Consider the following 110897-nt stretch of genomic DNA (forward strand, 5'->3'; position numbering starts at 1 on the left):
CACAGCTGGAGAGTCGAGGACGAGTTGAGGGCGTAGGCGGTGCCGGTGATGCCGTCGCGTGTGGCGATGTACTGCTTGCCCTGCCACAGCGGCAGCACCGGAACGTCGTCGGCGACGATGTCCTGGATCTCCGTGAGGCTGTCGGAGGCGGACAGACGGTCGGCCTGGCGGCGCGACTGCGGGATCAGATCCTTGCGGATCTTGTTGTTGGCGTAGGGCGAGTTGAGGAAGTTGTCCTCGTCGAGGAAGGGCGAGATGAAGGCGTCGGCGTCCGGGTAGTCCGGGAACCAGCCCATGCCGTAGACGTCGTACTTGCCCTTGCGGCCACCGGGGCTGAACTCGTTCCAGGGCACGCCCTTGATGTCGGTCTCGAACAGGCCGCTGTCGTTGAGCTGCTTGCTCAGCTGCTCGAACTCGGCCTTGGTCGCGGGACCGTAGTGGTCGGTCGTGTAGTGCAGCGTCAGCTTCACCGGCGTGCTCACGCCGGCCTCCTCGAGCCGCTGGCGTGCCTTGGCCACGTTCGGGTCGCCGTACGTGTTGAAGAACGCGTTGTTGTGGCCGGTGACGCCGGCGGGGACCAGCGAGAACAGGGGCTCGGCCTGGGTGCCGTAGACGTTGCCGACCAGCTTGCCGCGGTCGATGATCTGCGCCATCGCCTGGCGGACGGCCTTGTCCTCGACGGTCTCGGCCTCGGTGTTGAAGGCCAGGTAGCGGATCTCCAGACCCGGCGACTCGACCAGTTCGATCTCGCTGTCGGAGGCGTTGGCGAGCTTCTGGATCTGCTCGGGCGACATGGAGCGGGTCATGACCTGGATGTCGCCCTTCTCCAGCGCCTCCCCCATCGCCTCGGAGGTCTCGAAGGTCCGCATCTCGACCTTGTCGTTGTTCACCTCCAACGCGCCCTTGTAGGACGTGTTCTTGCTGAAGGTGGCCTTGACGATCTCATTGTCCTCGACCTCGGCGTCGAGGGTGTACGGCCCGGAGCCGCTGACTTCGAAGCCTTCGCGCAGCTTGTTCTTCTCGTAGTCGTCCGGGTTGACGATGCCCGCGACCGGGGTGGACAGCTTGTACGGGAAGGTGGCGTCGGCGGCCTTGAGGTGGAAGATCACCTCGTTGTCGCCCTGCGTCTCCACGGTGTCGATGGTGGAGAGCAGCGCGAAGACGCCGCTGTCGTGCTTGATGGCGAGGGCCCGCTCGATGGAGTACTTCACGTCGGCCGCGGTGATCGCGTCGCCGTTGGAGAACTTCAGGCCGTCACGGAGCTTGCAGCTGTACCGCTGGTTGCCGGCGTCGGTGAATCCGCACGACTCGGCGGCATCCGGCACGGGCTCGCCGTCGCCACGGGGCTGGACCATCAGGGTCTGCACGGTCTGCCGCAGGACGTTCCAGGTACCGACGTCGTAGGCCATGGCCGGGTCGAGGGGCGCGTTGCCGTCCTCCTCCGATGCGGTGAACCGGTCCGTGGTGCCCACGACGATCGCATCGCCGTCGCCGCTCCCGCCCTCGGTGTCGCCGCAGGCGGCGAGCACCGGCGCGAGGAGGCCCATCGCGGCCGCCAGCACCAAAGTCTTGCGGTTCATGCTCGAGTTTCTCCAGGACTGTCGACTCCGTGTATCCGGCATGCAGGGGTTGTTGCAGCGGATCACATGGATGGGGGCGAGGTTCTCGCGACGACATTAGTCCGCGCCCGCAGGAGGGTTCGCAGCCGCCGGAGTTGACCGCTCATCACGCAGTGAAACCGGGTGTGAACGGATCGGCGAAGGTGACCGGGGAAGGATTAGTGCAGGTTCCCACCAATCAGGACACAAGGGCGCACCGGCCACGTCCGAAATCGGGCGGACGGCACACCCGGACATCGTTGTCGACCCCCTCGCGTGTGGCGAACCTCACATGTGAAAACGGGCTCCGAAGCGCCGGAATTCGGCCACCGGCAACCGGAACGAATTCTTTCGGGCAACTGCCCGTCACCGGCAACCGAGTGGCGGAAATTCCGGTTTCCCGTGCCGTGGCACGCTGGGTGAACGCCTAGCGCATTTCCGTCATCAGCCCGCGCAGGAATGTCAGGTCCACGACTTCCAGCGAGGGGACGACCGTCCGCCGGGCGGCCGACGTGATCGGGCCCACCGAAGGCACCGCCACGACCTGACAGCCCGCCGCCTCCGCGGCGGTGACACCGGTCACGGTGTCCTCGACCACGGCGCACCGCGCGGGGTCCGCACCGAGTCCCGCGGCGGCCGCGAGATACGGGTCGGGGTGCGGCTTGGTGCGCGGCACCTCGTCACCCGCGACCGACAGCCTGAAGTGCTGCGGCCCCAGCGTGGTCAGCACCCGGTCGATGATGCGCCGGTGGGAGGCGGAGACGAGCGCCGTGGGGATCTCGTGCTCGGCGAGTTCGGCGAGCAGCCGCGCGGCGCCCGGCATCAGCGGCAGGGCGCGGTCGATGCGGTCCTCGAAGCCGTCGTTGAGGAGCACCGTCAGTTCGGCGAGACCGATGTCGGCACCGGTCGCCTCGATGAGAAACCCCGCGCTGCGGGTCATCGGGCCGCCGACCACGACATGGCGCCAGGCGTCGTCGAGGGTGTGGCCGAGGGAGGCGAACACCTCGACCTCGACGTCCCACCAGAAGCCCTCGGTGTCCACCAGGGTGCCGTCCATGTCGAGGAGCACGGCCTGGAGGGCCGAGCCTTCGGCCGTAAGAGTTCCGAGCGCGGGGACCGTACTGGTCATCCACGTACCTCCTTGAGGGAAGACCAGGCCGGTTCCCACGGGGGGAACCGGCCTGCAGTGGACCGACCAGTGTACGTCGTGCGGTCCTGGAATGCCTGATGTGACCCGTGCGACGGTACGCCGACGCCTCAGCGGGCGTTGAAGTACTTGGCCTCCGGGTGGTGGATCACGATGGCGTCCGTGGACTGCTCGGGGTGCAGCTGGAACTCCTCGGACAGGTGGACGCCGATGCGCTCCGGCCGGAGCAGGTCGGCGATCTTGGCACGGTCCTCCAGGTCCGGGCAGGCGCCGTAGCCGAGGGAGAAGCGGGCACCCCGGTACTTCAGGGCGAACATGTCCTCCATCTCGGCCGGGTCCTCCGCGGAGAAGCCGAGCTCGGAACGCACGCGCGCGTGCCAGTACTCGGCGAGCGCCTCGGCCAGCTGCACGGACAGTCCGTGGAGCTCGAGGTAGTCGCGGTAGGCGTTGGCCTCGAACATCCGCGCGGTCTCCTCACCGATGCGGGAGCCGACGGTGACGACCTGCAGACCCACGACGTCGGTCTCCCCGGACTCCTCCGGCCGGAAGAAGTCCGCCAGGCACAGATGGCGGCCGCGGCGCTGGCGCGGGAAGGTGAAGCGGGTGCGCTCGTTGCCCTGCTCGTCCAGGATGATCAGGTCGTCGTCCTTGGAGACGCACGGGAAGTAGCCGTAGACCACGGCCGCCTCCAGCAGGTTCTCCGTCTGCAGCCGGTCCAGCAGCCCGCGCAGCCTCGGCCGGCCCTCGGTCTCGACGAGCTCCTCGTACGTCGGTCCCGCCCCGGTGCGGGCCTGCTTCAGGCCCCACTGGCCCTTGAAGAGGGCGCCCTCGTCGAGCCAGGTCGCGTACTCCTTGAGCTGGATGCCCTTGATCACGCGGGTGCCCCAGAAGGGCGGCTCGGGGACCGGGTTGTCGGTGGCGACGTCGGAGCGGACGTGTCCCGCCTCGGGCCGCTCCTCGACCTCCACCGCCGCGGCCCGCACCCGGCGCTGCCTCAGCTCGGGGAGCTGGGCTCCGGGGACGCCGCGCTTGATGCCGATGAGGGCGTCCATCAGGCGCAGGCCTTCGAAGGCGTCGCGGGCGTAGCGGACCTCTCCCTGGTAGATCTCGTGGAGGTCCTGCTCGACGTAGGCGCGGGTGAGGGCGGCGCCGCCGAGGATGACGGGATAGTCGGCGGCCAGCCCGCGCTGGTTGAGCTCCTCGAGGTTCTCCTTCATGATCACGGTGGACTTGACCAGCAGGCCGGACATGCCGATGACATCGGCCTTGTGCTGGTCGGCGGCGTCCAGGATCGCGGAGACGGGCTGCTTGATGCCCAGGTTGACCACGTTGTAGCCGTTGTTCGACAGGATGATGTCGACGAGGTTCTTGCCGATGTCGTGCACGTCGCCGCGCACCGTGGCCAGCACGATCGTGCCCTTGCCCGCCTCGTCGGTCTTCTCCATGTGCGGCTCGAGGTGCGCGACGGCGTTCTTCATCACCTCGGCGGACTGGAGCACGAACGGCAGCTGCATCTGCCCGGAGCCGAACAGCTCACCGACCACCTTCATGCCGTCCAGCAGCGTGTCGTTGACGATGTCCAGCGCCTTGCGGGACTCAAGGGCCTCGTCCAGATCGGCCTCGAGACCGTTGCGCTCGCCGTCGATGATCCGCCGCTTCAGCCGCTCCTCCAGCGGCAGCGCGGCCAGCTCCTCCGCCTTGCCCGCCTTCAAGGACTTGGCCGTCGCCCCTTCGAACAGGGCCATCAGCTTCTGCAGCGGGTCGTAGCCCTCACGCCGCCGGTCGTGGATCAGGTCGAGGGCGGTGGTGACCTCCTCCTCGCTGAACCGGGCGATGGGCAGGATCTTCGACGCGTGGACGATCGCCGAGTCCAGGCCCGCCTTGACGCACTCGTCCAGGAAGACGGAGTTCAGCAGGATCCGGGCGGCCGGGTTCAGGCCGAAGGAGATGTTCGACAGCCCCAGGGTGGTCTGCACGTTCGGATGGCGGCGCTTCAGCTCGCGGATGCCCTCGATGGTGGCCAGACCGTCGCCCCGGGACTCCTCCTGGCCGGTGCAGATGGTGAAGGTCAGGCAGTCGATGAGGATGTCCTCCTCACGAATGCCCCAGTTGCCGGTCAGGTCGGCGATCAGCCGCTCGGCGATCTCCACCTTCTTCTCGGCGGTGCGGGCCTGGCCCTCCTCGTCGATGGTCAGCGCGATCAGCGCCGCACCGTGCTCCTTGGCCAGCTGGGTGACGCGCGCGAAGCGGGACTCCGGGCCGGCGCCGTCCTCGTAGTTCACCGAGTTGATCACCGCACGACCGCCGAGCTTCTCCAGCCCCGCCCGGATGACGTCGACCTCGGTGGAGTCCAGCACGATCGGCAGCGTGGAGGCGGTCGCGAACCGCCCGGCCAGCTCCTCCATGTCGGCCACACCGTCCCGGCCGACATAGTCCACGCACAGATCCAGCATGTGCGCGCCCTCACGGATCTGCTCCCGCGCCAGCTCCACACAGTGGTCCCAGCGGCCCTCGAGCATCGCCTCACGGAACTTCTTCGACCCGTTGGCGTTCGTCCGCTCACCGATCGCCAGGTACGAGGTGTCCTGCCGGAACGGAACCGTCTGGTACAGCGACGCGGCACCCGGCTCGGGGCGAGGGTCGCGCTCGGAAGGCGTCACGTCCCGCACCCGCTCCACCAGCTGCCGCAGATGCTCGGGCGTGGTGCCACAGCAGCCGCCCACCAGCGACAGCCCGTAGTCCCGCACGAACGTCTCCTGCGCGTCCGCCAGCTCCCCGGCGGACAGCGGGTACCGCGCACCGTCCTTGGTCAGCTCCGGCAGGCCGGCGTTCGGCATGCACGACAGCCGCACCCGCGCATGCCGGGCCAGATAGCGCAGGTGCTCGCTCATCTCCGCCGGCCCCGTCGCACAGTTCAACCCGATCATGTCGACACCCAGCGGCTCCAGCGCCGTCAGCGCCGCGCCGATCTCCGAGCCCAGCAGCATCGTGCCGGTGGTCTCCACCGTCACCGACACGATCAGCGGGACCTCGAACCCGGCGGTCTCCATCGCGCGGCGGGCGGCGATCACGGACGCCTTGGTCTGCAACAGGTCCTGCGTCGTCTCCACCAGCAGCGCATCCGCACCGCCGGCGAGCAGGCCCTCCGCGTTCTGCTGGTAGGCGTCGCGGATGGCGGTGAAGGTGGTGTGGCCGAGGGTGGGCAGCTTGGTGCCGGGGCCCATCGAGCCGAGGACCCAGCGCGGCCGGCCGTCCCGCGCCGCGAACTCGTCCGCGGTCTCGCGGGCGATGCGCGCACCCGCCTCGGACAGCTCGGTGACGCGCTCGGGGATGTCGTACTCGCCCAGAGCGGTCAGGTTGGCGCCGAAGGTGTTGGTCTCGACGCAGTCGACTCCGGCGTCGAAGTACTCCGAATGGACCGAACGGACGATGTCCGGGCGGGTCAGGTTCAGGATCTCGTTGCAGCCCTCGAGGTTCTGGAAGTCCTCGAGAGTGGGGTCCTGGGCCTGGAGCATGGTGCCCATCGCTCCGTCGGCGACCACCACGCGGGTGGCGAGCGCCTCTCGGAGAGCGGACACACGGGTCCGGCTGTCGGCGGAAGGGGTCAGCGGCAACGAGGCCATGAAAGGGGCTCCCTCAGGTGCGACGGCTGTCGGCTTTGCGGCTGTCCGGAAAGCTTCTGATCGCTTCCCGGAAGGGCGCACGCCGTCAGGGTATCCGGGAGCGCGCCCTGATGTTCAGGGCGTCCACGGGGCGGACGATGATGGCCGATACACGGTGTGCGGAGGAGGAGTTGCCGAACCGATCCCGGCCGACCATTAGCGAGAGGTCGGCATCGACCGGTAGTGTTCGGCATTGCCGAACAGCGGCAGCGGCGCGTCGCGGGTCGACGGTCGAAGGGGACGGAGGCAGGACGGCGATGGCACGGAACATCCAGTCGCTCGAACGGGCGGCAGCGATGCTGCGGCTGCTCGCGGGTGGCGAGCGGCGGCTCGGCCTGTCGGACATCGCCTCCTCGCTGGGCCTCGCCAAAGGCACCGCCCACGGCATCCTGCGCACCCTCCAGCAGGAGGGGTTCGTCGAGCAGGACGACGCCTCCGGGCGCTACCAGCTGGGCGCCGAGCTGCTGCGCCTGGGCACCACCTATCTCGATGTGCACGAGCTGCGGGCGCGCGCCCTGGTGTGGACGGACGACCTGGCCCGTTCCAGCGGCGAGAGCGTCTATCTCGGCGTGCTGCACCAGCAGGGCGTGCTGATCGTGCACCACGTCTTCCGGCCCGACGACAGCCGGCAGGTCCTGGAGATCGGGGCCATGCAGCCGCTGCACTCCACGGCCCTGGGCAAAGTGCTGTCGGCCTACGACCCGGTCGCCCACAGCGAGGCGCTGGAGGCCGACCGCAAGGCCTTCACCGACCGCACCGTGTGCGACCTCGACGCCTTCGAGCACATCCTCGACCTCACCCGCGCGCGGGGGTACGCGGCGGACGTGGAGGAGACCTGGGAAGGTGTCGCCTCCCTCGCCGCCCCCATCCACGACCGGCGGCGCATGCCGGTGGGCGCGGTCGGCATCGCCGGGGCGGTGGAGCGCCTGCGCCGGGACGGCGAGCTGCGGCCCGAGCTGATCGCTGCAGTCCGGGACTGCGCCCGCGCGGTGTCGCGGGACCTGGGCGCCGGGCGGTTCTGAGCCCACGACGGACGACGACCGGTGTGCCGTACGGCGCTCCGGTCGTCTTCGCGTGCGGGCGTGCACAGCTTTCCGGGAGACGCCGGAACCGCCCGTGAGGACCGGCGGCCCGGGGCGATCAGTAACGATCGCGTTATCGCCAACCAGACTCTTGACGCATCCGTGGCGCCGGGAAAGACTCCCGTCCATCGGTCGGCATTGTCGAACACCTACCGGCAATACGCGCTAGAGTGTGACAACGCCAAGGGCCGGCATCGCTCTCACCCCTGAGGGCGCCAATCCCCGGTGGGACCCGGGGGTCGGCTCCCTGGACGAAGGACAAAGGAGTCGCGGGTGTCCAGCTCCGACATCTTCATCGGCGAGACCATCGGTACCGCCATACTCATCCTGCTCGGCGGCGGCGTGTGTGCCGCCGTGACGCTCAAGGCCTCCAAGGCCCGTAACGCCGGCTGGCTCGCCATCGCCTTCGGGTGGGGCTTCGCCGTCATGACGGCGGTGTACATCGCGGGGCCGCTCTCCGGGGCCCACCTCAATCCGGCCGTGACCGTGGCACTCGCCATCAAGGACGGCGACTGGAGCAACGTTCCGACCTACTTCGCCGGAGAGTTCCTCGGCGCGATGATCGGTGCGACTCTGGTCTGGGCGGCCTACTACGGCCAGTTCCACGCGCACCTCACCGACAAGGAGATCGTCGGCGGTCCGGGGGCGCAGGCCACCGCCGCCAAGTCCGTCGAGGCGCAGGAGAAGGGCGCGGGCCCCGTGCTCGGCGTCTTCTCCACCGGTCCGGAGATCCGGCACACGGTGCAGAACCTCACCACGGAGATCATCGGCACCGTCGTGCTGCTGCTGGCCGTGCTCACCCAGGGCCTGAACGACGCGGGCAACGGCCTCGGCGTGCTGGGCGGTCTGATCACGGCGCTCGTGGTCGTCTCGATCGGTCTGTCCCTCGGCGGCCCGACCGGTTACGCGATCAACCCGGCCCGTGACCTCGGACCGCGCATCGTGCACGCCCTGCTGCCGCTGCCGAACAAGGGCGGCTCCGACTGGTCGTACGCCTGGGTCCCGGTGGTGGGGCCGCTGATCGGCGGCGCCCTCGCGGCCGGAATCTACAACGTCGCCTTCGCATAGGTGACCAGGTCGCCGAAAACAGCGAATGTTGTAGAAGCGCCGCACATACAGCCCCGTAACCAAGGAACAGCCAGGAGCACACAGTGACCGACGCCCACACCGCCGGCCCCTTCATCGCCGCCATCGACCAGGGGACCACCTCGTCCCGCTGCATCGTCTTCGACCGCGACGGACGCATCGTCTCCGTCGACCAGAAGGAGCACGAGCAGATCTTCCCCAAGCCGGGCTGGGTCGAGCACGACGCCACCGAGATCTGGACCAACGTCCAGGAGGTCGTCGCGGGAGCCATCGAGAAGGCCGGCATCACCCGCGACGACATCAAGGCCATCGGCATCACCAACCAGCGCGAGACCACCGTGCTGTGGGACAAGAACACCGGTGAGCCCGTCCACAACGCCATCGTCTGGCAGGACACCCGCACCGACGCCCTGTGCCGCGAGCTCGGCCGCAACGTCGGGCAGGACCGTTTCCGCCGCGAGACCGGCCTCCCCCTCGCCTCCTACTTCGCCGGCCCCAAGGCCCGCTGGCTGCTCGACAACGTCGACGGGCTCAAGGAGCGCGCCGAGGCGGGCGACATCCTTTTCGGCACCATGGACACCTGGGTCATCTGGAACCTGACCGGCGGTCCCGACGGCGGCCACCACGTCACCGACGTCACCAACGCGTCCCGCACGATGCTGATGAACCTGCACACCATGCAGTGGGACGAGAAGATCGCCGAGTCGATCGGCGTCCCGCTGGCGATGCTGCCCGAGATCCGTTCCTCCGCCGAGGTCTACGGCGAGATCAAGGGCGGCAAGCTGGGTGACCTGCTCGGCGGCATCCCGGTCGCCTCCGCACTGGGCGACCAGCAGGCGGCCCTGTTCGGCCAGACCTGCTTCTCCGAGGGCGAGACCAAGTCGACCTACGGCACCGGCACCTTCATGGTGATGAACACCGGTGACAAGATCATCAACTCCTACAGCGGGCTGCTGACCACCGTCGGTTACAAGATCGGCGACCAGGACACGGTCTACGCCCTGGAGGGCTCGATCGCCGTCACCGGCTCGCTGGTGCAGTGGATGCGCGACCAGATGGGCCTGATCTCCACCGCCGCCGAGATCGAGACCCTCGCGCTCTCCGTCGAGGACAACGGCGGAGCCTACTTCGTGCCGGCCTTCTCCGGTCTGTTCGCCCCGTACTGGCGCTCCGACGCCCGCGGTGTGATCGCCGGCCTGACCCGGTACGTCACCAAGGCGCACCTCGCGCGCGCCGTGCTGGAGGCCACCGCCTGGCAGACGCGGGAGATCGCGGACGCCATGACGAAGGACTCCGGTGTGGAGCTCACCGCCCTCAAGGTCGACGGCGGCATGACCTCCAACAACCTGCTGATGCAGACGCTCTCGGACTTCCTGGACGCCCCCGTGGTGCGCCCGATGGTCGCCGAGACCACCTGCCTCGGCGCCGCCTACGCCGCCGGCCTCGCCGTCGGCTTCTGGAACAGCACCGACGACCTGCGCGCCAACTGGCGGCGGGCCGCCGAGTGGACCCCCCGCATGGACGCGGAAACCCGCGACCGTGAGTACAAGAGCTGGCTCAAGGCCGTCGAGCGGACCATGGGCTGGCTCGAGGACGAGGAGTAAGAACCGCCATGACCACCCAGTCCACCCTGCAGTCCGTACCTGCCCTGGGGACGCGCCCGGCGTCCGGCTCGAACCCGAGCCGCGCCGAGACCCGGGAGCAGCTCTCCAAGGCGTCGTACGACCTTCTCGTGATCGGCGGCGGCATCCTGGGCATTTCCACCGCCTGGCACGCCGCGCAGTCCGGCCTCAGGGTGGCTCTGGTGGACGCCGGTGACTTCGCCGGCGCCACCTCCTCCGCCTCCTCCAAGCTGCTCCACGGCGGCCTGCGGTACCTGCAGACCGGCGCGGTGAGGCTGGTGGCGGAGAACCACTTCGAGCGCCGTGCGGTCTCCCGGCAGGTGGCCCCCCACCTGGCGAACCCGCTCACGTTCTACCTCCCCGTGTACAAGGGCGGGCCGCACGGCGCGGCGAAGCTCGGGGCCGGCGTCTTCGCGTACTCGGCGCTGTCCGCGTTCGGTGACGGCGTCGGCCACCTGCTCTCCCCGGCGAAGGCCGCGCAGGACGTGCCGGAGCTGCGCACCGAGAACCTCAAGGCCGTCGCCGTGTACGGCGACGACCAGATGAACGACGCGCGCATGGCCCTGATGACGGTCCGCGCGGCGGCCGAATCGGGCGCGGTGGTCCTCAACCACGCCGAGGTGACGGGCCTGCGCTTCACCAAGGGCCGGGTGACCGGCGCCGAGCTGCGCGACCGCCTCTCCGGCGACGAGTTCGGCGTCAACGCCCGCCTCGTCCTGAACGCCACCGGCCCCTGGGTCGACCACCTGCGCCGTATGGAGGACCCCGATGCCGCGCCGTCCATCCGTCTGTCGAAGGGCGCGCATCTGGTCCTGAAGCGGACCTCCCCGTGGAAGGCGGCGCTCGCCACGCCGATCGACAAGTACCGCATCACCTTCGCCCTCCCCTGGGAGGACATGCTGCTGCTCGGCACCACGGACGAGGAGTTCGAGGGCGACCCGGCGGACGTCGCGGTCACCGAGAAGGACACCGCGCAGATACTCGACGAGGCCGCGTTCTCCATCCGCGACCAGCAGCTCGACCGTGACCTGATCACGTACGCCTTCGCCGGACTGCGGGTGCTGCCGGGCGGCCCCGGGGACACCGCCAAGGCCAAGCGGGAGACGGTCGTCACCGAGGGCCGGGGCGGGATGCTGTCCGTCGCGGGCGGCAAGTGGACCACGTTCCGCCACATCGGCCGCACCGTGATGCAGAAGCTCCAGTCGCTGCCCGGTCACCCGCTGGGCGAGGACTTCGAGCCGGTCTCCTCGCTGCCGAAGAAGCTGCCGCTGCCCGGTGTGGCCAACCCCCGCGCGGTGGCCCACCGGCTGCTGGTGGACGGCCCGGCGCCCGGCCCGCGGATGGCGGCGGACACCGCCAAGCACCTGGCCACCCACTACGGCTCGCTGGCCTTCGACATCGCCCGGCTGGCCAACGAGGACCCGGCACTGGGCCGGCGCGTCCACCCGGACGCCCCGGAGATCTGGGCGCAGGTCGTCTGGGCCCGGGACCACGAGTGGGCTCAGACCGCGGACGACGTGCTGCGTCGCCGCACCACGCTGACCATCCGGGGCCTGGCCACGGACGAGGTCCGCGCGAACGTACAGGACCTGCTCGACAAGAAGTGACCGCCGGTCCCCCGGCTCCCCCGCACGGGAGCCGGTAGCGGGAAGGGGGCGGCTCCGCGCCGACGGAGCCGCCCCCCTTCGCGTGCGGGTCCGCAACTCCAGCCGGCGGCGCCGGGCTTCGTCGTCGGGTGGCGGCGTGCCGCTCCGGCCGTGAACCGTGTCTTCCGCCTCCGGGTCCCCCGCACCGACGAGGAGTGTTTCCCGGTGCCGCACGGGGCAGTGATGGGGGCACCTCCCCTTGTCGGGGGGCTGCGGGCGCCCCGTGGGCACGCCGTAAGGTTGGGGCCGTACGCGAGGGCACGTCGGAAGGAGGCGCTGGGTGATCGAGCTCGAGGGGGTTCCCGAGCTGATCGACCCGGTCATGGTGGCCGCGTTCGAGGGCTGGAACGATGCCGGTGACGCGGCCTCCACCGCGGTCGCGCACCTGGACAGGGAGTGGAAGGGCGAGGTGTTCGCGGCACTGGACGCCGAGGACTACTACGACTTCCAGGTGAACCGCCCCACGGTGTTCATGGACGGCGGCGTCCGCAAGATCACCTGGCCGACGACGCGGCTGTCGGTGGTCCGGGTCGGCGGTGACACACCACGCGACCTGGTACTGGTCCGCGGCATCGAACCGTCCATGCGGTGGCGCTCGTTCTGCAACGAGATCCTCGGTTTCGCACATGAACTCGGCGTGGAGCTGGTGGTCGTGCTGGGCGCGCTGCTCGGCGACACCCCGCACACCCGTCCGGTCCCGATCAGCGGGACCACGTCCGATCCCGAGCTGGCCCGCCGCATGGACCTGGAGGAGACCAAGTACGAGGGCCCCACGGGCATCGTCGGCATCCTCCAGGAGGCGTGCACCCACGCGGGCGTGCCCGCGGTGTCGCTGTGGGCGGCGGTCCCGCACTACGTCTCGCAGCCGCCCAACCCGAAGGCCACGCTGGCCCTCCTCAACCGCCTGGAGGACCTGATCGACGTGCGCATCCCGCTGGGCGAGCTGCCCGAGGACGCGCGTGCCTGGCAGGTGGGTGTGGACCAACTGGCCGCGGAGGACAGCGAGGTGGCCGAGTACGTCCAGACGCTGGAGGAGGCGCGGGACACCGCCGAACTGCCGGAGGCGTCGGGCGAGGCGATCGCCCGCGAGTTCGAGCGCTATCTGCGGCGCCGTGACGGGGCGTCGGGGCCGCCGGGCGGGCATGCCACGGCGGACGGCTCGGACGGTCCGTCATACCGGCGGGAGGGGCCGGGCGGCCGGGCCCGGCCGCCGAAGCCGCCCAAGCCGGAGACGGACGCGGACGGCGAGGAGCCGTCGGACGACTGACCGGATCGCGAACGAGAACGAGGGCGCCCCTTCCTCGCGGGAAGGGGCGCCCTCGTTCGTGTGTACGGTCGCCGGTCGCTTACAGGGCCACGCCGAGCAGCGCGTCCACCGCGCGGGAGACGATGCCGGGTGCGCCGGTGTCGCTGCCTCCGGTCTCCTCCTGGAGGACGGTCCAGCGGTCGACGGCCGCCAGTGCGGCCGGGGCGTCCAGATCGTTGGCGAGGGCCTCGCGGATCTCCTCCACCAGGGCCTCGGCGGGCGGGCCGTCGGGGCGGGAGACGGCGGCCCGCCAGTGTTCCAGGCGGGTCACGGCGTCCTGGAGGACCTGGTCGGTCCACTCCCAGTCCGCGCGGTAGTGGTGGGCGAGCAGCGCCAGCCGGATGGCGGCAGGGTCCACGCCGTCGCGCCGCAGTTGCGACACGAACACCAGGTTGCCCTTGGACTTGGACATCTTCTCGCCGTGCAGTGCCACCATGCCGGCGTGGACGTACGCCTTGGCCATGGGGAATGCGCCGGTGAGCACCTGGGCGTGCGAGGCGCCCATCTCGTGGTGCGGGAAGACGAGGTCGGAGCCGCCGCCCTGGACGTCGAAACCCATGCCGAGGTGGTCGAGGGCGATGGCCACGCACTCGATGTGCCAGCCGGGGCGGCCCCGGCCGAGGGAGCCGCCGTCCCAGCTCGGCTCTCCCTCGCGGGCGGCCATCCAGAGCATCGGGTCGACGGGGTTCTTCTTGCCCGGCCGGTCCGGGTCGCCGCCGCGCTCGGCGGACAGCAGGCGCATCGCGGCCGCGTCGAGGTGGGAGATCTGGCCGAAGTGCCGGTCCGACTCGACGGAGAAGTAGATGTCGCCCTCGATCTCGTAGGTCGCGCCGAGATCGCGCAGCCGTTCGACGACCGGGACGATGCCGGGTATCGCCTCCACGGCGCCTATGTAGTGCCGCGGGGGCAGCATCCGCAGAGCCGTCATGTCCTCACGGAACAGCGCGGTCTCGCGTTCGGCGAGCGCGGTCCAGTCGAGGCCGTCGCGGTCGGCCCGCTCCAGCAGCGGGTCGTCGACGTCGGTGACGTTCTGGACGTAGTGAACCTGCCGCTTGTTGTCGAGCCACACGCGCTGCACCAGGTCGAACGCGTTGTAGGTCGCCGCGTGTCCGATGTGGGTGGCGTCGTAGGGGGTGATGCCGCAGACGTAGATACGGGCGACAGGGCCGGGGTCGAGGGCGATCGGACCCCCGGTCGCGGTGTCGTGGATCCTCAGGTCGCGGCCCTGACCGGACAGGGCGGGGACCTCGGAAGCGGGCCAGGCATGCATGTCATGAGCCTAACCGGACCGGAGTTCCGGATACGAACCGGAGCGGGCCGGATGACCAGGAAGGCCCTCTTGCACGCGCCCCGCGCGGTGTGCTTTCCCCGTGGGCCGCCCGGTCGTGCGCGGTGACCTCCGGGGTGGTCAGACCGGGGGCCAGGGAATGGCCGGCCAGTCGGTGCCCGGATGCGGGTGCACTCCGGTGCTGAGCAGGGAGTCGACACGGGCGCGCGTGGCGTCGATCTCCGCGGGGGTGATCAGGGGGGTGAGGATCGCGGTGAGCGGGCCCGCGGCGGTGAGGGTGTCCCTGAGGCGCTCCAGGACCTCCAGGGCCTCCTGCGGCAGGGGCTCCCCCGCCCAGCCCCACAGCAGCGTGCGCAGCTTGTCCTCGGCGTTGAAGGTGACCCCGTGGTCGATGCCGTAGAGCCGTCCTTCCGCGGTGGGCAGGAGGTGGCCGCCCTTGCGGTCGGCGTTGTTGATCACCGCGTCGAACACGGCCAGCCGGCGCAGCCGCTCGTCGTCGGCGTGCACGAGCAGGGCGGTGCGGCCCTCACCGACCTCCGCGAAACCGATCGCCTTCCAGCCCGGCTCGGGCTCCTCACCGTCCACCAGGGCGAGGAACTCCGTGCCGGGCGCCGTGTCCACCCACAGCTGGCACATGCCCTCGCCGTAGGGGCCCTCCCGCAGCACGGTGGGCGGTACGAGCCCCCACCCGGTCGCCTCCGACACCTCGTACGCGGCGACCTCGCGCGCGGCGAGCGTGCCGTCGGGGAAGTCCCACAGGGGCCGCTCCCCCGCGACCGGCTTGTAGATGCAGGCGGCCTCTCGTCCCTCGTGGGTGACGGTGCAGTACAGCGCCGCGTTCGACGCCTCACGGATGCGTCCGCGCACGGTCAGCTCGCCCTGGGCGAGCAGTTCCGCGGCGGCCGGGTCGACGGTCGTCACGCTCCGCGGCGGTATCCGTTCTGGCGCGGACATACGTGTCCCTCCGGGTCGAGCGGGAGGCTGCACAGCGGACACGGCGGCCGCCCCGCGTTGACGACGTCCAGGGCGCGCTTGGCGAAGGCCCGGGCCTGCGAGCCGGTCAGCCGGACGCGGAGCATCGGAGGCCCGTTCTCCTCGTCCTGGAGCAGCCGCTCCTCGGCCTCGGCCAGGTCCTCCTCGGAGTCGGCGTCCAGTTCGACGAGCGCCTGCGCCTCGACGATCATGCGCTGGTCCTCGCCGTCCCAGGCGAGCGCCATGGTGCCGACGCGGAACTCCTCCTCGACGGGGGTGTCCAGCGGGGCGGTGTCGGCCACCTCGGTCGGCGCCATGGCGGGCACCGCGGCGCTGCCGCCGCTGCGGCGTACGACCTCGTCCAGGAGCTCGTCCATGCGCTCGGCGAGCGCGGCGACCTGGGTCTTCTCCAGGGCCACGCTGGTCACCCGGGAGCCGGCGGAGGCCTGGAGGAAGAACGTACGGCGCCCTGGCAGTCCGACCGTACCGGCCACGAAACGTTCCGGCTGGTCGTAGAGGAACACCTGACGGGACACGTCCTGTCTCCATTGAGAGTCGTGGGAACGGGTGAGAGTCGTGGGAACGGGTGAAAGTCGTGGGAACGGGGCGGGCTGTTCACGGGCGGTACGAACGCAAAGCGCACTGCTGCGATCGCTTCACCCTACTGCGGCCGACGATCACGGTGCGCCCGCGTCGCCCCCGACCGTGGCGTCGTCGGCGGGCGGCTCCTCGCGCGGCGCCAGGGACGCGAAGTCACCGGTGTCCCCGAGCCGTACGAGAAACGGGCGCAGCCGTGTGTAACGGATCGCGGTGATGGAACACGGTTCAACGGAAATCCGCTGGAAGAGGTCCAGATGAAGTCCCAGTGCGTCCGCGACGAGAGACTTGATGATGTCGCCGTGCGAGCACATGAGATACACGGCGTCGGCACCGTGCTCGCGCTCCACGCGCGCGTTCCACTCGCGCACGGCCTCGGCGGCGCGCGTCTGCATCGCGCGCATGGACTCCCCGCCGGGGAAGGCCGCCGACGACGGGTGTGCCTGCACGATCTCCATGAGTGGCTCGTCGTTGAGCTCGGCGAGTTTGCGGCCCGTCCAGTCGCCGTAGTCGCACTCGGTGATGCGCTCGTCGGTGTGCGCGGTCACGCCGGGGCGGGCGTCCAGCAGCGGCCGGATCGTCTCCCGGCAGCGCTGGAGCGGGCTGGTGACGATCTCGGCAAGCGGCAGCTCGGCGAGCCGCCCGGGCAGTGCGGCGGCCTGCGCGGCCCCGCGATCGTCGAGGGAGACGCCGGGCGTCCGGCCGGCGAGCAGTCCCTCGGTGTTGGCGGTGGAACGTCCGTGCCGGACCAGGAGCAATGTGGGCATGCGGCCCAGGGTAGGCGTACGCGCGTGTCGGGTGTCCGCGACGAGGAAGGAGAAGACGTTTCGTGATCGTCGACTGTGCCATCTACCGGGAGGGGCATCGCTCGGAGGGGCCCCGTGACTTCTCCGACGCGCTGGACGAGGCGCGGTCGGCGGGGGGCTTCGTCTGGATCGGGCTGCACGAGCCGTCGGCGGACGAGTTCGAACTGGTCTCGCAGGAGTTCGCGTTGCATCCGCTCGCGGTGGAGGACGCTCTCAAGGCGCATCAGCGGCCCAAGCTCGAGGTGTACGACGACTCGCTGTTCGTGGTGCTGAAACCGGTGGTGTACGAGCCGCAGAGCGACACCGTCTCCTCCGGCGAGATCATGATCTTCCTCGGTGACTCGTTCGCGGTGACCGTGCGGCACGGGGAGGGTGCTCCGCTGGCAGCGGTGCGCAACCGCCTGGAGCGGGAGCCCGAGCTGCTGGGAGAAGGGCCCACGTCGGTGCTGTACGCGGTGTCCGACGCCGTCGTCGACCATTATCTGGAGGTGGCGACCGAGCTGCAGGCCGATCTGGAGGGGCTGGAGGCCGAGGTCTTCACACCGGAGGGGGGCGGGTCGCGGAACACCGCCTCCCGGATCTACGACTTCAAGCGGCAGATCCTCGAGTTCCGGCGGGCGACGGGGCCGTTGGCGCTGCCGATGACGCGGCTGGCCGGGGTGGGGACGTTCGGGGCGGGCGTGCCGTTCGTGGAGGACCGGGCGCGTCCGTTCTTCCGTGACGTGCACGATCACCTCACCCGGGTGAACGAGTCCGTGGAAGGGCTGGACCGGCTGGTCTCGGACATTCTGTCGGCGCATCTGGCGCAGATGAGCGTGCGGCAGAACGACGACATGCGGAAGATCTCCGCGTGGGCGGCGATGGCCGCGATCCCCACGATGATCGCGGGGATCTACGGGATGAACTTCGAGCACATGCCGGAGTTGCGGTGGGAGTGGTCGTATCCGGTGGTGATCGTGGTGATGGGTGGGCTGGAGGTGCTGTTGTACCGGCTGTTCAAGCGGCGGGGGTGGATGTAGGGGGCTGGTGGGGTGGTTTGGCCGGTGGGTGGTTTGGCCGGTGGGGTGGTTCGCTGTCAGGCCACTTCCGGTTCCGGGGTCGCGGGGCCGCCCAGTGCGTTGCGGCGGTCGGGCATTCTGAGGGAGACCATGCGGCGCCAGCCCGCCACGCGTTCGTACGCGTACACGGCGTGGATGCCCGCCGCCAGGATCGCCGCCTTGGGCTTGGGCCAGCCCAGGATGCGGCCCATGTGGGCCATCACCGCGAGGCTCACGTCCCGGTAGACGCGGATCTCCGCGAGCGCGCACTCGCGCAGGGTGCGCTGGATGGTCCTGCCGTGTCCGGCGTACGCGAAGCGCAGCAGCTCCTCGTGGCAGTAGGCCAGGTGGTTGTCCTCGTCGGCCGAGATCATCTTGACCGCGCGGCCCAGGTCCGGGTGGTCGGCGAAGTGCTTGCGGAGCAGTTCCATCTGCTCCGAGGCCCGCTGTTCGGTGACCCTGCTGTGCGCCAGGTAGGTGACGATGTCCTGGACGGTGAGCGGCTCGTCGCGTTTGAGCTGGTCGTGGGCCAGGCCGATGCCGTGTTTTTCCAGGAGCATCGTGTAGTCGGTGTCCGGGGGCACCGGGACGGGCTGCAGGCCGCGCTTCTTCATCAACGCGTTGAAGATGCGGCCGTGTTTGTCCTCGTCGGCGCCGTGCCTGGTGATCTTTGGGGCGAGTTCGCGCTGGGTTTCGGGGACCAGCGCGGCGATGCGGGCGTTCTCCCAGCCCCCTTGGGACTCGCCGCTCGCCGCGATGGAGCAGAACAGGGCGAACGACTCGTCGTTGTCGAGAATCTCCTGGAACAGGCTCTTCGCCGAAAGCATGATGGGCCACCTCTCCGCGGGCTTCGCGGTGCTGAACTGCTGCGGTTCCGCAAAGAACGAGTCAAATGCGAGAGGCCGGGTGCGGCAACATGCGCGTCGGACAACTCCGCCAAAAGGAGTACGTGCGCGGGTGCATCAGGGCGTGACCGTGGGGGCGGTGGGGCGTTGATGTGGGTGACGGCCGTGGCGGGGTGGACCCCCGAGCCCCCACCACGGCCGCGGTGACGTTTGCGCGGTCAGGCGAGGCCGGCCCGCTCCAGGGCCTCGGTGCCGGCGCGGAGCGACGCGAGACGCTCGTCGAGCGTGAAGCCGGCCGGAGCGAGGGTGAGGGTGGTGACTCCGGCGGCGGCGTAGGCCTTCATGCGGTCGGCGATGCGGTCGACGGAGCCGAGGAGAGTCGTCTTGTCGATCAGGTCGTGGGGGACGGCCGCCGCCGCGGCCTGCTTGTCGCCGGACAGGTACTTGTCCTGGATGTCGGCGGCCTCCTGCTCGTAGCCCATGCGCTGGGCGAGCTGGTTGTAGAAGTTCTGCTTGCGGCTGCCCATGCCGCCGACGTACAGCGCCGTGTAGGGGCGGAAGGTGTCGGCGAGGGTGGTGACGTCCTTGTCGTCGCCGACCGCCAGGGGGAGCGTGGGGCAGATGTCGAAGCCGTCGAGGGTCTTGCCGGCTTTCTCGCGGCCGGCGCGGATGTGCCGGACGGCGGTTTCCTCGAGGTGGTCGGCGGAGGGGAAGATCAGCAGGGCGCCGTCGGCGATCTCGCCGGTCTGTTCGAGGTTCTTCGGGCCGATCGCGGCGATGTAGAGGGGGATGTGCTCGCGCTGCGGGTGCACGGTGAGCTTGATGGGCTTGCCGGGGCCGCCGGGGAGGGGGAGGGTCCAGTGTTCGCCGTCGTGGGTGAGGCGTTCGCGGGTCATGGCCTTGCGGATGATCTCGACGTACTCGCGGGTACGGGCGAGGGGCTTGTCGAACTTGACGCCGTACCAGCCCTCGGAGACCTGGGGGCCGGAGACGCCGAGGCCGAGGCGGAAGCGGCCGCCGGAGAGGGAGTCGAGGGTGGCCGCGGTCATCGCGGTCATCGCGGGCTGGCGGGCGGGGATCTGGAAGATGGCGGAGCCGACGTCGATGCGCCGGGTCTGGGCGGCGACCCAGGTGAGCACCGTGGCGGCGTCGGAACCGTAGGCCTCTGCGGCCCAGCAGACCGCGTATCCGAGGCGGTCGGCTTCCTGGGCCACGGCGAGATTGTCCGCGTCCATTCCGGCGCCCCAGTAGCCGAGGTTGATCCCTAGCTGCATGGCCGTCTCCCCTTACCGATGAGTAACGTCGCTTGTGCGGAGACCTTATACCTCCGGTGGGTGGGGGGGATGCCTGCGGCGCAGGTGCGGGTGGGGTGGGGGCTTGGGTAGCGCCCACGGTGGGTGGGTGGGTGGTGCGGGGCCGGGGCGGGGGTGTCCGTCCTCGGACTGGCGCGATGGGGCTTGTTGGTGGGGGCGCGGGGTGCGGACGCGCCAGCCACTGCGGGCGGACACCCCCGCCCCGTCCCCTCCCCGCCGTCGGCGACATTCCCGCGCCCACGCGATCCGCGCTGCGCGTCGTACGCGGCTGCTGCCCGCCGCTTCCTCGCCGTCGCTTCCGCGGCCCGCTGCCGCGATCCGCGGGCATTCGTGCCGCAGGGCGGCACGGGTGGGCGCGACGGCACCTCGCGGGCGCCGGGCTGCGCAACCCACCCCCGGCCCACATCCACGCCGGGCACTTGGAAATCGGTTGTCCACAGGCCCTCACACCCGCGCCTCCGGCCAGTAATCTCGGCGTTCATGGAGCAGAGGCATCTCGGCCGTACCGGCCTGCGTGTGTCCCGGATCGGGCTCGGGACCCTGACCTGGGGTCGGGACACCGACGAGCACGACGCGGCGGACCTCCTGAAGACCTTCTGGGAGGCCGGCGGCACCCTCGTCGACACGGCCGACGTGTACGGCGACGGAGAGGCCGAGTATCTGCTCGGAAGGCTGATGGACGGGCTCGTTCCGCGCCGGGACCTCGTGATCTCGACCAAGGCCGGCAGCGTCCCCGACCCCGATCGCCGGTTCGACGGCTCGCGGGGGCATCTGCTCGCGGCACTGGACGCCTCGCTCTCCCGCCTCGGCACCGACTACGTCGACGTGTGGCACATCCACGCCTACGATCCCGCCACCCCGCTGGACGAGACGCTGCAGGCCCTCGACATCGCCGTCGGCAGCGGGCGCGTGCGCTATGCCGGTGTCTCCAACTTCTGCGGCTGGCAGCTGGCCAAGGCGGCGACCTGGCAGCTGGCCGTGCCGGGGACGCGGACCCGGCTGGCGAGTACGCAGATGGAGTACTCGCTGCTGCAGCGCGGTGTGGAGCGTGAAGTGCTGCCCGCCGCCCTCGATCTGGGGATAGGACTCCTGCCGACCTCACCGCTCGGACGGGGCGTGCTCAGCGGCAAGTACCGGGGCGACGCCGCCCCGCCCGACTCCCGCGGCGCCTCGGAGCACCTCGCGCCCTTCGTCGCGCCGTACCTCGACGACACGGCGAGCCGGATCGTGGACGCCGTGACGACGGCGGCGGACGGGCTCGCCGTGACCGCGCTGCAGGTGGCGCTCGCCTGGGTCCGGGACCGGCCCGGTGTGGCCGCTCCCATCGTCGGCGCGCGCAACGCCCAGCAGCTCACGGCGGCATTGTCAGTGGAGGCCCTTAGTCTTCCTGACGAGATCTGCCGGGCGCTGGACGATGTGTCGGCGCCCGTGCACCGCTATCCCGATCACGACTGGAGCACGCTGTGAGCACCGAGGACGCCGAGCCCGAGAGCCCCGACGCCGAGGGTGCGCACGTGTCCGAGGCCGAGGCCGAACTGGCCGCCCAGCGCCTCGAGCGGGAGCGGATCGAGCGGCGGAAGGCCGAGCGGCAGGGACCGGTCGAGGCCGGCGCCAAGCTGAGCGGCACGGCCGCCGATCTGCTGGCCGCCGTGCGCGCCGTGGAGAGCGGGGAGAAGCCGGCCGCCACCGTGTTCGACGAGGCCCGGCCCGCGCCGCGCCGGCCCGCTCCCGAGCCCGTGCGGCGGGCGCCGGCCGAGGCTCCGGGCGGTGTGCCCGCCGCCGGTGCCGTCGAGGCCGTACGGGCGGTGCTGGTCCAGGGGGGTGCTCCGGAGGGGCTCGCCCCGCAGGCCGCCGGCACGCTGGGCGAGGGGGCCGCCGAGGTGCTGCGTGCCGATCCCTGGCAGTTGCTGCGGGTCATCGGGGTGCGGCCCGAGCAGGCCGACGGGTTCGCCCGGGCGCTTCTCGGTGCCGAGGCCGGACCGGACGACGAGCGGCGGGGGCGCGCGGTCGCCGTGTGGCTGCTGGAGCAGGCGGCGTTGGCGGGGCACACCGTTCTCGAGATGGCCGCGCTGGCCGACGCGCTGGGCCGACAGGGGGTGCCGGAGCCCGAGGAGGCCGTCCAGAACGCCATTGCGGAGGGCGACGTTCTCGTCTTCCAGGACGGCCTCGGGGAGGACGAGGAACAGCCGGCTCGGATCCTGGTGGGGCTGGAGCGCTTCGCCATGGCGGAGGAGAGCCTCGCCGACGGTCTGGCCCGGCTGGTCAACTCCGTGCCCAAGCAGGAGGGCGAGGAGTGGGAGCATGCGGCGGCCGCCGCGGAGGGCTCCGCCGCCGAGCTGATCCGCGCGGCCGCGGGGCACGGGCTGGTGCTGCACACCGGCGGGGAGGCCTCGCTGGCCGAGCCCGCCGCCCTGCTCGACGCGGCGCACGGTCTGGGGCTGCGGGTCTGGGCCGCGGCCCACGGCCCGATGGGACGTGCGCGGTTCGCTGAGCTGGTCGAGGGTCCCGGTGTCGCCACGGTCGCCGGGCTGCTGTCCGGTGCCGAGGGCCCGGGGAGGGACGCCGACGGCGCGCTGGACGTCGATCTGCTGGTGGTGCTCGATGCCCCCCAGCTGGATGTCGAGGCCGCGGCGCTGGTGACGGAGTCGCTGCCGGACGGGGCGCGGCTGGTGCTGTCCGGTGATCCCGGGGTGCTGTGGTCGGTGGGGCCCGGGCGGGTGTTCGCGGACCTGCTGGCGGCGCGGATCTGTCCGCAGATCGCCTCGCGGCGGCCGGACCCCGGGCCGCTGGGCGAACTGGTCTCCGGGATCGGCGTCGGCGAGCTGAACCAGGTGGCGGCGCCCGGCAAGGAGGTCGTGATCGTGCCGGTGCGGGACGCGGGCGAGGCCGTGCACCGGACCGTGCAGCTGGTGGCGGACTCCGTGCCCCGCGCCATCGGGGTGCCGGCGGAGGAGACCCAGGTGATCACCCCCGGCCACGGGGGTGCGGTGGGTACGCGTGCGCTGAACGCGGCGCTGAAGGAGCAGCTCAATCCGGGGCCGGGGCGCTTCGGCGGATTCGATCCGGGTGACCGGGTCGCCTACTCCCCCGCCCCGGGGCACACGGTGCCGGGGAGCGTGGTGCGGGCCGACGGCGAGGGGCTGCACCTGGTGTGCGGGGGCGAGGAGGTCGTCGTACCGCGCGACCGGGTGGAGCAGACCGTACGGCACGGCTGGGCGCTGACCGCGCACCAGGCGGTGGGCTGTCGGTGGCCCGCGGTGGTCGTGGTGCTGCCCGGTGATGCCGCCCAGGCACTGAGCCGGCCCTGGGTGTACACGGCCTTCAGCCGGGCCGGCCGGCATCTGTCCGTGGTGCACGGGGTGGAGCAGGCGCTGCCGCGCGCCGTGGCGGAGGTGCCCGCCAAGCCGCGGACGACCCGGTTGCCGGTGCTGCTGGCGCCCCAGGTTCCGGCGGGCGCCGAAAGCTGAGGCGCGGCGGCACCCGCAGTGCCGCCGCGTGTCGTGCGGAGGGTCAGCGGTCCGCGTCGAGCGGTTCCAGGTCCTCGTCCTCGTCCAGCGTCGGAACGGTGTCGTCCTCCAGGTCGTCTTCGGTGTCGTCGTCGATGTCGTCGTCGAAGACCGCGCTGACGTCGAAGCGGCAGACCACGTGCTGCGGGTCCACCTCGTCGAACGGTGCCTCGAGCCACTCGCCGGGGTCCGGGGCTTCGTCCGTCGCCGTCACCCAGAGCGTGGAGTCGCCTTCCTCGAGGCCGAACTCCTTGTGCCGGGACGCGATCTCGTCCGGCTCGAACTCGCCGAACAGCAGCCCGAGCGCGCCGTGGACGGTCCCCGAAGCCTCCGAGCCCTCGTCGTCCGCCGCCTCGATCCGCTGGGCGTGCGCCAGCAGCCGCTGCGGTTCCGCGACGGCGTAGTCACGGCGGATCAGCACGCTGACCGTGTTCGGCTCCTCGGGGCCGGTGTACGGCAGCGTGTCCTCGGCACCGGGGATCTCGAAGGGGGTGACCTCGTCGTAGCGGTCGTAGAGCAGTTCGTCGTACGTCTCCGCGGCCGCGGCCAGCTGGTTGAACGCCTCGTAGACGGCCGGGTCGTCCTCCCCCGACCGGCGTTCGACCGCGGCCAGGTGGCGGTCGAGCGCGGTCTTGACCGCCTCGGCGGCGGCGCGTACCTCGGCAGCGGTGGGCTGCGCAGCATCAGACATAGTGCAGACGCTATCCGTACCGGGGCCGCGCCCGCACAATAGATGCGATGCCGGAATACGAATTTGTCGACGTGTACGTGCCGCGCGGGGTCTCCCGCAAGGAGACGGCACGCCTGCTGACGGACCATGCCGAGTACGGTCACTGGGAGCTGTACCGCCTGACGCTGATGCGTGACGGCAGCCGCAGGGTGCGGTTGCGGCGGCGGATCATCCGCCAGGTGCGCGCCACCTGGTGAGGTGCGGACACCCGACCGGAATCAGACACGGAGCGGGCCCCGCGGTCGCGGGGCCCGCTCCGTGTGCCCGGTGTCAGGCGGCGCTGCGGGCCTTGCGGTAGAGGACCGCTCCTGCGAGCAGCGCGCCCGCGCCGGCCGGCAGGGCGAGGCCCATGGGCAGCTCGCTGCCGGTCCGGGCCAGCTCCGCGTCGGCCTGGGGCTGGGTGGCGGTGTGGGTGTCCGGCTGGTTGCCGCGCGGGGTGTCGTCGCCCGGGGTGGCCGGGGTGCTCGGCTCGTCGCCGGGGTTGTCCGGCTGCTCGGGGCTGCCCGGGTCGCCGGGCTGTTCCGGCGTCTCCTGGCCGGGGTTGCCGTTCGCGCAGTCGTTGCCCTCGGTGGCGTTCCCGGCCGCGAGGACGTTCACGCTGTTGCCGCAGACGTTCACCGGGACGTGGACCGGGGCCTGGACCTGGTTGCCGGAGCCCACGCCGGGCGAGTCGCCGGTGTTGCCGTCGGCCTGTGCGCCGCCGGTTCCGTCGTGTCCGTCGGACGGGGCACCGCCCTCGTCGGCGCAGGAGTTACCCACGGACGGGTTGAGGAGACCGGCGACGTTGACCGTGTTGCCGCAGACGTTGACCGGCGCGTGCACCGGCGCCTGCACCGTGTTCCCGGAGAGCACGCCGGGCGAGCCGGCCGCGGCGCCCGCCGCTCCGGAGTCGGCGTGGGCGGCCCCGCCCGCGGCGGCGAGCACACCCGTGGCGGCCGCCATGGTCATCAGGCCCTTGCGGGTGACCTGTCGCATTGCTGAATTCCCTGCCTTCACCTGGTGCCGGGAATCGGCGTTCCACTTGAATTCCCGGTGTTCCGACGTATTCAGATACCGGTCGGCCCCGGAGCGCATGGCGCGCGCTCCGGGGCCGAGCGGCTCGAGCCCTCAGCGGGCGTGCCCTAGAGGGCGAGGCACAACGTCACGCGTTGACGCAGGTGTTGCCGAAGGCCGGGTTCAGCAGCCCGATCACGGAGACCGTGTTGCCGCAGACGTTCACGGGAACGTGAATCGGCGCCTGGATGACGTTGCCGGAAAGGACACCCGGGGAGTGCACGGCGGCACCCTGGGCGCCCGAGTCGGCGGCGGCCATGCCCGCGCCCGCGAGAACCAGACCACCAGTGGCGGCCGCGACAGCGACGACCTTCTTGAGCATTATTCCTCCTTGTTGGCAAAGCGATCCAAAGTCGCGGATCACATCACGGGTAACGAGGAGGAAGTAATGAGGCTACGAGCTTATGGTCGCATTCACCCTTCCCAGTCAACCCCGTACGCCTGCACGAATACCGGGTTCATCGGGTCGCCGTCTCAGGAGGCGTCCAGGAAACGGTCGAGCACCCGCACGCCGAACTTCAGACCGTCCACCGGGACCCGCTCGTCGACCCCGTGGAACATGCCCGCGAAGTCCAGCTCCGGGGGCAGCCGCAGCGGCGCGAAGCCGAAGCAGCGGATGCCGAGGTCGTCGAAGGACTTGGCGTCGGTGCCGCCGGAGAGCATGTACGGCACGGCCCGGGCGATCGGGTCCTCGGCGCGCAGGGCGGTCTGCATGGCGTCGACGAGCCTGCCGTCGAAGTCGGTCTCCAGGGCCTTGTCGGAGTGCACGTCCTCGCGCCGCACGCGCGGACCGAGGATGCGGTCGAGGTCGGCGAGGAACTCCTCCTCGTAGCCGGGCAGGAACCGGCCGTCGACGTGCGCGGTGGCCTGGCCCGGGATGACGTTGACCTTGTAGCCGGCGCCGAGCTGGGTGGGCGCGGCGGAGTTGCGCAGGGTGGTGCCGATCATGCGGGCGATGCCGCCGAGCTTGGCGAGCGTCTCGTCCATGTTCTCCGGATCGAGCTCGGTGCCGAGCGCGTCGGAGAGTTCGTCCAGGAAGGCGCGCACGGTCTTGGTGACCCTGACCGGCCACTTGTGCCGGCCGAGGCGGGCGACGGCCTCGCACAGCTCGGTGATGGCGTTGTCGTCGTTGGTCATCGAACCGTGGCCGGCGGTGCCGTCGACGGTGAGCCGCATCCAGTGCATGCCCTTCTCGGCGGTCTCGACGAGGTAGAGGCGCAGCTTCTCGTTGACGGTGAAGGAGAAGCCGCCGACCTCGCCGATCGCCTCGGTGACGCCCTCGAACAGCTCGGGGTGCCGGCGCACCAGATGCTTGGCGCCGTACGTGCCGCCTGCCTCCTCGTCCGCGAGGAAGGCGAGGACGATGTCGCGCGGGGGCTTGCGTCCGCTGCGCAGGCGGTCGCGGACGACCGCGAGGGTCATCGCGTCCATGTCCTTCATGTCGACCGCCCCGCGGCCCCACACGCATCCGTCGGCGATCTCACCGGAGAACGGGTGGTGGGTCCAGTCGTCCGCGTTGGCCGGTACGACGTCGGTGTGCCCGTGGATGAGCAGGGCGGGCCGGGACGGGTCCTCGCCCTCGATCCGGGCCACCGTGGAGGCGCGTCCCGGATGGGACTCGAAGATCTGCGGTTCGAGACCCACCTCGGCGAGCTTCTCGGCGACGTACTCGGCCGCCTTGCGCTCGCCGGGGCCCGAGTGGTCGCCGTAGTTGCTGGTGTCGATCCGGATCAGCTCGCGGCAGAGGTCCACGACCTCGTCCTCACCGGTGACGCCCCTGGCCGTGTCCGTCTGGCTCACGTGCTTCCTCCCGCTGCTGGTGTTCCCGCTGGTGGCTCGCCCTCATCCTCCCTCCCCCGCGGACGGGCCCCAAGACCCGGTCCGGCCGGTCCTGCACCGTTCGGCCGACGGCGCCGCCGGGCGGGGTTGATCGGCCACCCCTGAACACCTGGTAATGTTTACGTCGTCGCCGCGGGGGGAAACCCGCGCGACAGACACCTTGTCCGGGTGGCGGAATGGCAGACGCGCTAGCTTGAGGTGCTAGTGCCCTTTATCGGGCGTGGGGGTTCAAGTCCCCCCTCGGACACATGGAGCGTGAGGGCCGTGACCGCGAGGTCGCGGCCCTCACGGCGTTGTCGCGGAGGTGACCATGACCGCTCGTTCCTGCCCTTGCGGGCTGCCCGAGGCGTACGAGGCCTGCTGCGGGCGTTTCCACGCGGGTGCCGCCGCCGCTCCCACCGCCGAGCGGCTGATGCGGTCGCGGTACTGCGCGTTCGTGCGGCGGGACGGAGCGTATCTGCTGCGGACCTGGCATCCGGGGACGCGGCCGGAGCGCATCGACTTCGATCCCGGCATGCGGTGGACCGGGCTGGAGATCCTGGACAGCGAGGGCGGGTCCGCCTTCCACTCCACCGGGACGGTGACCTTCCGCGCCTCCTACCGGGGCGGTTCGCTGCACGAGCGCAGCCGCTTCGAACGGGTCGACGGGGCGTGGGTGTACGTCGACGGTGAGTTTCTGAACTAGGGCGCCAGGATGTCCAGTTCCTGGAGGGCGCCCTCGGTGATCTCGCGGGTGAGGTGTTCCGCGCGGGCGGCGTCGCGTTCGCGGACCGCCTCGGCGAGCTGGACGTGCAGGGTGACGGCGGCCGGGTCGGGGTCCTCGAACATCACGTCGTGGTGGGTGCGGCCGGCCAGGACCTCGGCGACGACGTCGCCGAGGCGGGCGAACATCTCGTTGCCGGAGGCGTTCAGGATGACCCGGTGGAAGGCCACGTCGTGGAAGAGGTAGCCCTCCAGCTTGTGGCCGCGTGAGTGGGCGACCATGCCGAGGGCGCACTCGGTGAGCTCGGCGCACTGCTCGGCCGTGGCGTTGCGGGCGGCCAGGCCCGCCGCGACCGGTTCGATCGCCGAGCGCAGCACGGTGAGCGAGCGCAGTTGCCGCGGACGGTCCGCGCCGGCCAGGCGCCAGCGGATGACCTGGGGGTCGTAGACGTTCCACTCGCTGGTCGGCCGGACCGTCACGCCGACGCGGCGCCGGGACTCGACCAGGTGCATGGACTCCAGGACGCGGACCACTTCGCGCATCACGGAACGCGACACGTCGAAACGCTGTGCGAGTTCGTCGGTGCGCAGGACGCTGCCGGGCGGGTAGTCGCCGGCGGTGATCTCGGGGCCGAGGGTGTCCAGAACGCGGCCGTGCAGCCCCCGGCCCGTGGTGCTCATGCACTCAGAGTACGGGGCGGATCACCCACATAAAAAGTCAGACTTATACGTCACAGACTCTTGAAGTTGTCCTATGAATAAGCTTCAGTTGCCGTCGACATCACGCGTCGACGAAGACAGCAGACAGTGAGGCAGCGATGAACACCACCGAAGTCGTCGTGATCATGGGCGTCGCGGGCACCGGCAAGACCACCGTCGGTCCCCTGCTCGCGGCCCGGTTCGACGTTCCGTACGCCGAGGGCGACGACTTCCACCCGCAGGCCAACATCGACAAGATGACGGCCGGGACCCCGCTCACCGACGACGACCGCAGGCCCTGGCTGGACGCCATCGGCGCGTGGGCGCAGAAGCGGGCGGGGCAGGGCGGGGTGGTCAGCTGCTCGGCGCTGAAGCGGTCGTACCGCGACCGGCTGCGGGCCGCCGCGCCCGGCGTGGTCTTCGTACACCTCACGGGTGACCGCGCGCTCATCGAGGACCGGATGTCGCACCGGCAGGGGCACTTCATGCCCACGGCACTGCTCGACTCCCAGTTCGCCACGCTCCAGCCGCTGGAGCCGGACGAGGCCGGGGTCGCCGTGGACGTGACGGGCAGTCCCGAGGAGATCGCCGAACGGGCGGCCGCCGCCCTGGACGCCCTCCCCGAGCCCACCCCGTAGGTCCCGGCCGGACCCTCCCCGACCCTCGCACACACTAGGGAACCACCGTGACCAGACTCAGCGTCGAGATGCTGGCAGCGGACGCACCCGAGCCGATCACCTCGGCCGGCCACGCTCAGCTGGGCATCGCCGTCCTGGCGGGCATCGCCGTCATCGTCCTGCTCATCACCAAGTTCAAGCTGCATGCCTTCCTGTCGCTGACCATCGGGTCGCTGGCGCTCGGCGCGTTCGCCGGGGCGCCGCTGGACAAGGTGATCGCCAGCTTCAGTGCCGGACTCGGCTCCACCGTCGCCGGAGTGGGCGTCCTGATCGCCCTCGGCGCGATCCTCGGCAAGATGCTCGCCGACTCCGGCGGCGCCGATCAGATCGTCGACACCATCCTCGAGAGGGCGAACGGCCGCACCATGCCGTGGGCGATGGTGCTGATCGCCTCGGTGATCGGCCTGCCGCTGTTCTTCGAGGTCGGCGTGGTGCTGCTGATCCCCGTGGTGCTGATGGTCGCCAAGCGCGGCAACTACTCCCTGATGCGCATAGGAATCCCGGCGCTCGCCGGTCTGTCCGTGATGCACGGACTGGTGCCGCCGCACCCCGGTCCGCTGGTCGCGATCGACGCCGTCGGCGCCAACCTCGGTGTGACGCTGGCCCTGGGCGTGCTCGTCGCCATACCGACGGTGGTCATCGCGGGTCCGCTGTTCTCCAAGTACGCCGCCCGCTGGGTGGACGTCCCGGCCCCGGAGCGGATGATCCCGCAGCGGCCCTCCGAGGACCTGGAGAAGCGCCCCGGCTTCGGCCCGACGCTGGCCACGATCCTGCTGCCGGTCGTGCTGATGCTGGCCAAGGCGCTGGTCGACATCGTCATCGACGACCCCGAGAACTCCGTGCAGCGTGTCTTCGACGTGATCGGTTCCCCGCTGATCGCGCTGCTCGCGGCCGTGCTGGTCGGCATCTTCACCCTGGGTGTGCCCGCCGGGTTCAGCCGGGAGCGCATCTCGTCCCTGGTCGAGAAGGGGCTCGCGCCCATCGCGGGCATCCTGCTGATCGTCGGCGCGGGCGGCGGTTTCAAGCAGACGCTCATCGACACCGGCGTGGGCCGGATGATCCTGGACATCTCCGAGGACTGGTCGATCCCGGCGCTGCTGCTGGCCTGGCTGATCGCGGTGGCGATCCGGCTGGCGACCGGGTCGGCGACCGTGGCGACCGTCTCCGCGGCCGGTCTGGTGGCGCCGCTCGCCGCCGACATGTCGACCACCCACGCCGCCCTGCTGGTGCTCGCGATCGGTGCCGGTTCGCTGTTCTTCAGCCATGTCAACGACGCCGGCTTCTGGCTGGTGAAGGAGTACTTCGGGCTGAACGTCGGTCAGACGATCAAGACGTGGTCGATCATGGAGACCATCATCTCGGTGGTGGCCGGCGGTTTCGTGCTGCTGCTGTCACTGATCATCTAGCCGGTCGTCCGGACCGGCGCACGGCACCCGGGCCCGCCCGCTCCCCGTCGGGGGGCGGGCGGGCGCGATGTGTTCAGGGCCGCCACAGCGGGTGCTCGCGCTCGGCCCATTCCCGGCCGACCGAGCCCGTGCGCAGGCCGCGGCGGGCCTCGGGGTCCGCGAGAGCCATGCCGACGTGGCCGGCGAGGACGATGCCGATGGTCAGGGCCAGCCAGTCGTGGACGAAGGTCGCGCTGGTGCGCCAGACCAGCGGGGTGAGGTGGGTGAACCACATCAGCAGGCCGGTGCCCAGCATCACCAGGGTGGCGCCCGCGATCCAGGCCGCGTAGAGCTTCTGGCCGGCGTTGAACTTCCCGGCCGGCCGGGACGCGGGACGCCTGTCGCGGCGCAGGGCGGCCCGCAGCCAGGTGCGGTCGTGCGGCCCGAAGCGGTTCAGCCGGCCGAGGTCGGCGCGCAGGGCCCGGGACAGGAGACCGACGAGGACCGGGAGCGGCAGGGCGAGTCCGGACCACTCGTGGAGGGTGACCACGAGGGCGCGGCGGCCCACGAGCTGGGCGAGCTGGGGGACGTAGAGGCAGGCGGCCGTGGCGACGCAGACGCCCATCAGCGCGGCCGTGGTGCGGTGCACCCACCGCTGGGCGGGGCCGAAGCGCCGTACGGCCGTGGTGGCGGGCGGGGCGTCAACTCGTGGGGTCATCGTCGCGTCCGTTCGACCGGCCGACCCAGGCGTCGACGTCGTAACCGCGCTCCTCCCAGTAGCCGGGTTCCACGTCGTCGGTGACGGTGATGCCGGAGAGCCACTTGGCGGACTTGTAGAAGTACATCGGGGCCACGTAGAGGCGGGCCGGGCCGCCGTGGGCGTGGCCGAGGTCCTCGTCCTGCATGCGCAGGGCGACGAGGACGTCCGCGCGGCGGGCCTGGTCGAGGGTGAGGCTCTCGGAGTACGCGCCGTCGAAGCAGGTGAAGCGCACGGCCCCGGCCGCCGGGCGCACTCCCGCGGCGTCCAGGAGCCGGGACAGGCGCACCCCCTCGAAGGGCGTGCGCGGCACCCGCCAGCCGGTGACGCACTGGACGTCCCGGACCATACGGGTCTGCGGCAGGGACTTCAGCTCGGCCAGGGTGTAGGTGGCGGGGCGGTCGACGAGGCCGTCGACGGTGAGGCGGTAGGTGTCGGCGTTCTTCCGCGGGACGGACGAGGTGACCGAGTAGTAGCGGAAGCCGCCGCCGTTGGGGAGCAGTCCGGTCAGGCCGGTGGGGTCCTTGCCGGAGGCTCCGGCGAGGAAGGACTCCAGGCCGCGCTGGAGGGTGGGCGCGGTGACCACGCCGAGGGCGCCCAGGCCGAGGGTGCCGAGGAGGACCCGGCGGCCGACGGGCTTGCCCCGCGCGTCCGTTCCGTCCGGCGCTTCGGCTTCTTCCGGCGGCTGTTCGGAGTTCACCTCTCCATTCGAGCACCCGCGCCCCGGTCGGGCCAGGGGCCGCGGGTGCCCGTCAGACTTCCGTAAGCACCACGTCCTACGCGTTGCGCTCGGCCTCCTGGTCGAGCTGGAACGCCTCGTTGCCGAGCCCGATGCGGGCGTGGGTCTCCGGGGCACGGGAGCGCAGGACGGCGCCCTGGACCAGGCCGACGACGAGGGCCAGGCCGATGACGCCGGGCAGGATCCAGCTCAGGGCGGAGTCGGGACCGGCGCCGACCAGCACGTCGAAGTCCTTGACCGTGTAGCCGGCGATCACCACCAGGGCTGTTCCGGCGAGTGCCGAGGTGCCCAGCCGCCAGGCCTGAGCTCCGGCGGCGCCGCGCCGGACGAAGAAGACCACGACGGACAGGGAGGCGATGGCCATCAGGACGATCACGCCGAGCGCGCCGATGTTGCCGCCCCAGGTGAACAGGCGCAGCACCGGCGCGGTCGGGTCGCCGGTGGGCTTGTCGTCGGTGAGGGCGAAGGCGAGGACCAGCACGGCGGCGATGGCGGTCTGGAGCAGGGAGCCGGTGCCGGGGGCGCCGCTGCTGCCGGTGGTGCGGCCGAAGGCGGCGGGCAGCAGGCCTTCGCGGCCCATGGCGAAGGCGTACCGGGCGACGACGTTGTGGAAGCTGAGCATGGCCGCGAACATGCCGGTGACGAAGAGGACGTGCAGGACGTCGGTGAAGGTGGAGCCGAGCCGGTCCTCGGTGAGGAAGAACAGCAGGCCCGCGCTCTGCTCCTGGGAGGTGCCGACGATCCCGGAGGGGCCGGTGGCGACGGTGAGCGCCCAGCTGCTGACGGCGAAGAAGACGGCGACTCCGGCGACGGCGAGGAACATCACGCGCGGCACGACCTCGTGCGGCTTGCTGGTCTCCTCGGCGTAGACGGGGGCCTGTTCGAAGCCGAGGAAGGCCGCGATGCAGAAGCACAGGGCGGTGCCGACGCCGGCGCCGGTGAGCGTGTCGGGGTTGAAGGCGTGCAGCGAGAGGCCCTCCGTGCCGGGGTCGGCGATGGCGGCGACGTCGAAGACGACAACCAGGAGCACCTCGATGACGAGCAGGACCCCGAGGACGCGCGCGTTGACGTCGATCTTCAGCCAGCCCAGCACGCCGACGGCCAGCACGGCCACGAGCGAGGGGATCCACCAGGCGACCTCGACGTCGGCGTAGGTGGCGAAGAGGCCGGAGACCTCGAACCCGAAGATGCCGTAGATGCCGACCTGGAGGGAGTTGTAGGCGACGAGGGCGACCAGGGCGGCGCCCGCGCCGGCGGTGCCGCCGAGTCCGCGGGAGATGTACGCGTAGAAGGCGCCGGCGTTGTGGACGTGCCGGCTCATCTCGGCGTAGCCGAGGCTGAAGAGGATCAGCACGACGCCGAGGACCACGAAGAGCAGCGGCTGGCCGACGATGCCCATCACCGCGAATGTGGTGGGCATGACACCAGCGACCACCATGAGGGGGGCGGTCGCGGCGAGGACGGAGAGCAGCAGGCCCCCCGTGCCGAGGCGGTCGGCGCGCAGGGCGCGCTCCTGCCCCTTGAACGTACTGATGCCGTCGGCTGTTGCTCTGCTCCTGCTCGAACTGTCCGTCGTCATCTCGAGACCGTCCTTGGGTCGGGGGTGGTTGCGGCGGGTGCGGGGGGTGGGGGCTGGGGTCAGGCCGTGCCCAGGGCGGCGGCGCGGGCGGTGCGGAAGGCGGTCAGGGCGTCGCGTTCGGGGTAGGACCAGGGTTCCGGTGTGGCGTGGTCGCCGATGCGGTGGAAGAGGGCGGCGGCCTCGGCACCCCGGCCCTCACAGACCTTGGCGTGGGCGAGGAAGTTGAGGTCGACGAGGCGGCGCGGATGGTCTTCGCGCTCCCACTCCAGCCACCAGTCGAAGGCGGCCTTCATCACCTGCCGGGCGCGGCGGCCGACCCAGTGGCCGGAGGCGACCGGGTCGGCGGGCTCGTGGCCCGCGGCGGCCAGGGTGCGGTAGCGCTCGGCGTGCGCGATGACCGGCAGGATCGCCAGGGGTGAGTCGGCGGGGGCCTGTTCGGCGGCCCAGTTGGCGAAGTCGTACACCTCGTGCAGCGGGTCGGGGCCGGCCTCCACGCGCCGCTCCGCCAGCCAGCCGACCACCAGGTGGTGGGCGTGGTGGTGCTCCGCGTACCGGGTGCGGATCTGCTCGAAGACGCGGACCACGTCCCCCTCCGCGCCCAGGGAGCACTCGAGGAGAAGCAGACCGAGCCAGGGGGTGGGGTCGGCGGGCAGCAGCTCCGCGGCCTGATGACAGCTCTCGCGGACGCGGGCCGGCTTCTCCTTGCCGCGCAGCGCGCGGCGCACCTGGGCGAGGGCGAGCAGCACGGACGCGTCACCGGAGTCGGGCTCGGCGAGCAGCCATTCGCGCGCCCAGGCGGCGGTGTGCGACTCCCGCGCGAGCACCGTGACCCGGTGGCCCCGGCGGTCCCAGTCGTCCCCCGTCCGGACGAGCAGCGAGCGGGTGTTCTGCCATCGGCCCTGCGCCAACGCGGCCCGCGCTGCGACCAGTTCGGCGTCGTCGAGAGCGTCGTCGAAGGCCTGTGTCCCGCGTTTGCGGGCACGGCCGAGGGGAGGCGGGGGTGGGGACACCGCGGAACTTCCTCACGCGCTCTTCTTGTGGTTCGGCTCACGGCGGGCGGTCGGTACGGCAGTGGTCGGCTGCCGATTGCCATGAGCTGATCACAGACAGCAAACCGCCAGCCAACGGATCACGTCAAGGGCGCACGGGCCGTTACACGCGTCAACTGCGGTCACGAAGAGGCAACTTGTGGTGCCCGAGCGGCCGGGGTCGTCCGAGGCGTGCGAGGGGGCGCGACGGCGGGCGGTGCGTGGTGTGCGGCCTGGCGGTGCCCGGCCTGGTGCGCTGCTTGGATGGCCGTATGAGTGCTGACGAGATCATCGACATCGTCGACGAGAACGACCGGGTGGTCGGGCGGTCGCCTCGCGGCGAGGCCTACGCGCGGGGCCTGCGGCACCGGTGCGCCTTCGTCCTCGCCCGGGACGCCGAGGGACGGATCTTCGTCCACCGCCGGACGCCGGGCAAGCTGGTCTTTCCCTCCCTGTACGACATGTTCGTCGGCGGGGTGGTCGGCGCGGGCGAGGACTACGACGCGGCCGCCCTGCGGGAGGCGGAGGAGGAACTGGGCGTGAGCGGGCTGCCGCGTCCCGAGCACCTCTTCACGTTCCTGTACGACGACGGGGCGGGCCGGACCTGGTGGTCGGCGGTGTACGAGGTGCGCTGCGAGCTTCCGGTGCGGCCGCAGGCCGAGGAGGTGGCGTGGCACGACTTCCTGCCCGAGGCCGAGGTGGAGCGGCGACTGCGTGAGGGCGGGTGGGAGTGGGTGCCGGACGGGCTTGCGGCGTACGAGCGGCTCAGGGCGTGGCGGTCGGGAGGCGGCGGTCCGGCCGGCCCGGACGGTGCCGCGGGCCCGGGTCCGGGATCGTCGGAGCCGCCGGTAGGGTCGCCGGCGTGATCGATTTTGTGCGGAACGTTCGGTTGTGGTTCGCGCCCGCGGCGGTGCGGGATGAGGGTGAGACGCCCGACTACCGGTTCTCGCTGGCCAACGAGCGGACGTTCCTCGCCTGGCTGCGTACCGCGCTCGCGCTGATCGGCGGCGGGTTCGCCGTGGACCAGTTCCTGCCGGACCTGCGGTGGGGCTGGCGAGTGGGGCTGGCGCTGGCGCTGCTCGCCGCCGGGGCGTTGTGCGCGCTGCGGGCGGTCAATCACTGGGTGCGGTGCGAGCGGGCCATGCGGCGCGGTGAGGATCTGCCGGTCTCCCGGTTCCCGGCGCTGCTGAGTCTGGTGGTGGCGGTGGTGGCCGTGGCGATGGTCGTGGTGGTGCTGGTGGGGTGGGAGGGGTGAGCGGGGCGGCCGCCCCTGCGGCGGAGCGGGATCCCGGGCTGCAGCCGGAGCGGACGCGGCTGGCATGGCGGCGTACGACCTTGTCGAGCACGGTGGTGGCCGTACTGGCGGGGAGGACGGCGGTGGCGAGCGGGGGGCCGGTGGGGGTGGTGGCGGTGGCCGGTGTGGTGGGCTTCGCCTGCTGGGTGGGGTTTCTGGTGGTCGCCCATCGGCGGATTCGCGGACTGGCGGCGAGTGCTGTGCCTGCGGCGCTGGTGCCTCGGTACGCGGTGGCGGCGGTGGGGTGTGTGGTGGTGACGGTGCTGTGTGGGGCGGCTCTGGTGCTGCGGGGTTGAGGTGGTGGGTCTTCTCGCCCCCGCCGCCCCTTCCCGTCCCTGGGACTGCGCCCCCGGACCCTCTTTCGGCCCTACGGGCCTCGTCCTCCAACGCCGGACAGACCTATTCGGGCACCGTTACCACGATCTTGCCCCTGGTGCGGCCCTCCTGGTTCAGGCGGTGGGCGTCCGCCGTGCGTTCCAGGGGGAAGGTCTCCGAGACGTGGACCGTCACCACGCCCTGTTCCGCCAGGTCGGACAGGTGGGTCAGGTCCTGGGGGTCCGGGCGGACGAACCAGTACTGGCCGCCGTAGGTCACCACCTCGGGGTCGGTGATCGAGACCAGACGGCCGTCCGGGGTGAGGAGGTTCGCGGAGGCCTTCAGGGCGTCTCCGCCGACCGTGTCGAGCACCGCGTCCACACCCTCGGGGGCCAGCCCGCGCACCCGTTCCGCGAGGCCCTCGCCGTAGCTCACCGGCTCTCCGCCCAGTCCGCGTACGAAGTCGTGGTTGCGCTCGCTGGCCGTGCCGATGACCCGGGCGCCGAGGTGGGCGGCGAGCTGGACGGCGATGGAGCCGACCCCGCCGGCCGCGGCGTGCACCAGGACGGTGTCGCCGCGGCCGACCCCGAGGACGCGGTGCAGCGCCTGGTGGGCAGTGAGCCCCGCGAGCGGGAGGCCGGCCGCCTCCTCGAAGGACAGGTTGCGCGGCTTGCGCGCGAGCGTGCGCACCGGGGCGGCCACGTACTCGGCGAAGGTGCCCTGGGAGAGGACGTCCTCGCGCACATAGCCGATCACCTCGTCGCCTTCGGCGAACTCCGGAACCGCGGGCCCCGTCCGGACCACGACGCCGGAGACGTCCCAGCCGGGGACGACCGGGAAGACGGGCCGCAGGAGGGAGTCGAGGTAGCCCTCACGGCACTTCCAATCCACCGGGTTGACCGCCGCCGCCCGTACCTTCACCAGTACCGAATCGGGGCCGACCCTGGGGTCGTCGACCTCTCCTACGCCGAGCACCTCGGGGCCGCCGTACCGTGTGTAGCTGATCGCCTTCATGCGTCCGACCCTCCGGGGTCCGCTCCGGGCGTGCAAGCCGGACGGCCCGATACACGCCATTCGCGTGGTCGCGGAGTGGCAGGCCGGGGGGAGCGCCTATCGTGGGCCCGATCACGTTTCGCTCTCGCTCTGGACGACATACCGACCGGTCGGCATCATTGTGCGGGTACCGTCACCTGCCTGGAGGAGCGACGATGAGCCCCGACCACCCGCCCGGACTCGATCTCGACCGGCTTCGCGGCCTGCTCGAACGGGAGCGGCCCGGCCTGGTGAACGGCCCGCTCACCGGCCGGCTGATCGAGGGCGGCAGGTCCAACCTCACGTACACGGTCTCCGACGGCGACTCCAAGTGGGTCGTACGGCGTCCCCCGCTCGGCCATGTCCTGGCCACCGCGCACGACATGAAACGCGAGCACCGGGTGATCAGCGCGCTGCATCCGACCGCCGTGCCCGTGCCGCGCCCCGTGCTGCTGTGCGAGGACGAGGAGGTGCTCGGGGCGCCCTTCTACGTCATGGAGTTCGTCGAGGGCACCCCGTACCGCACGGCGGACCAGCTCGTCCCGCTCGGCCCCGCGCGCACCCGGGACGCCGTGCTGAACCTGGTGGACACGCTGGTCGAGCTGCACGCCGTCGACCCCGGTGAGGTGGGGCTCGCGGACTTCGGCCGGCCCGAGGGGTTCCTGGACCGCCAGCTGCGGCGCTGGGGGAAGCAGCTCGACGCCTCCCGCAACCGGGAGCTGGCCGGGATCGACGAGCTGCACGCCGCGCTCGGCCGCGAGCTGCCCTCCTCCCCCGCGCCCGCCGTGGTGCACGGCGACTACCGCCTCGACAACGCACTGATCGGCGAGGACGACAGGATCAAGGCCGTCCTCGACTGGGAGATGTCCACCCTCGGGGATCCGCTGACCGACCTCGGACTGCTGGTGATGTACAGCATGCCGCTGAGCATGCCGGACTCCCCCGTCTCCACGACCGCCGAGGCCCCCGGGCACCCCGCGCCCGCCGAGCTGGTCGAGCGGTACGCGGTGCGGTCGGGGCGCGACGTCTCCGCGGTCTCCTGGTACACGGCGTTCGCCTGGTTCAAGCTCGCCGTGATCCTGGAGGGCATCCACTACCGCTACACGCTGGGCCAGACGGTCGGGCGCGGCTTCGACCGCATCGGCGATCTGGTCCCGGTGTTCATCGAGCACGGTCTGACCACTCTTCAGGAAGGCTGACGGCACATGGACTTCGCGTTCGACGCGCGCACCGAGGAACTGCGCGCCAGGCTTCTCGCCTTCATGGACGAGCACGTGTACCCGGCCGAACAGGTCGCCCACGAGCAGCGTGAGCGGTCTGCCTCGCCGTGGGACACCGTTCCCGTGGTCGAGGAGCTGAAGGCCGAGGCCCGCCGGCAGGGCCTGTGGAACCTGTTCCTGCCCGACTCCGAGTACGGCGCCGGGCTGACCAACCTGCAGTACGCACCGCTCGCCGAGATCATGGGCCGCTCCCCGCAGCTCGCGCCGACGGTCACCAACTGCGCGGCGCCCGACACCGGGAACATGGAGGTGCTGGCGCAGTTCGGCGACGAGCGGCAGAAGAAGCAGTGGCTCCAGCCGCTGCTCGCGGGTGAGATCCGTTCGGCGTTCGCGATGACCGAGCCCGAGGTGGCCTCCTCGGACGCCACCAACATCACCACGCGCATCGAGCGGGACGGCGACGACTACGTCATCACCGGCCGCAAGTGGTACATCTCCGGGGCGATGCACCCGGACTGCACCATCTTCATCGTGATGGGCAAGACCGATCCGGACGGGGCGGACATCCGCCGTCAGCAGTCCATGGTGCTCGTCCCGCGCGACACCCCGGGTGTCACGATCAAGCGTGCGATGCAGGTCTTCGGCTACGAGGACCACTACCACGGGGGACACGCCGAGGTGGTCTTCGACCACGCGCGCGTGCCGGTGTCGAACCTGATCGGCGAGGAGGGCGGCGGCTTCGCCATCGCGCAGGCCCGGCTGGGTCCCGGCCGGATCCACCACTGCATGCGGCTGATCGGCATGGCCGAGCGGGCCATCGAGCTGATGTGCCGGCGGGCGGTGTCCCGGGACGCGTTCGGCAAGGCGCTGGCCCGGCAAGGCGTGGTGCAGAACTGGATCGCCGACGCGCGCGTTGCCGTCGAGCAGCTGCGGCTGCTGGTGCTGAAGACCGCCTGGATGATGGACACGGTCGGCAACCGGGGCGCCCACACCGAGATCCAGGCCATCAAGATCGCCACCCCGCGTACGGTCGTGGGCATCCTCGACCGGGCGATCCAGCTGTACGGCGCGGGCGGGGTCAGCCAGGACTTCCCGCTGGCCGAGCTGTACGCCGGTGCCCGCACGCTGATGATCGCCGACGGGCCCGACGAGGTGCACCAGCGGTCACTGGCGCGCCGGGAGCTCAAGAAGCACCTCTGAGTACGGCGGCTAGTAGCCGCCGTACGGTGTGTGGTCCGTCAGCGCCAGCGCGCGCAGGAAGTCCCGCAGACGCAGGAGCCGGCGGGCCAGGAGGCGGGGCGCGGTGGGGGCGTGCGGGGAGTAGGCGGTGGTCCACAGGGCCGGCATGAGATCCATGGCGCCAGCATCGGCTGTCCGCGGCCCAGCGGTCCAACAGATGGTTTCGCTGGTGCCGATCTCTAGAATCGATGGATGGAGATCCGTCAGCTCCGCCACTTCATGGCGGTCGTCACCGAGGGCAGCTTCACCGCGGCCGCCCGTGCCGAACTGATCGTGCAGTCGGCGCTCAGCACCTCGGTCCGCAACCTGGAACGGGAGCTGGGCGCCGACCTCTTCGACCGCACCGGCCGGCGGGTCGTGCTCACGGAGGCGGGACGCGCGCTGCTGCCGCAGGCGCGGGCGCTGCTGGCCGGGGAGCGGTCCGCGCGGGAAGCGGTGGCGGCGGTGGCCGGGCTGGACAGCGGACGGGTGGCCATCGGCACCATCCAGACGCTGACCTGTGTCGATCTGCCGGGAGAACTGGCCGCCTTCCACGACGAGTTCCCCGGAATCCAGGTTTCCGTACGGGACGCCACGGTGGACGACCTGACCGAGGCCCTGCGGGCGGGCGAGCTGGACCTGGCGTATCTCGCGCCGGACGCGCGGGAGCTGCCGGAAGGGCTGACGGTGCACGCGACCTGGCATGAGGAGCTGGTGCTGATCACCGCGCCGGGGCATCCGCTCGCCCGGGCCGGCAAGACGCTGGTCAGCGAACTCGCCGAGGAGCCGTTCGTCGACTTCCGCGCGGGAACCGGCCTGGAGACGGCCGTGCGCCGGCTGTCCGCCCACTGCGGGCTCACGCGCCGGATCACCTGCGACGTCACCCAGGCGGGGCTGCTGGTGGATCTGGTGCGGGCCGGGATCGGGGTGGCGTTCGTGCCCCGGCCGATCGGTGAGCGGGCGGGGCTGCCGTGTGTCACGGTCCGGCAGCCGGATCCGGGGCGCACGGTGGTGCTGGCAGGGCGCGGGGCACGGCCGCGCAACCCGGCGGCGGGTGCCCTGCTCGATCACCTCATGGGCCGGGGACGGCTTACGGGCGCAGTGCCCGCAGCAGCAGGTCCGCCAGATGGTCGGCGACCTCCTGCGGGCTGAGCGGGCCGTCGGGGCGGTACCAGGTGGACAGGTGGTGCACGGAGCCGAAGTGGTAGTCGACCACGAGGTCGGCCGGGGTGGCCGTGGAGAAGACGCCCTCCCGCTGACCCTCCTCGATCAGCGCACGGAAGCGTTCGTGGTAGCGCCGGCGCTCGGCGCGCACCTGCTTGTTCTTCTCCGGGCTGAGGTGGTGCATGGAGCGGAAGAAGATCGACGCGTCGTCGAGGTTCTCGATCGTGGTGACGACGACGTCGGCCGCCGCCCCGCGCAGCCGCTTCTCGATGGGCTCGTCGGAGTCCGCGAAGTGGTCCAGGCGCTCCTGCTGGAGGCGCAGCACGCGCGCGTACACCTCGTGCAGCAGGTCGTCCTTGGAGCCGAAGTAGTGGTACAGCGCCCCCTTGGTGACGCCGGCCGCCTCGACGATCTCCTGCACCGAGGTGCGGTCGTAGCCCTGCTCGGCGAAGAGCCGGGTGGCGGCGGCCAGGAGCCGCTGCGGCACAGGAGTCCCGTCACCGTCCGTTGTTCTGGGCACTGCCGCCACCCGCCTTTCCATGTCGCTGTCTCAGTTGTGGTGGAACAGGGAACACCGTTCCCGACGGAGGATCTTCCCACTGCCCGGGTCCGGCCGGTGCGGCAGGATCCCCGCCCGGAGCGCATCCTTGCAGGCGGCCAGTCTCTCCTTGCGCCGCACGGCGGGTACAGCCGGGTCCGTCCCGGGGCGGGCGGAAGGGCCGGCGGGTCCGGTCACCGGGTCGTCTCCCAGTGCTGCTGGATGCGGTTCATGCCGGTGAGCCAGCGGTCGGGGTCGGTGGCGCGGGCCTGGTAGTACGCGGCGACCTCGGGGTGCGGGAGGATCAGGAAGCGGTCCTCGTCGATGCCCCGGAAGAGGGCGTCGGCCACGTCGTCCGGTTCGATCGCGGTCGGCTTCAGGACCAGGTCGCCCGCACTGCCGGTGGCGTCGAGCATGTCGGTGCGCACGCCCTGCGGGCAGATCGCGTGGACCTTCACACCGCGGTGGCGGTAGGTCAGGGACAGCCACTCGGCGAAGGCGTAGGCGCCGTGCTTGGTGACGCTGTAGGGGGCGGTGCCGATCATGGTGAGCAGTCCGGCGGCGGAGACGGTGGAGACGAAGCGGCCGGTGCCGCGCTCCAGCCAGTGAGGGAGCAGCGCGTGCGCCGCGCGGACGTGCGCCATGACGTTGACGTCCCAGGACAGGGCCCAGCCCTGCTCGTCGAGAGGTTCCCCCGGCTCGCCGCCGTCGCGGCCGACGCCGGCGTTGGCGCAGTAGACGTCGACCGTCCCGCCGAGCGCGTCGCGGGCCTCGGTGACGGTCGAGGCGGCGTCGCCGGGGACCGCGAGTCCGCCGATCTCCTCGGCGACGGCCTTGGCGCGGTCGGCGTCCAGGTCGTTGACGACGACCTGTGCCCCCTGGACGGCGAAGCGGCGGGCGAGCGCTGCTCCGATGCCGCCCCCCGCTCCCGTGACGACCACCTTCGCACCTTGTACGGCTTGCACCATCGGTCTCCTTCGACGCGGCTCCCAGCAGCTTCAGGCCGTCAGACTAACCGGTCGGTATGCACGGTGGAAGAGGCGTTCCGAGGCGGGGCGGTCCGGTTCGTTCCCCGGGGCGGTCACGCGCGCTAGCGTGCGTGGGCATGACACCCGCCGCGATCACGGAGGTCACTGTATGAAGCTGTCCAGACGGAGTTTGCTCGCCACCACCACGGCCGCGGTCGCGGCCTCCGCCGCGCCGGCGGCGGCCGCGTCGGGCGCGACGCACAGGGGCGGCCGGAGGCTGCGCACCGGGTTCGAACGCCTCGCCGAGGACGGCTACGCGCCGCTCGACGGCCGGCGCGTGGGCGTGGTCACCAATCCCACCGGCATCACCCGGGACGTGCGGCACATCGTCGACGTGATGCACGAGGACGACCGTGTGGACCTGATCGCCGTCTTCGGCCCCGAGCACGGCTTCCGGGGGACCGCGCAGGCGGGCGGCTCCGAGGGCCGCTACGACGACCCGGCGACGGGCCTGCCCGTCTACGACACGTACCTGAAGAGCGGTCAGGCGCTCGCCGACATCTTCACCGCGTCCGGCGTGGACACCGTGGTCTTCGACATCCAGGACGTCGGCGCACGCTTCTACACGTACATCTGGACGCTGTTCGACTGCATGGAGGCGGCCGCGCTCGCGGGCAAGCGGTTCATGGTGCTGGACCGGCCGGACCCGGTGACGGGGCGGACGGCGCTGGGTCCGGTGCTGCACAAGGAGTTCGCGACCTTCGTCGGACGGCAGCCGATCTCGCAGGCGCACGGGATGACGGTGGCGGAGCTGGCGCGGCTGTTCAACGGGGAGTTCCTGACGACGCCGGTGCCGCTGGAGACCGTACGGATGTCGGGCTGGCGGCGGTCGGACTTCTACGACGCGTCCGGGCTGCCGTGGGTGCCGCCGAGCCCGAACATGCCGACGCCGGAGACGGCGCTGGTGTACTCCGGGACGTGCCTGTTCGAGGGCACGAACCTGTCGGAAGGGCGCGGGACCACCCGGCCGTTCGAGTTGCTGGGCGCGGAGGGGATCGACGGTCGCTGGGCGGCCGCGGCGAACGCGTCGGCGCCGGCGGGCGTGCGTTTCCGGGAGGCGTACTTCGCGCCGACGTTCTCCAAGTTCCAGGGGAGGACCATCGGCGGCGTGCAGGTGCATGTGCACGACCGGGAGGCGTTCGATCCGGTGCGGACGGGCGTCGACCTGCTGATCACGGCGAAGCGGTCCTGGAGCGGCTTCGCCTGGCGTCCGGACAACTGGATCGACAAGCTCACGGGCTCCGCCCTGGTGCGCACCATGATCGACGCGGGCGCGGACACGGACGAGGTGGTGGCCGGCTGGGAGAAGGAGCTGGCGGGGTTCCGGAGGATGCGGCGGGAGTACCTGCTCTATCGCTGAGCGCGACGGCGCAGAGGGGCGGCGGGGCACGGACGGCGGCCCGCCGCCCCTCTGCGCCGGGGCGCCCACACCGCTGTGACCTGCGGTGACGCGGTCGCGGTCGGCGCCGGGCGGCACGCCGGGCGTGGAGGGCCGGTGAACGGTGTGCATATCGACCGGTTGTTCAGGAACCCGTGGAGGCCGTGGGGAGTTCTCAGGCTGTCGAGGGAGAGTGCTCCCCCGCGGGAGGGCACGGAGCGCGATACCGCCGGTACCCCCGCGGACGACCACAACTGAAGCACGAGCCAGGGGAGTTGGTTCGCGAGTCCCCGCGGCCGGCTGATGGGGGCCATCGAAAAAAGGATGGAGCCGATTCGCGTGTCGATACGTCTATTCGGCGACGTCCGTTCGACGACGCCGAAGTGACCGGATTACAGGTGCAGGTGTGACGGAGGTGCAGGACGATGGCCGGTTTCCGGAGTCTGGCGAGACAGGTCCGAGATCCGCGGTGCGATCTGGCTCTGCGGCGCTATTCGCTGCGCAAGTGCCTTGAACGATTCGCTCCTTACGGACACAGGGCGACCTGGGACCATTTGTGCTCGCGGGCCGGGTTCGACCCCGAGGACCGCTCCGTCGACCCGGCGCGGCTCGTGGCCGCACTGGACGAACTGGAGGAGGCCCGGGCGGTCTGGCTGGCGTACGAGGTGGAGTTCGCCGAGCGCCGCAGGAAGGAGAAGCACGACGGGCTGCGCAGCCCGGGCAGTGTGGACGACTGGCACCGGCTGACCTGGGGCGGTTTCGGTGTGGCCTGGTGCGACGACCCCCGGGTGCATCCGCGGGAGCCGCTGGCCGAGGTGCTGCGGAGGCTGATCGCCGCGCTGGAGCGGGAGCCGGGTTCGGCCTGCCCCGTGTGCCGGGGGGAACGGCTCATATGGCGTCACGATCTGGATCACGAGCCGTCGGCGGGCCCGGTCTGCGCGGACTGCGGAATCCTGGTGCCGCGTCCCGTACTCACCCCCGGGGCCCTGGCGGACGCCCGCCGGGCGAGGCTGCTGGTGTCGGCCTGAGGCCCTGAGCGACGCAGGGAGCAACGGGGGCATGGGGGTGCGCCGGGGATGCCGCACCCCCGCTGGCTCCGGGGACCGTAGCAGGCGGTAAACCGGTCGTTCCAGGGCTTTGTTCCACGGACAGTTGAGGGCGATGAAACGGACCTGAGAGCCCTAGGAGCTGTCCCGATGTCGACGCTGCGCGTCACCGCCGAAATCCTGACCGTCCTCGAGCACCCGGGCGCCGACGCCCTCGAGCTGGCCCAGGTGGGCCTGTACCGGGCCGTCGTCGCCAAGGGCGCGTACCGCACGGGTGACGCCGCGGTCTACATCCCCGAGCAGTCCGTGCTGCCGGCCGGTCTGATCGAGGAGCTGGGGCTCACCGGCCGCCTGGCGGGCGGGAACCACGACCGGGTGAAGGCGATCCGGCTGCGCGGTGAGCTGTCGCAGGGGATCGTGTGCCGGCCGAAGGCGCTCGCCGACGTCGACCTGGTGCGGGCAGCCGAGGACGGCACCGACTTCGCGGAGCTGCTCGGCATCTCCAAGTGGGTGCCGCCCGTCCCGCCGACGATGAACGGCGACGTGGAGTCCGCGGCCGGCCTGCTGCCCTGGGTCGACATCGAGAACATCCAGCGCTACCCGGAGATCTTCGCGCCGGGTGAGCCCGTGGTGCTCACGGAGAAGCTGCACGGCACGGCCTGTCTGCTGACGTACACCGCCGAGGAGGACCGGGTGTACGTCTCCTCCAAGGGGTTCGGCGCGAAGTCGCTGGCGCTGAAGGAGGACCCGCGCAACCTGTACTGGCGTGCGGTGCGCGGTCACGGCGTGGCCGACGTCGCTGCGGACCTCGCCACCCGGCTGGGGGCCCGGCGGGTCGGCATCTTCGGCGAGGTGTACGGCGCGGGCGTGCAGGACCTGTCGTACGGTGCGGACGGGCGGCGCGACACCCTCGGGTACGCCGTGTTCGACGTGTCCGCCGAGATCGACGGCCGGGTGCGCTGGCTGGACTCCGCAGAGCTGCTGGACGGCCGGTTGCCGCTGGTGCCGCGGCTGTTCTCCGGCCCGTACGACAGCGGGCGGGTCCTGGAGATCGCGTCCGGGCGGGAGACGGTGTCCGGGCGGGAGCTGCATCTGCGGGAGGGTGTGGTGATCCGGCCGGCGGTCGAGCGGCACAGCCCGGTGACCGGCGGCCGCGCCATCGCAAAGGCCGTGAGCCCGGCCTACCTGACCCGCAAGGGCGGCACGGAGTACGAGTGAGCACGGCGGGCGGTCGGGGGTGCCGTCCCGGGACCGCGAGGCTGCCCCGAGGCGGTGCCCCGACCCGCCCGCCACCACACTCCGCACCGGCACGACCCGCCCCAGACCCGGCACGGACATCCGCCACCGCGCTCCGAACCTGGCCGCGCGCCCGCCACCGCGCTCCGGACCCGCCACAGAGACCCGCCCGCGAACCCGGCACAAATACCCGCCACCGCACCCCAAGGCGGCACGACACGCTCGCCACCACACCGAGACCCCGCACGCACGCCCGCCACCGCGCCCCGAGACGGCACGACCCACCCACCGCCCCGCTCCAGAACCGACACCGACGCACGGCACCGCGTTCCAGACCCGCCACAGGCGCCCGCCACCACGCCCCGAGACGGCACAACCCGCCCGCCGCCCCGCTCCCGACCCGGCACGGATGCCTGCCACCGTGCTCGAGGCAGCACGACCCGGCCGCCGCCACACTCCGCACCTGGCTCGGACGCCCGTCGTCGCGAACCCGGCATGGCCCCGCTCGCCGCCGCGGTTCAGGCCCGGCTCGAGGGGCGGCGGTCGGTCCTCCGGGCGCTCGCGCTCTCGGGCAGCAGGCGGGAGCCCGTCAGTCGTTCGCCGGAGATGTCGTCCGGGTTGGACAGGACGCAGGTGTCCAGGGAGAGGCAGCCGCAGCCGATGCAGTCCGTGAGGTGGTCGCGCAGCCGGTTGAGCTGCTTGATGCGTTCGTCCAGTTCGGAGCGCCAGGCCTCGGAGAGGTGAGCCCAGTCGTCCCGGGTGGGGGTGCGCTCCTCGGGCAGTTCGGCGAGCGCCGCGCGGATCGTGGCGAGCGGGATGCCGACGCGCTGGGCGGCGCGGATGAAGGCGACCCGGCGCAGGGTGTCACGGGTGTACCGGCGCTGATTGCCCGGGGTGCGGCGGCTGCTGATGAGGCCCTTGGACTCGTAGAAGTGCAGGGCCGACACGGCGGCGCCGCTGCGGGCGGAGAGCTGGCCGACCGTGAGCTCGTGGATCTTTTCCGGAATCCGTTGCACCCCTCGAACCCTACCCACCCCTCCTGCGCCCGTGTCCGTTGACAGGGGCCGCCCGGCCGACCATGCTAAGCAGTTGCTTAGGCATGCGCACAGCGATGCGCCTGCGACTACGTGACGCGAGAGGCCAGGACATGGCAGAGCCGAGGATCTTCACGTCCGTCGACGAACTGAAGGCGGCGGTGGGCGAGCAGCTGGGGTACACCGACTGGCTGGAGGTCGACCAGAAGCGGATCGACCTGTTCGCCGAGGCCACCGGTGACCACCAGTGGATCCACGTCGACCCGGAGAAGGCCGCGGCGGGACCGTTCGGGACGACCATCGCGCACGGCTATCTGACGCTGTCGCTGCTGCCGCTGTTCGGCCCGCAGCTGATCACCGTCGAGGGCGTGAAGATGGGCGTCAACTACGGCACCAACAAGGTGCGCTTCCCCGCCCCCGTGCCGGTCGGCTCGCGCGTGCGCGCCACCGCCACGATCACCGCGGTGGACGAGGTGAAGGGCGGCGTCCAGGTCGCCACGGCGTTCACGGTGGAGCGCGAGGGCGGCGACAAGCCGGTGTGCGTGGCCGAGTCGGTGGCCCGCTACTACCTCTGAGCGGCGCCCCGGGCTCCGGCCCCCACCATCCGGAGCACGAGGTCGGCGTAGAGCGCGCCGACCTCCTCCGGGGTACGGGGTCCGTCCACGTTGAACCAGCGGGCCACGTCGATGCACAGCGAGAGCACGGCGAGGGTGGTGCCCTGCACGTCGACGACGTCGAAGTCACCGGCGCGCACACCGTCCTCGATGATCCCGCGCACCTCGGCGTCGACCTGGCGCCGCAGGCCGAGGATCTCCGCGCGGGCGTCCGGGCCGAGCGAGTCGAGTTCGTACTGCACGACCCGTGCGGTGGTGCGCCCGCCCGCGTGCCAGCGGACGAAGGAGCTGACGGCGTCGGCGAGCCGCTCGGCCGGGCTGCCCTCGGCACGGGCCGCCGTGCGCAGGATCTCCACGGCCTTCTCGTGGCCGATCCTGCTGATCCGGTGGAGCAGCTCTTCCTTGGTCTTGTAGTGGATGTAGAGCGCGGCCGGGCTCATCCCGGCGCGGCCCGCGATGTCGCGGGTCGTCGTGGCGTGGTAGCCGCGCTCCGCGAAGGCCTCCACGGCAGCGAGCAGCAGCCGTCGGGCCGCGTCGGGCGTGACCTCACCCCACGGCTGCGCCTCACCGCCGGCCGTCTCCTCCGCCGTACTCATCACTCACCTCATTCGCTGGCAGGGCCACCACCATACCGGCAAGGGTGAGCGAGCGCTTAGTGCGGCTCAGAGCTTCTGCAGCGGGTCGTGTTCGGCGAGGAGCTTCTCCAGGCGTGCCTGGTCGACCCGGTTCACGATCTGTCCGGCCTCCTGGCGGTCGCGGATGACCTTGGCCAGGGTGAAGGCGGAGGTGACCAGGTACAGGACCGCGATACCCAGGAAGGCACGGACCCACGCGTCGGTCTCCAGGTTGAAGATGCCGACCGCGGTGGCCCCCAGGGCCACCCCGAAGGACGCGACGGCCTGTCCGTAGAAGGCGGCCGTGCTCTGCTGCTTGACCGGTGTGTCGCTCATGGGGACCAGCATCGGCGGATGTGGCCGCCGCCACATCCGCTCGGATACTCAGGCGGTACTCAGAAGGCCGAAATCCCGGTCAGGGCACGGCCGATGACCAGCTTCTGGATCTGGCTGGTGCCCTCGTACAGGGTCATCACCCGGGCGTCGCGCAGGAGTTTGCCCGCCGGGTACTCGTCGATGTAGCCGTAGCCGCCGAAGACCTGCAGGGCGTTGTTGGCGGCGCGCACGGCTGCCTCCGAGGCGAAGAGCTTGGCCTTGGAGGACTCCACGGCGAACGGCCGGCCGCGGTCGATCAGGTCGGCGACCCGCCAGGTGAGCAGCCGGGCCGCGTCGACGTCCACGGCGATGTCGCTGATCAGCTCCTGGACGAGCTGGTGACCGGCGATGGGCTTCCCGAACTGCTCCCGCTCGCCCGCGTGGCGCACGGCCGCGTCCAGCGCCGCCTGGGCTATGCCGACACAGCCGGCCGCGACCGACATCCGGCCCTTGGCGAGGGCGGACATGGCGACGGAGAAACCCTTGCCCTCCTCCCCCAGCATCGCCGAGGCGGGCACGCGTACGCCCTGGAGGACCAGTTCGGCGGTGGCCTGGCCGCGCAGCCCGAGCTTGCCGTGGACGGCGCGGCGGGTCAGGCCCGGGGTGTCGGCGGGGACGAGAAAGGCGGAGACGCCCTTGTGGCCGGGGGCGTCGGTGGAGCGGGCGAAGAGCAGGACGACGTCGGCCCAGGTGCCGTTGGTGATGAACATCTTGGTGCCGTCGATGACGTAGTCGTCGCCGTCGCGCACCGCGCGGGTGGTGAGCCGGCCGGCGTCGGAGCCGGTGCCGGGCTCGGTGAGGCCGAAGCAGCCGACGTACTCCCCTGAGGTCAGGCCCGGCAGCCACGCGCGCTTCTGCTCCTCGCTCCCCCAGGCGGCGACGGTCTTGGCGACCAGGCCGAGAGAGACGGAGACGATGCCGCGCACGGACGAGTCGCCGCGGCCCAGCTCCTCGGTGACCAGGCAGTACGAGAGATGGTCACCGCCGGAGCCGCCGTACTCCTCGTCGACCGTCAGCCCGAGGAAGCCGACCTCGCCGAGCTTCCTGACGATGCCGCGGTCGACCTCCTCCGCGCGGTCCCAGGCGGCGGCGGAGGGCGCGACCTCACGCTCGACGAAGTCCCGGGCGAGCCGGCGGACGGCCTCCTGCTCGTCGCTCAGCTCCAGGTTCATACCGCGTCACCCCATGTGAAAGCCGCTAGGACCGTGTACGTTTAAATTAGCACTGCTAGTTTCTGTCGCGGTCCTACTATGTGCGCCATGGCCCGACCGCGCAAGCCCTTGCTCAGCACCGACCGGATCGTCGAGACGGCCCGTGCGCTCGTGGACGCGGAGGGCCTGGCCGCCGTCTCCACGCGCCGGCTCGCGGCGGAACTGGGTGTCAGCGGGCCCTCGCTCTACAACCACTTCCGCACCAAGGACGAGATTCTCGAGGCGGTGGCCGACTCGGTCAGCGCGCTGGTCGACCTGTCGATGTTCGAGGACGGCCGGGACTGGCGCACCGCGCTGCACGACTGGGCGGTCTCCTACCGCTCCGCACTGCGCGACCATCCGAACATCGTCCCGGTCCTGGCCCGCGGTCCCGGCCGCCGTCCGGCGGCGCTCCGGCTCGCCGACGCGGTCTACGGCGCCATGGTCCAGGCGGGCTGGCCGCCCGCGCAGGCCACCTCCATCGGCGCGCTGATGCGGTACTTCATCATGGGCTCCGCGCTCGGCTCCTTCGCGGGCGGCTTCGTGGACGACGCCAGCGCCTACGACCCCACCGACTACCCCCACCTGGGGCAGGCCCATCTCCTCGCCGAGCAGCAGGAGAAGATCGACGAGCGGGCCTTCGAGACGGGGCTGTCCGCCCTGCTGGACGGGCTGGCGCTGCAGTACGAGCAGGCCAGGAGCGGAACCTAGGAGGCGGCGGACACTTCGGTGAGGGCCGAAGTGTCCGTGCCGCATGCTGGGTGACATGAGCAGGAAGGATCCCCGGGCGGCGGGGCTGGCCCGGTTCGCCGCGCTGATCGCCGACGAGACCCGGGCCGCGTGTCTGCTGGCGCTGCTGGACGGGCGGGCCTGGACGGCGGGCGAGCTGGCCCGGCACTCCGGGGTCGCCGCGTCCACGCTGAGCGAGCATCTGGGCAAGCTGGTCGCGGGCGGGCTGCTGGCCGAGGAACGCCAGGGCCGGCACCGGTACGTACGGCTCGCCGACGCGCGGGTCGCCCAGCTGGTGGAGGACCTGGCCGCGCAGGTCGCCCCGGGCGCCGCCGAACCCCCGCGCACCCTGCGGCAGTCCGGCGCCGGTTCCGCCATGGCCCGCGGGCGCACCTGCTACGACCATCTCGCCGGACGGCTCGGCATCGCCGTCACCGACGCCCTCACCGATCGGGGGCTGCTGCGTCAGGACACCGGGTTCGCGCTCACCGACGCGGGACTGGGCTGGTTCCGCTCGGCCGGCATCGGTCTCGACCGCCGGGGCCGCCGCCCCCTGGCCCGCGCCTGTCTCGACTGGACGGAACGCCGCCCCCACCTCGCCGGAGTCGCGGGCGCGGCCCTGTGCCGACACGCCCTGGACGAGCAGTGGTGCGTGCGCATCGGCTCCGAGCGTGCGGTGAAGGTGACCCGGGCGGGCGCTCACGCCCTGTCGGAGCTGCTGGGCATCGACGCGGAGACGCTGCGCTGACCCCGGGCCGCCCTGTCCGAAATCCGCGAGCCTCCCCTCCTTCGACCTCCTAGCCTCGGGAGCATGATGAACGTCTCCTCACGTCCCGCCCCGCGCGCCGAGGTGCTCGCGGCCTGCGCGGCCGCGGTCACCGTGGTGCTGTGGGCCTCCGCCTTCGTGTCCATCCGCAGTGCGGGGACCTCGTACTCCCCGGGGGCGCTGGCTCTCGGGCGGCTGCTGGCCGGGGCGCTGACGCTGGGGGCGATCTGCCTGGTGCGGCGGGTGGGGCCGCCGCACCGGTCGGCGTGGCGGGGGATCCTGATATCGGGGCTGCTCTGGTTCGGGTTCTACATGGTGGCCCTCAACTGGGGCGAGCAGCAGGTCGACGCCGGTACGGCCGCGCTGGTGGTGAACATCGGGCCGATCCTCATCGCGCTGCTCGGCGCCCGGCTGCTCGGGGACTCGATGCCGCCGCGGCTGCTGGCGGGGATGGCCGTGTCGTTCGCGGGCGCGGTGACCGTGGGCCTGTCGATGTCCGGCTCGGGCGGGTCCTCGGTGCTCGGAGTGGTGCTCTGTCTGCTGGCGGCCGTGGCGTACGCGGCGGGGGTCGTCGCGCAGAAGCCGGCGCTGAGCTCGGCGAGCCCGTTGCAGGTGACGACGTACGGGTGCCTGGTGGGAGCCGTGGCCTGTCTGCCGTTCGCCGGGCAGCTCGTGGGGGAGGCCGCCGACGCGCCCCTGTCCGCCACGCTCAACATGGTCTACCTGGGTGTGTTCCCGACCGCCCTCGCGTTCACGACCTGGGCCTACGCCCTGGCCCGGACGACCGCCGGACGGATGGGGGCGACGACCTACGCGGTGCCGGCCCTGGTCGTGCTGATGTCCTGGCTGGCGCTCGGCGAGGTGCCGGGAGCGCTGACCCTGGTGGGCGGCGCCCTGTGTCTGGCGGGTGTGGCGGTGTCGCGGTCCCGGTCGAGGACGGCGACGGCCGCGGCTCCCCCGCGGACGGCCGGGGAGCCGCGGCCCGCGCGGGCCCGGGACTCAGCGTGAACGCGCCCGGTCCGCGAGGATCTTGATGGAGCCCAGGGCGATCAGTGACAGGACGATGATGTAGCCGGAGACGGCCATCGAGGTGTCCGTGGCCTCCAGCAGCAGCACCATGACGAACGGCGCGAGCCCGCCCCCGCCCACGGCGGCGATCTGGTAGCCGAGGGAGGCCCCGGTGTAGCGCATCTCGGGTGTGAACAGCTCGGCGAACAGGGCGGCCTGGGGGCCGTACATGATGCTCAGGAAGCAGCTCGCGACGAAGGTGCCGACCCCGAGCCAGAGCAGGGACCCGGTGTCGATCAGCAGGAACAGGGGGACGGCCCACAGCGCGATGCCGACCGCGCCGACGGTGTAGATCCGGATCCGGCCGGCCTTGTCGGACAGGGCGGCGGAGGCCGGGATCAGCACGAGCTGGGTCAGGCTGACGCAGAGGGAGACGGTCAGCACCGCGCCCTTGTCCATGTCCAGTTCGCGGGTCGTGTAGTCGAGGACGCCGGTGATGAGGATGTAGAACGTCGCGGTGTTCACGGCGAAGGAGCCGCCGGCCAGGAACACCGTGCCCAGGTGGTCGCGCAGGATCGTGCGCAGCGGGGAGCTCTGCTCGGTCCTCTCCTTCTCCGCCAGGGCCTTCTCGGCCTCGCGGAACTCGGGCGTCTCCTCGACCCGGGTGTGGATGTACCAGGCGAGGGCGAGCACGAACACGCCGACGAGGAAGGGCAGACGCCAGCCCCAGGCGCTGAAGGCGCCGTCCGTGGTGAACGCGCCCGCCAGCAGGAACACGGAGTTGGCGGTCACCACCCCGATGGGCACGCCGAGCTGGACCACGCTGCCGTACACCCCGCGCCGGCCCTCGGGGGCGTACTCGGTGGCCAGCAGCATCGCTCCGCCCCACTGGGCGCCGACGGCGACGCCCTGGGCGACGCGGAGCAGGACGAGGAGGACGGGAGCGGCGACGCCGATGGTCTCGTACGTCGGCAGGAGACCGATGCCGGTGGTGGCCAGGCCCATCACGGTGAGCGCGAGGACCAGCATCGGTTTGCGGCCGCGCTTGTCGCCGAGCTGGCCGGCGACGATGCCGCCGATGGGGCGGGCGAGGAAGCCGACGGCGAAGGTGGCGAAGGAGGCCAGGACCCCGGCGGTGGGGCTGCCGGCGGGGAAGTACAGGTCGCCGAGGACCAGTGCGGCGGCGATACCGAAGACGAAGTAGTCGTACCACTCGACGGCCGACGCGAGGGCGGCGGCCGTGGCGACCCTGCGGCGGTTGGGGGCGGCGGGAGTGGTGGCGGTGAGCGGCTGGGCGGAAGGTGCGGTGTCCATACGTGCGCGCTCCGATGGGTACGGGGACGGAACAGCGGAACAGGAGGCCCGGGTTCCGGGGAACATACTGACCGGACGGTATGGACGTCAACGGGTCGTGCGACGACAGTTTTTGCCTGTACCGGGCACCGATGGCGAACCCGGGTATGCCGGAGGCCCCGGCCTCGCGACGGGGGCCGGGGCGGCTCGTGGCCGTACGGGCTAGAAGACCACCAGCGCCCGTCCGCCCTTGCCGGCGAGCATGTTGTCGAAGGCGGCCGGGATACCGTCGAGGGCGATCCGTTCGGTGACCAGGGCGCCCGGGTCGAGGCGGCCGGCCCGGATGTGTCCGGCGAGCACCGGGAGGTCCCGGGCGGGGTCGGAGTTGCCGTAGACGCAGCCGGAGAGGGTCCGGCCCCAGTGGAAGATCTCCAGGGCGTTGAACGTGACCTGCTGGTCCTTGCCGCCGATGCCGACCACCGTGGTGCGTCCGCCGCGCCGGGTGGATTCCCAGGCGGTGCGGATGGTGGTCGCGCGGCCGACGCACTCCACGGCCACGTCCACGCCCTCCTTGCCGGTGAGGGCACGGATCTGCCGGGCGGTGGTGTCGGAGGCGACGAGGTAGTCGGTGGCCCCCGCGGCACGGGCGAGTTCCTCCTTCGCCGGGGAGACGTCGACCGCGACGATCGTCGAGGCGCCCGCGATCCGGGCCGACTGGAGGGCGGCGAGCCCCACTCCCCCGACGCCGAACACCGCGACGGTCTCACCGGGCCGCACCCGGGCGGAGTGGTGGACCGCGCCGTAGCCGGTGAGCACCGCGCAGCCCAGCAGGGCGGCGTCGGCGAGCGGAACGCCCTCCGGGGCGGGCAGGACGCAGGAGGCGGGCACCACCGTCTCCTCGGCGAACGCGGCGACGTTCAGCCCGGGGTACAGGTCGGTGCCGTCGTCGGCGCGGCGGGCGTGCACCTGCGCCGCGCCGTCCAGGGCGCCCGCGCACAGCCACACCTCACCGCGCGCGCAGGCGGGGCAGGCGCCGCAGGAGGGGGCCCAGTTGAGGACCACGCCGTCGCCGGGCGCGACATGGGTGACCCCCTCGCCGGCGGCGACGACCGTGCCGGCGCCCTCGTGGCCGAGGACGGCCGGGACCGGCAGGCGCATGGTGCCGTTGGACAGGGACAGGTCGGAGTGGCAGACGCCGGCGGCGGCGAGCCGGACGCGGACCCGGCCGGGTCCGGGCTCGGGCAGGTCGATCCCGGTGACCTCCAGCGGGGCACCGACGGCGGGCAGAACGGCGGCACGTACGGCCATGGCGGTCACGACTCTCCTAGAACTGGAGGGACTTGGTCTGGAGGTACTCGGACAGGCCGTGCGCGCCGAGTTCGCGGCCCACGCCCGACTGCTTGTAGCCGCCGAAGGGTGCGAGGGGGTTGAAGCGGCCGCCGTTGATGTCGACCTGGCCGGTGTCCATGCGCCGGGCGAAGGCCACCGCCTCCGTCTCGTCGCCGGCCCAGACGGCACCGGCGAGGCCGTAGACGGTGCCGTTGGCGATGCGCAGGGCGTCGTCCTCGTCGTCGTAGCGCAGGACGGACAGGACCGGGCCGAAGATCTCCTCCTGGGCGATGGTCATCTCCGGGGTGACGTCGGCGAAGACGGTGGGGCTGACGTAGAAGCCCTTCTCCCTCGGCGCCTCGGGACCGCCCGCGGCCAGGCGGGCGCCCTCGGCGAGGCCCTTCTCGATGTAGCCGCGCACCCGGTCCCGCTGCCGGGCGCTGACCACCGGGCCGATGCGGTCGCCGTACTTGGCGGCGGCGGCCGCGGCGAGTCCCACCGCCTCGTCGTACTGGTCGCGGTGGACCAGCATGCGGGTCCAGGCGCTGCAGGTCTGGCCGGAGTTGGACATCACGTTGGCGACCCCGACGTTCACCGCGCGGGCCAGGTCGGCGCTCGGCAGGACGACGTTGGCGGACTTGCCGCCGAGTTCGAGGGCGACCTTCTTCACCATGCCGGTGGCGATCGCGCCGATGCGGCGGCCGACGGCGGTCGAGCCGGTGAAGGAGACCAGGTCGACGTCCTGGTGCTCGGCGAGGGCCTGGCCGGCCACCGGACCGAGTCCGGTGACGAGGTTGAAGACGCCCGCCGGGACCCCGGCCTCGTGCACGGCCTCCGCGAAGAGCCGGGCGACCAGCGGGGTGTCCTCGGCGGGCTTGACGACGAGGGTGCAGCCCGCCGCGAGGGCGGGGGCGGCCTTGGCGACGATCTGGTGGAGCGGGTAGTTCCAGGGGGTGATCGCGCCGACCACACCGACCGGTTCGTGCAGGACCGTGGAGTTCCCCACCCGCTCCTCGAAGGCGTACGTCGCCGCCAGTTCGGCGTACGAGCCCGCGACCGCGACCGGGACGCCCGCGTGGACGGTCGCCGAGAGCTTCAGGGGCGCGCCGAGTTCGGCGGTCACCGTCTCCGCGATCTCCTCCTGCCGGCCGGCCAGCACGTCCCTGAGGGCGGCGAGGCGGGCGGCGCGCTCGGCGGGCGGGGTGGCGGCCCAGGCCGGGAGGGCGGCACGGGCGGCGCGCACGGCGGCGTCGACGTCCTCCACGGTGCCGGCGGGGACGGTGGCGATCACCTGCTCGTCGGCCGGGTTCACCACCTCGATCACGTCCGGGCCGGCGGCCGGGCGCCAGGCGCCGTCGATGTACATGCCGTCGTATGCCTTCATCGCGCTTCCTCCGGGGCGGGCGTCGGGGGACGGCTGCTCACGTCGTCCGGCCCCTAAACTAGCGATGATAGTTTTCCGGCGCCAGGGGGGTACGGCCGCGCCCGGTCACTCTTCCAGGCCGGGCAGCCGGTCCGGGTTCGGGCAGATCCGTTCGCCGTGCTGGTCGAAGACGAACAGGTGGGCGAGGTCGACCAGGAGCGGTACCTGCATGCCGTGCCGGAGCCGGATGTCCGGGGTGGTGCGGACGATGAGGTCACCGGCGACACGCGGTTCGACGGAGGCGGGCGCGCCATCCGGACGCGCGGGCTCGTCCAGCGTGGCGAGGGACCCGGCGCGCAGCGCCCCCGCCCGTTCCCGCAGTCGCTCCAGGACCGTGCCCCCCTCGCGGCGGCGGCGCCGGGCCTGGCGCTCGGGGCTCGGACGGGGGGCCTCCAGCTCGGGCACCACGGCGGGACTGGAACCGGTGTTGAAATGGACGAGCACCTCGTGGCCCTGGAACTCCAGATGCTCCACCAGTCCGGTGAGGGCCACCTCGCCGGTCCGGGCGGCGGCCGGTTTGGCGATCCGGACGGCCTCCGAGCGCAGCCCCACGATGACCTCCCGGCCCTGCTGGACCCGCAGCAACTGATGGTCCAGGGAGAGCGGTTCGGGCAGCCGCAGGAACTGTTTGCCCAGGCTGATGGTCATCGCCCCGTCCAACGGGGCGCGCACCAGACCCCGGAGGAGATTGATGCGCGGGGTGCCGATGAACGCGGCGACGAAGACGTTGTTCGGCAGCGAATACACCGCACGCGGGGTGCCGACCTGCTGCAGGACGCCCCCGCGCAGCACGGCCACCCGGTCGCCGAGCGACATCGCCTCGGACTGGTCGTGGGTGACATAGACGGTGGTGACGCCCAGCTCACGGGTGAGCTGGGAGATCTCGGCGCGCAGATGGTTGCGGAGCTTGGCGTCGAGGTTGGACAGCGGCTCGTCCATCAGGAACGCGGAGGGGTGGCGGGCGATGGCCCGGCCCATGGCGACCCGCTGGCGTTCACCGCCGGAGAGCTGGGCGGGGAAGCGGTCGAGAAGGTCCTCGATGCCGAGCATGCGGGCGGTGGCGTCCACCCGCGGGGCCGGGTCGGTGCCGGGCGCCTCGATGCGCAGCGGGAAACCGATGTTGTCGCGGCTGGTCATGCTCGGGTACAGGGCGAAGTTCTGGAACACCATCGCCATGTCCCGGTCGGACGGGGGCAGGTCGTTGCCGTACTCGCCGTCGAGGAACAGCCGGCCCTCGTCGATCTCCTCCAGTCCCGCGATCATCCTGAGCACGGTGGACTTGCCGCAGCCGGAGGGGCCGAGCAGGACGAGGAACTCCCCCGGCGCTATGTCCAGCGACAGCCGGTCCACCACGCGAACGCCTCGCGTGTATGCCTTGCTCACATCGTGCAGGGTGATGGCGCGTGTCATGAGGGGGCCCCCGGGGGCTCATCAGGGCGCTGTTGCTCCGCGGTCGGACGCCTCGTGCGGGTCGTACGGGACGTGTGAGTCACGGAAGCTAACGGAAAGTAGGCGGCCGGGGGAAGATGCGGGACGGGATCTCGGCGCTTCGTCCGATCCGTGAGAAAGCGGACGCCGGGATTCAGCGCGTGCCGCGGAGCATCCCCGCGCGTCAGCCCTCCCCGCCGTCGGAGGCGTTCGTCGACGATCCCCGCGCGCCCGCGCGCGGACGGGTCACCCGGAGCACCTCGCCGGCCAACAGGGTCGCCCTGGCCACGCCGTGCGTCCAGCGCGGACCGCCCCGCGCCGCCCAGGCAACACAGACACATCCGCCGACGACGACCACGAGCACACCGGACAGGACGGCTATGAGCATGGGGTTCCTCTCGTGGGCGTACGGCGCCCGCTCCTCGCGGGGCGGCCCCGTACGAGCGTGTGATCCCAACATCCTGTCAGTGCGCGGGCGCTCCCGACTGCCGTTCAGGGGGTCGTACGGCAGCCGGAGCGGTCGCGGGCGGGTTCCCGGCCGGGCGGCCGGTCCTCCGCCGGACCGGCCGGGGTGCGCAGGGCGACGCCCGAGGAGAGGAGGAGAAGGACGCCCAGCATCACGAACGGGGCCGCCGCACCGGCCACGCCCGCGATCAGACCCGCCGCCGCGGGCGCGGCGACCTGGCCCAGGCGGTTGCCGGTCAGCCGCAGGGCGAGGGCCGTGGAGCGGGCTTCGGCCGGGGCGGCCTGGACGACCGTGGTCATGGAGAGCGGCTGGCCGACGCCCAGGCAGAAGCCGAGGGCGGCCAGGATCAGCGCCAGCGCCCAGACCGGCACCGGCAGCGCCACCCCCGCGCACAGCAGCGCCGCCAGCAGACAGGTCACCGTCAGCAGCACCGTCCGTCCGAGCAGCCGCAGCAGGGGCGTGAGCACCAGCCGGCAGGCGATCGTGGCCGCCGCGCGCAGGCTGAGCAGCACGCCGATGACGGCCGGGTCGATGCCCCGGTGCTCGCCGACCACCGGGAGGTAGGCGGTGAGGATGTCGGTCGCGGACAGCACCGCCAGGCTGATGAGGATGCCGGCGGGTACGCCCCGGGCCCGCAGGATGCGGCGCACCGGCACCCGTTCGCCGGGTCCGGTACGGGACTTGAGGGCTCCGGGGCGTTCGATCCGCCACAGGGAGGTGAGGGCGACCGCTCCGCCCGCTCCCGCCACGAGCAGGGCGAGCGCGCTGCTGGTGGCCATGTCCGGCCCGATCAGCGCGCCCGCCGCGACGGGTCCGGCCAGCTGCCCGAGCGAGGCGCCGATGGTGAAGTGGCCGAAGTTGCGGTCCTGTTCGTGCGGTGCGGACTGGCGCGCGACGAGCGACTGGGCGCCGATGACGAAGCAGAGGTGGCCGAGGCCCATCACTCCGCTCCACAGGGCCATCGTCACCGGCGAGCCGGCGATGCCGCTCAGTGCGCAGCCGCCGGAGATGAGCACCACCCCGGCCGGCAGCAGGGGCGCGCAGCGTCCGTGGTCGGTGCGCCGGCCGAGCGGTACGGCGGCGAACAGCGGGAGCAGCGCGTACACGCCCGCGATCACACCGATCGCCCTCTCGTCCGCCCCCAGCGCCAGCGCCCGGTAGGAGACGGCGGGCCGGGCCATCGACACCGCCCCCTGCGCGAAGCCGAAGGCGATGACGAGGCGGAGCAGCCAGCCGCGGTTCCCACCGGGCGTCATGGTCGGGTCCCTCCTGGGTCCGGTGGGGTTCAGATGATGCCGAACAGGATTCCGGCCCCGAGGATCAGCAGGCAGGTGAGGGCCGCCCACTTCACCACGAACCGCGTGTGGTCGCCGAACTCGACCTTGGCCATGCCGACGAGGACGTAGACCGCGGGGACGAGCGGGCTGGACATGTGCAGCGGCTGGCCGACGAGGGAGGCGCGGGCCATCTCCAGCGGGGAGACGCCGTGGGCGGCACCCGCCTCGGCGAGGACGGGCAGGACGCCGAAGTAGAAGCCGTCGTTGGACATGAAGTAGGTGAGCGGCAGGCTCAGCAGGCCGGTGACCAGGGCCATGTGGGGGCCCATGGCCTCGGGGATGACGTCCACCATCCACCCGGCCATGCTGTCGACCATCCCGGTGCCCTGGAGCACGCCGGTGAAGACGGCGGCGGCGAAGACCATGCCGGAGACGTTGAGGACGTTGTCGGCGTGGGCCGCGATGCGGGCCTTCTGGTCGGGGATGTGCGGGAAGTTGACGGAGAGGGCGAGCGCGGCGCCGAGCAGGAACAGCACCGGGATCGGCAGCCATTCCATGATCATGGCGGTGAGCAGGGTAAGGGTGAGCAGTGCGTTGAACCAGTAGAGCCCTGGACGCAGGGTGGAACGGTGCGGGTCGAGTCCCTGGAAGTCGTCGTCCGCCGTCTCGGCGTCCGTGCCGGCGCCGGAGCCGCCGGTGCCCTTCTCCGGCACGTCGGTGCCCGCGCCGCCCGTGCCGACCAGCACGGTCTCCTTCTCCTTCTCCTCGACCAGTGCCTCGTCGAGCGTCAGCGTGCCCAGCCGCCTGCGCTCGCGCAGACCGAGGACGTACGCCAGGACGAAGACGCCCAGCAGACCGACCAGCAGGGCGGGGATCATCGGAACGAAGATGTCGCTGGCGTCGAGCTTGAGCGCGGTCGCCGCACGGGCCGTCGGACCGCCCCAGGGAAGGGTGTTCATGACGCCGTTGGCCATGGCGGCCACACCGGTCATCACCACGAGGCTCATCCCGAGTCGCTTGTACAGGGGGTACATCGCCGAGACGGTGATCATGAACGTGGTGGATCCGTCGCCGTCCAGGGACACGACCGCGGCGAGCATCGCGGTGCCGACGACGATCCGCATCGGGTCCGCTTTGCAGAACCTGAGGATCCCGCGGACGATCGGGTCGAAGAGTCCGACGTCGATCATCACACCGAAGTAGACGATCGCGAACATGAGCATCGCCGCGGTGGGGGCGAGGCTGGACACGCCGTCGATGACGTAGTCACCGAGGTGCGCGCCCTTGCCGACGAACACGCAGAACAGCGCGGGGATCAGCACGAGCGCCGCGATCGGCGACATCTTCTTCATCATGATCAGGACCAGGAAGGTCGCGATCATGGCGAAGCCGAGGATGGTCAGCATGAATGGACACCTAACGTTCGCCCTTGAACTCCCACCAGGGCCGGCGGTGCGACGACATTAGGTGCGGCCGAACGGCGTCAACAAGACATCGGCCCGCGAGCAATAAGCGCAAAACCCCAGGTCACAGCTTTGCTCAGGTCAGAGCGTCGAACGTTTCGGTCACGGCGGCGGTCAGCGGGGCCACCTCGACGGGCACTCCGTTGAGCACGGCGTTGCCCGACAGCGGGTCGAGGAGGCTGCCGTCGAGGAGCTGGTTGACGTTGGCGCCGGGGTCGGCCGAGGCGTGCCGTGTGCGGGTGCCGGGACGGTCGTGTCCCCAGCCGTGCGGCAGGCTCACCACGCCCCGGCGGACGGCGTCGGTGACCTCAGCGGGGGCGGTCACCTCGCCCCCGGCTCCCTTGACGCGCACCGGCTGCCCGTCCCGTATGCCGAGGCGTTCGGCGTCGTCGGGGTGGAGGTGGAGGGTGCAGCGGTTGGAGCCGCCGGTGAGGGCGGGCACGTTGTGCATCCAGCTGTTGTTGGAGCGCAGATGGCGGCGGCCGACGAGGACGAGTCCGTCGGGGCGTTCGTCGAGGGCGGCGCGCAGCCGGGGGAGGTCGGCGGCGATCGGCCCGGGCAGCAGCTCGACCTTTCCGCTGCGGGTCTTCAGCGGCTGGGGCAGCCGTGGGCGCAGGGGGCCGAGGTCGATGCCGTGCGGGTGGGCGAGCAGTCGGTCGAGGGTGAGGCCGTCGGGGGCGGCGCCGAAGCCGTCGCCGTAGGGGCCGAGGCGCAGCATCATGTCGAGGCGCCGTTCGGGGCCGTTGTCGCCGGTGAGCAGGGCGGCCAGTTCCTTCGGGTCGCGGCCGTGCACCGGGGAGTGCGGGTCCCGGACCGCCTTGCCGAGGGTCTGGTCGATCACCAGGGCGTCCACGGCGGCGGGGTCGGCGCCGTGCATGCCGGTGGCGGCGAGGACCAGCCGGGCGAGGATCTCGGTCTCGGCCATGCGGCCGGGCTCCAGGGGGACGGCCGGGCGGGTGTAGCGGACCTGGTTGCGTACGGCGAGGGTGTTGAAGGCGAAGTCGTGGTGCGCGCTCTGCGCGGGCGGGGGCGGCGGCAGGACGACGTCCGCGTGCCGTGAGGTCTCGTTGAGGTACGGATCGACGCTCACCATGAAGTCGAGCGAGCCGAGCGCCTTGTCGAGCCGGTCGCCGTCCGGGGCGGAGAGCACCGGGTTGGCGGCGACGACGATGAGGGCGCGTACCGGCTCGCCCTCGTCGGTGGGGGTGTCGATCTCCTCGGCCAGGGCGGACAGCGGGAGTTCGCCCTTGGCCTCCGGGTGCCGGCGCACCCGGGAGTGCCAGCGGCCGAGGGCGAAGCCGCGGCCGGGTCCGGCGGGGCGCGGTGTCCTGTCGGTGGCGGCCTGCGGGAAGAGGGCGCCGCCGGGGCGGTCGAGGTTGCCGGTGAGGATGTTGAGGACGTCGACGAGCCAGCTGGCGAGGGTGCCGTGCGGGACGGTGCAGCTGCCGATGCGGCCGTAGACGGCGGCGGTGGGGGCGGCGGCGAGTTCGCGGGCGAGGGTGCGGATGACGGCGGCGTCGATGTCGCAGGCGGCGGCCACCGCCTCGGGTGTGAACTCGGTCAGTGCGGCGGCGAGTTCCTCGTCACCCTGGATGTGCGGTGCCCGCTCGCCGAGGTCGGCGAGGCCCTCGTCGAGCAGGGTGTGCGCCATCGCCGCGAGGAGCAGCGCGTCGGTGCCGGGGCGGATGGCGAGGTGCCGGTCGGCGAGGCGGGCGGTGCGGGTGCGGCGGGGGTCGATGACGGTGAGGGTGCCGCCGCGGGCCCTGAGCGCCTTGAGCCGGCCGGGGAAGTCGGGGGCGGTGCACAGGCTGCCGTTGGATTCCAGCGGGTTGGCGCCGATCAGCAGGAGGTGGTCGGTGCGGTCGAGGTCCGGTACGGGGATGAGGTTCGCGTCGCCGTAGAGCAGTCCGCTGGAGACGTGCTTGGGCATCTGGTCGACGGTGGAGGCGGTGAACAGGCTGCGGGTGCCGAGCCCGCCGATGAGCACGGGCGGGTAGAGGGCGCCGGCCATGGTGTGGACGTTGGGGTTGCCGAGGACGACGCCGACGGCATGCGGTCCGTGCCGCTCGACGACGGGACGTATCCCGGCGGCCACGGCGTCGAACGCCGCCTCCCACGTGGTCTCGCGCAGCTCTCCGTCGACGCGGACGAGCGGGGCGCGCAGCCGGTCGGGGTCGGAGTCCACGGCGCCGAAGGCGGCGCCCTTGGGGCAGATGAAGCCTTTGCTGAACACGTCGTCGCGGTCGCCGCGGGCACCGGTGACGTGGCCGTCGTCGATGGTGAGCGTCAGGCCGCAGGTGGCCTCGCACAGCGGACAGATGCGAAGGGCGGTGCGGGACACGGGTCCTCCCGGTACGGCGGCGGTGGCGCACGGACGAGCCGAGCATACCGACCGGTACGCATGCTGGGGAGGGGGTGGCGCGGGCCGGCCTCAGTCCAGTACCTGGGCCAGATAGGCGCGCAGCATCCCGCGCAGTTCGCCGATGACCCTCTCGTCCCCGTCGGGCGCCATCCGGAACGCCAGGTGGACGAGGGCGTCGGCCGTCTCGACGGCGATGAGGACGGTGCGGCCCAGGTCCTCGTCGGGCTCGCGGCCCAGATAGGCGGAGAGCAGGTCGGTCAGGCGGCCGGCGACGCGGTGGTTGGGTTCGGTCCTGCGGGTGCCGACCGGGATCTGGTTGCCGAAGTCGACCAGGGAGAAGCCGGGAGCGGTGCGCTTCATGTCCAGGTAGGCGTCGAGCACGACGTCCATGGCGTGCCGCCAGCCCCGGTCACCGGTGGCTTCGAGACGTTGGCCCACCCGTTCGGTGAAGCGTTCCAGGTTGCGCTGGGCCAGGGCGTCGGCCATCTGGCGCTTGTTGCCGAAGAAGCGGTAGACGGAGCCGATGGGCACGCCTGCCCGCTCGGCGACGGCCCGGGTGCTGAGGTCGTCGTACCCGGCTTCGTCGAGGAGTTCGGCGCAGGCGTCGAGGATTCTGGCCAGCCGTTCGGCGCTGCGCCGCTGCACGGGCGCTCTGCGGAGCGATGTCGCGTGGGGCACGGGCTTCATCATGCCTGCTCGGCACCGTCCGGTGAACCTCGCCCTCCGCTACGGTTCCGGACGCCCCCGTCGCGCTCCTGTCCGCCCGGGACGCCCGCCCCGGCGATGGGCTCCGCGCTCGGGTCCGCGCTCGGCTCCTCCTCCGACACGGTGATGTCGGCCGTGCTCTCGACGGGCTCGCCGTCCACGGCCCACACCGAGCCGTCGTCGGCGTACAGACGCGCGGTGATCTGGTGTGTCCCGCGCGGCACGAAGCTGCCGGGAAGGTGGTATTCGGGGGTGCGCAGCAGGGCGACGCGGCGGCCGTCGACCTCGAGGCGGGCCATGCCGCGGCCGGCCACCGCCCGCTCGCTCGCCCCGTCCGGGGAGAAGCGGAAGTTGCGCACGCGCAGCCGTACGTCCCAGCCGCCGTCGCCGTCGGGCGCGACCTCGACCCCCACCTCGGGCGCGTTCTCCCCGCTCACCTCGCGATAGGGGCGCCCGTCCGCGTCCCGCTCGTCGAGGAGCCGGCCGACCGGCGAGGGCGACACCTCGTCCTGCCCCTGGGCGGCACGGGAGTCACAGCCCGCGGATCCGGCCAGCAGGGCGACACAGACCGCGAGCGCGGTGATGATGCTCCGCCTCCACGTCATGCCGGGGAGCGTAGAACACCGGTGCGAGGCCGCGGATCCCCCTGAAGTCGGGTTCCGTGTCCTCCGACGAGAGGAGGGCGAGGCGACGCGGAGTGAGGGATCACGCGCCCTCTTGCGCTGCGGAAAACGCAATCCTACGGTGTCCCATAGGAATCGGAGCGCAAGGGAGCAGCGAACATGACCGATGGGGGAACCGCCCGCGCGGGAGCAGTCGGGCGCGAGGAAGCGCGCAAGGTGGCCGAAGGACTGGAGCACCTCTCCGGCTTCGGCAACGAGCACAGCTCCGAGGCGATCCCGGGCGCCCTGCCGGAGGGCCGCAACTCGCCGCAGCGCGCACCGCTCGGCCTGTACGCGGAGCAGCTGAGCGGTTCGGCGTTCACCGAGCCGCGGGCGGAGAACCGCCGCTCCTGGCTGTACCGGATCCGCCCGTCGGCCGCCCACCCCGCGTTCACCCGCACGGGCAACGGGGCGCTGCGCACCGCGCCCTTCACCCAGACCGTCCCCGACCCCAACCGGCTGCGCTGGAACCCGCTGCCCGAGCCGGCCGAGGGCACCGACTTCCTGGCCGGCCTGTGGACCCTGGGCGGGAACGGCGACGTCACCCAGCGCGCCGGGATGGCCGTGCACCTGTACCACGCCACCGCATCGATGGACCGGGTGTTCAGCGATGCCGACGGTGAGCTGCTGATCGTCCCCGAGCGGGGCGGACTGCTGCTGCGCACGGAGTTCGGGCTGCTGCACGTGGAGCCGGGAGACATCGCACTGATCCCTCGTGGGGTGCGGTTCCGTGTGGATCTCCTGGACGAGTCCGCCCGCGGATATGTGTGCGAGAACTATGGGGCGCCGTTCCGGCTGCCCGATCTCGGCCCCATCGGCGCCAACGGACTCGCCAACGCCCGGGACTTCCGGGCGCCCGTCGCCGCGTTCGAGGACGTCGAGCGCCCGGTGGAGGTGGTGAACAAGTTCTGCGGCAACCTCTGGTCGGCCACCTACGACCACTCCCCGCTGGATGTCGTGGCCTGGCACGGCAACCATGTGCCGTACGCCTACGATCTGCGTCGGTTCAATGTGATGGGAACCATCTCCTACGACCACCCTGACCCGTCGATCTTCACGGTGCTGACCTCTCCGAGCGACACCCCCGGACTGGCCGGGGTGGACTTCGTGGTCTTCGCCCCCCGCTGGCTGGTGGGCGAGGACACCTTCCGCCCGCCGTACTTCCACCGGAACGTGATGAGCGAGTACATGGGCCTGATCGAGGGCGCGTACGACGCGAAGGCGGAGGGCTTCGTGCCGGGCGGGGGCTCGCTGCACAACATGATGTCGGCGCACGGGCCCGACCGGGAGACCTTCGACAGGGCGAGCGCCGCGGAGCTGCGACCGCAGAAGATCGACGACGGGCTGGCCTTCATGTTCGAGACCCGCTGGCCGGTGTCCCTGACCCCCCAGGCGGCACGCGCGGAGCATCTGCAGCAGGGCTACGACGATGTGTGGCAGGGGCTCGAGCGTCACTTCCAGCCGTTGCACTGAACGTTCTCCGACCGGTACGGATAGCCCGTGACCTCCTTCGCTCCGGATTCGATCGTCCTGAACCGCAAGTTGCCGCTCTGGTACCAGGTGTCGCAGTCACTGCGCGCCTCGATCCTCGGCCGCTCACCCCAGGACCCCCTGCGCCTGCCCACCGAGGAACAACTGGCCGGGCACTACGGGGTGAGCGTGCTGACCATGCGGCAGGCGCTCAAGGAGCTGGAGGACGAGGGACTCATCACCCGCCACCGCCGGCGCGGGACCTTCATCGAGCCCGGCGCCCGGCGGGGCTCCCCGGTGCGGCTGCTGGGCTCGGTGGACGCGATCGTGGCCCAGCAGAGCGGGATGACCACCGAGTTGCTGGGGCACGGTCCGGCGCCGGTGCCGGCCGAGGTCGCCGAGTACTTCCCGGACCTGACCGAGGCGGCGGCGTACCACCGGCTGCGCAGCGACGAGAAGACGGGTGAGCCGACCAACCACGCCCGCAACTACGTCCGCCCCGAACTGGCCGCCCGCATCGACCTGGACGACCTGGTGCGGTGGCCGATGACCAAGGTGCTGCGGGATGTCGTCGGGGCGGACATCAGCCGGATCACGGACACCGTGGAGGCACGGCTCGCCGACCCGGAGACGGCCCGACTGCTCCAGGTGCCGCTGCTCAGCCCGATCCTGCACTACACGGGCGTCACCTACGACACCGGCGGCCGGCCCCTGGACGTGGCCGTCATCAACTACCGGGGCGACCGCTTCTCCTTCACGGTGACGCTCGACGCCACCTGATCCACCCTCTGCCCCAGGCCGTACGATGCCCTGCGTGACGCACGACGACGCTCCGCTGCTGGCGGACCTCATGCCGTGGTCCGTCGCACCGCCGCGGCTCGGCCGGGGGTGGCCGGCGGCCCCCGACGCGGCGTCCCTGAAGGCCCGTTGGAACGCCCTGGTGAAGGCCACGGGACCGGACCGCGAGGCCCTGTTCCGGTCGACGCGTTCCCGGACCCCGCAGTCGGCGGTCGGCCGGCTGCCGGGGCGCGGCGGCGGCACGGAGCGGCTGGCCCGTGCCTCGGGCCCGTGCGCCGAGCCGGTACGGGTCCTGTACGCCCCCTTCGACGAGCAGTGGCTGATCCCCGATCAGCGGCTGATCGACGCGGCCCGGCCGGAGCTGTGGCGGGTGGCGGACGAGCGGCAGGTGTTCGTCGTGGAGGCGGGAGGCACGCGCGGCGGTGCCGCCGACGGCGACGCCGGTCCGCCACTGCTCGCCACCACCCTGCTGCCCGTGCTCCGCGCGGGGCGCGTCCGTCCGCTGTACCGCCGCCCGGGGGCCGCCGAGCCCAATCTGGCCCCGGGCCTGACCGGTCACCTCGCCGCCCGGCTCGGCCACGCCCTCTCCCCCGTGGACGTCCTCGCCTGGACGACGGCCGTGGCCCGGCCGACGTCCGCGGGCCTCGCGGTGCCGCTCACCGGGGACGCGGATGCCTGGGAGCGGGGTGTGACGGTGGGACGCAGGATGCTGTGGCTGATGCGACGCGACGGGGAACGGCCCAAACTGCCGGGCGGGCGCCGCCCCTACGTCCGCGCTCCGCTGCCCTCCCGGCCGCTGACCGTGCGCTACGACCGGGACGAGGAGGCGCTGCTGCTCGACGAGGGCCGCATCTCCCCCGTGCCGCCCGAGGCGTGGGACTTCGAGGCCGGCGGTGTCCGGGTGCTGGAGCAGTGGTTCGCGGCCCGTACGGAGCCGGGCGAGCCGGGCACGCTGGCCGCGATCCGTCCGGTCACCTGGCCCCAGGCCTGGACCTCGGAGCTGCTGGAACTCATCACGGTCCTCGCCCTGCTGGCCGAACTGCGGCCGCGGCAGGAGGCGTTGACGGGTACGGAGCTGCCCCGCCCGATCACACCGGCCGAGTTGCGCGAGGCAGGGGTCCTCCCGGTCCCGCCCGCCGCTCGCCGCCCGGCCTCGGTCCTGGACGCCCACGAGGAGGGCCCGGAGGGCCAACTCGCGCTGCTCTGACAGCCGGTGTCCCGGTCGCCACTGTCTCCGTCGCGGTTGGCGGGGCTCGCCGAAGGGTTTCCTCGCCCCCGCCGCCCCTTCGTCCCGTCCCCGGGGGCAGGCCCCCGGCCCCCCCTTCGGCCCTGAACGGGCCTCGTCCTCGCACTCCCCCAGAGGGGGTACCCCCAGACAGGCTGGTGTGCCGGCCCGAGGGCCGACTTGCATCGATCGCAGGGCCCGGCTCGCACCGGTTGTGAGGTCAGTCGCGGGGCTCGAAGCCGTTCAGCATTCGGGTGAGCGCCCGGTCGAACACCGCCTCCAGGTCGATCGGCCCGGCGTCCTCCGCGAAGGCCGCCGCCATCCGCGGGTAGGCGCCGGTCGCGATCCGGCCGCTCAGATAGGCGGTCCGGACGGCGTCCTCCTGCTCCTGCGACCAGGGCAGCGAGCGCGTGCGTTCGGCGGTGGCCAGCTCGTTGGTGACATACGTCGTCACGATGCCGTTCAGCATCGCGATCAGCTCCAGCTTGGTGCCGTAGGACGCGGGGAGCGTGTCCAGGCAGGCCAGGCAGTGCTCGAGATAGCGCAGGGAGTTGGGGCTGAGGCCGTAGACCGGCGACATCAGACGTGGCAGCCACGGGTGACGGTGCATCAGCGAGCGCGTCCGGTGGGCCACCCGGAGCATGTCGGCGCGCCAGTCACCGCTGGGCTCCCACAGCTCGTGCTCGCCGCCGGCCGCGTCCACCATCAGCTCGTACAGGTCCTCCTTGCGGGGGACGTAGTTGTACAGCGACATGGTGCCGCAGCCCAGTTCCGCGGCGACGCGGCGCATGGAGACCGCGTCCAGGCCGTCGGCGTCGGCGATGCGCACCGCCGCCGCGGCGATGTCGGCGCGGGTGTACGCCGGTCTCGGCCCACGGCCGGTGCGCTCGGGGCGCGCCCAGATCACTTCGGGTTCGGCCGCTCGGCCCGCCATCGGTCATCACCTCCCCACCATCGTAGTTACGTACAGCGTACGTAATGCGCTATGGTCGGCGCATGACTACTACGTACGCTGTACTTAGTGAGGGTCTTGAGAAGCGTTTCGGGGAGGTCCATGCCCTGCGAGGGCTGGATCTGGCGGTGGCCGAGGGCACCGTGTGCGGGGTGCTCGGGCCCAACGGCGCGGGCAAGACCACGGCCGTCCGGCTGCTGACCACCCTGCTGCGGCCCGACGCGGGCTCCGCGCGGATCGCGGGTCACGACCTCGTCCGGGAGGCCGCCGCCGTACGGCGCAGGATCGGCGTCACCGGGCAGGACACCTCGATCGACGGGGATCTCACCGGCCGCGAGAATCTGCGGCTGTTCGCCCGGCTGCACCGGGTGGACGGGGCGGCCGCGCGGGCCGCCGAACTGCTCGACCGGTTCGGGCTGACGGAGGCGGCGGACCGGCCGGCGTCCGGCTGGTCCGGCGGTATGCGCCGCCGGCTGGACCTGGCGGCGAGCCTGATCCGCCGTCCCGAGGTGCTGTTCCTTGACGAGCCGACGACCGGCCTCGACCCGGCCAGCCGGGCGCTGATCTGGGAGGCGGTGCGCGAGCTGACCGGCGAGGGCACGACCGTGCTGCTCACCACCGAGTATCTGGAGGAGGCCGACCGGCTCGCCGACGACATCGCCCTGGTGGACCGGGGACGGGTGGCGCACACCGGCTCACCGGCCGAACTCAAGACGCTGGTGGGAACACACGCGGAAGTGGTCGTCGCGGACGCGGCCGCGCTGGTGGCGGCCGCCGGGGTGCTGGACCGGCTCACCGGCTCGGAGCCCTCCCTGGACCGGGAGCGGAACGCGGTCGGGGTGGTCACCCAGGACGCGACACTCACCCTCCCGCACCTGGTGCGCACGCTGGACGCGGCGGGAGTCCCGCTGCTCGACGCGAGCCTGCGCCCCCCGACCCTCGACGATGTCTTCCTGCGGCTGACCGAGGGCCCCGGTGCCTTCGCCGGCCGTTCCGGCGACGACAAGGAGCGTGCCGCATGAGCACGTTGGTGTACGACGGCACCGCGCTGCTCGGCCGGCAGCTGCGGCGGATGCGGAACAACCCGGGGCTGCTGGTCCTCACCCAGACGATGCCGGTCAGCATGCTGCTGTTCTTCGGCTACGTCTTCGGCAGCGCGCTCGCCGTGCCGGGCGCCGAGTACCGGTCCTTCCTGGTGCCGGGCCTGCTGGTGGCGACGGCGGCGGGCGGGATCATGACCGGCATGTTCCAGTCGGCGCAGGACGTGCACCGCGGGGTGACGGACCGGCTGCGCACGCTGCCGGTGAGCCGGGCCGCCGTACCGGTGGGCCAGGCCGTGGCGGATGTGCTGGTGACGGCGGCCGGGACGGTGCCGTTCCTGCTGGTGGGCCTGGCGGTCGGCTGGCGCGTGGAGGGGGGTGCGCCGGCCGCGGTGGGCGCCGTGGCGCTGTTGCTGCTGTTCCGGTTCGCGTGCACCTGGGCCGGGATCTTCCTGGGGCTGCTCACCCGGAACGAGGAGGCGGCCGGTCAGCTGGGCGGGGCGACCTTCCTGCTGCCGCTGCTGTCCAGCGCGTACATCCCGGCCGAAGGGCTGCCGGGCGGGCTGCGCGCGGTGGCGGAGTGGAATCCGATCAGCGCGGTGGCGACGGCGCTGCGGGACCTGTTCGGCAACGCCCCGGTGCCGGAGGGGGCGGCCTGGCCGGTGGCACATCCCGTCGCGGGGTCGCTGGCCTGGTGTGCGGTGCTGCTCGCGGTGTTCGTGCCGCTCGCGGTGCGGGAGTACGCACGCGGCAAGCGGTGACGCGCGGGGCGGAGGGGTGAGGCCGGCGGGCCCCCGGATCGCGGCCGGGTGGGACCGGGGGACGCCGGCAAGGGGACGTGCTGGGTGTGCTGGTGCGCCGAGTGCCCTTCAGTGCCCGCGGGGATGACGGGCGGAGGCGGGGCGCTGCGCCAGGACGGCGGGGACCGTCCGGCGCGGGCGCTACCGGCTGCCGAACAGGGAGCGGCGCAGTCGGCGCAGCGGGGCGAAGAGCTTGACGCGGCTCGTGCGAGCCCGCGCGCCCCTGGCGCCACGGCTGTGCGCGGTGTCACGCGCGGTCAGCTCACGCATCAGCGTGGTCGCCTCCGCCGTCTCGCGCTGCGGGACGGCCGGTCCCGCGAGGACCGAGAGATGGCGGTCGAGGCGCGAACTGGTCGCGCTGCTCCCGCAGGTGATCGCAGGGACCCTGGCCCTGCTGCGCACTGTTATCTGTTCCATGTCACTCCCCACCCGTACGAGTCCACCCGGCCCGGGCAGGGTAACCCTATCGCCCCGTACGGGCACTCGTGTATCGAGGTCACAGGATTCACCTTCCCCATAAGGGTGTTGACGAACCCGCGACGATTACTCTCCGAATCCGACCGTTTTCAGGGCGAGTTGCACGATGGGTTTGCCGGTCGGCTGCGGTGACCCGCCGTCGGGCTCGACGGTCACGGCGAGTGACGTCGCCGAGGTGTCGAGGCCGGAGGCGACCAAGGGCGTGTCGCCCTCGAAAAGCCCCAGGGAACGCGGCTGCTCCCCCGGACCCATGAGCCAGAGCTGACGCACACGTCCGTTCGGGGGGTCGCCGTATCCGCCGAGAGTGACGACCGCGCTGCGGGAGGAAGCGGACGCGATCACTCCGATCGTGCGGCCGTCCGGGTCCCGGCCGCTGCTCGCGCGCGCGTCCGGCGCCGCGAGAACGTGGGCGATCTCACGCGCCCGGTCGCGCTCGGCGTCGAGCCGGTCCTGGGTCCGGTCCGCCTGGACGGCGAACAGCGAGGCGACGACGAGCGCCGCGGCGGCGGTGGCCGTCGCGAACGGCACGAACAACGGTGACCGGCGCCGCTCACGGGGGCGCGGCGGCGGTGCGGTGCCCCAGACGTGCGGCGGCAGCTGCGGCGCCCGCACGCGTGCGGAATCCTGCGCCGCGGGCTCCTGGGCGGTGGTGCGTACGGCGGCCAGCACCCGGTCCCGCATCGCGGGCGGCGCCGGAGCGGCCGTGGACCAGGCGAGGCGGACGGCGTCCTCGGCGAGATCGCGCACCTCGGCGGCGCAGCTTCCGCAGGACCGCAGATGCTTCTCGAAGCGGACCCGCTCGGCGGGCTCCAGCGCGTCCAGGGCGTAGGGGGCGGCCAGCGAGTGCAGGTCACCCCGGGACGTCAGTCGGCCGAACAGGCTCATGCCGCACCTCCCAGGCAGTCGCGCAGGCGGGCCAGGCCGTCGCGCATCCGGGTCTTGACCGTGCCCAGCGGCAGCGACAGCCGCTCGGCCACCTCCCGGTAGGTGTAGCCGTCGTAATAGGCGAGGGTGACCGACTGGCGCTGGATCGCGGTGAGGCGGTCGAGGCAGCGGCGCACCCATTCCCGTTCGAGACCTGCCTCGACCTCCTCGGCGACCTGGTCGAAGGCGGGGCCGTGGCCGCGCCGGGCCTCGCGCTGCTCCCGCTCGCCGGCCGCGCGGGCGCTGCGCACCCGGTCGACGGCGCGGCGGTGGGCGAGGGTGAGCACCCAGGACAGGGCGCTGCCCCGGCGGGGGTCGAACCGCGCGGCGGAGCGCCAGAGTTCCAGCAGCACCTCCTGGGCCACCTCCTCGGACTGCGCGGGGTCCCGCACCACCCGCCGCACCAGCCCGTACACCGGCCCCGAGACCAGCCCGTACAGGTCCTCGAAGGCCTTCTGGTCACCCGCGGCCACAAGCATCAGCAGCTCGTCCGCCTCCAACGCGCATCCCCCTCTCCCGGCCCCGCGGGGCCACCCGGTCACACGAGGCATTCGCAGCGCGCGAGCCTCCGGATGGGAAGTACGGATCACCGGGCCCGAAACGCGGGTCGGCAGCGAGAAATGCTACGGGTGCTCGGGCCCGGCGGGAGAGGGCCGGGAACGTTTGTGGAAACTCGACCAATCCGGCCCGCCGCGTGCTCCGAATCCCAGTGCGTCAAGGCAAGTCGGCACTGAGGACGGACGGCATGACACCTAATTCCAGGACCGGTGCGGGGCGCAGGAGTCTCGCGACCCTCATCTGTGGTGCGCTGGCCGCCGGGGGGCTCGCAGCCGCCGGTGTGACCACGCTGGAACCCGAGGCGGCCTCCGCCTCCTCCCACCGGGAGGCCCCGCTGATCTCGGGCACCCCGCAGTTCGACAACACGGACCTGTACGCGTTCGTCAGCCCCGACAAGCCGGACACCACGACGATCATCGGGAACTGGATCCCCTTCGAGGAGCCGGCCGGCGGTCCGAACTTCTTCACGTTCGCCGAGGACGCGCAGTACGACATCCACATCGACAACAACGGTGACGCGCAGGGCGAGCTGCTCTTCCGCTACACCTTCACGACCCACACGAAGAACGACAAGACGTTCCTCTACAACACGGGCCCGGTCACCAGCCTGGACGACCAGGACCTCAACATCACGCAGACCTACGACATCGAGCTGCTGAAGCTGAAGAACCAGCACGCGGTGTCCCGCACGAAGATCGCGGACGATGTTCCGGTCGCGCCGTCGAACGTCGGCAAGGCGTCCATGCCGGACTACGACACGCTGCGCAAGCAGGCGGTGCACGAACTCGCGGGCGGGGCGACGACGTTCGCGGGCCAGGCCGACGACCCGTTCTTCCTGGACCTGCGGGTCTTCGACCTGCTGTACGGCGGGAACCTCTCGGAGGTCGGCAACGACACGCTCAAGGGCTACAACGTCAACTCCCTGGCGCTGCAGGTCCCGACGGACATGATCACCGAGTCGGCGGACCAGCCGGTCGTCGGGATCTGGTCGACGACCCAGCGCAAGAACGCCGAGGGGGACTTCGTCCAGGTGTCCCGGCTGGGCAACCCGCTGGTGAACGAGGTCGTCAACCCGCTGAAGGACAAGGACACGTTCAACGCGTCGGGTCCGTGGGACGACGCGCAGTTCCTGAAGAACGTCACCGAGCCGGAACTGCCGAAGCTGATCGAGGCGATCTACAAGATCCCGGCGCCCGACACGCCCCGCAACGATCTCGTCGACGTCTTCCTCAAGGGCGTCGAAGGGCTCAACCAGCCGCCGCATGTGACGCCGTCGGAGATGCTGCGCCTCAACACCTCGATCGAGCCGGCCGCGGAGCCCAAGCGGCTGGGCGTCCTGGACGGGGACAAGGCGGGCTTCCCCAACGGGCGGCGGCTCACGGACGACGTGATCGACGCCGCGCTGCAGGTCGTCGAGGGCGAACTGGTCGGTGCGAAGAACGACCTGGGTGACGCGGTGAACGCCAACGACAAGGAGTTCGGGGCGGCCTTCCCGTATCTGGCGAACCCGACGGAGGGGTCGCGCGGACCGCTCGCCAAGGGCGTGGACGGCGGCAACGACGTACGCAACCAGCTCGGCGACGCGCTGAGTCCGGCCGGCGCGGAGGGCTCGGACGACACGGCCCTGATCGCCGCGTCCGCGGGTGCGGGCGCCGGCGGGCTGCTGCTGATCGGCGTGGCGCTGATGTGGTGGCGCCGGATGCGCGGCCGGGCGTACTGACCCCGCCGCTTCCCCACCAGCAGGCGCGGCCCGTCCCCACCCACCCCCACGGCACGGGCCGCGCCGTCGAACTCCGAGGAGAGGCCATGCCTCCGGGCACGAACGACAACGAGCAGGGTCCGGTGCCGCCCGCACCGGATGCGTCCGGCCCCGGCGGGGACGGAGAGCGGACCGGGGTCACCGCCCCCGAGCGGGCGCGTGCGGCGACGCCGCGTCAGGCGTCGGCAGCGGAGGGCGAGGAGACCTCCGAGCTCCGGCCGCGGGACGGCCAGGAGAGGGGAGACGGTCGCGGGCCGGGACCCGCCGACCCGGTGACGGCGGGACGGGACCTCCGTCGGCCGGCCGACGGCCGGACACCCGTGGACCCGCACGGGCCGCACCCGGTGCAGAGTACGCAGCCGGAGGAGTGGCACCGGGCGGACACCACCGCCCACGCGGATGCGGCGGGCCGACCGGGGCACGGGCGGCGGTCCGCGGGCGACGGGGCAGCGGCCGGCGAAGGCCGGGCCGACGCCCCGGCAGCGGAGCGCGGGAAGACCGCCGTCCGGGGCGCGGACGCGCGGGGTGAGCCGGTGAGCGGCCTTCGGGCGAGGGCCGCCGAGGAACCGCGGGCTCCCCGCCTGCCCGACCCGGCACACACGGCGCAGCCCGCCTCCGGCACCGCGCACCGGCAGGCGGCTGACAGCCCCGGCCACAGCGCGGACGCGGACGCGGAGGGCGAACGGCACATCGGCCAGGGGCCGGACGCCGCGGACCGGGATCAGACGGCCGTCCGGGGACGGCGGGTCGCGGCGTTGCGGCGGTTCGCCGCCGCCGCGCTGCGGGGGCGCGGGCTGCATGCCGCCTCGTGTGCCGTGCTGCTGGCCGTCGCCCTGACCGCGGGGAGCGTCGCGGTGGGAGGCGGCCGGGACGACGGGCGGCCCGGGACCGGCACCGCGGCGGCCGGAGCGGCAGTCGCGGCCGGTGTGCTCGCCGGGGGCGACCTCGACGCCGGGGTCCGTTCCCTGCAGGCCCATCTGCGGGACCAGCCGCGTGACTTCACCGGCTGGGCCACCCTGGGCACCGCCTACGTCGAGCAGGCGCGCACCCAGGGAGACCCCTCGCGCTACCCGCAGGCCGAGCGGGCGCTGGAGCGCTCCCTCGCCCTCGAACCGGACAACGAGCCCGCCCTCGCCGGCCAGGCCGCCCTCGCCGCCGCGCGGCACGACTTCACCCGGGCCCTTGAGTTCGCCGACCGGGCCCTGGAACAGAACCCCTACAGCGAGCGCGCCCTGTGCACCCGTATCGACGCCCTGGTCGAGCTGGGCCGGTACGACGAGGCCGACGAGGCCGCCACCACCGCCGACCGCAGGCGGCCGGGGGTGCCCGTGTTCACGCGGTACGCGTACGTGAAGGAGCTGCGAGGCGACGTGCGCACCGCGCGGAACGTGCTGGAGCGGGCCCTCGACAGCGCCGCCACACCCGCGGACGTGGCCTATGTCGCGACCGCGCTGGGGCAGCTGGCCTGGAACGGGGGCGACCACGAGGCGGCGCTCACGCACTACGCGCGGGCGCTCGCCGCCGACGACACGTATCTGCCCGCCCTGGAGGGCCGGGCCCGCGCGCAGGCCGCGCGCGGGGACCGCGCGGGCGCCGTCATGACCCTGGAGCAGGTCGTCGCCCGGTCCCCGCTGCCGGGTCCGCTGGTCGCCCTGGGCGAGCTGTACGAGGCGCGCGGCGCCGACGGCGACCGCGCGAAGGCACGCGCACAGTACGCCCTCGTCGACGCCTGGACCGCGCTGGCCCGCGCCGGCGGTGTCGACGCCGACCTCGACACCGCGCTGGCCGCCGCGGACCACGGGGACGCCGAGGAGGCGCTGCGCGCGGCCCGCGCGGAGTGGGAGGGCCGGCACAGTGTGCACACCGCGGACGCCCTCGCCTGGGCCCTGCACGTCAACGGCCGCGACAAGGAGGCCCTCCGGTACGCCCGCCGCGCCACGGCCACCGGCTACCGCAACGCCGTCTTCCTCTACCACCGGGGCGTGATCGAGAAGGCCGCCGGAGACAAGCGCGCCGCCCGTGACTCCCTCACCGCCGCGCTGGAGCTGAACCCGGAGTTCTCGCCGCTGGGCGCCCGTGCCGCGCGGGCGGCGCTGCAGGAACTGGAGGCGGCACGTTGATCCTCCGCCGTTCCCTCGCCGCCGGTGCCGCCGTCCTCACCGCCGCCTGCGCGCTCGCGCTGGTGCCGGCCACGACGGCGAGCGCGCATCCGCTCGGCAACTTCACCGTGAACCGCTACGACGGGCTGGTGGCCGCGCCCGGTGAACTGCGCGTCCGCCACGTCGAGGACCTCGCCGAGATACCGGCGACACAGGCCGGGCCGGACATCGGCCGCCTGGGCCGCGACGGATGGGCCCGCGAGCGCTGTGCCGCCGCCGCGCGGGACAGCGAGGTGCGGGTGGGCGGCCGCGCGGTCCCGCTGACCGTCCGCGAGGCCCGCGCGCGTGTGCGGCCCGGTCAGGCGGGGCTCGACACCCTGCGCGTGGAGTGCGGGCTGACCGCGCCCCTCCCGGACGGCGACACCGTGGACGTGCGCTTCCGGGCGGCGGGCGCGGCGTCCGGCCCGGGCTGGCGGGAGATCACCGCGCGGGGCGACCGTATGACGCTCACCGCCTCGGACGTGCCCGCCTCCTCCCTGTCCCGCGAACTGTCCCGGTACCCGGAGAAGTTGCTCTCGTCCCCCGCCGACACCAGGACCGCGGCCCTGCGCGTCCGGCCCGGCGGCCCCGCCCTGACCGGGGAGGAGGCCGACGCGCCCGCCTCGGCGGTGCTGCCGCGCGGGGCGGACCGCTTCACACGCGCCCTGGACGACCTCGTCGCCCGGCGCGATCTCACCGCCGGCTTCGCCGCGCTGGCCCTGCTGATCGCCGTGGGGCTCGGCGCGATGCACGCTCTCGCCCCGGGACACGGCAAGACGCTCATGGCCGCGACCGCCGCGGCGCGCGGGGGCAGGGCCCGGCTGCGGGACGTCCTGCCCATGGCCGCCTCGGTCACGGTCACCCACACGCTCGGCGTGGTCGCCCTGGGGCTGCTGGTCACGGCCGGTTCGGCGGCCGCGCCCTCGGTGATCGCCTGGCTGGGCGTCGCGAGCGGTGTCCTCGTCACCCTGGCCGGCGCGACCCTCGTACGCCGTGCCCTGCGCCACCGCGGCCACGCGCACCCGCACACCCACGAGCACGGGCACGACCACGAGCACGGGCACGACCACGAGCACGGGCACGACCACGAGCACGGGCACGACCACGGGCACGACCACGAGCACCGGCACTCTCACGGCCATGTCGAACACACCCACGGCGGGCGCACCCACACCCATCCCACCGCCCCCACCCTCCGCGGCACGATCCTGCTCGGGTTCGCCGGCGGGCTGGTGCCCAGCCCGTCCGCCGTCGTCGTGCTGGTCGGCGCCGCCGCGCTCGGCCAGGCCTGGTTCGGGCTGCTGCTGGTCGTCGCGTACGGCGTCGGCCTGGCCCTGACCCTGACCGCGGCCGGGTACGCGGTGGTCAAGGCGGGCAGCGGGGTGACGCGGCTGCTGGACCGGCGCCCCCGCTGGACGGCCGCCCCCTGGGCGGCGCTGGTGCGCCGCGGTGCGCCCCTCGGATCGGCGTTCGTCGTCGTGGCGCTGGGCGCCGGATTGGTGTTCAGGGGGGCGGCATCGGCGCTCGGCTGAGCTACTTTCATGAGGAAACGGAGAATTCGCCCGGATGCGAATGGGGGCGCCGTGTCCGAAGAACCGGGCAGTGAGCGGGTGATCGCGGGCCGCTACCGGCTGCTGTCGCCGCTGGGCGAGGGCGGTATGGGGACGGTGTGGCGGGCCCGCGACGAGCTGCTGCACCGCGAGGTCGCCGTCAAGGAGGTGCGCGCCCCGGCCGGGCTTCCGGCGTCCGACGTCGAGCGGCTGTACGCCCGGCTGGAGCGGGAGGCGTGGGCGGCGGCACGGATCGCGGACCGCACCGTGGTGACCGTGTACGACGTGGCGACCGAGGACGGGCGTCCATGGATCGTCATGGAGCTGGTGCGGGGCCTCTCGCTCGCCGAGGTGCTGGAGGCGGAGGGTCCGTTGCCGCCGCGGCGGGCCGCGCACATCGGCGCGGAGGTGCTCACCGCGCTGCGGGCGGCGCACGGGGCCGGGGTGCTGCACCGGGACGTGAAACCCGCGAACGTCCTGATCGCGAACGACGGGCGGGTGGTGCTCACCGACTTCGGGATCGCCATGGTCGAGGGCAGCTCCGCGCTGACCATGACGGGGGAGGTCGTCGGATCGCCCGAGTTCCTGGCGCCGGAGCGGGCGCTGGGGCGTACGCCGGGGCCCGAGTCGGATCTGTGGTCGCTCGGCGTGCTGCTGTACGCGGCGGTGGAGGGCGCCTCACCCTTCCGCCAGGACACCCCGCTGAGCACGCTGCGGGCGATCGTGGACGAGGAGCTGCCGCCGCCGCGCCGGGCGGGTCCGCTCGCCCCGGTCATCGAGGGGCTGTTGCGCAAGGACCCGGCCGAGCGGCTGTCGGCGGAGCGGGCGCAGGAGGAGCTGCGGGTCATCGGCGCGGGGGGCGCGCCCCGCGCGGACACGGCGCGTTCGGTGCCGTACGCGCCGACGGTGGCCGCGCTTCCGCTCCCGCACCCGGAGACGCCCTCGCCCACTCCCCCGGCACCGGCCGGGGGAGCGCCGACGGCGGCCACCGCGGTCACCCGGCAGGGGCGTGACCGGCGCAGTGCCGTCGTCCTGGTCGTGGGCGTGGTCGTGCTGGCCCTGGCGCTGGCCGGGTTGACGTACGCACTGCTGAACCGCGGGGACGGCGGTCCGGAGGCCAAGGACCACGGCGGTGGGACCAGTTCCTCCGCGCGGACCGGCGACGACGGCGACCGGAGCGCCGGCGGAACACCGCGGACGGAGGATCCGACCCCGTCGCCTACCGCGAGCGAGGACGACGAGGAGGCGGATGAGGAGAGCACTCCCCCGCCGCAGACGGTGTCGGTGACGGTGACCGGCGCGCGCACGGAGTACTCCGGCGGCTGTCCGCCGGCCGGCGAACAGGCACCCGCGTTCACGGCGACGTTCACGGTGGGACGGCTGCCCGCCGAGGTGTCCTACCGCTGGGTCGCCGAGGACGGCTCGGTGGCCGATCCGGGCTGGCGGACCCTGTCGTTCGCCGAAGGGGGCGGACGCTCGAAGCAGGACACGGTGACGGTGACGACGTACTCGGAGAGCGGGACGTTCCGGAGCCGGATCGGTGTGGAGGTCCGGGAGCCGGTGCACACCACGTCCGAGACGGTGCCGTTCTCGGTGACGTGTGAGGCGGAGACCCCGACGGGCGGGGCCTCCGCTTCTTCTCCCGGTCCGGACGGCGGCTCCTGACGGATCAGGCCGCGGCGTCGAGCACCGGCAGATAGCCGCCGGACTGGCCGGCCGCCTTCGGGTGGTACGAGTTGCCGATGTTGAGCCAGTCCACGCTGTGCAGCCAGGAGTTGCCGGAGCAGATCTCGTGGCCCGTGAACGTGGTGCGTACGTCGCCGAAGGTGAAGCCGTGCGCCCGGGCGCGCTGGGCGATGGCGTTGTCGAGGTGGTCGGCGGCGTCGTTGATCGCCTTCCGCTTGGTCTCGGAGAGACCGACGCAGAAGGTGCCGAGCCGGTAGAAGCGGGGGTAGCCGAGCACCACGACGTCGGCGTTCGGCGCCCGGTCGGAGATCGCCGAGTAGACGCTGTCGAGCCTGCCGGGCAGCGTCGAGTCGACGTACGCCCGCGCGGTGGCGATCCGGGAGAGGCAGGAGCTGTCGGACTGGAGCACACAGGTCGTCATGACGTCGGCGAAACCGGCGTCGTTGCCGCCCACGCTGATCGAGACCAGGCCGGTGGCGGTGGAGAGCGGGCCCAGCTGCCCGGAGAGAACATCACCCGTTCGGGCGCCCGAGCAGGCGGTGAAGGCGAAGGACGAGGGTGAGTTGGCGGCCGCCCAGAGGTAGGGGTAGGCCTTCGTGCTGCGCTTGCAGTCGCCGCTGGAGGCGATGTAGCTGCCGGCTCCGACACCGGAGGAGTAGGAGTCGCCGAGCGCCACGTAGCCGCCGGGCGCGGCCTGTTGGGACGCCTGTGCCGCCGTTGCCCCGGTGAGGGCGGTGGTGACGGCGAGGAGTAGTGAGCCAAGGAAGAGGACAAGTCGGGAACGTCTCATGGAACCTCCCTTTAGCAGGATCTCTGCCACAACCGTCGTACCAACTACGCGTGTTGACCGGAAGTGTCCATGCCAAAACTGTTGCCGTTTCAATTCTGGACGAAATCTGCCCGTAGGGACTTTCGGCCCTTGACGCCCCCTACGGGGTGCGCCACATTGAAGCCCGGCATCCGACGCTTCGGGGGGCAAAGTCGGCCATGCAGACACACAATCCGGGCAAGAGACACCCGTAACGGCATAACCAACAAAAACGTGAGGTGCCGTTCCAGGTCTTGCCATTCGGGTTCAATCGTCAATACCGTCATACATCTCACCCGCGTCGGTCCGTCAGTACGCGGCTCCAGGGGAGGGCTCAGGACCGCGACGAACCGGCGCGGGGCGCGGTAGGGGGGTGCCGTGCTCGGTGACCGCAACAGTGACCGGGCCGTGCCGCGCGGTCGGCTGCCGTTTCCGTGGCCGGCCAGATTTGCCAGCTCACCCTGCGTGCACGCCGGTTCCGTCCGTCGTGCCGTGGAGTGAGAACCCCCCTTTCGAACCGGACGAACAGCCGGGCCGCCCGAGGGGCGGGCGGTCCGCCGGACGAGAGGGACCAGACTCATGAGCTCCGTACTGCAGCCGGCGGCCGCGGACCAGGATCCGCCGGCCGCCCGGAAGTACCGGCCCGTCTCCTCGCACCTGGCCATCGCGCCACCGGTGAGCGTGGTGATACCGGCCATGAACGAGGCGGAGAACCTGCCGTACGTCTTCAAGACGCTTCCCGACTGGATCCACGAAGTGGTCCTGGTCGACGGCAACTCCACCGACAACACCGTCGAGGTGGCACGCGAACTGTGGTCCGGCGTCAAGGTCGTCGGGCAGCGCGGCAAGGGCAAGGGGGACGCGCTGCGCTCCGGCTTCGAGGCCTGCACCGGCGACATCATCGTGATGGTCGACGCGGACGGCTCGGCGGACGGCAACGAGATCGTCAGCTACGTCTCCGCGCTGGTCTCCGGCGCGGACTTCGCCAAGGGGTCCCGCTTCGCCAACGGCGGCGGCACCGACGACATGACCTTCATCCGCAAGCTCGGCAACCGGGTGCTGTGCGCCGTGGTCAACCGCAAGTTCGGCGCGCGGTACACCGACCTCTGCTACGGCTACAACGCCTTCTGGCGGCACTGCCTGGACAAGATCGACCTCGACTGCACCGGCTTCGAGGTCGAGACCCTGATGAACATACGGGTCGTCAAGGCGGGTCTGAAGGTGCAGGAGATCCCCAGCCACGAGTACCTGCGCATCCACGGCACCAGCAATCTGCGGGCGGTGCGCGACGGCTTCCGGGTGCTGCGGGTGATCCTCGGGGAGCGCTCCAACCGGCGGGCCCTGCGCCGCCGGCCGCACCACTCGCCGCTGCTCGACACGGTCCGGGGGAAGGTGTCTTGAGCGATCCCGGAACTCCGGGCATCTCGGTCGTGATCTGCGCCTACACCGAGGACCGCTGGGCGGACGTCCTCGCGGCGGTCGCCTCGGTGCGGGCGCAGTCACGGCCGGCTCTGGAGACCCTGCTGGTCGTCGACCACAACCGGGCTCTCCTGGACCGCCTGGGCAAGGAGTACAAGGAGACCCCGGACGTGCGGGTGCTCGCCAACGCGGGCCCTCGCGGCCTGTCCGCCGGCCGCAACACCGGAATCGCCGCCTCGCGCGGCGGCGTCGTCGCCTTCCTCGACGACGACGCCGTGGCCGAACGCGACTGGCTGAAGCGCTTCGCCGAGGGGTACGCCGACCCGCGCGTGATGGCGGTCGGCGGACGCACCGAGCCGGTCTGGGCGTCGGGCCGGCGTCCCCCCTGGTTCCCCGAGGAGTTCGACTGGGTGGTGGGCTGCACCTACCGGGGCCTGCCGCGCGGCCGGGTGCGGGTGCGCAACGTCCTGGGCGGCAACGCCTCCTTCCGGCGCGAGGCCTTCGACGCGGCGGGCGGCTTCGCCACCGGCATCGGACGCGACGGCAGCAAGCGCCCGCTGGGCGGGGAGGAGACGGAGCTGTGCATCCGCCTCAGCCGCGCCCGGCCCGACGCCGTCCTCCTGATCGACGACCGCGCGGTGATCCACCACCGGGTGCCCGAGGCCCGCGAGCACTTCCGCTACTTCCGGACCCGGACCTACGCCGAGGGGCTGTCCAAGGCGCTGGTGGCCCGCAGCGTCGGTGCGGACAAGGGGCTCGAGTCCGAACGCCGGTACACCACACGCGTGCTGCCGGCCGGGGTGGTGCGGGGACTGCGCGACGCCCTGCTCGCCCGCCCGGGCGGCGCGGGCCGCGCGGGGGCGATCGTCACCGGGGTGCTCACGGCGGCGGGCGGCTATCTGGTGGGGAGCGTACGGGCCCGGCGGGGCGGGGTCACCTTCTCCGTGGTGGCCGTCGGGGAGGGCGGTGGCCGTGACTGACGTACGCGTGCCGATCCTCATGTACCACGCGGTCGCGGACGACCCCGACGAGGCGACCCGCGCCCTGTCCGTCTCCCCCGGGGCGTTCGCCGAACAGATGGCGGTGCTCGCGGACCGGGGCCTCACCCCGCTCACCACCGCCGAACTCGCCGCCCGCTGGCGATCGGGCCGCCCGCTGCCCGCGCGGCCGGTCCTGGTCACCTTCGACGACGGCTACGAAGGCGTGCACCGCCACGCCCTGCCCGTCCTGGCCGGGCACGGCTTCCCGGCCACCCTGTTCGTCTCCACCGGCTGGCTCCGGGGGCCGCACGACACCGGCGGCGCTCCGGACACCATGCTCGACTGGGACCAGGTGCGGGAACTGGCCGGCGGGGGTGTGGAGATCGGCGGGCACAGTCACAGCCATCCGCAGCTCGACCAGCTCGACGCGGGCCGGCTGCGCTCCGAGCTGATCCTGTGCAAGGAGATCGTCTCGGACCGGCTGGGGTCCGTGCCCGTCTCGTTCGCGTATCCCTACGGCTACTCCAGCCGCCGGGTGCGCGAGGCGGTGCGGGAGGCGGGGTACGCCCAGGCCCTCGCCGTCGGCAACGGCCTCGCCCGCCGCGCCCAGGGGCCGTACGCCCTGCGGCGCGTGACGGTGCGCAGGTCCACGTCCGCCGCCGAGTTCGAACGGCTGCTCCAGGGGCGGGCCGTCGCCCGCGCCTTCGCCCGGGACCGCGCCCTGACCAAGGGGTACGCGATGGTGCGCCGCACCCGGCGGGCGGCACGGCTGATGAGCCGCCCGCCGGTCTGACCACCGCGCCGTACAGGGGTGATCCGCCGCGTGGACCGCGGAAATCGGGTGCACGCGGCGTCCCCGTGGCCGATCATGGCGGCATGTCCGCGCAACCGCACGACGCACTGCCGATCCGGCTCAACGTCGACGACAGCGACTCCCCGTCCGATGTCGTCGACGCGCTGTTCCTCGGCCGCTTCGCGACGGGCGAGCAGCCGTACTCGCACGCCGTGAACATCGACCGCGTACGCTCCGGCGCGACCCTGCTGCCCGCCGACGCGCGGGTGCTGCGGCTGGCCAAGGACGACGACCGCAGCTCCACCCTGGCCGAGGGCGACGGCTGGACCCTGCTGGTCTCCCGCTGGAACCGGGGCGCCGACGTCACGGTCACCGCGACCAGCGCCGACCTCGCCGCGAAGATCCTGGACGAGGCCACCGACGGCGCCGCTGACGAGCCCGAACCGCAGCCGGAGCACGTCACCATGGGCTTCTGGTACGTCTCCCCGCGCCGCGGCCCGCACCGCACCACCCGGCGGATCTCGGCGGGCACCTGGGAGGAGATCCGGCCCAACTACACCGCCCCGGTGGCGGACGCGATGGACCGTCTGATGAAGACGACTCCCGAGGACATCTCGGGCCGGCTGCTCCTGCTGCACGGCCCGCCGGGCACCGGCAAGACCTCCGCGCTGCGCACGCTGGCCCGGTCCTGGCGGGACTGGTGCCAGGTGGACTGCGTACTGGACCCGGAGCGGCTCTTCTCCGACGTCGGCTATCTGATGGACATCGCGATCGGCGAGGAGGACGCGGCGGGCAAGGGCCGCTGGCGGCTGCTGCTCCTCGAGGACTGCGACGAACTGATCCGCGGCGAGGCCAAGCACACCGCCGGCCAGGCGCTGTCCCGGCTGCTGAACCTGACGGACGGTCTGCTCGGCCAGGGGCGCAACGTGCTGGTCGGGGTCACCACCAACGAGGACCTGGAGCGCCTCCACCCGGCCGTGGTCCGCCCCGGCCGCTGCCTCGCCCGGATCGAGGTGGGGCAGCTGACCCGTGCGGAGGCGGTGAACTGGCTGGGCGCCGAGGAGGGCGTCGGCCGCCAGGGCGCGACCCTGGCCGAGCTGTACGCGCTGCGCCGGGGCACCTCCCCGACGGCCCTGCCGGAACCGCGGGGCGACGCGGACGCGGGCCTGTACCTGTAGGTGCTTTGATGGTCGTATGACCCTGTTCGTCGGGACGTCGGGGTGGCAGTACAAGGACTGGCGCGGGGTGCTGTACCCGGCCGGGCTTCCGGTGCGGCTCTGGCTGGAGGAGTACACGGCGCGCTTCGCCACCGTCGAGATCAACAACGCCTTCTACCGGCTGCCGTCCCGGGAGACCTTCGAGACCTGGCGGGACCGCACCCCTCCGGGCTTCGTCGTCGCGGTCAAGGCGAGCCGCTACCTGACGCACATCAAACGGCTGCGCGATCCCGAGGAGCCGGTGGAACGCCTGATGAGCCGGGCCGCCGGACTGGGCGACCGGCTCGGCCCGGTCCTCCTCCAGCTCCCGCCCACGCTCCACGCCGACCCCGCGCTGCTGCACGCCTGTCTGCGCCGCTTCCCCGCGTCGACCCGGGTGGCGGTCGAGCCGCGCCACCCGTCCTGGTGGACGCCCGAGGTACGCGCCGTACTGGAGTCCCGGGGCGCCGCCCTGTGCTGGGCCGACGTACTGGCCCGCCCCGCGACGCCCCTGTGGCGCACGGCCGACTGGGGCTACGTCCGCTTCCACCAGGGCCGCGCCCACCCCTGGCCCCACTACGGCCGCCGGTCCCTGCGCACCTGGCTCGACCGCATCGCCACCACGTGGTCCCCCCACGAGGACATCTACACCTACTTCAACAACGACCCCGGCGCAGCAGCGGTGACCGACGCCGTCCTCTTCGCCCGACTGGCCCGCACAACGCAACACAGGGTCACACGAACTCCCCAAGGGGCGCGGGGCTGAGCCGATATGCGGCTCCGCCGCGTGGGCGCGACCAGCCACGACGAGCCCGCGGCCGCACTCAAACCCGAGCCGCGACGGCGCTCACCCGTAGAGCCCCCGCAGGGAACCCGCCCTCACCCGTAAGCCGCACGCAGAGCATCCCGCACGGCAGCGAGCGCCTTCTCCTCCCCCAGCCCCAGCCGCCGAACCCGCTCCGCATACACCTGCGCCGCCGACGCGGCCTCCCGCTCCGCCGCCGAGCCCGCGGCAGCGACCACCGTCCCGTTGCGCCCCCGTGTCTCGATCACCCCGTCCGCCTCCAGCGCCCGGTAGGCCTTGGCCACCGTGTTCGCGGCGAGACCGAGCGTCTCGGCCAGCCCTCGCACCGTCGGCAGCCGGTATCCCACCGGCAGCGCTCCCGACCGGGCCTGCTCGGAGATCTGGGCCCTTACCTGCTCGTACGGCGGTGCGCCGTCGTCGATCCGGATCTTCAAGGTCACGGCCCGATTGTCGCGCACCCCTACGGAAAATAGGAGGCACCCCGGGCGCGTCCCCCGTAGCGTGCGCCTCCATGACAGTGACCGTCCGCGATCTGCGCCCCGACGCGCGCGCCGACCTCGAGGGCTTCGCCCGGGTCCGGCACGCCGCGCTGCCGTTCATCCTCGTCACCCCGGACTCCCTGGCCCACGACCTGAGCCACATGCACTCCGACGCCCATTACCGCCCGCTCGTCGCCGTGGCCGACGGCGAGGTGATCGGCACGGCGCAGGTGCACCTGGCGCACGAAAGCCTTGAGCCCGGCCAGGGCAGCATCAACGTGTACGTGCACCCCGGGCACACCCGCCGGGGTGCCGGGACACTGCTGGTGCGCGCCGCCGAGGAGCACCTGGCCGCGCACGGGGCGGCCAGGCTCTTCTCCTGGGTGCTGGACGAGCCCGGCAACCGCGTCTTCGCCGAAGCGCACGGCTACCGCGCGAGCCGCTCCGCCCACTTCCTGCGCCTGGACCTGGCGAACGGCACCCTTCCGCCGTTGCAGGACCCGCCGCCGGGCGTGGAGCTGCGCCCGGGCTCGGACTTCGCCGACGACCCGCGCCCGCTGTTCGAGCTGGACGCGGAGACGACGGCGGACGAGCCGAGCGACGTGGACTACGAGTTCACCGACTACGAGGCCTGGCTGGAGGAGACCTGGCGGCACCCGTTGTTCAGCCCCGCGCTGACCACGGTGGCGCTGGTCGACGGCCGTCCCGCCGCCTTCTCCGCGGCCCGCACGGACGGCGGCACCCGGTACGGCACGGCCATGACCGGCACGGCCCGCGCCCACCGCGGCCGGGGTCTGGCCAAGCTCGCCAAGAACGACTCCCTGCATCGTGCCCGCGCGGCCGGGTACACGGAGGCGTTCACGGGCAACGACACCGGGAACGGTCCGATGATCGCGATCAACACATGGTTCGGGTACGAGATCTGCGGGACGGAGGTGCGGTATGTCCGCGACCTCGGCTGACGGGCCGGCCCGGGTGGAGGTCGTCCTCGTCAAGGCGGGACGGATGAAGATCCGCTACCCGGCCGAGCTGCTCGCCGACGACGGCACGCGCGTCAGCGTGCGCGCCCCGTGGGCGGGGAACGGCGTGCGCGACTTCGGCTTCGTGCGCTTCGAGCCCGGTGACGTCTTCACGGAGCACTACTGGCGCGACCGGTGGTACTCCGTGAAGGAGGTCCGCACCGCCGAGGGCACCCTCAAGGGCCACTACTGCGACATCACCCGCCCCGCGGAGCTCTCCGGCGGCCGGCTGGTCGTCGAGGACCTCGACCTGGACCTGTGGGTCTCCGCGGACGGAACGGACGTACGGCGGCTCGACGAGGACGAGTTCGCGGCGAGCGGTCTGCTCACGAAGGATCCCGAGGCGGCGGCCGCCGCGGTGGCCGCCCTCGACGAGCTGGACGCCCGGGCCCGCGAGGGCGGGTTCGGAGCACTGCTCGCCTGAGGGTTTCGCGGTCAGTGCGGGAACGCGACCACCGCGTAGCGCTCGTCGTCCACGTCGCGGCCCCACAGCGTCCGGTCGCCGGACAGCCGCTCCACCCGCAGCTGCCCGGCCATCGGGGCGAGGAGGGCGGTGAGCGTGTCCGCCGGTATGCCGACCGGGCTCACGGTCCCCCACACGCCCTCGACCAGTACCAGCCGCCCGCCCGGCCGCAGCAGGTCCCGCCAGTGCCGCAGCGCCCGCCGCGGCTCGGGCAGCGTCCAGAGCACATGCCGGACCAGGACGGCGTCGTAGCGCTCCTCGCCGACCGGTGGCGCCGCCGCGTCACCGACGAGGAACACCGCGTGGCGCCCGGCGAGTTTCTCCCGTGCGTGCGCCACCATCGCCGGGGAGCTGTCGACCCCGGTGATCCGGTGCCCCTGCTCGGCCGCGAGGAGCGACAGGCTGCCGGTGCCGCAGCCGACGTCGAGGACATCGCCGGCCCGCGTGGGCAGCCAGTCCCGCAACCGCCCGGCCCAGGCCGCGCGCACCTCCGGGTCGCGCAGCCCGTGGTCCGGCTCCTCGTCGAAGGCGGCGGCCCGCGCATCCCAGTCGGTACCGTCCGTGGCCGCCCCGTCACTGTCGTACGTGGTCATGGCGCCAGGGTGACACCTGCCACTGACAATCGAATCGTGACTGCCGCCACAGACAGAACAGGACCGATGAGGAACTCTCCCCCGAAAGGTCTACCTCCGTGAGAACACGGAACCCGGTGGACCCTGAAGGAGGCAGCCATGCGCCGTGTCACCGTGCAGAAGCCCCCGAGGAAGACGGACACCCGCCAGGTCCGTGAGGAGGCCGACGAGCGCCCCGCGGGACGACCCGAGGTCCGCAAGGACATCGCCCGCACCTGGTGGCCCGACTGCTGAACGCCCGCGCGGCACGAGCTCAGTCCAGCCGCTTGCGGTAGTGGATCCGGTCGTGGGGCCCTGTGGTCCCACGGTCCACCACCTGGTAGCCGAATGCCGGATAGATCCTCCGGTTCTCCCACATCATCGCATTCGTGCAGAGCCTGATCTCGGGCAGTCCGAGGGCACGCGCGCGTGCTTCCACGAACTCCAGCAGCAGCCGCCCCAGCCCGGTGCCGTGCGCCTCGGGGCGGACGGCGACGATGTCCAGGTAGAGGTGATCCTCTCGCGGCTCGACGACGACGAGACCGGTCACCCGCGCGGTGCCCGCCGCGCCTTCCGGCGCCTCGCTCACGAACACCCTGCCCGCGGCCACGTTCGCCGCGTGATCCGCCTCCATCGGCACCGGCACCGCCCCGATGCGCGCGACGTAGGACCGGAAGGCGGCGTCGATCACCGCCTTCACCTCGGGCACGTCGGCGGCGACGGCCGGGCGGATCCGCTGGTACGTCATGCCGCGCACGGTACCTACCTGATCCCAGCCTGAGCACTCCCTTAACGCGGCCATAAGGATCTCTCTCCGGGGCCTTCGCCCGGCGATTTCGCGGCTCCGTGGGGCTAGCTTCTGAGCCACCCCCACGGGATTCACCCCCACAGGATCCAGAGATCGCCGTTTCGAGGAGTTGCTGCCCCATGTCCGCACGCCGCAAGGCCGCCGTCGCCGCCGTCGGTCTCGTCCCGCTCGCCCTGACCGGGCTGTCCGCCGCGCCGGCGTCCGCGCACGGTTCGATGGGCGACCCGGTGAGCCGGGTCGCGCAGTGCTACGCCGAGGGCCCGGAGAGCCCCGGGTCCGCGGCGTGCAAGGCTGCGGTCGCGGCCGGCGGCACCCAGGCGCTGTACGACTGGAACGGCATCCGCATCGGTGACGCGGGCGGGCGCCACCAGGAGCTCATCCCCGACGGCAAGCTGTGCAGCGCCGGCAACGAGGCGTTCAAGGGGCTCGACCTGGCCCGTGCCGACTGGCCCGCGACGAGCGTGAAGAGCGGCTCGTACACCTTCAAGTACCGCGTGACGGCCCCGCACAAGGGGACCTTCAAGGTGTACATCACCAAGCCCGGCTACGACCCGTCGCAGCCGCTGGCCTGGGACGACCTGGACCTGGCGAACCCGGTGGCCACGTCCACCGACCCGGCCGCCTCGGGCGGCTTCTACACCTTCACCGGCACCCTGCCCGAGCGCTCCGGCAAGCAGCTGCTGTACGCGGTGTGGCAGCGGTCGGACAGCCCGGAGGCGTTCTACTCCTGCTCGGACATCGCCTTCGGGGGCGGCTCCCAGGCGGGCGGTGGCGAGGCCGGCCCTGGTGAGGCGGGCGGCGGTGAGGCCTCGGGCTCGGACGACACGCCGAAGGAGGCGACCGTCCCGGCGCCGGCGGCCTCCGCTCCGTCCGAGGAGCAGATCAAGGACGGTGCCGACAAGTCGACCGTCGAGAATCACGGGCACGGTGACGACGACCCCAGCACCTCGGCGGAGCCGGCCACGGCGGGCGACGGCGCCGGCCCGGATGCCGGGAGCGCGAACCGGCCCAAGGCGGCCGGGACCGCGGAGAACCTCGCGGAGACCGGCGGTGACGCCGGCACCCCGTATCTGATGATCGGCGGCGCCGCGGCGCTGGCGCTCGGCTCGGCGGCACTGTTCGCCTCCGCGCGGCGGCGCACGGCGACCGGGCGGCACGGCCGCTGACCCGACTCGGGGCCCTGTCCGGCGGCTCAGGCCGGACAGGGCCCCGCGCCATGCGCCGCGGCCTGCACGTGTCAGTCGAACACCGAGGCGCAGGTGGTGCGTTCGGCGTGGGCCGGGTCGAGGGCGTTGGCCACCTCGTGGAAGGCGATCCGGTCGAACAGTCCGATCGCCAGATGCTCGGACAGGTCGATCGGGCAGAGGTCCTGGAGCAGCACGTTACGCACGTTCGGCCCGGTCAGATAGGCGCTGCGGTACGGGGTGACGACCTCGTCGTAGCGGGTGGCGATGACGGTGTAGCGGACTCCGGGCACGGTGTCGCCGCCCGCGTTGAGCGCGGTGAGGAAGTCGGATCCGGCGACCTGGTCGGCGAGGGCGGGGGTGGCCTCGCTCAGCAGGTCCTCGGCGCCGGGGAAGAACGGCAGCAGCTTGGTGAGGCCGCCGAGCGTGGTGCCGTGGTTGCTGGGCGCGATGCCCACGAGGGCGTTCACCTCGTCCGCTCCGCCGAGGAACTTCACGTAGTAGCGCGGCATCATGCCGCCCTGGGAGTGGCCGACGATGTCGGCCTCCGCGGCGCCGGTCGCGGCCAGCACGTCGTCGACGTAGGCGTCGAGCTGTTCGGCGGACTTCTCGACGGGCCCGAGGCCATGGAAGAAGGGGACGCCGGGGAGCTGTCCGTAGTCGAGGGAGAAGACGCAGTAGCCGCGGTGCTTCAGATAGGGCGCGAGGCCCAGCCAGTTGTCGACGGAGTTGCCGAAGGTGCCGTGGACCAGGACGACGGGGCGGGGGTGGGCGGCGGAGGGCTTGCACGCCCAGTCGTTCCAGCCCGAGCGGGGGGCACCGGCGGCCTGTGCGCTCGCCGCGGCGGGGAGGGTGACGGCGGCGGTCAGCAGGAGTGCGGCCAGCGGTCTGATCACTCGCTTCCAGGGCAGCATCGCGTGATCTCCTTGCGGATGGGGGAAGGGTGGGGTCCTACGCCCTGTGATCCGGATCACGAGGATGCTGTTCACTCGTCAAGTTACGGGTGAGTAGTAAAAGGGGGAAGTTACGGGTCGGTAAAAACTTCCAGCGTTAACCCGCGGCCGCCCGTCCGCAACTGATATGGCGTCACCAAGCAGGACGAATGGGCCCGTTGGGCGCGATGCGCAGCAACGTCTCCGCCAGGGCGCGCAGTTCCGCCTGCTCCAGGGCCGTACCCCAGACCCGTACGGCCTCCGCCGCCGCCTCCTCGGCCGCCCGGGTGCAGGCCCACCCCGACTCGGTCAGGACGACCAGCCGGGCGCGCGCGTCCTCGGGGTGCGGGCGCCGCTCGGCGTACCCCTTGCGCACCAGCTCGTCGACGAGCTGGCTCGCGGCCTGCTTGGTCACGCCGAGATGGACCGCGAGGTCGGTGACCGTCGCACCGTCCGGGGCGAGACGGGTGAAGGCGAAACCGTGCGCGGGCCGCACCCCTTCGAACCCCCGGGCGACCACGCCGTCGTGAATGCGCCGGGTGAGCTCTCCGGCGACGGCGAGCAGGGCGGCGGACAGGGCCATGGCCTCGGAGTTCTGCACGGAGGCATTGAAGCACCTTGACGAAATGGTCAAGTTGCTTGACCGTATAGTCAAGCCACTTGACCACTTCTCCTCCGGAGGCCACCGTCATGCCCGTAGTCCGCCCGTCCGAAGCCGTCGTCCACGAGATGCACGGCGCCCGCTTCGTCGCGTACGCCACCCCGTCGACCGGGAGCAGGGAACTGTGCGCCTGGCGGGGCGAGATCCCCGCCGGCACCCGGGCGCCCGCGCACACCGTCAGCCGGGAGGAGATCTTCCACCTGCTCGCCGGCGAGCTGCTGATCACCCTCGACGGCACCGTCCACCGGGTCGGCGCGGGCGACACCGTGATCGTCCATCCCGGCGCGACCCTCGCCGTCGAGAACCCGGCCACGGAGGCGGCGGTCTCCTGGGTCACCACCTCCCACGGACTGGAGGCGACCCTGGCCGACGGCACACGCATCGCGCCGCCGTGGGCCAACTGAGAGCGCCGGCGCCTATGCGGCCAGCGAGCCCGGCATCACCGCGCGGGGGCCGAATTTTGCCCGCGCCCGGTCCGCGACCTCCTCGAGCCTGCGCACCTTCTCGTCCACCGGGTCGAAGGTGAGCTGGTGGGAGGCCCGCTCGGCGGGGTCGAGCCCTTCCGCGCGCAGCGCGATCGCGCGTACCCGGGCGCGCTGCAGACCGAGCGCCTCGTACAGGCCGTACGCCGCCTCGGTGAGCGCGGCCGAGTGCGCCGTCGGCTCGGCGAGCGTGCGGGTGCGGGTGGTGGCGGACCTATCGGCGTAGCGCACGGTGAGGGTGAGGCTCCGGCAGACCTTGTCGAGGGCGCGCAGCCGGGCCCCCAGTTCCCCGGCGGCCGAGAGCAGGGCGCGGCGGTGCCGGGCGGGGTCCAGTTCGTCGCGGGTGAAGGGGCGTTCGGTGGCCAGGGACCGGGAGACCGCGTTCGGGACGACCCGGCCGCGGTCGACGCCGTTGGCCTTCTCGTGCAGGTCGCGCCCGGCCTTGGCGCCCACCAGCCGCTGGAGCGTGGACAGCGGTGCGGCGGCGACCCGGCCGAGGGTGTCGAGACCGTACTCGCACAGGGTGCGGGCGGTCCTGGTGCCGACCCCGGGCAGCGCGACGACGGGTTTGTCGACGAGGAACTCACGCACCTCGTCCTCGGCCACCGCGCGGGTCAGCCCCGGCCGGGCGTCCCGCAGGGCCATGCGGGCCAGCATCGGGCCGGGCCCGGCGCCGATCACGCAGTCGACGCCGTGCAGGGCGAGGGCACGGACGCGGATCACCGAGGCCAGTTCCAGGGCGGTGCGCCCGAAGTACCGTTCGGCGCCGCGCAGATCGGCCAGGGCCCCGTCAGGGGGCAGCGCCTGCACCACGGGGGTGAACTCCTCCAGCAGGCCGAGCAGCCCCGGCAGGGCGGCCTCGTACATCGGAGGCAGCTGGAAACGTACGCAGAGAATGGTCATCCCGCACTCCCCGGACTCTGGTGCCACAACTTCCTTCCCACCGCGGGACCTTCACCCGCGGGGCGCAGATCGGCCCAGGGGTGCATCTCGTACCCCGTGGGCATGCGGATCGTCCTGTCCTCCATCGGGTCCCGCGCCGCGGAACCGGCCGGCGCGGGCCGCCCGTCCGAACCGGCGAGCCGCCTGCGGGCCGGACCGTCCCCGGGGTCGCCGCCCGGGCTTCCGTCCGCCGCGGCCAGCCGGGCCGCGACGCCCTCCAGCCCCTCCTCCCGGCGCACTTCCAGCAGGTCGGCGAGGTTCCAGGCGGCGGAGCCGACCACGCTGAGGCTGCGCGGGCCGCGGCGCTGCACCACCCCGCGCACCAGCAGCAGCCAGGAGTGGAAGACGGTGTGGGCGCAGGCGTCGTGGGAGTCGTCGAAGAAGGCGAGGTCGACCAGGCCGGTGCCGTCGTCCAGGGTGGAGAAGATGACCCGCTTGCCGGAGCGGATGGGCGGGGTCTGGGTGGCCGCCTTGGCCCCCGCGACCAGCACGGTGTCCCCGTGCCGGGCCTCGCGCAGCCTCCGCGCGGAGACCACGCCCAGCTCCTCGAGGAAGGTGCCGTGGTCGTCCATCAGATGACGCGAGGCGTCCATGGACAGCACCCCCAGCTCTGCGCTCAGCTTCTCCGACGGGGTGAGGTCGGGCAGCCCGGCCGGGGCGGTGCTCCGGCCGCCGGACAGCGGGAGCTGATCCCCGCGGCCGCCCCGGGCTCCCCGGTGCAGTTCGGTCAGGTGCAGTTGCAGATCGCGCCGGTTGGCGCCGAACGCGTCCAGTGCGCCGACCTGGGCGAGGCGTCCGGCGAGCGGACGGCTGGGGCGGGCCCGCTCCCAGAAGTCGAGCAGGGAGGCGTAGGGCCGCCCCTCGGCGATCCGGGCGGCCTCGGCCTCGCTGATGCCGTGCACGTCGGAGAGCGCCAGCCGGAGTCCCCACACCTTCTTCGCCCCTTTGGCGTCGGATGAACCTCTGGAATCGGATGATGAATCAGACACCAGTTCGATCGTGTGTGCGACCCCCGACTTGTTCACGTCCAACGGCAGGACCGGCACCCCCCGCCGCCGTGCGTCCGCCAGCAGCAGCCGCTTCGGGTACATCCCGGGGTCATGGGTGAGCAGCCCCGCGTAGAAGGCCGCCGGGTGGTGCGCCTTCAGCCACGCCGACTGGTACGTCGGTACGGCGAAGGCGACCGCGTGCGCCTTGCAGAAGCCGTAGGACCCGAAGGCCTCGACGATCTCCCAGGTGCGATGAATCGTTTCCGCGTCATAGCCGCGGGCCGCCGCGTGCTGCGCGAACCAGACCTTGATCCGCCCCTGCGACTCCGCATCGGACAGCCCGCGCCGCACCCGGTCCGCCTCGCCGCGCCCGCACCCGGTCATGATCGACACGATGTCGATGACCTGCTCGTGGAAGACGACGACCCCGTACGTCCCCCGCAGCGGCTCCTCCAGGTCCGGGTGCGGATAACGCACCGGCGCCCGCCCGTGCCGCGCCTCGATGAACGGCCGCACCATGTCGGCGGCGACCGGACCGGGCCGGAAGAGGGAGATGTCGACGACCAGGTCGTGGAAGGTGGCCGGCTGGAGCCGCCCGACCAGATCCCGCTGGCCGGGGGACTCGATCTGGAAGCAGCCGAGCGTCTCGGTGGACCGGATGAGCCCGTACGTCGCCGGGTCGCCCTCCGGCACCGCGTCCAGGTCGATCCGCTCCCCCGTGGCCCGCTCCACCTCGGTGACGGCGTGCGCCATCGCCGACTGCATCCGCACGCCCAGCACGTCGAGCTTGAGCAGTCCGAGGTCCTCCACGTCGTCCTTGTCGAACTGCGCCATGGGGAAGCCCTCGCCGCTGGTCGGCATGACCGGCGTACGGGTCAGCAGGGAGGCGTCGGACAGCAGCACTCCGCAGGGGTGCATGGCGATGCCGCGCGGGAGCGCGTCCAGGGCCTCGACCAGCTCCCACAGCCTGCCGTACTTCCCCTTCTCCCCCGCCAGTTCCCGCAGTTCGGGCAGCTCTTCGAGCGCCGCGCGGGCGTCGCGGGCGCGGATGTGCGGGAAGGACTTGGCGACGCGGTCGATCTCGGCCGGGTCCATGGACAGCGCCGCGCCGACGTCACGGATGGCGTGGCGCACCCGGTAGGTCTCCGGCATGGCGACCGTGGCGACCCGTTCGGTGCCGAACCGGTCGATGATCGCGCGGTAGACCTCCAGACGCCGCGCGGACTCCACGTCGATGTCGATGTCCGGCAGCACGACCCGCTCCTTGGACAGGAAGCGCTCCATCAGCAGCCCGTGCTCGACCGGGTCGGCGTGCGCGATGCCGAGGAGATGGTTGACCAGGGAGCCGGCGCCGGAGCCGCGCGCGGCCACCCGGATGCCCATGTCCCGTACGTCGTCGACGACCTGGGAGACGGTCAGGAAGTAGGAGGCGAAGCCGTGGTGGGCGATGATGTCCAGCTCGTGGTGCATCCGCTCCCAGTACTCCCGGCGTCCGGCGTAGCCGCGCAGCACCATGCCCGCCGCCGCCCGGGAGGCCAGGGCCCGCTGGGCGGTGCGGCGGCCGGCGCCGACGAGGTGCGGCTCGGGGAAGTGGACGCTGCCCATGCCGAGGTCGTCCTCGGGGTCGACCAGGCACTCGGCGGCCGTGGCCTGCGTCTGCTCCAGCAGCCGCAAGGCGGCCTCGCGCCGGAAGCCCGCGGCCTCCACGACCCGCTCGGCCGTCTCCAGCATGGCACCCCGGTCCTTGAGCCAGGCCTCGCCGGAGTCCAGCCCTTTGGCCGGGTCGACGGGGACCAGCCGGCGGGCGGCGTCCAGCACGTCGGCGACCGGGCCGAGACCGGGGTCGGCGTAACGGACGGCGTTGCTGAGGACGGGCCGGACATGGTGCTCGGCGGCGAAGCCGAGGGTGCGGGCGGCCAGCCGCAGGGAGCCGGGCCCCGTGCCCTTGCGCCCGTGCCAGACGGCCTCCAGGCGCAGGGCGTCGCCGTAGACCTCCCGCCAGGGGGCGAGCAGCCGGGCGGCGCGGTCGGGGCGACCCGCGGCGAGGGCCCGGCCGACGTCGGAGTCGGGGCCGAGCAGCACGGTCAGGCCGTCGGCGTGGTTGGCGTCCCAGGACAGCAGCGGGAGCCCCTCATGGGTGTGGGCGGCGGAGACCAGGCGGCACAGATCGGCCCAGCCGCGGGCGCCGTCCCGGGCGAGGAAGGTGACACGCGGTGTCGACTCGTCGATGAAGGCACCGCCGCGCACCGGGGCGCGGCGCCGTTCCATGCGTACGGACGTGTCGCCCTCCGAGGCCGCGGGCGCCGCCACCGCAAGTTCCGCGCCGAACAGCGGGCGGACGCCCGCCTTCGCGCAGGCCTTGGCGAAGCGGACGGACCCGGCGAGGCTGTCGCGGTCGGTGAGGGCGAGGGCGTCCATGCCCCGCTCCGAGGCGCGCTCGGCCAGCCGCTCCGGGTGGGAGGCGCCGTAGCGCAGGGAGAACCCGGAGACGGTGTGCAGATGCGTGAAACCCGGCACACGCACCTCCCGCACTCGTGAGCCCCGACCGACTCTCGAACAATTGTTCCCAGCTACCCCACCCCCACCATAGACCAATTCTCGAATGTATGTGCGACAACCGTTCGGCCCCTTCCCACCTGCACAAACGTCCGCTCCCCCGGACCGTGGGGACATGACACAGAGCGCCGGCACCGGTCCTCGTCCCGGCTCGTTCCTCGACGAGGTCCGCGACGCCGTCACCCCCCGGGCCATCCTGCTCGTCCTCGGTGTGATCGCGCTCCAGCTGCTCTTCATCACCTCCTATGTGGGAGCCCTGCACGACCCGAAGCTGCGGGACGTGCCCTTCGGGGTGGTCGCGCCCCCGGCCGCGGCCGAGCGGACGGTGGCCCGGCTGGAGCAGCTGTCCGGCTCACCCCTGGACCCGCGGCCGGTGCCCGACGCGGCCACCGCCCGCGAGCGGCTCGGGAGCCGGGACCTCGACGGCGCGCTGGTCGTCGACCCCGGCGGAACCACCGACACCCTGCTGGTCGCCACCGGCGGCGGCACCGCTCTGGCCACCTCCCTGGAGCGGCTCGTCACCGGTCTGGAGAAGTCCGAGGGGCGCACCCTGCGGGTCGTCGACGTCGTTCCGGCCTCCGCCCAGGACGCAGGCGGGCTCTCGTCCTTCTACATGGTGGTGGGCTGGTGCGTCGGCGGTTATCTGTGCGCGTCGATCCTGGCGATCAGCGCGGGCGCGCGGGCCTCCACCCCGCGCCGCGCGGTGATCCGGCTCGGCACCATGGCCCTGGTCGCGCTCGTCGGCGGACTCGGCGGTGCCCTCGTCGCCGGGCCGGCGCTGGACGCGCTGCCGGGCGGGATCGCGGCCCTGTGGGGGCTGGGCGCGCTGATCACCTTCGCCGTGGGCGCCGCCACGCTCGCCCTGCAGGCCGTCTTCGGGGTCGTCGGCATCGGGGTGGCGATCCTGCTCGTGGTGATCCTGGGCAACCCGAGCGCGGGCGGCGCACTGCCGCTTCCCCTGCTCCCGCCGTTCTGGGCGGCCGTCGGTCCGGCGCTGCCACCGGGCGCGGGCACCTGGGCGGCCCGCTCGATCGCGTACTTCGGGGGCAGCGGCATGACCGGTGCGCTGCTGGTCCTGTCGGCGTGGGCCCTGGCGGGGACGGCTCTCACCCTGCTGATGGCGGCGCTGCGGCGGAAACGGGCGGGCGCGGACCCGCGGCCGGCGCCCGCCCCGTAGTCCGGTGACGCAGACGTCCCGCCCCTCCGCGGCGGAGGAGCGGGACGTGATGGCGAGGCGCGATCAGCCGATCTGCGTACCGGTGGCCGACAGGGCCTCCGTCACCGGCTGGAAGAAGGTCTCGCCGCCCGAGGAGCAGTCGCCGCTGCCGCCGGAGGTGAGGCCGACCGCCTTGTCGCCCGAGAAGAGCGAGCCGCCGCTGTCGCCGGGCTCGGCGCACACGTCGGTCTGGATCAGGCCGTTGACGATGTCGCCGTTGCCGTAGTTCACGGTGGCGTCCAGACCGGTGACCGTGCCGGAGTGCACCTGGGTCGTGGAGCCGCTGCGGGTGACCTGCATGCCGACGGTGGCGCCGGCGGCGCCGGAGATCGCCTGCGTGGAGCCGTCGTAGAGGTTCACCTCGCTCGGGTGGTCCACGTCGGCGGTGTACTTGACCAGGCCGTAGTCGTCGTCCGGGAAGCTGGAGGCCGCGTTCTCCCCGATCACGTTGCCGGAGGAGTCCGACCAGGTGGAGATGCCTTCGGTGCAGTGTCCGGCGGTGAGGAAGTGCGGCTCGCCGCCCTTGGTCACGTTGAAGCCGAGCGAGCAGCGCCCGCCGTTGCCGGTGATGGCGTCGCCGCCCGCGATGAAGGGCTTGTACTCCCCCTTGGTGCGCTGGAGTTCGGCCTTGGTGCCGAGGGAGTCGACGACCTTCGTCAACTCGGCCCACTCGCTCTCGGAGACGGTGCGGTCCGCGGTGACGACGACCTTGTTGGTGGTCGGGTCGGTCACCCAGGAGGTCCCCGGGATGGTGGCGTCCTGCTTGAGGGTGGCGCGCGCGCTCTTCAGCTCGGCGAGGGAGTTCGCCACGACTCTCGCCTCGGCGCCGGCCGACTCGACGGTCTCGGCGGCGGCCTCGTCGAGCACGTTCACCACGAGGGACTTGCTCTTCGCGTCGTAATACGTTCCCGCCGCGTCGGCGCCCAGGTCCTGGGCGAGCGTCGAGGCGAGCTTTCCGGCCGCTCCGACCGAGAGGGTCCGGGGTGTGGGGTCCGCCGGGACCTCGCTGGCGTTCGCAGTCTGGAAGGTGACCGCGCCCGCGGCCAGTGCGGCGATGCCCGCACCCGCCATGACTGCACGTCGCCCGGGTATGCGTCGGTGCTTCAACTCACGTCCTCCTGTGGGGGGACGGCCCGGGGGTTGTGGGGACCTCACCGGACCGGAAGGCGTACGGCCACGGGGTCGGCGCACAACAAAAGCCACACCCGTGCCGGTCGAACGGCGCCTACTCTTCCGAACCCCACAGGGAGCACACAAGGTCGACTTCAGGACGCGCGTACGACAACGGCCGTGCGCCCCCTATGTCCTGACAGGTCATGGACGCGCAGGGCGGTTCACTCTGCAAACGCTACGAGGGAGTAACCGGCGGTACGGCCTCCGGGATCCGCGCTTGGCTTGAAATCGCCCCTTCGCGGTCCGGTTCCGTGCGGGGCGCCTCGGACGGAAGTTGCTCCCGCACCGATTCCCGCACCGGCCGGGAGGACGGCTGCGGAGCCGCGGACACCGGCTGCGAGGCGCGCTCCAGGAAGCGCAGGAGCTCCACCGGGAAGGGCAGGACGAGGGTGGAGTTCTTCTCCGCGGCGACCGCGACGATGGTCTGCAGCAGGCGCAGCTGGAGCGCGGAGGGGGTCTCGGCCATCTCCTGGGCCGCCTCGGCGAGCTTCTTGGACGCCTGCAGCTCGGCGTCGGCGTTGATGACGCGGGCCCGGCGCTCGCGGTCGGCCTCGGCCTGGCGGGCCATGGACCGCTTCATCGTGTCGGGCAGGGAGACGTCCTTGATCTCGACCCGGTCGATCTGCACGCCCCAGCCGACCGCGGGGCTGTCGATCATCAGCTCCAGGCCCTGGTTGAGCTTCTCGCGGTTGGACAGCAGGTCGTCGAGGTCGCTCTTGCCGATGATCGAACGCAGCGAGGTCTGGGCCATCTGGGAGACGGCGAAGCGGTAGTCCTCGACGTTGACGAGCGCCGCGGAGGCGTCGACGACCTTGAAGTAGACGACCGCGTCGACGCGGACCGTGACGTTGTCGCGGGTGATGCCCTCCTGGGCCGGGACCGGCATGGTGACGATCTGGAGGTTGACCTTGTGCAGGCGGTCCACGACCGGGACGATCATCGTGAACCCGGGGCCGCGCACCTGCGGGCGGAGCCTGCCGAGCCGGAACACCACGCCCCGCTCGTACTGCTTGACGACCCGCGCCGCCGCCATCGCGTAGACCGCTCCGGCGGACGCCGCCGCCGCTCCCGCCGTCACCAGCTCCTCGACCATCACGGCCCCCAGGGTCCGAAGTGGCGCATCAGGTGATCCCGCGTCCGGTGCCTCCCGGCGCGTGTCCTGGTGTGTCCTTCGACGGTAGCCCCGTCCCGCCGCAAGGGGGAGCCCCCGCACGCGGGTTGCGTGCGGGGGCTCGCCGCGCTGCCGGCTGCGGCCGGGACCGGTGTGACCGGTGGTGCGCGGAGCCGGTCCTAGTAGACGCTGACCCCGTAGGCGCTCAGGGCCTCGGTCACCGGCTGGAAGAAGGTCGTTCCGCCGGAGGAGCAGTTGCCGCTGCCGCCGGAGGTCAGACCGTAGGCGGTGCCGTTGCTGCCGTAGAGCGGGCCGCCGGAGTCGCCGGGCTCGGCGCAGACCGTGGTCTGGATGAGACCGCCGACGATGTCGCCGCCGCCGTAGTTCACCGTGGCGTTGAGCGCGGTGACCCGGCCGCTGTGCGTGCCCGTGGTGGAACCGTCACGGATGACCGTGGTGCCCACGCTCGGGGTGGCCGCGCGCGTGATGTCCACGCCGTTCGCGGTGCCGGGCTTGCTGACCGAGGAGTTGGTGTACCGGACGATGCCGTAGTCGTTGCCCGGGAAGCTGGAGCCGGCCGTCGAGCCGAGCACCGTGGAGCGGCCGGAGTTGGAGTACCAGGTGCCCGCGCCGTCCGTGCAGTGGCCGGCGGTCAGGAAGTACTGGGCTCCGCTGCTGCTGCGGACGTTGAAGCCGAGGGAGCAGCGCCAGCTGCTCGCGTAGATGGCGTCGCCGCCCTGGATGAGCTTGTTGAACTTGCCCGGGGTGCGCTTGATGGTGATCGCCCCGGCGTCGTCCCCGGCCTGCTGCTTGATCTTGTTGATCTCGGCCTGGGAGACGGTGCTGTCGACGGTGACGAGCACCCGGTTGGTCTTGCTGTCGACGGCCCAGGCGGTGCCCGGGACGTCGGCCTTCAGCACCGAGCCGCTGACGCTCTTGAGCTCGGCGGAGCTGAAGGTGGTGGGGGTCTCGGCCGCGTTCGCGCTGGGGACCACGATCGCGGCAGCGGCCACGAGACCGGTGGATACGGCGATCAGCCGAGTCCGTCTCGAGATGCCGCTACGGGGGGTAGTGCGCTTGATCCTCACTTGTCGTTCCTCCACAAAGGAAGTAGGGGGCCCTCGTGGGGTTGTGGGCCCGTGAGGCGCAGCCAGTGAGCAGAGTGCCCGGATTCCGAACACGCCGTGCCCCTGACAAGCGCTGATGGCGAGTATTCGGCCGACCGACCGTTCGGCGCAAGGGTGCCTTTCGGCCGTCAACCTTTGAACCAAGTAGGAGATTTGACCCGTGCGAGGGGTCGCGTTACCAGCGGTCACCCCCAGTTGACGACGGGTCGAACAGCCGCACCGTGTCCGGAACTCGCCCCTCCGGATGCGGTTCAGCAGTCGCACCCGCAGTCACAGCCGCCGTCCTCGCCACAGCAGCTGCAGCAGTTGCAGCACTCACAGCAGTCGCCGCATCCGCTGCAGTCGCAGTTGGTGCAGGACCCCTGCTTGGGCTCGCGGGTCCAGGGGTCCTCGTAGCTTCCGCAGCACAGCTGGCAGGTGCAGGCGAGTCCCAGCCAGACCGCACAGCCGGCCATCAGCCCACGCCGGTCGCGGCGCGGCGGCTCGGGAGGCAGCGGCGCACCGGGGCCGCCGGGAGGGGCGTAGGGGCCGCCTGTGTGGGCACAGGAGACCGTACCGAAGGCACGATGGACGGAGTTGGGCAGTTCATGGACGAGCAGCCGGTGTGCGAGACCGCCGTCGGTGAACTCCACTTCCCGCAGGGCGAGCCGGATGCCGTGCACCGCGTCGTCGGCGAGCCGGCGGGCCTCCTCGAGCGGGGTGCCCGTCGCGGTCAGCGGGTTCCAGGCGCCCGAGGCGGCGTCGCTCTCCCGGTCCTCCACCGCGTCCAGCAGATGCGCGAGGCGCCCGAAGAGCGCCCCGGCCTCGGCCAGAGGGCCCGCGTTGTGCGGCCGCCCGGCGAGCACCGCGGTGTGCGCGAAGGCCGCCGCGGTCGCGGTCTCGGTCGGCTCGGTGACCGTGAGGATCGGGGTGCCGGGCCCGGCGAGCGTCTCGATGCCGGTCTGCCGGTCCACGGCGTCGAGGAGGACGGCCGTGTCGAACCCGATGTCCGTACCGGTCCGCGCCCCGGCCCGGTCCCAGCTCGCGGCCACCCGGCGCGCGGCGAGCGCGACCGGCCTGCGCGCCAGCAGTCCGTCCCCGTCGGCGACATGGTCGCGCACCTTGGCGGAGGCGAGGACCAGGGAGACGGCCGCCGCGAGCCGCGCACCCTCACCGTGTGCGACGGACGCGGTGCGCATGCCGCGCAGCGGACAGGGTCCCGCGGTGCGCCGTCCCGCTTCGACGGGGCCGGACTGAGCCTCCGTCAGAACGGATATGAGGAGCCCGTCATAGTTGGTGACGATGCGCGCGAGCTGTCCATGGTCTCCGCGCAACGCGAGGCACAGCCCGCACAAATGGGCCATCCACTGGGCGGTGTGCTTCTCCCCGAGCCGGTGCCGACACGGCCTGACCATTCCGAACACGACGTTCCCCCGTGCAGTTGTACGACGCTGAGCGGCCGCATCGTATCGGCCACGTCGTTCACCCGTACGCACCCCTCATCACCCGGACGCCGGGAAGAATCATATTTCACTCACAGTCAGCAGCCGTTTACATCAAGACCCTTGGGAAACCCGGACTCTCGACGGATTCGCTGTGCACCAGTACCGTCACAAACCCCCCGCGCGGCGTCTATCCACTTGGCGCGCCATCCGCATCATGGACGACCATAGGGATGCGGAAAGCAGAAAGACCGCTGTGAGAGGAGGCGTCCATGGGATCGGTACGCAAGGCGAGTGCCTGGCTTGGCCTCGTCGACGACAACGAAGACGAGCGTTACTACGACGACGACTACTCCGACGGGCCCGAGACCGGGGAGGCCTGGGTCACCGATCCGCGCGTCAAGGTGGCCGCGGACGTCGCCGAGGAGAAGGGCCGCCGGATCGGCACGGTCACCCCGGACAGCTTCCGGGACGCCCGGGCCATCGGCGAGCTGTTCCGCGAGGGCGTTCCCGTCATCATGAACCTCACGGCGATGGACGCCGGTGACGCCAAGCGCGTCGTCGACTTCGCCGCGGGCCTGATCTTCGGTCTGCGCGGTTCCATCGAGCGGGTGTCCAACCGGGTGTTCCTGCTCAGCCCGGCCGACACCGAGGTCGTCAGCGGTGAGCCGGCCGCGCACCGTTCGGACGGCTTCTTCAACCAGAGCTGAGGCAGGGCCGCTCGCCGGCCCTGCCTCCGCGTGAGGTCCTCCGCGGCCGGGCCTACCGGAACGCGTCGATTCCGGTGAGCGCCTTGCCCAGCACGAGCTGGTGCATTTCGACGGTGCCCTCATAGGTGAGCACCGATTCCAGGTTCGTCGCGTGCCGCATCACCGGGTATGCGAGCGAGATCCCGTTGGCACCGAGGATCGTACGGGCCGTACGGCAGATGTCGATGGCCTCGCGGACGTTGTTGAGCTTGCCGAAGCTGACCTGCTCGGGACGCAGGCGGCCGGCGTCCATGCGCCGCCCCAGATGATGGGCGAGCAGAATCCCCTTGTGCAGTTCGACCGCCATGTCGGCGAGCTTGGCCTGGGTCAGCTGGAACCCGCCGATGGGCCGCCCGAACTGCTCCCGCGACTTCGCGTAGTCGACGGCCGCCTCGAACGAGCTCCGCGCGGCGCCCATCGCACCCCAGACGATCCCGTACCGGGCGTGCGACAGACAGCTCAGCGGGCCCTTGAGCCCGGTCACCTCCGGCAGAACGGCGTCGGCGGGCAGCCGTACGTCGTCCATCACCAGTTCGCTGGTGACGGAGGCACGCAGGGACCACTTGTGCTTGATCTCGGGCGCCGAGAAGCCGGCGCTGTCGGTGGGCACGGCGAAGCCGCGGATCCCCTCGTCGGTCCGTGCCCACACCACGGCGACACCGGCCACGGAGCCGTTGGTGATCCACATCTTGCGTCCGTTGAGCACCCAGTCCCCGCCGTCGCGCTTGGCGTACGTGCGCATCGAGCCGGGGTCGGAGCCGATGTCGGGCTCGGTGAGGCCGAAGCAGCCGATGACCTCGCCCGAGGCCATCCGGGGCAGCCACCGCTGCTTCTGCTCCTCGCTGCCGAAGCGGTGGATGGCGTACATGGCGAGCGAGCCCTGCACGGAGACCAGGGAGCGGATTCCGGAATCGGCCGCCTCCAGCTCCAGACAGGCCAGCCCGTACTGCACGGCGCTCGCCCCCGCGCATCCGTAGCCGTCGAGGGACATGCCGAGCGCGCCGATCCCGCCGAGCTCCCGGGCCAGCTCCCGGATGCCGGGCAGCTCACCCTTCTCGTACCAGTCGGCGACGTACGGCAGAACGCGGTCCGCCGCCCAGCCGCGCACCGTGTCCCGGATCGCCAGGTCCTCCGGTTCCAGCAGGTCGTCGAGGCCGAGGGGGTCGGCGGGATCGAAGGGAGGCAACTTCGCGGACGCGGACATGGGGGCACCCTCCAGGAACGATAAAACTAGCACCGCTAGTCTCAACTCCGGGCCGACGCTACGCCGCAGTCTCCCGCACGTCCACCCCGCTTCCCCACCCGCGCACGGGCGACCGCGTCAAGGACAGACTGCCCGCGGACGCCGACGGCGCCCCGCCCCCACGGGCGACGCCCGCCTCTCGAGAGACGCTGCGCCAGTGGTGCGCGGGTGGGAGACCGAAACGGTCACACCGAGACGCGCGACTCCACTGCCTCCCGCGGCGCAGGCACCTCCACGGCCGCCGCCTCGCACTGCATCGCCCGCGGCAACCGCAATGCCATCGCCGCCCCGAGCAGCAGCAGCCCCGCGCTCACCAGCAGCGTCACATGCAGCCCGTGCACGAAGGAGTGGCGCGCCGCGTGCCGCAGGGCGTCCCCGGCCGGCCCGCCGAGCTGCGCCGCCACCTCGTACGCCTCGCCCAGGGAGTGGCCCGCCGCGGTGGACGCCGTCGTGGGTACCCCGGGTACGCCGGCGAGGCCGGGCGCGTAGGCCGCGTTCATGACGCTGCCCAGGAGCGCGATCCCTATCCCGGCGCCCAGCTGGTACGAGGTCTCGCCGATCGCGGCCGCCCCGCCCGCCTGTTCCGGCGGCGCCTCGCTGAGCATCGACTCGTACGCGCCGAACAGCGTGGTCTCCAGGCCGAAGCCCAGCAGAACGAAGCCGGTGAGCAGCAGCGGGGCGTTGTCCTGCCCGCCCATCGAGGTCAGCAGCACCACCGCGCCGGCCGTCAGACAGAAGCCCGCGCAGACCATGCGGCGCGGGCCGAACCTGCGCAGCATGCGCGCGCCCGCCAGTCCCGCCGCCATCGCCGCGATCGTCAGCGGCAGCAGGCGCAGCCCGGTCTCCAGCGGGGAGAGGCCCAGGACGAGCTGGAGGTACTGCGCCGCGATCAGTTCCAGACCCACCAGGGCGAGCATCGCCAGCACGATGCAGCCCACCGACGTGCTGAACGCCGGACGGGCGAACATCCGCAGGTCGACCAGGGGATGCGACCGGCGCCGCTGCCGGCGCACGAAGGCGGTGAGCAGTCCGGCGCCGAGCACCAGCGGCAGCACCGTCCACACGCCCGCGACGGACTCCCCGCCGCCGAGCCGCTTCACACCGAGGACCAGCGCGAAGAGTCCGACGGCGGCCATCAGCGCGCCGGCCACGTCCCAGGGACCGTTGCCGTCGCCCTTCGACTCCGGCAGCAGGAGCCGCCCCACCGGCAGGCTGACCAGCATCAGCGGGATGTTGACCAGGAACACCGAGCCCCACCAGAAGTGCTCCAGCAGGAAGCCGCCGAGCAGGGGTCCGACCGCGGCGCCCACCGCGGCGACCGCGCTCCAGAGGCCGATGGCGAGCGCCCGCTCGCGCCGGTCCGGGAAGACCTGACGCAGGATCGACAGGGTGGCCGGCATGATCATGGCGCCGCCGACGCCGAGCAGTGCCCGCGCCACGATCAGCACCTGGGCGTTGTCCGCGAGGGCCGCCATGCCGGAGGCGACGCCGAACAGGGCGTAGCCGAGGAGAAGCACACGTCTGCGGCCGACCCGGTCACCCAGGGTGCCGAAGAGGATCAGCAGCGAGGCGCAGACCAAGGGGTAGGCGTCAACGATCCAGAGCAGCTCCACCGCGCCGGGCCTGAGGTCCTCGGTGACGGCGGGGACCGCCACGTGCAGCACGGTGGCGTCGACGGCGACCAGCAGCAGGCTGACGCAGAGGACGACGAGCACCACCCAGCGGTTGGCACCGGCCCCGGCCGCCCGACGGCGCAGCGCGGCGGCGGCCGTGGTCGTCCCGGACATGTACACGTACCTCCCAGATGTTCCCTCGCGCTCGGCGGGCTCACGGGGTGGGGGACTCCCCCGCGACTCGGCCGGAGAGGAGCGGTGTCTCCGGCCCGCGCAACGAACGGCGAGTGACACGTCAGAGTACGCCAGTGGACGCGGAGGTCGAGTGGCGGACCTCTCACAGCACCGGCCGATCGGTGTGGCGTACAGCACTTCCCCTCGTCCGATTCACACGCTCCGGAGGGCGGGCCGGTTCCGGGCCGGGTCGATAATCGGGCCCGTGACCGATCTCGAGACGCGCGCCGCACCGGCCCGCCCCGGAGCACTGCGCCGGGCCGCACCGGCGCTCCTCGGGTACGCCGCCGTGCGCGCCCTGGGCCTGCTCGTGCTCTTTCTGTGGAGCGAGGCGCGCGGCAAGAGCGCCTACACCTTGCTGACCGCCCGCTGGGACGCGCTCTGGTACACGCGGGTCGCCGAGCTGGGGTACGGCTACGAGGTACGGCTGCCGGGCGGTGACGTGCACTCCAACCTGGCGTTCTTCCCCCTCCTGCCGTGGCTGGAGCGGCTGGTGGCGGAGGTGTCGCCGCTGTCGTACGCCGACGGGGGGTTCCTCGTCTCCGTGCTCGCCTCGCTGGCCGCGGCCTGGGGCGTCTTCGCCGTGGCGGACCATGTGTACGGGCGGCGGGCCGGGGTGTACGCGGTGCTGCTGTGGGCGGTGCTGCCGGTCGGGATCGTGCAGTCGATGGCGTACAGCGAGTCCCTGTTCACCGCGCTCGCCGCGTGGTCGCTGTACGCCGTGCTGACGGGCCGCTGGGTGACGGCGGGTGTTCTGGCGTGCCTGGCGGGACTGACCCGGCCGGTGGGGCTCGCGGTGGTCGCGGCGGTGTGGGCGGCGGCCGTCGTCTCGTTCCTGCGGGAACGCGCCGGTTCCGCACGCGGGGACACCTCTTTCGTGCGGCGTGGCAGCGCGGGAGCGTCGGACGGCGCGCGGGTGGATGAGAGCGCCGATCCGGCCGCGGCCGCCCCGCGCGTGCGCACCTCGGACGGCGCCCCTGGCATCCCGGGCGCCCTGGGCGTGCGCCCGCGCCGGATCCTCGGCATGCTGCTCGCGCCCCTGGGAGCCGCCGGTTACGTTCTGTGGGTGGGGCACCGGACGGGCAAGGGTCCGCTGGGATATCTCGATGTGCAGGCCGGGTGGCGGAACGGGTTCGACGGCGGTTACGCCTTCGCCCGCTTCGTCGCCGCCAAGCTCACGTCGTTCCCGTCCGCCCTGGCGGGCCTCGGGCTGATCCTCGGGGTCTGCCTCGTGGTGTGGCTGTACCTGGCCGGCGTACGGCAGCGGCAACCGCTCCCCCTGCTCGTGTACACCGGTGTCGTCACCGCGCTCGCCCTGTGCGCGTCGAGCTACTTCGGCTCCAAGCCCCGGCTGCTGCTGCCCGCGTTTCCCCTGCTCCTGCCGCTCGCCCTGGCCCTGGCCCGGCAGCGCGCGCCCCGGCCGGCGCTGGTGGTGGCAGCCGTCGCGGTGGCCTCGGCGGTGTACGGCGCCTTCTGGCTGAACGGCTCCGGCCCGCCCTGATCCCCGGCCCGCCCGGGCGGCCGATGAGCGGCGGGGAAATTCCGCACCAGGCCCCGGTGAACGAATTCAAAAGCGCGAAAAAACCGCCGCCCCGAACGATCGAGGGAATTGAAGGCCACGGCCCGGATTCGCCGGAAAAGGAGATCCTTCTGAGAGGAATCCCACATCACATCGTCATCACAAAGACGCTGATTCGTCGGGGTTCCGCGCTCACTCGCTGTAACGTCGATTGGGTGCGTACCGAACGGAACCACACCCGTCTGGACCGGGTGTTCGCGAGGCTGGACCGAGAGCCGGAACGACCGGCTCTCATCGGCATGCCGCGAATGAGCCGGCACCGGATGGTGCTCTTCGGCGCCACCCTGGCCTTCTACGTGGCGATCGTGTGGGCCGTAGTGATCACCTCCTGGCTGGTCCGGCTGGACTGGCAGGTGATGTTCTTCCGCCCCTACCAGCAGTGGCCGGAGCTCCACGCCTTCGTCGACTACTACGTGGTGCTCGGCCAGCGCGGCCCGACCGCCGTGATGGTCGCGGCCTGGCTGGGCTGGCGGTCCTGGCGGCAGCACACACTGCGTCCGCTGCTCGCTCTCGGCGTCTCCCTGCTGCTGCTCAACGTCACCGTGGGTGCCGCGAAGTACGGCATGGGGCGCCTCGGACCGCACTACGCGACCGAGATCGGCTCCAACGAGATGTGGCTCGGCGGCGATATATTTCCCAGCGGCCACACCGCCAACGCCGTGGTGACCTGGGGAATCCTGGCCTATCTGGCCTCCACCCCGAGAGCACGCCGCTGGCTGTCCGCGCTGTCCGCGGTGACCTCGCTCGGTGTGGGGCTGTCCACCGTCTACATCGGGACGCACTGGCTGAGTGACGTGGTCCTCGGATGGGCGGCGGGCCTGCTGATCCTGCTCGCGCTGCCCTGGTTCGAGCCGATGATCGCGCGTATCGAGACCCGTGTCTTCGCCCTGCGCGACCGCTTGCGGGCCCGCCGGGGCCGTACCGTGGCGGCGGGCCCGGTCGGGCGACCCGTCGTGCTCGAGCCGCTCACCGGCCGCACGGACCAGGCCCCCGAACCGGTCGCGGCGGGCCGTCCGTCCCGTTCGCCGGTGTATCTGGCGCCCGGCCCGCACACCACCCGCGCGGAGCGCTCCCCGGTCACCCCGGCGGGCAGCCGCCGTCCGCCGCACCCGGAGCGTCACCCGCGCGGTACGACGTCGGCGACCCGTCCCTGACGGCCGGGCTCAGCCCTTCCAGGCACGGGCCACCCGGCCGTCCTTCACCTCGAAGTTCAGCCGGCCCACGCGGTACTCCATGGTGATGATCGTCCCCGGAGCCAGCGCCCGCACCGTCGACCAGCCGCGTTCGCGCGCGAGGTGTTCGGCCCGGTCGGCGGCGAGGCCGACATAGGTGTCCGGGCTGTCGTGGGGCTCCGCGGGGGGTGTCGGAATGGATGCCATACGGCCACGCTATGCCCTGGCCCGTGACCGGGGAAGTCCGCACCGGGAACGCGGCGACGGTCCCCCGGCGGTCACACTTGTGTCACAGGATCACGACAGACGTTCATGCCGGTGACCTTCACCCGGATGGGCGGTTCAGTACGCCTTCCGAAGTATTCGAACGTAATTCCCGCGTGTCACACCGCCTTCGCCATAAACCCCGGCGGAAAGTGCCGGGGGAAGCGCTCCCGGACCCCGTTCCTTTTCCCCTCCGCGTATGACCACGGAAACCCGTGCGCACAAAAAGTACTCGTCCTCATCACTGATCCGCCACGCCCTCTGTCGCAGTGCGTGGGGAGACGAGCATCATGGCGTGGGCCCGGGGTACATGTGGCGCGGGCTCCGGCGGGCCCGGCGCGCGACGAGCGAAGGGGCGAGCGATGGGGACGCAGACCGTTCGGGCGACGGACCGGCCGGCGCGCCCGCACCGGCAACGGCGCGGGCGGGTGGTGATCGACTGGCTGACCACCACCGACCACAAGAAGATCGGCCATCTCTATCTGGTCACGTCGTTCGTGTTCTTCCTGATCGCCGGCGTCATGGCGCTGGTGATGCGTGCCGAGTTGGCCCGTCCGGGACTGCAGATCGTGGACAACCAGCA

Annotated in this window: 103 protein-coding genes, 1 tRNA gene and 1 pseudogene (2 of these 105 running past the window's edge); 50 read left to right on the forward strand and 55 right to left on the reverse strand. The window is 72.2% G+C overall.

Annotated elements, in window-relative coordinates:
- From ACZ44S_RS07850 to metH, 3 genes are all read right to left on the reverse strand, one after another.
- Positions 1-1580 carry the 5' portion of an ABC transporter substrate-binding protein gene (locus ACZ44S_RS07850; RefSeq protein WP_466925650.1) on the reverse strand. Its footprint begins 28 nt before the window's first position, so the window shows 1580 of its 1608 coding nt (coding positions 1-1580); its start codon is at positions 1578-1580; its stop codon lies off the left edge, out of view.
- A 445-nt stretch (positions 1581-2025) separates the two neighbouring features.
- The gene (locus ACZ44S_RS07855; protein ID WP_466925652.1) at positions 2026-2727 is read right to left on the reverse strand and encodes an HAD family hydrolase; all 702 of its coding nucleotides are present in this window, start codon (positions 2725-2727) and stop codon (positions 2026-2028) included.
- A 128-nt stretch (positions 2728-2855) separates the two neighbouring features.
- The gene (gene metH, locus ACZ44S_RS07860) at positions 2856-6368 is read right to left on the reverse strand and encodes a methionine synthase (RefSeq protein ID WP_466925655.1); all 3513 of its coding nucleotides are present in this window, start codon (positions 6366-6368) and stop codon (positions 2856-2858) included.
- A gap of 296 nt (positions 6369-6664) precedes the next feature.
- Between metH and ACZ44S_RS07865 the strand changes: the two genes are divergently transcribed.
- The 5 genes from ACZ44S_RS07865 (at position 6665) to ACZ44S_RS07885 (ending at position 13110) form a co-directional block, all read left to right on the forward strand.
- The gene (locus ACZ44S_RS07865) at positions 6665-7429 is read left to right on the forward strand and encodes an IclR family transcriptional regulator (protein WP_190166294.1); all 765 of its coding nucleotides are present in this window, start codon (positions 6665-6667) and stop codon (positions 7427-7429) included.
- Positions 7430-7762: 333 nt separating this feature from the next.
- Positions 7763-8557 (forward strand): MIP/aquaporin family protein, encoded by a 795-nt coding sequence (locus tag ACZ44S_RS07870; RefSeq protein ID WP_466925658.1) that lies wholly within the window; start codon positions 7763-7765, stop codon positions 8555-8557.
- 83 nt (positions 8558-8640) lie between these two features.
- Positions 8641-10179, forward strand: coding sequence for a glycerol kinase GlpK (gene glpK / locus ACZ44S_RS07875; RefSeq protein WP_466925661.1), 1539 nt, complete (start codon positions 8641-8643; stop codon positions 10177-10179).
- 8 nt (positions 10180-10187) lie between these two features.
- Positions 10188-11804, forward strand: coding sequence for a glycerol-3-phosphate dehydrogenase/oxidase (locus tag ACZ44S_RS07880; RefSeq protein WP_466925663.1), 1617 nt, complete (start codon positions 10188-10190; stop codon positions 11802-11804).
- A gap of 319 nt (positions 11805-12123) precedes the next feature.
- Positions 12124-13110 (forward strand): PAC2 family protein, encoded by a 987-nt coding sequence (locus tag ACZ44S_RS07885; RefSeq protein WP_466925665.1) that lies wholly within the window; start codon positions 12124-12126, stop codon positions 13108-13110.
- 79 nt (positions 13111-13189) lie between these two features.
- Here the strand turns inward: ACZ44S_RS07885 and mshC are convergent, their stop codons facing one another.
- The 4 genes from mshC to ACZ44S_RS07905 form a co-directional block, all read right to left on the reverse strand.
- Positions 13190-14419: a cysteine--1-D-myo-inosityl 2-amino-2-deoxy-alpha-D-glucopyranoside ligase gene (mshC, locus tag ACZ44S_RS07890; RefSeq protein ID WP_466925668.1), complete on the reverse strand. Its 1230-nt coding sequence runs from the start codon at positions 14417-14419 to the stop codon at positions 13190-13192.
- A gap of 138 nt (positions 14420-14557) precedes the next feature.
- Positions 14558-15391 (reverse strand): SCO1664 family protein, encoded by an 834-nt coding sequence (locus ACZ44S_RS07895; RefSeq protein WP_466925671.1) that lies wholly within the window; start codon positions 15389-15391, stop codon positions 14558-14560.
- A complete protein-coding gene (locus ACZ44S_RS07900) occupies positions 15355-15945 on the reverse strand; it encodes a DUF3090 domain-containing protein (protein ID WP_466925674.1) in 591 nt (196 codons plus the stop codon). The genes ACZ44S_RS07895 and ACZ44S_RS07900 overlap by 37 nt, the downstream gene beginning before the upstream one ends.
- Positions 15946-16086: 141 nt before the next feature.
- Positions 16087-16773 (reverse strand): histidine phosphatase family protein, encoded by a 687-nt coding sequence (locus tag ACZ44S_RS07905; protein WP_466925676.1) that lies wholly within the window; start codon positions 16771-16773, stop codon positions 16087-16089.
- Positions 16774-16835: 62 nt separating this feature from the next.
- On the opposite strand from ACZ44S_RS07905, the gene corA reads away from it, so the two are divergent.
- Positions 16836-17831: a magnesium/cobalt transporter CorA gene (gene corA, locus ACZ44S_RS07910; RefSeq protein WP_466925679.1), complete on the forward strand. Its 996-nt coding sequence runs from the start codon at positions 16836-16838 to the stop codon at positions 17829-17831.
- Positions 17832-17887: 56 nt separating this feature from the next.
- Here the strand turns inward: corA and ACZ44S_RS07915 are convergent, their stop codons facing one another.
- Both ACZ44S_RS07915 and ACZ44S_RS07920 read right to left on the reverse strand, forming a co-directional pair.
- Positions 17888-18676: a ferritin-like domain-containing protein gene (locus ACZ44S_RS07915; protein ID WP_466925682.1), complete on the reverse strand. Its 789-nt coding sequence runs from the start codon at positions 18674-18676 to the stop codon at positions 17888-17890.
- 236 nt (positions 18677-18912) lie between these two features.
- The gene (locus tag ACZ44S_RS07920) at positions 18913-19968 is read right to left on the reverse strand and encodes an LLM class F420-dependent oxidoreductase (protein WP_466925685.1); all 1056 of its coding nucleotides are present in this window, start codon (positions 19966-19968) and stop codon (positions 18913-18915) included.
- Positions 19969-20487: 519 nt separating this feature from the next.
- Between ACZ44S_RS07920 and ACZ44S_RS07925 the strand changes: the two genes are divergently transcribed.
- The gene (locus ACZ44S_RS07925) at positions 20488-21474 is read left to right on the forward strand and encodes an aldo/keto reductase (protein WP_466925688.1); all 987 of its coding nucleotides are present in this window, start codon (positions 20488-20490) and stop codon (positions 21472-21474) included.
- Complete coding sequence (locus ACZ44S_RS07930) at positions 21459-23474, forward strand: helix-hairpin-helix domain-containing protein (protein WP_466925971.1); 2016 nt, start codon at positions 21459-21461, stop codon at positions 23472-23474. Before ACZ44S_RS07925 ends, ACZ44S_RS07930 begins: the two co-directional genes overlap by 16 nt.
- A 43-nt stretch (positions 23475-23517) precedes the next feature.
- Here the strand turns inward: ACZ44S_RS07930 and ACZ44S_RS07935 are convergent, their stop codons facing one another.
- The gene (locus ACZ44S_RS07935) at positions 23518-24204 is read right to left on the reverse strand and encodes a hypothetical protein (protein ID WP_466925691.1); all 687 of its coding nucleotides are present in this window, start codon (positions 24202-24204) and stop codon (positions 23518-23520) included.
- A 47-nt stretch (positions 24205-24251) separates the two neighbouring features.
- On the opposite strand from ACZ44S_RS07935, the gene ACZ44S_RS07940 reads away from it, so the two are divergent.
- Entirely contained in the window at positions 24252-24440 is a 189-nt protein-coding gene (locus ACZ44S_RS07940) for a DUF5703 family protein (protein ID WP_004933366.1), read from the forward strand.
- Between the two features lie 73 nt (positions 24441-24513).
- Here the strand turns inward: ACZ44S_RS07940 and ACZ44S_RS07945 are convergent, their stop codons facing one another.
- From ACZ44S_RS07945 to ACZ44S_RS07955, 3 genes are all read right to left on the reverse strand, one after another.
- Positions 24514-25218 carry a chaplin gene (locus ACZ44S_RS07945; protein WP_466925694.1) on the reverse strand — a complete coding sequence of 235 codons (705 nt, stop codon included), beginning with the start codon at positions 25216-25218 and terminating at the stop codon, positions 24514-24516.
- A gap of 166 nt (positions 25219-25384) precedes the next feature.
- Positions 25385-25618, reverse strand: coding sequence for a chaplin ChpH (gene chpH, locus ACZ44S_RS07950; protein WP_466925697.1), 234 nt, complete (start codon positions 25616-25618; stop codon positions 25385-25387).
- A 152-nt stretch (positions 25619-25770) separates the two neighbouring features.
- Positions 25771-27096: a M20/M25/M40 family metallo-hydrolase gene (locus tag ACZ44S_RS07955; protein WP_466925700.1), complete on the reverse strand. Its 1326-nt coding sequence runs from the start codon at positions 27094-27096 to the stop codon at positions 25771-25773.
- A gap of 201 nt (positions 27097-27297) precedes the next feature.
- Here ACZ44S_RS07955 and ACZ44S_RS07960 point away from each other — a divergent pair.
- Both ACZ44S_RS07960 and ACZ44S_RS07965 read left to right on the forward strand, forming a co-directional pair.
- Positions 27298-27382, forward strand: a tRNA-Leu gene (locus tag ACZ44S_RS07960).
- 63 nt (positions 27383-27445) lie between these two features.
- The gene (locus tag ACZ44S_RS07965; protein ID WP_466925703.1) at positions 27446-27820 is read left to right on the forward strand and encodes a YchJ family protein; all 375 of its coding nucleotides are present in this window, start codon (positions 27446-27448) and stop codon (positions 27818-27820) included.
- On the opposite strand, the gene ACZ44S_RS07970 is transcribed toward ACZ44S_RS07965, so the two are convergent.
- On the reverse strand, positions 27817-28518 hold the full coding sequence (locus tag ACZ44S_RS07970; protein WP_466925706.1) for a FadR/GntR family transcriptional regulator: 702 nt from the start codon (positions 28516-28518) through the stop codon (positions 27817-27819). The genes ACZ44S_RS07965 and ACZ44S_RS07970 overlap by 4 nt on opposite strands.
- 137 nt (positions 28519-28655) lie before the next feature.
- Here ACZ44S_RS07970 and ACZ44S_RS07975 point away from each other — a divergent pair, with 137 nt between their 5' ends.
- Together ACZ44S_RS07975 and ACZ44S_RS07980 are read left to right on the forward strand one after the other, a co-directional pair.
- Positions 28656-29174, forward strand: a complete 519-nt coding sequence (locus ACZ44S_RS07975) for a gluconokinase (protein WP_466925709.1) — start codon at positions 28656-28658, stop codon at positions 29172-29174.
- A gap of 47 nt (positions 29175-29221) precedes the next feature.
- Positions 29222-30619, forward strand: coding sequence for a GntT/GntP/DsdX family permease (locus tag ACZ44S_RS07980; RefSeq protein WP_466925711.1), 1398 nt, complete (start codon positions 29222-29224; stop codon positions 30617-30619).
- A gap of 73 nt (positions 30620-30692) precedes the next feature.
- Here ACZ44S_RS07980 and ACZ44S_RS07985 read toward each other — a convergent pair whose 3' ends face one another.
- The 4 genes from ACZ44S_RS07985 to ACZ44S_RS08000 form a co-directional block, all read right to left on the reverse strand.
- Positions 30693-31316 carry a cytochrome b/b6 domain-containing protein gene (locus ACZ44S_RS07985; protein ID WP_466925713.1) on the reverse strand — a complete coding sequence of 208 codons (624 nt, stop codon included), beginning with the start codon at positions 31314-31316 and terminating at the stop codon, positions 30693-30695.
- Positions 31300-32055, reverse strand: a complete 756-nt coding sequence (locus ACZ44S_RS07990) for a molybdopterin-dependent oxidoreductase (RefSeq protein WP_466925716.1) — start codon at positions 32053-32055, stop codon at positions 31300-31302. Before ACZ44S_RS07990 ends, ACZ44S_RS07985 begins: the two co-directional genes overlap by 17 nt.
- Before the next feature lie 76 nt (positions 32056-32131).
- The gene (locus ACZ44S_RS07995; RefSeq protein ID WP_466925719.1) at positions 32132-33673 is read right to left on the reverse strand and encodes an APC family permease; all 1542 of its coding nucleotides are present in this window, start codon (positions 33671-33673) and stop codon (positions 32132-32134) included.
- A gap of 59 nt (positions 33674-33732) precedes the next feature.
- Positions 33733-34683 carry a hypothetical protein gene (locus ACZ44S_RS08000; RefSeq protein WP_466925721.1) on the reverse strand — a complete coding sequence of 317 codons (951 nt, stop codon included), beginning with the start codon at positions 34681-34683 and terminating at the stop codon, positions 33733-33735.
- A 290-nt stretch (positions 34684-34973) separates the two neighbouring features.
- On the opposite strand from ACZ44S_RS08000, the gene ACZ44S_RS08005 reads away from it, so the two are divergent.
- Genes ACZ44S_RS08005 through ACZ44S_RS08015 form a run of 3 tightly spaced genes read left to right on the forward strand, consistent with a single transcriptional unit; the run spans position 34974 to position 36291 of the window.
- Positions 34974-35567 carry an NUDIX hydrolase gene (locus ACZ44S_RS08005; RefSeq protein WP_466925723.1) on the forward strand — a complete coding sequence of 198 codons (594 nt, stop codon included), beginning with the start codon at positions 34974-34976 and terminating at the stop codon, positions 35565-35567.
- Positions 35564-35956 (forward strand): YidH family protein, encoded by a 393-nt coding sequence (locus ACZ44S_RS08010; RefSeq protein WP_466925724.1) that lies wholly within the window; start codon positions 35564-35566, stop codon positions 35954-35956. Before ACZ44S_RS08005 ends, ACZ44S_RS08010 begins: the two co-directional genes overlap by 4 nt.
- On the forward strand, positions 35953-36291 hold the full coding sequence (locus ACZ44S_RS08015) for a DUF202 domain-containing protein (RefSeq protein WP_466925726.1): 339 nt from the start codon (positions 35953-35955) through the stop codon (positions 36289-36291). The genes ACZ44S_RS08010 and ACZ44S_RS08015 overlap by 4 nt, the downstream gene beginning before the upstream one ends.
- A gap of 103 nt (positions 36292-36394) precedes the next feature.
- Here ACZ44S_RS08015 and ACZ44S_RS08020 read toward each other — a convergent pair whose 3' ends face one another.
- Positions 36395-37324, reverse strand: coding sequence for an NADP-dependent oxidoreductase (locus ACZ44S_RS08020; protein WP_466925728.1), 930 nt, complete (start codon positions 37322-37324; stop codon positions 36395-36397).
- A 194-nt stretch (positions 37325-37518) separates the two neighbouring features.
- Here ACZ44S_RS08020 and ACZ44S_RS08025 point away from each other — a divergent pair, with 194 nt between their 5' ends.
- On the forward strand, positions 37519-38541 hold the full coding sequence (locus tag ACZ44S_RS08025; protein ID WP_466925730.1) for a phosphotransferase family protein: 1023 nt from the start codon (positions 37519-37521) through the stop codon (positions 38539-38541).
- Between the two features lie 6 nt (positions 38542-38547).
- A complete protein-coding gene (locus ACZ44S_RS08030; RefSeq protein ID WP_466925732.1) occupies positions 38548-39762 on the forward strand; it encodes an acyl-CoA dehydrogenase family protein in 1215 nt (404 codons plus the stop codon).
- Positions 39763-39771: 9 nt separating this feature from the next.
- On the opposite strand, the gene ACZ44S_RS08035 is transcribed toward ACZ44S_RS08030, so the two are convergent.
- Positions 39772-39918, reverse strand: coding sequence for a hypothetical protein (locus tag ACZ44S_RS08035; protein ID WP_466925734.1), 147 nt, complete (start codon positions 39916-39918; stop codon positions 39772-39774).
- Positions 39919-39993: 75 nt separating this feature from the next.
- Here ACZ44S_RS08035 and ACZ44S_RS08040 point away from each other — a divergent pair, with 75 nt between their 5' ends.
- Positions 39994-40932: a LysR family transcriptional regulator gene (locus ACZ44S_RS08040; protein ID WP_466925737.1), complete on the forward strand. Its 939-nt coding sequence runs from the start codon at positions 39994-39996 to the stop codon at positions 40930-40932.
- Here the strand turns inward: ACZ44S_RS08040 and ACZ44S_RS08045 are convergent.
- Positions 40871-41464: a TetR/AcrR family transcriptional regulator gene (locus tag ACZ44S_RS08045; protein ID WP_466925739.1), complete on the reverse strand. Its 594-nt coding sequence runs from the start codon at positions 41462-41464 to the stop codon at positions 40871-40873. The genes ACZ44S_RS08040 and ACZ44S_RS08045 overlap by 62 nt on opposite strands.
- A 212-nt stretch (positions 41465-41676) precedes the next feature.
- Positions 41677-42450: an SDR family oxidoreductase gene (locus ACZ44S_RS08050; RefSeq protein WP_466925741.1), complete on the reverse strand. Its 774-nt coding sequence runs from the start codon at positions 42448-42450 to the stop codon at positions 41677-41679.
- 169 nt (positions 42451-42619) lie between these two features.
- Between ACZ44S_RS08050 and ACZ44S_RS08055 the strand changes: the two genes are divergently transcribed.
- From ACZ44S_RS08055 to ACZ44S_RS08065, 3 genes are all read left to right on the forward strand, one after another.
- The gene (locus ACZ44S_RS08055) at positions 42620-43870 is read left to right on the forward strand and encodes an exo-beta-N-acetylmuramidase NamZ family protein (protein ID WP_466925744.1); all 1251 of its coding nucleotides are present in this window, start codon (positions 42620-42622) and stop codon (positions 43868-43870) included.
- A gap of 443 nt (positions 43871-44313) precedes the next feature.
- On the forward strand, positions 44314-44916 hold the full coding sequence (locus ACZ44S_RS08060; RefSeq protein WP_190166257.1) for a hypothetical protein: 603 nt from the start codon (positions 44314-44316) through the stop codon (positions 44914-44916).
- A 168-nt stretch (positions 44917-45084) separates the two neighbouring features.
- Complete coding sequence (locus ACZ44S_RS08065) at positions 45085-46152, forward strand: RNA ligase (ATP) (protein ID WP_466925746.1); 1068 nt, start codon at positions 45085-45087, stop codon at positions 46150-46152.
- 536 nt (positions 46153-46688) lie between these two features.
- Here the strand turns inward: ACZ44S_RS08065 and soxR are convergent.
- Entirely contained in the window at positions 46689-47186 is a 498-nt protein-coding gene (gene soxR, locus ACZ44S_RS08070) for a redox-sensitive transcriptional activator SoxR (RefSeq protein WP_466925748.1), read from the reverse strand.
- A gap of 131 nt (positions 47187-47317) precedes the next feature.
- Here soxR and ACZ44S_RS08075 point away from each other — a divergent pair, with 131 nt between their 5' ends.
- Positions 47318-47779 carry a MaoC family dehydratase gene (locus tag ACZ44S_RS08075; RefSeq protein ID WP_037932264.1) on the forward strand — a complete coding sequence of 154 codons (462 nt, stop codon included), beginning with the start codon at positions 47318-47320 and terminating at the stop codon, positions 47777-47779.
- On the opposite strand, the gene ACZ44S_RS08080 is transcribed toward ACZ44S_RS08075, so the two are convergent.
- The 3 genes from ACZ44S_RS08080 to ACZ44S_RS08090 all read right to left on the reverse strand — a co-directional run bounded on the left by ACZ44S_RS08080 (position 47770) and on the right by ACZ44S_RS08090 (position 49979).
- Complete coding sequence (locus tag ACZ44S_RS08080) at positions 47770-48414, reverse strand: TetR/AcrR family transcriptional regulator (RefSeq protein ID WP_466925750.1); 645 nt, start codon at positions 48412-48414, stop codon at positions 47770-47772. The genes ACZ44S_RS08075 and ACZ44S_RS08080 overlap by 10 nt on opposite strands.
- Positions 48415-48480: 66 nt before the next feature.
- The gene (locus ACZ44S_RS08085) at positions 48481-48768 is read right to left on the reverse strand and encodes a YiaA/YiaB family inner membrane protein (RefSeq protein ID WP_150153759.1); all 288 of its coding nucleotides are present in this window, start codon (positions 48766-48768) and stop codon (positions 48481-48483) included.
- A gap of 59 nt (positions 48769-48827) precedes the next feature.
- Entirely contained in the window at positions 48828-49979 is a 1152-nt protein-coding gene (locus tag ACZ44S_RS08090; RefSeq protein ID WP_466925753.1) for an acyl-CoA dehydrogenase family protein, read from the reverse strand.
- Between the two features lie 87 nt (positions 49980-50066).
- On the opposite strand from ACZ44S_RS08090, the gene ACZ44S_RS08095 reads away from it, so the two are divergent.
- The 3 genes from ACZ44S_RS08095 to ACZ44S_RS08105 all read left to right on the forward strand — a co-directional run bounded on the left by ACZ44S_RS08095 (position 50067) and on the right by ACZ44S_RS08105 (position 52500).
- The gene (locus tag ACZ44S_RS08095; protein WP_466925756.1) at positions 50067-50708 is read left to right on the forward strand and encodes a TetR/AcrR family transcriptional regulator; all 642 of its coding nucleotides are present in this window, start codon (positions 50067-50069) and stop codon (positions 50706-50708) included.
- Positions 50709-50763: 55 nt separating this feature from the next.
- Entirely contained in the window at positions 50764-51474 is a 711-nt protein-coding gene (locus tag ACZ44S_RS08100) for an ArsR/SmtB family transcription factor (protein ID WP_466925759.1), read from the forward strand.
- A gap of 63 nt (positions 51475-51537) precedes the next feature.
- Entirely contained in the window at positions 51538-52500 is a 963-nt protein-coding gene (locus tag ACZ44S_RS08105) for a DMT family transporter (RefSeq protein WP_466925761.1), read from the forward strand.
- Here the strand turns inward: ACZ44S_RS08105 and ACZ44S_RS08110 are convergent.
- From ACZ44S_RS08110 to ACZ44S_RS08155, 10 genes are all read right to left on the reverse strand, one after another.
- Positions 52492-53814 carry an MFS transporter gene (locus tag ACZ44S_RS08110; protein ID WP_466925764.1) on the reverse strand — a complete coding sequence of 441 codons (1323 nt, stop codon included), beginning with the start codon at positions 53812-53814 and terminating at the stop codon, positions 52492-52494. The genes ACZ44S_RS08105 and ACZ44S_RS08110 overlap by 9 nt on opposite strands.
- A gap of 201 nt (positions 53815-54015) precedes the next feature.
- Positions 54016-55101, reverse strand: coding sequence for a Zn-dependent alcohol dehydrogenase (locus ACZ44S_RS08115; RefSeq protein WP_190166393.1), 1086 nt, complete (start codon positions 55099-55101; stop codon positions 54016-54018).
- 16 nt (positions 55102-55117) lie between these two features.
- Positions 55118-56506, reverse strand: a complete 1389-nt coding sequence (locus ACZ44S_RS08120; RefSeq protein ID WP_466925767.1) for an aldehyde dehydrogenase family protein — start codon at positions 56504-56506, stop codon at positions 55118-55120.
- A gap of 105 nt (positions 56507-56611) precedes the next feature.
- A complete protein-coding gene (locus tag ACZ44S_RS08125; protein ID WP_466925770.1) occupies positions 56612-57955 on the reverse strand; it encodes an ABC transporter ATP-binding protein in 1344 nt (447 codons plus the stop codon).
- Between the two features lie 202 nt (positions 57956-58157).
- On the reverse strand, positions 58158-58361 hold the full coding sequence (locus tag ACZ44S_RS08130) for a hypothetical protein (protein ID WP_466925772.1): 204 nt from the start codon (positions 58359-58361) through the stop codon (positions 58158-58160).
- A 104-nt stretch (positions 58362-58465) separates the two neighbouring features.
- Positions 58466-59695 carry an MFS transporter gene (locus tag ACZ44S_RS08135; protein WP_466925774.1) on the reverse strand — a complete coding sequence of 410 codons (1230 nt, stop codon included), beginning with the start codon at positions 59693-59695 and terminating at the stop codon, positions 58466-58468.
- A gap of 29 nt (positions 59696-59724) precedes the next feature.
- Positions 59725-61122: a CitMHS family transporter gene (locus tag ACZ44S_RS08140; protein WP_466925777.1), complete on the reverse strand. Its 1398-nt coding sequence runs from the start codon at positions 61120-61122 to the stop codon at positions 59725-59727.
- Between the two features lie 133 nt (positions 61123-61255).
- Positions 61256-63520, reverse strand: a complete 2265-nt coding sequence (locus tag ACZ44S_RS08145) for a molybdopterin oxidoreductase family protein (protein ID WP_466925780.1) — start codon at positions 63518-63520, stop codon at positions 61256-61258.
- Positions 63521-63610: 90 nt separating this feature from the next.
- Positions 63611-64228, reverse strand: coding sequence for a TetR/AcrR family transcriptional regulator (locus tag ACZ44S_RS08150; protein ID WP_466925974.1), 618 nt, complete (start codon positions 64226-64228; stop codon positions 63611-63613).
- Positions 64228-64851 carry a hypothetical protein gene (locus tag ACZ44S_RS08155; RefSeq protein WP_466925781.1) on the reverse strand — a complete coding sequence of 208 codons (624 nt, stop codon included), beginning with the start codon at positions 64849-64851 and terminating at the stop codon, positions 64228-64230. Before ACZ44S_RS08155 ends, ACZ44S_RS08150 begins: the two co-directional genes overlap by 1 nt.
- A 177-nt stretch (positions 64852-65028) precedes the next feature.
- Here ACZ44S_RS08155 and hmgA point away from each other — a divergent pair, with 177 nt between their 5' ends.
- Genes hmgA through ACZ44S_RS08170 form a run of 3 tightly spaced genes read left to right on the forward strand, consistent with a single transcriptional unit; the run spans position 65029 to position 68383 of the window.
- Entirely contained in the window at positions 65029-66381 is a 1353-nt protein-coding gene (gene hmgA / locus ACZ44S_RS08160; RefSeq protein WP_466925783.1) for a homogentisate 1,2-dioxygenase, read from the forward strand.
- 27 nt (positions 66382-66408) lie between these two features.
- Positions 66409-67158 carry a GntR family transcriptional regulator gene (locus ACZ44S_RS08165; RefSeq protein WP_466925786.1) on the forward strand — a complete coding sequence of 250 codons (750 nt, stop codon included), beginning with the start codon at positions 66409-66411 and terminating at the stop codon, positions 67156-67158.
- Positions 67159-67183: 25 nt separating this feature from the next.
- Positions 67184-68383, forward strand: a complete 1200-nt coding sequence (locus tag ACZ44S_RS08170; protein WP_466925789.1) for a type ISP restriction/modification enzyme — start codon at positions 67184-67186, stop codon at positions 68381-68383.
- Positions 68384-68621: 238 nt separating this feature from the next.
- Here ACZ44S_RS08170 and ACZ44S_RS08175 read toward each other — a convergent pair whose 3' ends face one another.
- Complete coding sequence (locus tag ACZ44S_RS08175; protein ID WP_466925791.1) at positions 68622-69335, reverse strand: TetR/AcrR family transcriptional regulator; 714 nt, start codon at positions 69333-69335, stop codon at positions 68622-68624.
- A 62-nt stretch (positions 69336-69397) separates the two neighbouring features.
- Between ACZ44S_RS08175 and ACZ44S_RS08180 the strand changes: the two genes are divergently transcribed.
- On the forward strand, positions 69398-70375 hold the full coding sequence (locus ACZ44S_RS08180) for an ATP-binding cassette domain-containing protein (RefSeq protein WP_466925793.1): 978 nt from the start codon (positions 69398-69400) through the stop codon (positions 70373-70375).
- On the forward strand, positions 70372-71154 hold the full coding sequence (locus ACZ44S_RS08185; protein WP_466925795.1) for an ABC transporter permease: 783 nt from the start codon (positions 70372-70374) through the stop codon (positions 71152-71154). The genes ACZ44S_RS08180 and ACZ44S_RS08185 overlap by 4 nt, the downstream gene beginning before the upstream one ends.
- Before the next feature lie 180 nt (positions 71155-71334).
- Here ACZ44S_RS08185 and ACZ44S_RS08190 read toward each other — a convergent pair whose 3' ends face one another.
- From ACZ44S_RS08190 to ACZ44S_RS08200, 3 genes are all read right to left on the reverse strand, one after another.
- Positions 71335-71610, reverse strand: a complete 276-nt coding sequence (locus tag ACZ44S_RS08190; protein WP_190166236.1) for a hypothetical protein — start codon at positions 71608-71610, stop codon at positions 71335-71337.
- 126 nt (positions 71611-71736) lie between these two features.
- Positions 71737-72555, reverse strand: a complete 819-nt coding sequence (locus tag ACZ44S_RS08195; protein WP_466925797.1) for an anti-sigma factor — start codon at positions 72553-72555, stop codon at positions 71737-71739.
- Entirely contained in the window at positions 72552-73094 is a 543-nt protein-coding gene (locus ACZ44S_RS08200; RefSeq protein ID WP_466925799.1) for a sigma-70 family RNA polymerase sigma factor, read from the reverse strand. Before ACZ44S_RS08200 ends, ACZ44S_RS08195 begins: the two co-directional genes overlap by 4 nt.
- Before the next feature lie 245 nt (positions 73095-73339).
- Here ACZ44S_RS08200 and ACZ44S_RS08205 point away from each other — a divergent pair, with 245 nt between their 5' ends.
- From ACZ44S_RS08205 to ACZ44S_RS08220, 4 genes are all read left to right on the forward strand, one after another.
- Positions 73340-74872, forward strand: coding sequence for a DUF4331 domain-containing protein (locus tag ACZ44S_RS08205; RefSeq protein ID WP_466925801.1), 1533 nt, complete (start codon positions 73340-73342; stop codon positions 74870-74872).
- Positions 74873-74958: 86 nt separating this feature from the next.
- Entirely contained in the window at positions 74959-77031 is a 2073-nt protein-coding gene (locus tag ACZ44S_RS08210) for a tetratricopeptide repeat protein (protein ID WP_466925803.1), read from the forward strand.
- Positions 77028-78581, forward strand: a complete 1554-nt coding sequence (locus tag ACZ44S_RS08215) for a HoxN/HupN/NixA family nickel/cobalt transporter (RefSeq protein ID WP_466925805.1) — start codon at positions 77028-77030, stop codon at positions 78579-78581. The genes ACZ44S_RS08210 and ACZ44S_RS08215 overlap by 4 nt, the downstream gene beginning before the upstream one ends.
- 78 nt (positions 78582-78659) lie before the next feature.
- Complete coding sequence (locus tag ACZ44S_RS08220) at positions 78660-80264, forward strand: serine/threonine-protein kinase (protein WP_466925975.1); 1605 nt, start codon at positions 78660-78662, stop codon at positions 80262-80264.
- A 4-nt stretch (positions 80265-80268) separates the two neighbouring features.
- On the opposite strand, the gene ACZ44S_RS08225 is transcribed toward ACZ44S_RS08220, so the two are convergent.
- The gene (locus ACZ44S_RS08225) at positions 80269-81075 is read right to left on the reverse strand and encodes an SGNH/GDSL hydrolase family protein (protein ID WP_466925807.1); all 807 of its coding nucleotides are present in this window, start codon (positions 81073-81075) and stop codon (positions 80269-80271) included.
- Positions 81076-81672: 597 nt separating this feature from the next.
- On the opposite strand from ACZ44S_RS08225, the gene ACZ44S_RS08230 reads away from it, so the two are divergent.
- The 5 genes from ACZ44S_RS08230 to ACZ44S_RS08250 all read left to right on the forward strand — a co-directional run bounded on the left by ACZ44S_RS08230 (position 81673) and on the right by ACZ44S_RS08250 (position 86247).
- Complete coding sequence (locus tag ACZ44S_RS08230; protein ID WP_466925810.1) at positions 81673-82494, forward strand: glycosyltransferase family 2 protein; 822 nt, start codon at positions 81673-81675, stop codon at positions 82492-82494.
- Positions 82491-83492 (forward strand): glycosyltransferase family 2 protein, encoded by a 1002-nt coding sequence (locus ACZ44S_RS08235; protein WP_466925812.1) that lies wholly within the window; start codon positions 82491-82493, stop codon positions 83490-83492. Before ACZ44S_RS08230 ends, ACZ44S_RS08235 begins: the two co-directional genes overlap by 4 nt.
- A complete protein-coding gene (locus ACZ44S_RS08240; protein ID WP_466925814.1) occupies positions 83485-84285 on the forward strand; it encodes a polysaccharide deacetylase family protein in 801 nt (266 codons plus the stop codon). Before ACZ44S_RS08235 ends, ACZ44S_RS08240 begins: the two co-directional genes overlap by 8 nt.
- Before the next feature lie 83 nt (positions 84286-84368).
- Entirely contained in the window at positions 84369-85463 is a 1095-nt protein-coding gene (locus tag ACZ44S_RS08245; protein WP_466925816.1) for a DUF5925 domain-containing protein, read from the forward strand.
- 16 nt (positions 85464-85479) lie between these two features.
- On the forward strand, positions 85480-86247 hold the full coding sequence (locus ACZ44S_RS08250) for a DUF72 domain-containing protein (RefSeq protein ID WP_466925818.1): 768 nt from the start codon (positions 85480-85482) through the stop codon (positions 86245-86247).
- Positions 86248-86360: 113 nt separating this feature from the next.
- Here the strand turns inward: ACZ44S_RS08250 and ACZ44S_RS08255 are convergent, their stop codons facing one another.
- Positions 86361-86726, reverse strand: coding sequence for a GntR family transcriptional regulator (locus ACZ44S_RS08255; protein ID WP_466925821.1), 366 nt, complete (start codon positions 86724-86726; stop codon positions 86361-86363).
- A 71-nt stretch (positions 86727-86797) separates the two neighbouring features.
- Here ACZ44S_RS08255 and ACZ44S_RS08260 point away from each other — a divergent pair, with 71 nt between their 5' ends.
- Both ACZ44S_RS08260 and ACZ44S_RS08265 read left to right on the forward strand, forming a co-directional pair.
- The gene (locus tag ACZ44S_RS08260) at positions 86798-87727 is read left to right on the forward strand and encodes a GNAT family N-acetyltransferase (protein WP_466925822.1); all 930 of its coding nucleotides are present in this window, start codon (positions 86798-86800) and stop codon (positions 87725-87727) included.
- Positions 87708-88208: a ribonuclease FAU-1 family protein gene (locus tag ACZ44S_RS08265; RefSeq protein WP_466925825.1), complete on the forward strand. Its 501-nt coding sequence runs from the start codon at positions 87708-87710 to the stop codon at positions 88206-88208. The genes ACZ44S_RS08260 and ACZ44S_RS08265 overlap by 20 nt, the downstream gene beginning before the upstream one ends.
- Positions 88209-88219: 11 nt before the next feature.
- On the opposite strand, the gene ACZ44S_RS08270 is transcribed toward ACZ44S_RS08265, so the two are convergent.
- Positions 88220-88840 (reverse strand): class I SAM-dependent methyltransferase, encoded by a 621-nt coding sequence (locus tag ACZ44S_RS08270; protein ID WP_466925828.1) that lies wholly within the window; start codon positions 88838-88840, stop codon positions 88220-88222.
- A gap of 138 nt (positions 88841-88978) precedes the next feature.
- Between ACZ44S_RS08270 and ACZ44S_RS08275 the strand changes: the two genes are divergently transcribed.
- On the forward strand, positions 88979-89113 hold the full coding sequence (locus ACZ44S_RS08275; protein ID WP_466925830.1) for a hypothetical protein: 135 nt from the start codon (positions 88979-88981) through the stop codon (positions 89111-89113).
- A 19-nt stretch (positions 89114-89132) separates the two neighbouring features.
- Here ACZ44S_RS08275 and ACZ44S_RS08280 read toward each other — a convergent pair whose 3' ends face one another.
- On the reverse strand, positions 89133-89606 hold the full coding sequence (locus ACZ44S_RS08280; RefSeq protein WP_466925832.1) for a GNAT family N-acetyltransferase: 474 nt from the start codon (positions 89604-89606) through the stop codon (positions 89133-89135).
- A 179-nt stretch (positions 89607-89785) separates the two neighbouring features.
- Between ACZ44S_RS08280 and ACZ44S_RS08285 the strand changes: the two genes are divergently transcribed.
- On the forward strand, positions 89786-90832 hold the full coding sequence (locus tag ACZ44S_RS08285; protein ID WP_466925835.1) for a lytic polysaccharide monooxygenase auxiliary activity family 9 protein: 1047 nt from the start codon (positions 89786-89788) through the stop codon (positions 90830-90832).
- A gap of 71 nt (positions 90833-90903) precedes the next feature.
- On the opposite strand, the gene ACZ44S_RS08290 is transcribed toward ACZ44S_RS08285, so the two are convergent.
- Positions 90904-91764 (reverse strand): esterase/lipase family protein, encoded by an 861-nt coding sequence (locus tag ACZ44S_RS08290; protein WP_466925838.1) that lies wholly within the window; start codon positions 91762-91764, stop codon positions 90904-90906.
- Between the two features lie 172 nt (positions 91765-91936).
- A complete protein-coding gene (locus tag ACZ44S_RS08295; RefSeq protein WP_466925840.1) occupies positions 91937-92383 on the reverse strand; it encodes a MarR family winged helix-turn-helix transcriptional regulator in 447 nt (148 codons plus the stop codon).
- Between the two features lie 89 nt (positions 92384-92472).
- Between ACZ44S_RS08295 and ACZ44S_RS08300 the strand changes: the two genes are divergently transcribed.
- Positions 92473-92847, forward strand: a complete 375-nt coding sequence (locus ACZ44S_RS08300; protein ID WP_466925978.1) for a cupin domain-containing protein — start codon at positions 92473-92475, stop codon at positions 92845-92847.
- A 12-nt stretch (positions 92848-92859) separates the two neighbouring features.
- Here the strand turns inward: ACZ44S_RS08300 and ACZ44S_RS08305 are convergent, their stop codons facing one another.
- Both ACZ44S_RS08305 and ACZ44S_RS08310 read right to left on the reverse strand, forming a co-directional pair.
- Positions 92860-93828, reverse strand: a complete 969-nt coding sequence (locus ACZ44S_RS08305) for a DNA polymerase Y family protein (protein WP_466925843.1) — start codon at positions 93826-93828, stop codon at positions 92860-92862.
- Positions 93825-97373 (reverse strand): DNA polymerase III subunit alpha, encoded by a 3549-nt coding sequence (locus ACZ44S_RS08310; protein WP_466925846.1) that lies wholly within the window; start codon positions 97371-97373, stop codon positions 93825-93827. The genes ACZ44S_RS08305 and ACZ44S_RS08310 overlap by 4 nt, the downstream gene beginning before the upstream one ends.
- A 154-nt stretch (positions 97374-97527) precedes the next feature.
- Here ACZ44S_RS08310 and ACZ44S_RS08315 point away from each other — a divergent pair, with 154 nt between their 5' ends.
- The gene (locus ACZ44S_RS08315; RefSeq protein WP_466925847.1) at positions 97528-98589 is read left to right on the forward strand and encodes a DUF3533 domain-containing protein; all 1062 of its coding nucleotides are present in this window, start codon (positions 97528-97530) and stop codon (positions 98587-98589) included.
- 63 nt (positions 98590-98652) lie between these two features.
- Here ACZ44S_RS08315 and ACZ44S_RS08320 read toward each other — a convergent pair whose 3' ends face one another.
- The 4 genes from ACZ44S_RS08320 to ACZ44S_RS08335 form a co-directional block, all read right to left on the reverse strand.
- Positions 98653-99735: a S1 family peptidase gene (locus ACZ44S_RS08320; RefSeq protein ID WP_466925848.1), complete on the reverse strand. Its 1083-nt coding sequence runs from the start codon at positions 99733-99735 to the stop codon at positions 98653-98655.
- A gap of 241 nt (positions 99736-99976) precedes the next feature.
- Positions 99977-100894: a slipin family protein gene (locus tag ACZ44S_RS08325; RefSeq protein WP_466925981.1), complete on the reverse strand. Its 918-nt coding sequence runs from the start codon at positions 100892-100894 to the stop codon at positions 99977-99979.
- Positions 100895-101091: 197 nt separating this feature from the next.
- Positions 101092-102000, reverse strand: coding sequence for a S1 family peptidase (locus tag ACZ44S_RS08330; protein ID WP_466925850.1), 909 nt, complete (start codon positions 101998-102000; stop codon positions 101092-101094).
- Positions 102001-102290: 290 nt separating this feature from the next.
- On the reverse strand, positions 102291-103442 hold the full coding sequence (locus ACZ44S_RS08335; RefSeq protein WP_466925853.1) for a DUF5685 family protein: 1152 nt from the start codon (positions 103440-103442) through the stop codon (positions 102291-102293).
- 290 nt (positions 103443-103732) lie between these two features.
- On the opposite strand from ACZ44S_RS08335, the gene ACZ44S_RS08340 reads away from it, so the two are divergent.
- A complete protein-coding gene (locus ACZ44S_RS08340; protein WP_149550732.1) occupies positions 103733-104170 on the forward strand; it encodes a cell division protein SepF in 438 nt (145 codons plus the stop codon).
- 52 nt (positions 104171-104222) lie between these two features.
- On the opposite strand, the gene ACZ44S_RS08345 is transcribed toward ACZ44S_RS08340, so the two are convergent.
- Positions 104223-105413, reverse strand: a complete 1191-nt coding sequence (locus ACZ44S_RS08345) for an acyl-CoA dehydrogenase family protein (RefSeq protein ID WP_466925856.1) — start codon at positions 105411-105413, stop codon at positions 104223-104225.
- A gap of 224 nt (positions 105414-105637) precedes the next feature.
- On the reverse strand, positions 105638-107239 hold the full coding sequence (locus ACZ44S_RS08350; protein ID WP_466925857.1) for an MFS transporter: 1602 nt from the start codon (positions 107237-107239) through the stop codon (positions 105638-105640).
- A 265-nt stretch (positions 107240-107504) separates the two neighbouring features.
- Here ACZ44S_RS08350 and ACZ44S_RS08355 point away from each other — a divergent pair, with 265 nt between their 5' ends.
- Complete coding sequence (locus ACZ44S_RS08355) at positions 107505-108800, forward strand: glycosyltransferase family 39 protein (protein ID WP_466925860.1); 1296 nt, start codon at positions 107505-107507, stop codon at positions 108798-108800.
- 233 nt (positions 108801-109033) lie between these two features.
- Complete coding sequence (locus ACZ44S_RS08360; RefSeq protein ID WP_466925862.1) at positions 109034-110032, forward strand: phosphatase PAP2 family protein; 999 nt, start codon at positions 109034-109036, stop codon at positions 110030-110032.
- A 9-nt stretch (positions 110033-110041) separates the two neighbouring features.
- Here ACZ44S_RS08360 and ACZ44S_RS08365 read toward each other — a convergent pair whose 3' ends face one another.
- Positions 110042-110257 carry an I78 family peptidase inhibitor gene (locus ACZ44S_RS08365; RefSeq protein WP_466925865.1) on the reverse strand — a complete coding sequence of 72 codons (216 nt, stop codon included), beginning with the start codon at positions 110255-110257 and terminating at the stop codon, positions 110042-110044.
- Between the two features lie 419 nt (positions 110258-110676).
- Here ACZ44S_RS08365 and ctaD point away from each other — a divergent pair.
- A pseudogene (gene ctaD / locus ACZ44S_RS08370) lies at positions 110677-110897 on the forward strand (aa3-type cytochrome oxidase subunit I) (its annotated part continues 1468 nt past the right edge of the window); the annotation flags it as partial.

The sequence above is a fragment of the Streptomyces malachitofuscus genome (assembly GCF_055571035.1).

Excerpts from the sequence above, each read along its gene's own strand:
- ACZ44S_RS07855 (WP_466925652.1), bottom strand. The coding sequence starts at position 2,727 with ATGACCAGTACGGTCCCCGCGCTCGGAACTCTTACGGCCGAAGGCTCG.
- metH (WP_466925655.1), bottom strand. The coding sequence starts at position 6,368 with ATGGCCTCGTTGCCGCTGACCCCTTCCGCCGACAGCCGGACCCGTGTG.
- ACZ44S_RS07865 (WP_190166294.1), top strand. The coding sequence starts at position 6,665 with ATGGCACGGAACATCCAGTCGCTCGAACGGGCGGCAGCGATGCTGCGG.
- ACZ44S_RS07880 (WP_466925663.1), top strand. The coding sequence starts at position 10,188 with ATGACCACCCAGTCCACCCTGCAGTCCGTACCTGCCCTGGGGACGCGC.
- mshC (WP_466925668.1), bottom strand. The coding sequence starts at position 14,419 with ATGCATGCCTGGCCCGCTTCCGAGGTCCCCGCCCTGTCCGGTCAGGGC.
- ACZ44S_RS07895 (WP_466925671.1), bottom strand. The coding sequence starts at position 15,391 with ATGTCCGCGCCAGAACGGATACCGCCGCGGAGCGTGACGACCGTCGAC.
- ACZ44S_RS07905 (WP_466925676.1), bottom strand. The coding sequence starts at position 16,773 with ATGCCCACATTGCTCCTGGTCCGGCACGGACGTTCCACCGCCAACACC.
- ACZ44S_RS07915 (WP_466925682.1), bottom strand. The coding sequence starts at position 18,676 with ATGCTTTCGGCGAAGAGCCTGTTCCAGGAGATTCTCGACAACGACGAG.
- ACZ44S_RS07920 (WP_466925685.1), bottom strand. The coding sequence starts at position 19,968 with ATGCAGCTAGGGATCAACCTCGGCTACTGGGGCGCCGGAATGGACGCG.
- ACZ44S_RS07925 (WP_466925688.1), top strand. The coding sequence starts at position 20,488 with ATGGAGCAGAGGCATCTCGGCCGTACCGGCCTGCGTGTGTCCCGGATC.
- ACZ44S_RS07935 (WP_466925691.1), bottom strand. The coding sequence starts at position 24,204 with ATGTCTGATGCTGCGCAGCCCACCGCTGCCGAGGTACGCGCCGCCGCC.
- ACZ44S_RS07940 (WP_004933366.1), top strand. The coding sequence starts at position 24,252 with ATGCCGGAATACGAATTTGTCGACGTGTACGTGCCGCGCGGGGTCTCC.
- ACZ44S_RS07945 (WP_466925694.1), bottom strand. The coding sequence starts at position 25,218 with ATGCGACAGGTCACCCGCAAGGGCCTGATGACCATGGCGGCCGCCACG.
- chpH (WP_466925697.1), bottom strand. The coding sequence starts at position 25,618 with ATGCTCAAGAAGGTCGTCGCTGTCGCGGCCGCCACTGGTGGTCTGGTT.
- ACZ44S_RS07965 (WP_466925703.1), top strand. The coding sequence starts at position 27,446 with ATGACCGCTCGTTCCTGCCCTTGCGGGCTGCCCGAGGCGTACGAGGCC.
- ACZ44S_RS07970 (WP_466925706.1), bottom strand. The coding sequence starts at position 28,518 with ATGAGCACCACGGGCCGGGGGCTGCACGGCCGCGTTCTGGACACCCTC.
- ACZ44S_RS07975 (WP_466925709.1), top strand. The coding sequence starts at position 28,656 with ATGAACACCACCGAAGTCGTCGTGATCATGGGCGTCGCGGGCACCGGC.
- ACZ44S_RS07985 (WP_466925713.1), bottom strand. The coding sequence starts at position 31,316 with ATGACCCCACGAGTTGACGCCCCGCCCGCCACCACGGCCGTACGGCGC.
- ACZ44S_RS07995 (WP_466925719.1), bottom strand. The coding sequence starts at position 33,673 with ATGACGACGGACAGTTCGAGCAGGAGCAGAGCAACAGCCGACGGCATC.
- ACZ44S_RS08005 (WP_466925723.1), top strand. The coding sequence starts at position 34,974 with ATGAGTGCTGACGAGATCATCGACATCGTCGACGAGAACGACCGGGTG.
- ACZ44S_RS08020 (WP_466925728.1), bottom strand. The coding sequence starts at position 37,324 with ATGAAGGCGATCAGCTACACACGGTACGGCGGCCCCGAGGTGCTCGGC.
- ACZ44S_RS08025 (WP_466925730.1), top strand. The coding sequence starts at position 37,519 with ATGAGCCCCGACCACCCGCCCGGACTCGATCTCGACCGGCTTCGCGGC.
- ACZ44S_RS08030 (WP_466925732.1), top strand. The coding sequence starts at position 38,548 with ATGGACTTCGCGTTCGACGCGCGCACCGAGGAACTGCGCGCCAGGCTT.
- ACZ44S_RS08035 (WP_466925734.1), bottom strand. The coding sequence starts at position 39,918 with ATGGATCTCATGCCGGCCCTGTGGACCACCGCCTACTCCCCGCACGCC.
- ACZ44S_RS08040 (WP_466925737.1), top strand. The coding sequence starts at position 39,994 with ATGGAGATCCGTCAGCTCCGCCACTTCATGGCGGTCGTCACCGAGGGC.
- ACZ44S_RS08050 (WP_466925741.1), bottom strand. The coding sequence starts at position 42,450 with ATGGTGCAAGCCGTACAAGGTGCGAAGGTGGTCGTCACGGGAGCGGGG.
- ACZ44S_RS08055 (WP_466925744.1), top strand. The coding sequence starts at position 42,620 with ATGAAGCTGTCCAGACGGAGTTTGCTCGCCACCACCACGGCCGCGGTC.
- ACZ44S_RS08060 (WP_190166257.1), top strand. The coding sequence starts at position 44,314 with ATGGCCGGTTTCCGGAGTCTGGCGAGACAGGTCCGAGATCCGCGGTGC.
- ACZ44S_RS08065 (WP_466925746.1), top strand. The coding sequence starts at position 45,085 with ATGTCGACGCTGCGCGTCACCGCCGAAATCCTGACCGTCCTCGAGCAC.
- ACZ44S_RS08075 (WP_037932264.1), top strand. The coding sequence starts at position 47,318 with ATGGCAGAGCCGAGGATCTTCACGTCCGTCGACGAACTGAAGGCGGCG.
- ACZ44S_RS08080 (WP_466925750.1), bottom strand. The coding sequence starts at position 48,414 with ATGAGTACGGCGGAGGAGACGGCCGGCGGTGAGGCGCAGCCGTGGGGT.
- ACZ44S_RS08085 (WP_150153759.1), bottom strand. The coding sequence starts at position 48,768 with ATGAGCGACACACCGGTCAAGCAGCAGAGCACGGCCGCCTTCTACGGA.
- ACZ44S_RS08090 (WP_466925753.1), bottom strand. The coding sequence starts at position 49,979 with ATGAACCTGGAGCTGAGCGACGAGCAGGAGGCCGTCCGCCGGCTCGCC.
- ACZ44S_RS08095 (WP_466925756.1), top strand. The coding sequence starts at position 50,067 with ATGGCCCGACCGCGCAAGCCCTTGCTCAGCACCGACCGGATCGTCGAG.
- ACZ44S_RS08100 (WP_466925759.1), top strand. The coding sequence starts at position 50,764 with ATGAGCAGGAAGGATCCCCGGGCGGCGGGGCTGGCCCGGTTCGCCGCG.
- ACZ44S_RS08105 (WP_466925761.1), top strand. The coding sequence starts at position 51,538 with ATGATGAACGTCTCCTCACGTCCCGCCCCGCGCGCCGAGGTGCTCGCG.
- ACZ44S_RS08110 (WP_466925764.1), bottom strand. The coding sequence starts at position 53,814 with ATGGACACCGCACCTTCCGCCCAGCCGCTCACCGCCACCACTCCCGCC.
- ACZ44S_RS08115 (WP_190166393.1), bottom strand. The coding sequence starts at position 55,101 with ATGGCCGTACGTGCCGCCGTTCTGCCCGCCGTCGGTGCCCCGCTGGAG.
- ACZ44S_RS08120 (WP_466925767.1), bottom strand. The coding sequence starts at position 56,506 with ATGAAGGCATACGACGGCATGTACATCGACGGCGCCTGGCGCCCGGCC.
- ACZ44S_RS08125 (WP_466925770.1), bottom strand. The coding sequence starts at position 57,955 with ATGACACGCGCCATCACCCTGCACGATGTGAGCAAGGCATACACGCGA.
- ACZ44S_RS08130 (WP_466925772.1), bottom strand. The coding sequence starts at position 58,361 with ATGCTCATAGCCGTCCTGTCCGGTGTGCTCGTGGTCGTCGTCGGCGGA.
- ACZ44S_RS08135 (WP_466925774.1), bottom strand. The coding sequence starts at position 59,695 with ATGACGCCCGGTGGGAACCGCGGCTGGCTGCTCCGCCTCGTCATCGCC.
- ACZ44S_RS08140 (WP_466925777.1), bottom strand. The coding sequence starts at position 61,122 with ATGCTGACCATCCTCGGCTTCGCCATGATCGCGACCTTCCTGGTCCTG.
- ACZ44S_RS08150 (WP_466925974.1), bottom strand. The coding sequence starts at position 64,228 with ATGAAGCCCGTGCCCCACGCGACATCGCTCCGCAGAGCGCCCGTGCAG.
- ACZ44S_RS08155 (WP_466925781.1), bottom strand. The coding sequence starts at position 64,851 with ATGACGTGGAGGCGGAGCATCATCACCGCGCTCGCGGTCTGTGTCGCC.
- hmgA (WP_466925783.1), top strand. The coding sequence starts at position 65,029 with ATGACCGATGGGGGAACCGCCCGCGCGGGAGCAGTCGGGCGCGAGGAA.
- ACZ44S_RS08170 (WP_466925789.1), top strand. The coding sequence starts at position 67,184 with ATGCCCTGCGTGACGCACGACGACGCTCCGCTGCTGGCGGACCTCATG.
- ACZ44S_RS08175 (WP_466925791.1), bottom strand. The coding sequence starts at position 69,335 with ATGGCGGGCCGAGCGGCCGAACCCGAAGTGATCTGGGCGCGCCCCGAG.
- ACZ44S_RS08180 (WP_466925793.1), top strand. The coding sequence starts at position 69,398 with ATGACTACTACGTACGCTGTACTTAGTGAGGGTCTTGAGAAGCGTTTC.
- ACZ44S_RS08185 (WP_466925795.1), top strand. The coding sequence starts at position 70,372 with ATGAGCACGTTGGTGTACGACGGCACCGCGCTGCTCGGCCGGCAGCTG.
- ACZ44S_RS08190 (WP_190166236.1), bottom strand. The coding sequence starts at position 71,610 with ATGGAACAGATAACAGTGCGCAGCAGGGCCAGGGTCCCTGCGATCACC.
- ACZ44S_RS08195 (WP_466925797.1), bottom strand. The coding sequence starts at position 72,555 with ATGAGCCTGTTCGGCCGACTGACGTCCCGGGGTGACCTGCACTCGCTG.
- ACZ44S_RS08205 (WP_466925801.1), top strand. The coding sequence starts at position 73,340 with ATGACACCTAATTCCAGGACCGGTGCGGGGCGCAGGAGTCTCGCGACC.
- ACZ44S_RS08210 (WP_466925803.1), top strand. The coding sequence starts at position 74,959 with ATGCCTCCGGGCACGAACGACAACGAGCAGGGTCCGGTGCCGCCCGCA.
- ACZ44S_RS08225 (WP_466925807.1), bottom strand. The coding sequence starts at position 81,075 with ATGAGACGTTCCCGACTTGTCCTCTTCCTTGGCTCACTACTCCTCGCC.
- ACZ44S_RS08230 (WP_466925810.1), top strand. The coding sequence starts at position 81,673 with ATGAGCTCCGTACTGCAGCCGGCGGCCGCGGACCAGGATCCGCCGGCC.
- ACZ44S_RS08245 (WP_466925816.1), top strand. The coding sequence starts at position 84,369 with ATGTCCGCGCAACCGCACGACGCACTGCCGATCCGGCTCAACGTCGAC.
- ACZ44S_RS08250 (WP_466925818.1), top strand. The coding sequence starts at position 85,480 with ATGACCCTGTTCGTCGGGACGTCGGGGTGGCAGTACAAGGACTGGCGC.
- ACZ44S_RS08260 (WP_466925822.1), top strand. The coding sequence starts at position 86,798 with ATGACAGTGACCGTCCGCGATCTGCGCCCCGACGCGCGCGCCGACCTC.
- ACZ44S_RS08265 (WP_466925825.1), top strand. The coding sequence starts at position 87,708 with ATGTCCGCGACCTCGGCTGACGGGCCGGCCCGGGTGGAGGTCGTCCTC.
- ACZ44S_RS08270 (WP_466925828.1), bottom strand. The coding sequence starts at position 88,840 with ATGACCACGTACGACAGTGACGGGGCGGCCACGGACGGTACCGACTGG.
- ACZ44S_RS08275 (WP_466925830.1), top strand. The coding sequence starts at position 88,979 with ATGCGCCGTGTCACCGTGCAGAAGCCCCCGAGGAAGACGGACACCCGC.
- ACZ44S_RS08280 (WP_466925832.1), bottom strand. The coding sequence starts at position 89,606 with ATGACGTACCAGCGGATCCGCCCGGCCGTCGCCGCCGACGTGCCCGAG.
- ACZ44S_RS08285 (WP_466925835.1), top strand. The coding sequence starts at position 89,786 with ATGTCCGCACGCCGCAAGGCCGCCGTCGCCGCCGTCGGTCTCGTCCCG.
- ACZ44S_RS08290 (WP_466925838.1), bottom strand. The coding sequence starts at position 91,764 with ATGCTGCCCTGGAAGCGAGTGATCAGACCGCTGGCCGCACTCCTGCTG.
- ACZ44S_RS08300 (WP_466925978.1), top strand. The coding sequence starts at position 92,473 with ATGCCCGTAGTCCGCCCGTCCGAAGCCGTCGTCCACGAGATGCACGGC.
- ACZ44S_RS08305 (WP_466925843.1), bottom strand. The coding sequence starts at position 93,828 with ATGACCATTCTCTGCGTACGTTTCCAGCTGCCTCCGATGTACGAGGCC.
- ACZ44S_RS08315 (WP_466925847.1), top strand. The coding sequence starts at position 97,528 with ATGACACAGAGCGCCGGCACCGGTCCTCGTCCCGGCTCGTTCCTCGAC.
- ACZ44S_RS08325 (WP_466925981.1), bottom strand. The coding sequence starts at position 100,894 with ATGGTCGAGGAGCTGGTGACGGCGGGAGCGGCGGCGGCGTCCGCCGGA.
- ACZ44S_RS08340 (WP_149550732.1), top strand. The coding sequence starts at position 103,733 with ATGGGATCGGTACGCAAGGCGAGTGCCTGGCTTGGCCTCGTCGACGAC.
- ACZ44S_RS08345 (WP_466925856.1), bottom strand. The coding sequence starts at position 105,413 with ATGTCCGCGTCCGCGAAGTTGCCTCCCTTCGATCCCGCCGACCCCCTC.
- ACZ44S_RS08350 (WP_466925857.1), bottom strand. The coding sequence starts at position 107,239 with ATGTCCGGGACGACCACGGCCGCCGCCGCGCTGCGCCGTCGGGCGGCC.
- ACZ44S_RS08365 (WP_466925865.1), bottom strand. The coding sequence starts at position 110,257 with ATGGCATCCATTCCGACACCCCCCGCGGAGCCCCACGACAGCCCGGAC.